Source organism: Marinomonas sp. ef1 (assembly GCF_002806845.1).
GTDB classification, from domain to species: Bacteria; Pseudomonadota; Gammaproteobacteria; order Pseudomonadales; family Marinomonadaceae; genus Marinomonas; species Marinomonas polaris.
On sequence record NZ_NHTT01000009.1, the window covers coordinates 115,343 to 199,202 of the forward strand.

Sequence of the window (83,860 nt, forward strand, 5' to 3'; positions counted from 1 at the left end):
GCCGCCAGACGTTGGAATGATTAAATTGGTAATACCATCACCAACCTGAAAAGCGAGAATCATTACTTGGCGACTAATACCCACCAAATCAGCAAGAGGAATGAGAATCGGCATAGTCACTAAAGCTTGACCTGAACCACTTGGGATAAATAAGTTGATTACTCCTTGAATCACACTGATGGTGACTGCAATAAGCGCATCCGGCATGAAATCGATCAGCAAATTTAAGGTGTGCACAATAGTATAAATAATTTGCCCATCTTCAAGTACGACCTTGATTGATGCTGCCAAGCCAATAACCAAAGCACCAGCAGTCACTTTCGAAGCCCCGTCAATCATATGTTTTACATATTGATTCGCCCCGATTCGACAAATAGCAGCAATGACAATAGACATAACGATAAAGACAGCAGTGATTTCTTTAATATACCAACTACGGCCTAATACGCCCGTTCCAGCGAGATAGGAACACCCAGCAATAACTACAATACCTGCTAAAAAAACCAACATAACGCAGACATCACGAGAGTTCATACGATAGTCAGAAAGCTGTTTGGACAGTTGATCCGATGTAGATTCTTCTGCTTTAGCTTTTGGCGCAACAAATTTAGTGATGTACCAAGCCAATAGACTTAGAGACAAAAAGGTCAGAATACACCGCAACAAAGCACCAGAAAAAATAGGTAAGCCCGCAATACTTTGAGATACACCGACGGTATAAGGATTAATAGGAGAGAGAGCAAAACCGATACCGATACCGCCTATCGCAATACAGGCGCCAACAAGGTTTTTATAGCCTAGCGCACTGGATACCAACAAAGCCACCGGCACCAAAGCAATGTTATTTTCAAAACCAACAGCGATACCAAACACACCATATAAATAGGTCGATAACCAAATAAGTAAATTACCGCGCTTAAGCCCTATACGCTTAACCGATGTTCCGACAAAATTTTCCAGTGCATTAGTACGATATAAAATATTAAAGAGACCGCCAGCAATAAATACAATAAACAGATACTGCGCAGATTGAATTAGCCCTTGTGGTATAGCCACAAAAATATCAAAGACATTATTCACCACAGAAGCAAGAGTGTTACTACTAGTATCCTCAGCTAAATAATGAAACGATCCCGCAACCACGCGTTGCCGACCATCAACTTTTTCTAGATCATAAGCTCCTTTTGGCACTATCCAAGAAAGTGCACTGGCCACCAATAAAATATAAAATATCAGCACCATTGGATCTGGCATTCTTAAATACCAAGCCCGCTTATCTTTTATCTGACTCGAATAGCTTTTATCTTCATTAATATCCTGCACGATAGTTCCCCACATTTTGTTTTTTTATATCCGCATTTTTTGCGAACTTATGAATAATGAGCTCAATTAAGAATAAATATTTCACATATAAGCTATTCGAACAATAGCCATTTATGTATAGTTATATTCGAAAAAACTATGAGCTATAGCGATGCAATACAAACAACTTCAAGCATTTTTAGCTGTTATTGAGAAAGGCTCTTTCTCTCAAGCAGCCATGACACTGCAAGTATCTCAGCCATCAATAAGTCGACTTATCAAAGACTTACAGGACACTATTGGCTTTGAATTATTCCAAAAACAAAAGGGAAGAATGATTCCAACAGCCGAAGCTATGGCTTTTTACGAAGAAGTAAAAGGTGTTGTTCATGGCATTCATCATCTAGAAAATTTTGCAGAAAATTTAAAGCAGTCGACCCATGGAAGCCTGACAATTGGCTCAACTCCTGCGTTAGCAACTCAATTAACTCCGACTTTAATACGCCATTTTGTCGACGAAAATCCAGATGTTCACATCAGTTTATTAACGGACAGTGTTGATCAACTAATGAGAGGGTTAAGGCATGCCAAATACGATCTAATTCTTACGAATCATGCAGACTATCATTCGGGTTTTATTGAAGAACCTTTAATTGATGTTGATTGGGTATGTGTTCTACAAGAAAGCCATCCTTTGGCACAAAAAGATGTGATAACGCCTACAGATTTAAATGGCGAAAACCTTCTAAAGTTGATTGATGAAGATGGTATGGAATGGCACAGCCATAAAAGCTTGTTGAAAGAACACAACATTAAAATCCGCTCACAGTTTTCCACTCAGCGTTCTCTTTCAGGATATGGAATGGTAGCTGCTGGACTCTGCATTGCGCTCTTAGATCCCTTTAACGCTAGCATGTGGACTGGACTAAATGTTGTAACTCGGCCTTTTAGACCACAATTAAAATATCGCTACACCATGTATTATTCTGCGGACCATATTCGAAGTAAATTATCGAGAGAGTTTTCGGCTTGCGCAAAGCGCAACATTAAAAAAATGCCTCTATATAAAAGCATTAAATAAACTCACTTATGACATTAAAATCAAACATAACGCTAAAAAATCTAGCGCTATGTTTGAATAAGAAGAAGCTACTGTTAATTAAGAACTAGTCAATTTCAAGCCCACTATTCCAGCGCAGATTAAGCCAAGACTGATTAGCTTTAATGTCTGGGCTGATTCATCAAACAACAAAATACCCAGTATTGCTGTGCCAACCAAACCTATGCCAACCCATACTGCATAAGCCACACCTACAGGCAATGTTTTCATCGCCAAACCAAGTAATACAAAGCTAACAATCAATGACAAAATAGTCCCTATCGAGGGCCATAACTTGGTAAAGCCCTCGGTATATTTCAAGCCAATAGCCCAACTTACTTCCAATAACCCTGCAATGACTAGAATAAACCAGCTCATAAAAACACCTCATATTATGAGGTCGTCCTCATTATTAATTGGAGCGGTGAGGTCGTCCCCACATCATTAGTCTTTAACATTAGATTTTAAGAAACGCCCTGTCTAGCTCGAACTATCGCAGAATCTACAGCAGACAAAGCCTGCGGACTATTTTTCCAACAGGTTGTTCTCAACATCGAAGCAACCATGCCGGCGATATCTTTTGCTTCATAAGCAGCCAGTTTTTCGAATGAATCAATACCGATTTCTTCAAAACGCTTAATAACGGTAGGCCCAACACCTTTCAATTCAAGTAATGCTTGTTTCTCTTGCTCTGAAAATGCCATGTTTAAAATCTCTCCCTCAGTTAACACTTATCCTTTAGATCTGTCAGTTTAAAGCTATCAATCAAACCATATTATGCAGTCCGTGGGGCAAACATAATAATTGCCATCCCTAAAAGCGCTACTGCAGACCCAATCATATCCCAAGTGGTTGGACGAATACCGTCAACCACCCACAACCATAAAACAGCCATAAAGATATAAACACCACCATAAGCCGCATAGACTCGTCCTGATGCAGTCGGGTGTAACGTCAGCAGCCAAGCAAATAGCGCCAGACTTAACGCTGCCGGCACTAATAACCAAACCGTTTTCCCTTCACGCAGCCAAAGATAAGGCAGGTAACAGCCGACAATTTCTGCCAGTGCTGCCACCATAAAAAGACCTATTGTTTTTAACTCAGGCAATAGAACTTTCCTTCTAATAATTTAATCAACGCGTCAAACTCATAGGCACAAAACGAATACCATTAAAATCAGCCTCACTTCCTGTTGCTTCAAACCCATAAGATTCATAAAAGCCAACCGCATTCACTGAAGAGCGCAGGCTGATTTCTTTAGCTTCTGACGTATCTAATAAAGCGTTAAGGAGTCGCTTTCCTATCCCCTGACCTTGCAGCGATTTAGACACAAATAAGTGAGTAAGATAATTGCCATCGCGTAACGCACCAAAACCCACGATTTCGCCAGCAAAGACAACTTTAAATATCTGAAAACGTTCAGCATCAAACGTTGTAATAATATCTGGCAAAACACGCGCTTTGTACTCAGCCTTACCTTGATCATTAAAATTAGGCAACACATCCACAGCAGATACTTGGCCAATAAAGTGCTTAACAAGTTCCAAATCAGCCATATCAACTTTCTGAATATCCATTTCTACTCCGTAATTACTGAATCTATAGTCGACAGTGTTTCGCCAAAAATGCCAGTTTACAAGCTAAATGCAAAATACAGAACGCAGTTCGGAGACTTTTATTGAAACAGCTAAATTGAGAAGACTTCTCGTGATGAAGGAATAAAGACAAAAATGGCCTAGCCGATCTATTGATTACAGATCGGCTAGGCCATTAAAGATGGACAGGATGAATTATTAAGCTGATTTTGCGATACGTTTGTTACTCATATAAATCATTGTGATGGCACCAATTAATAATAAAATGGCAACATATCGATTACTGTCTAATGGAATAATATTGTTATCTAACCAACCAAAATGATCGATGATCAAACTCATGATCAACTGACCAGAAATTGTACACACTGTCGCCGCTGCGATACCGATTTTGGGCACCGCAAACACCACGATCAGCATGTACATTACGCCAAATAAAGCCCCACTAAGTTGCCATTTTGGCGCACTAAAAAGGGTGACCTCATGGTTCGATTCAAAGAAGAAAAACAATAAGAACGAGATAGCGAAACCAATCACAAAAGTCAGCCAAGCACTGGCTATCACGCCAACACTATTACCAAGACGTCCATTAATTGAAGATTGTACAGACAGGGCAACACCGCCCAATATCAACATAAAAACTGCGAAAAATACGGTCATACTATTTGCTCCTAACTCAAAAGCCAAAGGGCGACAACAATCATCACCACGGCCAAAATTCGATACGGATCAATCCCGCGCTTTTCACTGCCTAACAAACCATAATGATCAATCACTAGGCTCATGCCGATTTGTCCTAATAAAACACTGGTCATTGTCATACCGACACCAATAATCGGAGTGGCTATGGTGAGGAATACCACATAAATAGGGCCCAACACGCCGCCGGTCAGTAACCATTTAGGCTGCTTGAATAGTTCAGACAAATTAGGCTTGGCAAAGAAAATCATAATCAATGACAACAATATCGAACCAATCATAAAAATCGCTAGCGTGGCTGAAAAGTGCCCGACTAACTCACCTAAAGGCCCTAAGAGTCCAGCCTCAATAGACAACCCCATACCCGCAGCTAACACTAGGAGATAAACAATTATTTGCATACGTTTCATTCCACTCGTTTTCGTTGCGGGCATTCTTCATTAGTGCTTAAATTAAATCAATAACACAAATAACAAGTGATAATTGCATTATGAGCATCAAACCTCTTAGAGTTTTTCTTTCCGTTGCCAAAAAAGGTAGCTTTGTTGCCGCAGCGCGCGAGTTAGATTTACCACCCTCTTCTATCTCTCGATACATTTCAGCTTTGGAAGATGAGCTTGGCCAACGCCTTTTTTATAGACACACCCGTGCGGTAAAACTCACCGAAGTAGGCGCTTATTATTTCGCCGAAGTAAGAGAAGCATTAACAAGTTTAGATTTAGCGACAGAGCACGCCAAAGGCTCCCTTCTAACACCACAAGGTAACTTAAACATTAATGCGCCCGTTTCATTTGGCCGCTTACACTTGTCTAAGTTAATCTGTCAGTTTCAACAGCGCTACCCAGACATTAACGTCGAGCTGATGCTTACCGATGCCTATGTTGATCCCGTGGCGAATGGCTCTGACATTGTAATTCGAATTGGTGGTTTTGAAGACTCTAGCCTCAATTATCAAGCCGTTGCCGACGAACAATTCGTACTGTGCGCAGCACCCAGTTATCTTGAAAACATGAAAGGAAAAATCGGTTCCCTAATTCAGCCTAAGCAACTTCTCGACTTAAACTGCTTGGTTTATAAGGGTAATAACGGACGTCGTAACTGGTTCTTCCGACAAGAAGAAAAGCCAGTATTCGAATGTATTGAAGTCGCTGGTAACTTATGCAGCAATAATGCGGATATTTTGGTACAGGCAGCTTTAGCTGGCCAAGGGGTTATCTTATTTCCACGCTGGTTGGTGTTTCAGCATTTGGCGTCTGGGGAATTGGTCGCCTTGCTAGAACACTGGGAAGGATCAGAAAAAGATACTCAACAAAGTATTTACGCTCTCTATCCAGGCAATCGAATGAAGTCATCAAAGGTTGTGTATTTTCTCGACTTTATGGCAGATTTTTTTGGCCGTTCGCATCCTTACTGGGATAAACGCCTAATTGAAAATACATAAAAATAAGGAGCAGATAAAAATCCATCTGCCCCTTATTGGATAATTTTCTATATTATTTTGCTGTAATAACGTCCATCACTAGCTTCCCGTCTACTTTGATCGGGCCATCTTCTTTCGCACCTAAGGTGTATTCAAAAATACCTGTTTTCATGCCACCAGCTTCACCATGCAACATCAGCATTAACATTTCACCAGACTTAACAGGTTCAGTAAGGATCGCTGCCACATCATGGTTTTGACCTTTTTTAAGTGGTGCATAGGCCACCACAGGACCAGGCTTCATCGCTTTATCTGTACGATGTACAACCAACCAACCGTTGCTATCCGCCATTACCATGTCAGCGCTGACTGTTCCGCCCGATACATCCTGATCACTGCCTTTAACAGCAAGTTTACCGCTCATTCCACCCGCTAACGCAGCACCAGTCATTGTCAAAATACCTAAACCAAGCGCAATACGTGAAAATGCATTTTTCATAATAAACCTCTAAATTATGTCTTATTGTGTAGTATTTTCCTTTTACACTCATAGCTACGAGCACAATTTAAAAAGGTTTCAGCAAATAAGTGTTTTTTAAATTATTTTTCTAAAACCTTAAGATGAAGGTGCAAATATAAAAAAAGCCAACCTGTTTAGGTTGGCTTTGACGATCATAATTTCTAAATTATAAAGACGTTGGATACAGTCTGCCATGAATAGCAGGGCCAGTTGGCACACCGGTTGGAGAGCCTCCTGCTGGCTCAACACTAATACCAAACGTCGCATGGCGAATCACCGCAGGATCATAATTAATTTGTTTTTGAATTGGGGTAGCAACATTCGCCAATAAACCTAAAGATCGTGGTGTTGGCCCAATTTCATCCGCCTTAATCCATAGCTGATACGTTTTACCTGCCGCTTGTCCTTGTGCAGTAACAGGGCGAACCGTCAGCTGACGGGTTTCAATATCCAATGACATAATAAAAGCTGGCTGCTTATCATCAGCTTGAAACACTGCGACAAAAGGCGCGTTGGCTTGAATACTAGGCGCTATTGGTGGTTTAACAACCATAAAGATGGCAAGACAAGCCGCAATGGCCGATGCACCTAATGCACTGAATCGCCACCGTTTTAGTTTAATCCGCATTGCTTCCATTTCGACAACAACGGCAGAAGAATCTGCAGTGCTCATTAATTTATCGCGCAGTGACTTTTCGTTCATTGCTTTATTATCAATGCGTTGATCAAGCTTAGCCAAAATACCATCGAACAGATCTTTTCTTGGCTCTGCATCCTGCACGTAGTCATTTAATCCAGCAAGGTGTGCTTGCCAGTTTACAATGGCTTGATCGAGCACAGGGTCGTTCACACGTCGTGCTTCTACCGCGTCGCGCTCGTCTTTATCCAACGTACCTAGTACGTACTCTGCCGCCAATGTGTGAATGGATGTTTCTTCGTTGTTATTCATAAATTCATACAACCTTGCAGCTGCTTAACGCTGCGATGAAGCCAAGTTTTAATAGTGCCTAGCGGCTGTTCGAAACGTTCTGCAAGCTCTTGACGAGAAAATCCGTCTAAATACGCAGCCTTAATCATCTCCGCACGAGGTGATTCAAGCTCAGCCAAGCAAGCCTCAAGTTTTAATAAATCTCGGCTCTTAGTAAAAGAGTCATCTGGCGCCATCGAATCATCTGCGATTAAATCAAAATCTACATCGACATCACTGTCTGGCAGCTTATTTTTTCGTACCTCATCAATTGTACGGTTACGTGCAATGGTGGCCATCCAAGTTATTGGTGACGCAACGCTTGCATCAAAACTCTCCGCCTTTTCCCATATCTTAAGATAAACCTCTTGCAGCACCTCTTCAGATGCTGCCTGATTCTTCAAGATACGATAAACAATGCCAAAAAGTTTCCGGTGAGTAGCCTCATATAACTCAGAGAAGGCCAGACGATCTTCTTGAGCGACTTTAAGCAGCAAATTTGCCAAAGATTCTGTCGTGTTCTGTTCCGATAATAAAGATTGATTCATAAGACTCGTATCAATTAAGTATCCACTTCGTAGAATGTTAGTAGCGTCAGCAGACTATTGGCTATTGGCTATTGGCTATTGGCTATTGGCTATTGGCTATTGGCTATTAGAAAATAAAATAGGTTTTCGCAAACAAAGCTATTGCGGCAGTATTGCACTTTTTTTAGCCAAACCCAAACTAAGGCGCTATAACTTCAATAAACCATTTAGGTTGCATGCTCTCGAAATCTGTTCGAATATTAGCAGGTAAATAACTGGCAGAATCTAGTACAAAAGCCTTCCCATCAATCCGTTTAAACACCACCCAATGCCAGAAGTTTTTGCCTTCTTCTTGATGGTGCTTAATAGCTAGCAGAGCTAGGGAGGGTAAAGCATGCCACGACTCAAAAGGGATTTCATCGATAGACATTACAACGCCAGCGGCAGACAGCATTTGTCTTACATACTGCGTATCTGACCAAAGAGATTTATCATCAGCATAAATTCCCATAGCATTGGCAGAAGCTTTCATTTGTGAATACGTTTTACCCAAAATATTCGCCACAGAAGCGATACCACATCCTGTGGCTTCTTCTTGTATTACAGGCTCAAACACATTCAACTCCCGATAATTTAGGATAGTTATTTTCCATCAGTACCTTAAAGTCATTAAAAGTTTCTTGGCTAAACACATGAATACCGTGCTGCACCAACAATGCAGCAGCCACGCCTTGTCCTTGCTTTTTAATACCACCAAACGAGCCGTCATAAATCGTTGCACTCCCACAAGATGGGCTGGACTCGGTCAACATGGCAAAACGAATATTATGTGCTTGGCAAACTTGCAACGCCAAATGTGCGCCATTTATAAATGCTTCAGAAACATCCACGCCATCATTACCTATAACCCTAGAGCCGCCCGACAATACATCCGATCCTGCGCCAACGTCAATCTCAGCTGGCGGCCGAGGTGTAGGCAACCCACCAGCCACTTCGGGGCAAAAAGACACCAGTTCAAAATGCTCAGCCAACCAGCCAAAATCGGCCTGACTCATGGGGAGATCACTGCCGTTATAACGTACCTTACAACCCATTAGACAAGAGCTAACTAACAATTTTTCCATGAGAACTCTTTAAAAAAATAAACAAAAAATAAAACACATAATAAGGAAAGCAGTCCTAAAAATACTCAATGAAAACATGCTACTAAATCAATAACGCATAAAGACAGACTGACTACCAAGCTTTCAACAAACAACTAACCTAACGTACAATAATCTAATAGGTCGCTATGTTTAATATACATTTCAGATAAATCACAGGCCGTAAGAAATTTTACTCAAGCTTCCCTTCATCCTATTTAAAAAACTAGACCAAGGTATTTATCAGAGGTTTCGCCAGTAGAGCACTAAAGCAAAACAAGAACTTCTTATAAAAATAATGATACTTTTGCTGGCCAGAAAGCAAAAACCGCTCATTTACGAGCGGTCTTCTAAAATATGCCTATTTAAAATAGGCCATATGTATGCAATTACAAAGTTTTCAACGCTGCAGTTAACGCGGCCATCTCTTCGTCTGTACCAATAGTAATACGTAGGTAGTTGCCGATACGCGGTTTATTGCTACCAAAGAAACGCACGAGGATGCCCTGCTCTTTTAGATTAAGGTAGATTTGCTCGGCGTCTTTATCTGGATGTGTCGCGAAAACAAAGTTTGTTGCAGATGGAATAATATTGAACCCCAATGCTTCGAGGTCTTTAAAAGATTTCTCACGAGTGGCGATGGTTTTTTCGCAAATTTCTTTTAAATAAGCTTCATCTTCCACAGCAGCAGTGGCACCAGCCAAGGCAACACGATCAATTGGATAGGAGTTGAAGGAGTTCTTTAAACGTTCCAAACCTTCGATCAAATCTGGATGCCCCAATGCGTAGCCAACACGAATCCCAGCTAAAGCACGAGATTTAGACAAGGTCTGCACAACCAATAGATTTGGGTATTGGTTAATCAAAGACACCGCGCTTTGAGCGCCGAAGTCCACATAGGCTTCGTCAACTAACACAACCACATCTGGGTTCGATTTTAGAATTGCTTCAATATCGGCCAAAGGCAAAGCCTTGCCTGTTGGCGCGTTAGGGTTAGTTATGACCACACCTGACACGTCTAGGTTTTCGTAATCCGCAGGAATGATGTCGAAATCATCGTTAAGCGGGATTAGCTTTGGTTCGATGCTGTATAAGCCAGCGTACACTTTGTAGAAGCTATAAGTGATATCGGCGAAAGCCAATGGCTTGCCACCAGCAAAGTAACCCATGAAAGCCAAGGCCAACACTTCATCTGAACCGTTACCAACAAAAACTTGGTTCGCATCTAATTGGTAGTTTTTTGCCAAGGCATTTTTCAGCGTAGCACAATTTGGATCTGGGTAAAGGCGCAAACGTTCACTCACTTCAAACACCATAGCTTCTAGAGCTTTAGGCGATGGCGAGTATGGGCTTTCGTTGGTATTTAGCTTGATGTACTTTTTGTCTTGCGGTTGTTCGCCTGGCACATAAGGGTCAAGAGAAGCAATTTTATCTGTCCAAAAACGACTCATGGAGTACTCCATTATTTTTCAGCAAAAGTAGAAGGTGCAAAAGAGTTCAAACCAAATAAGGCCTCTAATGAGGCCTTATTTTTGTATTACGTTTTTCTATATGGCCTAAGATTAATCTTGTGGGCGCATATGTGGGAACAACAATACATCACGGATCGAAGGTGCATTAGTGAACAACATCACTAAACGGTCGATACCGATACCTTCACCAGCCGTTGGTGGTAAACCGTATTCTAGAGCATTGATGTAGTCTGCATCGTAATGCATGGCCTCATCATCACCCGCGTCTTTTTCTGCAACCTGACGCATGAAACGCTCAGCTTGGTCTTCTGGGTCATTAAGCTCAGAGAAGCCGTTAGCGATTTCACGACCACCAACAAAGAATTCAAAACGGTCTGTTATGAAATCATTATCATCATTACGACGCGCAAGTGGAGACACTTCCGCAGGGTATTCAGTAATGAAAGTCGGTTGATCTAATTTGTGCTCTGCGGTTTCTTCGAAAATTTCAGTCCAAAGTTTACCCAAGCCCCAGATTGGTTTCACGTCGATTTTTAGTTTCTTCGCTACAGCAGTCGCGCTTTCTAATGTTTCTAGATCCGCCGCCGTCAATTCTGGGTTGTAGTGCAGAATCGAATCAAGCATGCTCATACGGACAAACGGCGCACCGAAATCGTATTCAGAACCTTGGTATGTCACTTTTGTTGTACCAAGTACTTTTTCTGCAACGGTGCGCAGCATGTCTTCCGTTAGATCCATCAGATCTTTGTAGTCTGCATACGCTTGGTAGAATTCGATCATGGTGAATTCTGGGTTATGACGAGTCGACGTACCTTCGTTACGGAAGTTACGATTAATCTCGAATACACGCTCAAATCCACCCACAACCAAACGCTTCAAATAAAGCTCAGGCGCGATACGCAAATACATGCTCATGTCCATCGCATTGTGATGCGTAATAAATGGACGAGCTGATGCACCACCTGGAATAGTTTGTAGCATTGGCGTTTCAACTTCCATGAAACGACGATCTTCTAGGAAGCGACGAATCGTAGAGATGATTTTTGAACGCATTTGGAAAGTCTCGCGAGACTCTTCGTTTACGATCAAATCAACGTAACGCTGGCGGTAGCGCATTTCCATATCTGACAAACCGTGATGCTTATCTGGCAATGGACGTAGAGACTTGGTTAGCAATTGCGCTTCTTGCATATCAATGTACAAATCGCCTTTACCAGATTTATGCACAGGCCCAGAAATACCAATGATGTCGCCCAAATCCCATGTTTTTTGATCAGCTAATAGCTCAGGGCTCAAAACTTTACGGTTTACGTAAGCTTGGATTTGACCCGTCATGTCTTGTAGCAACATGAAAGCGCCACGGTTACGAATAATACGACCAGCGATGCTAACTTTATGGTCTTTCTCTTCTAGCTCGTTTTTTTCTAGTTCACCGAATTCGGCTTGTAGGTCTGCTGCATACGCATTTGGACGAAATGTATTTGGATAAGCATTTCGTTCTGCACGAATAGCAGCCAATTTACCGCGACGTTCTGCTACTAAGCGATTGTCGTCAGATTGTGCTGTGGATTCTGTGTTATTTTCGTTAGCCATGATTTGCTATCTACTCTTTTTTGAATGTTCTAAATAAGGAACGGCGCTTTATAAGCCCTGTTTTAAACTTGCAATGATAAACTGGTCTAAGTTTCCATCTAGCACAGCACCAGTATTGGAAGTTTCCACTCCTGTACGCAAATCCTTAATACGTGACGCATCCAATACGTAAGAGCGAATTTGACTGCCCCAACCGATATCAGATTTGCTATCTTCCACAGCTTGCGCCGCTTCGGTACGCTTCATCATTTCAAACTCGTACAATTTGGCACGAAGTTGTTTCATGGCAAAGTCACGGTTAGCGTGCTGAGAACGCTGGTTTTGACATTGCACCACGATGCCCGTAGGAACGTGGGTAATACGTACTGCGGAGTCGGTGGTGTTTACGTGCTGACCACCGGCACCGGATGAACGGTAAGTATCAGTACGAATATCCGCCGGATTAATTTCAATATCGACGTTATCATCGATCTCAGGCGAAACAAAGACAGACGCAAACGACGTATGACGACGGTTGCCAGAGTCAAATGGAGACTTACGAACCAGACGATGTACGCCTGTTTCAGTACGCAACCACCCAAACGCATAATCGCCTTCAAAACGAATGGTCGCGGATTTGATTCCGGCCACATCGCCTGCAGATACTTCCATCAGCTCAACTTTAAAGCCTTTGTCTTCACCCCATCGCAAATACATGCGCAATAGAATGTTGGCCCAATCTTGAGCTTCAGTACCACCGGAGCCTGACTGAATATCCAAGAAAGCACTGTTTTCGTCCATTTCTTTGGAAAACATACGACGGAACTCTAACTTGGCTAACAAAGCATCTAGCTCTTCTAGCTCAAGTTGAACCGCTTCTACTGAATCTTCGTCGTTTTCTTCTACGGCGATCTCTAGTAGCTCTTTGGAATCGTTCACGCCGGATTCCAAACTGTCAAGAGTTTCAACAACGGCTTCAAGCGCAGCACGCTCTTTACCAAGTTTTTGGGCGTATTCTGGGTCGTTCCAAATAGCTGGATCTTCCAGTTCACGGTTAACTTCCTCTAAGCGTTCTTTCTTTGACTCGTAGTCAAAGATACCCCCGAAGGGTTAAAGCACGAGCTGAAAGGTCTTTTATCTTAGAAAGTATCGGGTTTATTTCCATATTGGCGTCAATTTGCTATAAACAGTGTGGATAAATGTGATTCGGAATTGTAACGAATTTAGTCGCAGCATAAAATGCCATTCGCTACCCAATGATGGAAAAACAGACCATTTTTTGTGGGCCTTGCTATCAAATGGAGTCAATATGGATAAGCCAACCGTTTCAGTCGCCATACTGGGACAAAATTATAAGATAAATTGCCCTAAAGGGCATGAAGCAGATTTGAAAGAAGCTGCTGAGTATTTAAACAATCAAATGAATGAAATCAAAGCCAGCGGCAAAATCGTTGGACTTGAAAAAATAGCAGTACTTGCGGCATTGAATATTACTCACGATATGCTTAACAACCGAAAATACGCCCGTTCTAACGAGCAACAGTTACGAGAACTGACGTCGCAGCTTGATGCTGCTTTATCGCATGAAACAAAATTGGTTAATGAATAAACATTCGTGGCTTATTTCTTGATCTACTTTTTTGATTGCAAGCGTAGAACACGAATTTTCTTCATACAACGCAGAAAACGATTTGCGCTATTAAGTGATTTCTACAGTGAGTTACTTTATACTGAAATTCGTTTCCTGGGTTGTTCGAAGCGGCTTAACGCCCTTGAGCCTATGAGTAATACCCCGGAAAGAGCCTGTTGGTTTGGTGTGCATGTCCGTGCGTCGGAAAGCCTAAAGAGTCACAGTTCTTTCCACCTTGAACCACTGGGTTCAAGGCCAATAGCCGAAACGGCAACTTGGGAAACTCTTTTATGACCTCTCATCTCGATCCTAGACAGACACTTCGTCGTCAATTACGTCAAACCAGAAGAAGCTTATCCGAAGATGAGCAACTTAATGCATCTACTAGTTTATTGTTTAACTTCAAAGAACAGCTTAGTTATCTCAATATAGATAACACTCAGCGAATTGCTTTGTACCTCACCAATGACGGTGAGATTTCCCCCCATCTATTGTGCGACTATTTTTGGCAGCAAAATATCCAAACCTATCTTCCCGTCGTACAAGACAAACAACTCTCCTTTGCTCGCTATACTGCTGAGACAATCTGGCAGAAAAACATTTTCGGCATTAAAGAACCAGTAACGACAGAATATCTATCAGGCAACAAGCTGGATATTGTCTTGTTACCTTTGGTTGGATTCGATTCAAAAGGCGGACGCCTTGGTATGGGTGGCGGCTTTTACGACAGAACCTTTGCCAACAAAAGAGCCGATGAAAAGCCGTTATTAATAGGTTTAGCGCATGACTGCCAAGAAGTAAAAAATCTCCCCGTTGAAGGTTGGGATGTACCCTTACAAGCGATTATTACACCGACACAGTTCATCAAGGTGTAGCGCCATATCTGATTGAAGTAGCTTTACTGTATCTAAGTTTTTGGGCTTGTTTCTTTTAGCTCAACCTAACAAGTTAATAAACAAAGCTATAACCAACAGACACATAGGCCCCACTATTGCCATCATCATTTTCAGGAGCATAAGCAACATCGACATCTAAACGCCGATAAAATGTTAGACCCGCAGTGAAATAGTTTAACTCGCTACCAACCAAGTTTTTCCTGTAACCGATACGCATGCCCGGTAAAACCCAGCTATCAGTATAATAGGATAGCGATACTGTCGCCCACTGATATTCGTCACCCAATGGGTCTGCTATCGAATTTACATCATAAGATCCTGCTAATGAAAAATGCTGATCCTTGCTTTTAATAGCGGCATCAAGTGTCATCTGCGCTTCCATCTTATAAGTTTCGTTTAATGAGAAAACACCTTTTCCAGCAAATCTAATAGCAGCTTCACAACTGGTCTTATCGGCTCCGGTTAATCCGGTACAATCACTAACTAAACCTTTGTAATCAAACTCCGGCTCGTTCACGTTCGCTACAGAGGCACCCAATTGAAAGTTTCGGCCTGTCAAAATAAGCCCTAAATCAAGCGAAATACCAGATGAAACTGAGTCTCGACTTAAGAAGAAATCACTATAAGAAATACTAGAGTCGTCATCTTCGTTTAATACAGTTAACTTTTGATCTAAAGCAAGCCGATGAAAATTCAGTCTGCCACCGACAATCAAAGCACTCGTTTCAGATCGAGACACCATCTCGCTGTAACCCAAGCTAAAACGGAGATCCGACGCTCTTTTCATATATACAGAGGTATCTGACTCAATACCTGCACCACTTACATCCACACCATCAAGCTCAGAGGTACTGGTAACAGCGTCTAACTCATCCACACCAGTTAGAGTCAAATTATCCGCCAATACATCGGCTCGCCCAACCAATGAAGCACTGGCATCTAACATAAAAACACCACGACGTCTGGTTTTATAAATAATAGGTAAAAAAGGCCCTTGCACTGTGGTCGAAAATTTTGCATACGTAGTTCGACTAATATCTGAAATAACCACATCAGCTGAATCAAGAGAATTATTAATATCCGCTAGCACTTCGTCAATTTTCGCGACCACGAACGCATCAGCTGCAGCCTGCCCTTGATCATCATAAATCGCTTGAGCTTCCGTTTTAATCGCATCAACATCAATACTAGAAGTAAAATCTTCATCAAAGATAGCTTCAAGTCGATCAACTCTATCGTTGATACCATTGACTCCACCACCTTCAACACCGATTCCTATCGGTCCTAAAAAGCCAACTCGGAAGCCCTGTAGATTGGCCATCAAATAAGAAGACGCAGGATTACCAGCCGCAGTTGACAACGCATGACGATTTCCATAACTTCCTAACACAGTACTTGAGCCAATAGGTTGATAAACGTACATAGAGGCCATTGCTATAGAACTAAAAACGCCCAGCCCCATCACTAAACCCAGGTTAAAAATTCCCCAACTCTTTCTCATGCGTCACTCTTTTCCATCAATACAGCAGTGCTGGCATAAACCAGACCATAAAAAAAACCGATAACTTATAAAGCTATCGGCTTTCTTTATCAATTCTTTACACTTTAAAACGCTGTATCGTAGCCAATTGACAAATAAGCACTACGCGGCAATTCATCACCATCTTCATCTTCAACTGTTTCTAATGCAACTCCAAGATCAACATTTAAACGCTTAAGAAAAGTCAGACCAAATGTGCCATAACTAAGCTCAGTACCGACCATATTCTGACGATAGCCAACACGAATGCCTGGTAGGTAATGTGAATCACCGTAGTAAGACAAAGAGGCAGCAGCCCATTGATATTCATCACCCACAGCATCTTTTACTTCATTGGTATCGTAGGACAACCCCAAAGTTACTTGTTTGCCTTTGGTGGATACTGCCGCATCGATTGTTGTTTGCATTTCCATGACATAATCTTCTGTGGCCGTTAATTTACCTTTATTAACTAATCGTCCCGCGGCGGCGCAACTTTCAGTAGCACAACTTTGATTAATAGGCGCTCCGTCAAATTCTGGCTCATTAATATTGGCAAACGTGATCCCTACCTGATAATTGTTAGAGACCCACACAGCACCTAAATCAATACCAACACCAGTACTACTGACTGCATCATCTGAAAGGGCATCGGATATAGCATCGTCAGCGTTATCATTTTTATCATTTAAAGAGACTAGTGCTCGTCCCATTGAAATATCATGTAGGCTGGCTTTTACTCCACCAATCAACATACCATGATCGTTTTTCCACATTGCTTGACTATAACCCAAGCCAATTTGCAAATCTGTTGCGGTTTTGGCTTGGAATGAGGTGTCTGTTGTTAACTCTGTTCCCGTATTTGTAATCTCATCAGATATAACGTTCGCTCTAGCAACCCCCGAAATACTAGCATCAATGATAAAAGCTCCATTTTTTTTAGTTTTATAAATCAATGGCATAAAAGGAACTTGCAGGCTTGCCGACATCTTTACATAGGCGGTTTCGTCTATCTCGGAAAGTATTTTATCGGCACGAACTTTATTTGTAGCAGCGTTTCCAGCATTCGAGTTATCAATGAGATCCTCTAACTCTTCTGCACGATCATCAAGATCACTCACATCGCCCATTTCAACACCCACACTTAGTGGACCTAAAATACCAAAACGAAAACTATCGTTATCTTCCTGATTTACCATCAAAAAAGGCGCAGCTGGATTTCCAAGTGCAGTCGATAACGCCCTGATGTTTGGCGCACTACTTAAAGTAAAGCTAGAGCCTACCGGATGATTAACGGGCATCGCGGCAAAAATGGTAGAACTAAATAAACAACCTGAAGCCAGTACGATTTTTTTCATAGAAACACCCTCTAAAAAGATAAAAACTATGTAAAAAAATAGCAAAAAAGAACCAAAAAATCACCATTTCTATACACTTTAATTGCACATTTATCATCTTAGAATATGTAGAAGAGCACTAATAATAAAAAAACGATAAGCCTAATTAGGGTTATCGTTTTTTATTATTTTAATTAGAGAAGAGTAACTATCTAGATTAACTTACTAAATACTATCCAAAGAAAGCTGATACCTAAGTTTTTCCAAATCTTCCGGTGTGTCAACACCATGAGTTGGCAAACCATCCGCCAGTGCCACTTGTACTTTAATGCCTTGATGCAAAAAGCGTAATTGCTCAAGTTTTTCCCAACGTTCTAATGGCGACATAGGTAAATCAGCATACTTCGCCAACAAACTAGCTCGATAAACATACAAACCAATGTGACGAAGTGCAGGAAATCCTACTGGCAACAAACCTGTTCTATCAGGATTACTGGCAAAGCCATCTCTATCCCAAGGCATAGGCGAACGACTAAAATACAGCGCACGCTGCTTTTCATCACAAACCACTTTCACCACGTTAGGGTTAAAGAAATCTTCGACTTGATCAATAGCGCAAGCGACCGTTGCCATTTCGGCTTCTTTATCTTGGTTTAATGCAATTACACTCGAATGAATTAAGTTCACTGGCAAAAATGGCTCGTCACCTTGCACGTTGACAACAATCTCATCGCCCTGCCAGTCCATTTTTGCGGCGACTTCAGCAAGGCGCTCTGTGCCATTTTCATGGTCATCACGAGTCATCACCACTGAAGCACCAAAACCTATTGCCGCTTTTTCTATGAGCTGATGATCCGTGGCAATCGTCACCGATTGTGCGCCGGCTTTTAATGCCAACTCATAAACCCACTGCAGAACAGGTTTACCACCTAGATCAGCCATAAGTTTTTGCGGAAAACGCTGAGAAGCGTAACGAGCAGGAATCACTATGTGAAAATCAGGTAGCGTTGCAGAACCAGTCATTGTATCTAAAGAGTCAGTCATTATTTTTCAAACTCCGGCTTTTGAGCCAATTCATAAGCGTGTTCTAAGGACATTCGAGAGGCTAACACCATGTCAGCGACTTCTCTAGCGACACCTTCACCGGCAGCTTTACTGAGTATAATCGGACAATGACGTTGCAATAAAATATGCGCATCAGCGGGACATAAAGCAACGCCAACCTTAGGCATAACCTGAAGGTCAATCACATCATCACCCACATATGCGGCTTGGTCTGGTGTAATTCCTAAACGCTCGACCAACTCATCAAACGCTTCGGCTTTGTTATGACAACCGGGATAAAAATGCTCTACTTTTAGCTCTTTCATCCGCTGCCTTAATGGTGCAGAGTCTTTCGCGGTGATCACCGCAACCTGAACGCCCCACTTTGGCAGCAGCTTCATTGCCACGCCATCTTTTACATTGAAGCGTTTTATGGTTTCGCCTTGCTCGGTATAAAGCAGACGACCATCGGTTAGTACGCCATCAACATCAAAAACCACCAATTTCAAGGCTTGCAGCTTAGCAAGCAAACCTTGATCATTATCTAGCGCAGGATAAGAAGAAAGAAAAGCCGCATCCATGTATTAAACGCTCGTATCTAATACTTCAAATGTTTTAACCAATTCATCAAGCTGTTTCATTTGCTTAAGGAATGGCGCTAATTTACCCAAAGGCAAAGCACATGGACCATCACATTTTGCACTATCAGGATCTGGATGTGTTTCTAAAAATAAGCTAGATAAGCCAAGTGACATACCCGCACGAGCCAATTCGGTTACTTGCGCACGACGGCCGTCTGCAGAATCTTCACGACCACCAGGGCGCTGCAAAGAATGAGTTACGTCGAACATCACTGGGTAACCAAATTTTTTCATTTCGCCAAAGCCAAGCATGTCTACCACCAAGTTGTTATAACCCATCATGGTGCCGCGTTCACAAAGCATTAGGTTATTGTTACCCGCTTCTTCACATTTGGTAAGAATATGTTTCATTTCATGAGGTGCTAGGAACTGCGCTTTTTTAATGTTAATCACGGCGCCTGTTTTCGCCATCGCGATCACTAAATCGGTTTGACGAGATAAGAACGCAGGTAATTGAATAACGTCAGCTACTTCAGCCACTGGAGCGCATTGGTAAGCTTCATGTACGTCGGTAATCACTGGCACGTCAAAGGTGTCTTTGATCTCTTGCAGAATTTTTAGACCTTCTTCCATGCCTGGGCCACGAAAAGAATTGATAGACGAACGGTTCGCCTTATCAAAGGAGCCTTTAAATACATAAGGAATACCCAGCGCTTCCGTCACTTTTACATGTTCTTCTGCAACACGCATTGCCAAGTCGCGAGACTCTAATACGTTAACGCCACTGAACAAAATAAAAGGAAGGTGGTTAGCGACTTCAATTTTGCTACCAATTTTAATGATTTTTGATTCTTGAGATGACTGCGTCATGAGAACTCCATTTTTAATCTAGATTTGCTCACTCTAAACACGTCTAAAGCGGCGTAAAATTAGTTGAATATTTTTTATCGATCGTAAATTTCTAAAATTCCGGACAAGTTTTTCGCATCGTCCACGACTACCAGCAAGGTTATTTTATCACGCAGCATTTGCTCTTCGGCTTGCACTATCATCACATTCTCATTGATAGTTTTTGGATTCGCTGTCATCAAACTTGCCATGGTTTTATGTATCATGCCTTCACTTTCTTTAAGCATGGCACGACGCAAATCCCCATCGGTAAAGATACCCAGCAACTTACCCGCTTCTTGAATCAATACAACACCCATTCTGCCATGAGTCATGACGGAAATAGCGTCTTTTAATGTGGTTTCTGGCGTGCAAATCGGCAGATTATCTTTGTGCATTAGGTCTTTAACACGAGTTAATAGTTTACGACCTAAGCTGCCACCAGGGTGAAAACGGGCAAAATCTTGTGGTTGAAAATTGCGACACTCCATCAAAGCCACAGCTAAAGCATCGCCCATCGCTGTTGTCATGGTCGTCGATGTGGTTGGCGCTAGATTATTTGGGCAAGTTTCTTTATCGATAGAAAGATCCAGTACGCAATCGCAATGTTTCGCCAAAGTAGAATCGATGTTTCCTACCATGGCAATACTTGGATTTCCGAAACTTTTTAGAGAAGGCAGTAAACGCATCAGTTCTTCTGTTTCACCAGAAAAACTAATCAGCACTAAGACATCTTCAGGCTGGATCATACCTAAATCGCCATGAAAAGCCTCACCCGGATGGAGAAAGAAACTTGGCGTACCTGTCGAGGCTAATGTGGCGGCAATTTTCTTACCGATCAAACCAGATTTCCCCATGCCACAAATAATCGTACGCCCCTTGCTTGCAAGAATCATTCGAACGGCTTTGGGGAATTCTTCAGTGACTTGATTGGCTAAATTGGCTAGAGCTTGAGCTTGTGTTGATAAAGTACGTCGAGCACTATCAATAAGGATATCTGAGTGGGTACTCGAATCGGCACTCAAATTAAATAGATCGCTCATAAAGCCTCGCTGCTCAATGTAATAATCGTAAAATGGGATCATTATACAGAGGAGGAAGCGGGTCGCCTACCAAAGAGCAAGTTTTCATCACTTACTCTTGGTAGATCTGGAGGAATTAACCTAAGCAGCTAAGGAATTGCCCGCTCAAACTGTCTAAAAATGAGAAGTAGGCATTTGTGCCCATTTTCACTTTGCTACCCAATGGATCTAAAGGTGCTGTTTTCACATCCGACCCTTCCAGCAAAGTTTTCACTATAGCGGGGCTAAATTGCGGCTCACTAAAAACACACTGTACTTTATTTTCTTGGATCTCATGACGGATTTCAGCTACTTTTTTCGCGCCAGGCTTGCGCTCTGGGCTGACAGTAATTTCACCTGCGTGGCTCAAGCCGTAATGCTGTTCGAAATAGCTATAACCATCATGGAACACAATGTAAGGCACTTTATTTACCTTATTAAGTGCGTTACGTATTTCAGCATCTTTAGCACTAAGACCTTTTTCAAAAGACGCTAAGTTTCCTTTGTAGTACTCAGCATTCAAAGAATCCAATGACACTAAACGAGCAGTCACAGCTTTTGCCAATATTCTAGCGTTATCAGGTGATAGCCAAACATGCGGATCTACACCGTCATGATGGTGACCTTCGTGCTCGTCATGATCACCATGCTCTTCGTGATCGCCGTGTTCTTCGTGTTCGTGGTCGCCGTGTGCTTCATGGTCGTCATGCACTTCTTCTGCTTCATCCTCATCATGATGATGTTCTTTAGCGAAGTTATGCAATGCCATCCCATCTAAAGCAAGCCATTCAATTGACGACTCTTCTTTGCCAGCATTTTCAAGCGGTTTTTCCAAGAAGCGCTCTAGTGACTCACCAACCCAAACGACGGTGTCAGCATTGATGATTTTCTTCAGATCCGAAGGACGCATGGCAAAATCATGGGGTGATGCTGTACTAGAAACGATCTGTTGAATTTCGGCTTTATCACCTGCAATCGCCGCAACAACCATAGAAACAGGTTTAATACTGGTAACTATTACTGGTTTAGCCAACGCTAGAGGAGTCAAGGCTGAAACACCCAAGGCCAAAAGAAGTTTATTCATTATTTAGTACCGTCAAATTAATGTTATAACGTAACAATACGATATAAAAAAAAGAGATTCAAGCGCTTTAGCTTAAATCTCTTTTTTATATACATGGTAAGCACAACTTAATTTAGCTGTAAATCCTCAAGCGCTATCGGTCGAACCATCAAACCCGCACGCTGCCCAACAGGAAGGTTGGTGTTAGGAAATACAATAGCATCACCAGTTTGCTTGATGTAGTAGTCACTTTTATCAGAGCGAGCCATGCGATAATCCGCTTCAAACTGAGTAAAGTTTTTTACATCGCTCGCAATACTGAGTTCATAACTGTCATCGTCTTTCACCAAGCTGTCCAATACACGAAATACATGCAAACTAGACACGGAGGATTGTGCTAAAACGCCCTTTTCCAACAATAGAGTCAAACTGGCCTCCAGATCGGCAAAGCGTGACAAATCATTTTCGCCAAACGGATACACTTTCCCAAGTTCTACCGTAAACGCATGAGCATTGTGTACAGCATAGCTATAATAGGAAAAGGTCGTTGTTGGTTGATGTGACAATAAAACAGCGTCAATCCCACTTGCTGCCAAGAACGCCAATTGCTCTTTGTTATATATAGAATTTTCAACATAGGGATAAACGACAAATTTTTCATGAACGGAACCACGAATCGCAGTGTGTAAATCGTAATGCAGCTTTATTTGATCCGTTTTATTCTCAGTAAGCGAATAGAAGTCACAAACTGCTTGCTCTAGGCGCTGCGCCCTCTTAGCTTCAAAGCCATCGTATTCTTGCCAAGCACCACGAAATAAGCGATTTAGGTTCACATCGCAAAAACGTTTTGCCAAATTTGCTGCAACAGGATTACCAATTAATACCAACAACCGGATATTTAATGAAACCTTACCCTCTAGAATGCCGGTAACCAATTGATTTACAAGCTCAATAGGACCGGTCTCATTACCATGTACGCCAACAGACAAAACAAGACTGATCACACTAGGTTGTTTAGGCTCAAGGCGTAAAACCCCAGTGTCTTCAACAAAGCCGACTCCACTTGGAAAAGAAAATCGAAAAGGTGCGATACTATCTTGGTTTGCGCGTGTTAAGGCTAAAAAATCATTGTTCAAAATGGGCATTTTTCCTACCAACTTTCCCTATCAATTTCATTGCAAAATACGACCTAAAAATAAGCGTTAATGATACCGCTTTCCGTCAAATAATAAGGCAAATAATGCCAAGCCGTACATAATACGCAAAAATAGGTCGCTTTCTAGACACCTTACGCTCTCTAGTGGGTCTATTATCTTGAGCTATTCACTTTTCTTTAATGACCAAGAAGTCTTTTCTTTCAAGACAAATGCCGATACCCTTTTGCTTTCTACCAGATTCACTTTTAAATAGAGTATTTTATGCCCGAAAATGACGAAGTCATTATCTTAGTCGACGAAAACAACAAGATAATTGGCGATGTGCCACGACACTTAATGAATTTTGGCAGAGACTATCATCGTGTCACTTATATTTTGGTGTTCAACACGGCAGGAAATTTACTCATTCAAAAAAGAACCGATGATAAAGCTTTTTGCCCAGGCTTTTACGGTGTAACCACTGGTGGCGTGGTTGAAAAAGGCGAATCTTATATCGATTCGGCCCACAGAGAACTTCAAGAAGAGCTAGGGTTTGATGCGCCACTCGAAAGCCAAGGCGTATTTTTCACCGAAGGCGAAGGCTTTAAAATTTGGGGCAAGATTTTTACTTGTCACTATGATGCAGCGCTGCATGGTGAACTAACCTTACAGCCCAAGGAAGTCGCTTCCGTTCATGAAATGAGTATCGACAGCATACTCAATAATGCCGATAACATGCCATTTACACCCGACTCGCTTAGTGCATTACAGCACTATGCAAATAAACTTACTCAGCCTCAGCTTGATGATCCGCTTTAGTCCTTTTTGGCTACTAACTTTTTTTATTTCCTCATTCGCTTTGAGTGAGGAACGCTGGCAAAACGATGCCTACATCCAAGACAGTTTTATTAAAATTGCTTTGGAGCGTGAATACAAAGAAACCAAATACCCTAAATTAATCCGCTGGAACAAACCCATTAAACTGTTCTTTGAAAGCGACAGTGGAGACGCTAGCTTGCAAAAAGAACTACTAAGTGTCCACGCTCAGCACCTTGCTCATATAACGGGGCTGTCTATTGACTTCACCAATGATCCTAAACAAGCAAATATTTTTGTTATTTTCACCACCTACGACAATATCGAAAACAAAGTCAGGCAATATATTGGCGACCCAGAAAAAATTCGCGCAGCGCTCAACGAAGCCATTTGCCTAGGAAATTTTAGTCGTAATGGAAAATACGAAATAACCAAGGGAAGTATTATTATTCCTGTTGATTATGCACGCAGAAAAGCACGTTTTTTGGACTGTATAGTGGAAGAAATCACCCAGCTGCTGGGACTCCCTAATGATTCCAATGATGTTTTTCCATCTGTATTTAATGATGTCAGCGTAGATACCTACCTTAGCCCACTGGATTATTTACTGCTTAAAGCTCTCTACTCTTCCCATCTCAAACCTGGAATGGATGTCGCACAAACAAAGGCAGCTTTTCCTAAAGTCTTAGCTGAGCTACACGCCAATAAAGACATAGAAAATGCGGCTCAGCGTGTCCAAAAATACAGTCTAAAAACCTACCTAGGTGACTAACTTTCCTCGTGAAAAATCAATCCGTAAACCCTGCCATAGATCAATATAATTAGCCTTTTCAACGACCATCTCATAAATTGTGCTTATTCACTCTGCTTTTCCTGCCCAACTTAGGTAAAATGCGCCAACTGAAAATTCATATCGGAGAGTCCTAATGTTTCCAGAGCTCAAAAATGACCGCTTCTTGCGCGCATTACTCAAACAACCTGTCGATACAACCCCTGTATGGATGATGAGACAAGCTGGACGCTACTTACCAGAATACCGCGCCAGCCGCGCCACAGCTGGTGATTTTTTGAGCCTTTGCAAAAACGATGCGTTCGCCTGCGAAGTTACACTTCAGCCACTTAAACGCTACGACTTAGACGCTGCAATCTTGTTTTCAGACATACTCACCATTCCCGACGCTATGGGATTGGGGTTGTATTTTGAAACGGGCGAAGGCCCTAAGTTTAGACATACTATTCGTAGCAAAGCCGATGTTGATGCCATCCCAGTAACGACAGCGAATGACTTAGGTTACGTAATGAAAGCCGTTACTACGATCCGTCATGCTTTAAATGGCGACGTGCCGTTGATCGGCTTTTCCGGTAGCCCATGGACACTTGCGACTTACATGGTAGAAGGTGGTTCTAGTAAGGACTTCCGTCACATCAAAGCCATGATGTATCGCTCACCTGAGACCTTACATGCGTTGTTAGACAAACTGGCTAAATCTGTTACAGCGTATCTTAACGGTCAAATATTAGCGGGCGCACAAGCGCTACAAATTTTTGATACTTGGGGTGGCGTATTAAGCGGTCCAATGTACCAACAGTTCTCTTTGCTCTACATGAAGCAAATCCTAGACGGCCTTATTCGTGTACACGAAGGCAAAAGAATCCCCGTTATTTTGTTCACTAAAAATGGCGGTCAATGGCTAGAAAACATGGCCGCAACGGGACCTGACGCACTTGGTTTAGATTGGACAACAGATATTGCAGAAGCGCGTGCTCGCGTTGGAAACAGTGTTGCGTTACAGGGCAACATTGACCCCTGCGTACTTTATGCTGGTAAAGATGTCATCGAACGTGAAGTCGAAAACGTCTTGTCTGGCTTCGGCACAGGCAGCGGTCATGTATTTAACCTAGGTCACGGCATCCACCAATTTGTGAACCCTGATCATCCAAAATACTTGATCGATGCGGTTCACGAGCTAGGACGAAAGTACCACGAACCTAAATATGATGACTTAGACGCTTTAAACGGCCTTTAAGAGCCTATTTATAAGCCATCATCAATCAACGCTAACCTTAATAGAACTAGAGGACTAAATTCTATTAAGGTTAAGCCACTAAAGACTCATATTCCTGCAAGCATAATTCTTCAGCACTCTTCTTCTGTTTCTTCCAAACTCCATCTGACGCCATTACCAGAGTGTCAAACGCCTCATCCACATAACAACAAACGTGATCAACACCACGCCAGTCCAACCAAGACAAACGTCCCAATAAACGCTCATTGGCAAGCGGTATCAATACTAGCCTCAGCTGCAAATTACTACTCGTGCCTTTGGCTTGATAACAGGCAAGGCTTTGAGGCGAAGACACACTGGATAATTGCACACCGACCCGGTTAGACAATAAAGCGGCAGTATCAGCAAAAAAAGACTCCGAACCCGCTATAAAATACTCGCTTGATGTTATTTTTTTCATTCCAAGCACTCCATTCCTATGAAGATATGTTCACTAAATGTAGATCATAATCATCGAGCCTGTAGCGACTTTTACAATAGAGTGGTATTTTTAGACTAATTAATGCTTTATTCGTATGGAGAAAAGAAATGAAACTAATTACGGCCATTGTTAAGCCTTTTAAACTTGATGAGGTGCGTGAAGCACTTTCTGAAATTGGGATTAACGGCATTACCGTCACAGAAGTGAAGGGTTTTGGGCGCCAACGAGGCCATACAGAACTTTACCGTGGCGCAGAATATGTTGTCGACTTTTTACCAAAAGTAAAACTAGAACTTGCTGTCGAAACAGACATGGTTGAACGCGCAATTGAAGCTATCCAGCACAGTGCGAATACAGGCAAAATTGGTGACGGGAAAATATTCGTTACTGCACTAGAGCAAATCATCCGTATTCGTACTGGTGAAACCGGTGCCGAAGCAATCTAAGCTATTGCCATCTAATTTGGGCAGTTAATTGCTATAAAATAAAAAAGAGGCCTCGGCCTCTTTTTTATTTTTGCAAAATCGTTGGTGCTAACCTTTATCAGGAACCTTAATAGACAGGGTTCCCAAGTAACGATTTTGACGTAACTCAATCTGACGAAAGATAGCAATGATCACAATACTAATCACCAAGTAGATAGCACCTGCCGCCAAGAAAATTTCCATCGGAGTATAGGTTCTAGCAATGATGGTTCGCGCCATACCCGTTAAATCCAAAATGGTAATAGTACTGGCCAATGCACTGCCTTTTAGCATCAAGATAATCTCGTTGCCATAAGCCGGTAACACGATGCCAAATGCACGAGGCAATAAGACTCGTCGGTACATCTGAAACTTTGTCATGCCAATTACTTTACATGCTTCCACTTCACCTTGCGGAATCGCTTGAATCGCGCCACGGAAGATCTCAGCGGTATAAGCAGAGGTATTCAGTGTAAAGGCAATAATGGCACACCAAAACGGCTCTCTCAGTATTGGCCATAAGAAACTATCTCGAACTGCATCAAATTGTGATGCGCCGTAATACACCAAAAAGATCTGAACCAACAGCGGTGTTCCACGAAAGAAAAAGATATAAGCAAAAGGTACCGCTCGAATCCATGCAACCGGTGAAATCCTTGCTAAAGCAATCGGCAAGGCAAAAATACCACCCAACACAATAGAAATAAGCACTAACTGAAGGCTAACCCAAGCTCCTTCCAGCAAACGAGGAAAATATTCAACAACAACCGAAAAATCCATACATTATCCCCTATTCAAACCACGGCTCGCTCGTTTTTCCATATAGGATACGAACACCATAGAGATAATGGTTAAAGCCAAATACATAAATGCCGCGACCAAATAAAACAAAAACGCTTGCTTGGTACTGCTCACTGCAATATTGGCTTTACGCATAATATCGTCTAGCCCGACAACAGACACCAGAGCGGTATCTTTTAGCAAAACCAGAAATAAATTCCCTAGCCCAGGCAGTGCAATTCGCCATACCTGCGGCAAAATAATACGATAGAACTTTCGAATTGGCCCCATTCCTAGAGCGATTGCCGCCTCATGTTGCCCTTTCGGAATAGACTGTAAAGCACCACGAAACACTTCTGTTGCATAGGCACCAAACGTCAAACCAAGTGCCGTCACACCCGCCGCAAATGCACCAACTTCAATATATTCGTCGTAACCAAATAAACCCGCTATCGCCATTAAAACACTGGTGGCACCAAAATAAATAATAAGCACAGTTAGCAGTTCAGGAATACCACGAATAATAGTGGTATAACCATTAGCGATCCATCGGATAACTGCGATAGAGGATAATTTAGCAGAAGCGCCTAATAATCCCAGAATCAAACCAACAAACAGCGAAGACAGCGCTAGCTCCAAGGTAACAACAGCACCTTGCAGCAGCTGATCACCGAATCCATGAAGATCAATCATAGTTTTTTCTCAGAGTAAGCTTAAAGTAGGTTTCTCGGCACGTTAGTACCGAGAAACTCTAAGAAATATCTACACTTAGTAGATAGAGAACGGGAAGTATTTAGCATTGATTTTCTGATAAGTACCGTCAGCCAGAATGGCATCAAGCGCTTTATTCAACTTCGCTTTCAACTTGTCATCGCCCTTACGAATAGCAATGGCAATGTTGTCTGTTTTCATGAAGGCATCACCTTTGAATTCAAATTTAGAACCGCTTTCTGATGTTTTCAACCAGTTATAAGTTGGCAATTCATCGGATAACACGATGTCCAAACGGCCAGAAATAAGATCTAGATAAACGTTGTCTTGGTTATCATAGAATTTCAAGTTAGCTTTACCAGCGAAATTGTCTTCAAGATATTGAGCGCCTAGAGTAGCACGCTGCGCACCGATGGTTTTTCCGTCTAGCTTAGCAAGATCAAATTTTTCACCAACGCGCCCCATGAAACGCAAACCGCCTGAGTAATATTTGTTAGTGAAATCAACAACTTTCAAACGATCTTCAGTGATAGACATAGACGCAATGATCGCATCAAATTTGCGTACTTTAAGTCCTGGAATCAAACCATCCCAATCCTGAGTTAGAATTTCACAATCAGCTTCCATTTTTGCACACAATGCGCGAGCAATATCAACGTCAAAACCTTGTGGCTTGCCAGCTTCGTCAATAAAGTTAAACGGTGCCCAAGCCCCTTCCGTTACGAAACGAACTTTATCTGCAGCTTGTACGGAAACAGCTGACAATGCTGCCGTTAACAACAACGCTGAACCCAAAACCATTTTTTTCAATTTCATTGTAATCCCCTTAGTGTATTTGTTTATTTAATCATTTTATATTTTAGAGTTTATTGCTTGAATAACGAAATATTAACTAAAAAACGCTGGATAAAAACGCCTTACAGCGTTCTGATTTTGGTGAACCAAACACTTGATCAGGCGTGCCTTTTTCTTCCACCACACCCTGATGCAGAAACACAACTTCACTAGATACTTCACGGGCAAAGTTCATTTCATGTGTCACAATAAGCATAGTACGCCCTTCTTCTGCCAAATTGCGCATAACAGTCAGCACTTCACCTACTAGCTCTGGATCTAGCGCTGATGTCGGCTCATCAAACAGAATCACTTGAGGATCCATAGCCAATGTTCTAGCGATAGCAACACGTTGCTGTTGACCACCAGAAAGTTGATTAGGATACATGTCCTTTTTCTCTGCGATACCGACCTTCCGCAATAAATGCTCAGCGTATTCAGCGACTTCCTGCTTAGGACGTTTTAGAACATGAAGCGGTCCTTCCATCACATTCTGTAAAATCGTCATGTGCGGCCATAAATTAAAACTTTGAAAAACAAAGCCTATTTGCTGGCGCATTTGAGTAAGCTGCTTCATGTTGTTGGCGACTAAATCCGATTCACCTTGAATCAAATCAAGTTTAGTACCATTAAAAAGAATATCGCCTCGGGTGGGGTTCTCAAGCAGGTTAACACAGCGTAAAAAAGTACTTTTACCTGAGCCACTAGAACCAAGAATTGAAATGACGTCACCATCGTAAGCTTTTAGGGAAATCCCCTTTAACACCTCAATATCACCAAACGTTTTGTGGATATCAATGAGCTCTAACGCCGGGACTTTCGACATGTTTTATACCTTCTTTTATTTTATGAACTTATTATTTTTACCGTGATAACAACGCAACTCTTTAATTGGCAACTAGCTAATCAAACAATCAGCTTATGCAATCAAGTAGAATACAAAAATCACGCCAAGAACAATGTAACCCGTATTTTAAGTTACTTTTTCCAAAGCCGCCTCTTTTTCTTGTCCATTTGGACAGGGGTAGCGCTTTTATTATGAATTTTATTACGTTCTTCTCTTGGCGTAATACCAAAAAAACCTTTGTAGGTTGTACTAAAATGAGGCGCAGATCCAAATCCACACTCCACACCAATCTCTGTAATTGCTTTATCCGTTTGAGTGATCAATTGCTTAGCATGCTGTAAACGTAATTCTAGATAATAACGCGACGGCACAATATCTAAATTACCTTTAAACAGTCGCTCTAGATGTCGCCTAGAAACACCAACATGATAAGCAATATCATCAGATGACAATGGCTCTTGAATATTTGCTTCCATTAGCTGAACTGCTTCAACGAGCTTAGGTTGACCTGTACCAATACGAGCCTGAAGAGGAATTCTTTGCGGATCTTCATGCGTACGAATTCGCTCACAAACAAATTGCTCAGAAATACTACTAGCAAGCGTCATACCATGCTGCTTACCTATAAGAAAAAGCATCATATCCATCGCTGCTGTACCACCGCTGCAAGTATAACGGTCTCTATCAACTTCAAAAAGGTGATTAGAAACGATCGTTTGTAAAAATTCATCACGCAAGTTAGCAAGACTGCGCCAATGAATCGTGGCTCGGTAGCCATCCAATAGTCCGGCTTTCGCCAATAAATAGCTTCCTGTACATACCCCACCAAGTCCAACCTGTTTTTTTGCTTGTTTTTTTATCCAATTTTCTAAAGTCAGACTTTCGTTTTTTATCACTGGCGATGCACCACACACAAAAATCGCATCTAAATCGCTTGGCGCATCACTTGTTAGATAGTCTGAAACGGTTGTAACCCCCGTACTTGAAGGTATTTCTCTTTCTTCATGGCTAATAGTACAAAAAGAATAAAGCTCTTTTCCTGTCACCCAGTTCGCCATATGCAATGTTTCAATAGCGGAAGAAAAACCCAACATAGAATAGTGTGGCAAGAGCAAAAAACCGTATTTTAACGGCTTTTTACTTGCCTGCATGATTTCTCTTGATGCGAATTCGGTCTTGTACAAAATATTATCCTGCGAACTATAGACAAAAAAGGAGTTTATTTCGTTTAAAATGGATAACAAAGGTTTTTTTCGTATTGAGCAAGGCTTTTTTAGTCCGATTAACCAGACATCATAACAATATGTCGCAATTAGATAAGTTAGTAGCTATCAAAGGAGTGAAATTTTCATAATAATCATATCCAGAGTCCAAACCGAATACTTTCGTAAAATTGCATTAACAACTAGTTTTATTAAGAACACCACTCACGAGGGATGAGTTCTAATGACTGATTACAAAAAAAACGAATTAATCGAACGTGTTGAAGTAGAAATAAACGAAAACTTTAGCACTGCAGAAGCGAACAACTTGATTCAACTTGCCCACCTCTACTTCCAGGACTCTTTAACGGAAGATTTGGTCAATGAGTCGATAGAAAATCTATACGGCACAATTATCTGCTTATGGGATTTCTTACAGCAACGCCCAGTAAACCAACCTAAGGTTCGTGTCTACAATCCGAACTACGAAGAGCACAGCTGGCAATCAACTCATACCGTTATCGAAATTTTAACGGATGACATGCCTTTCCTTGTCTCATCTTTCAATATGGCACTGGTTCGTCTTGGCCACACAATTCACCTAACAGCGCACCCAGTCGTACCAGTTGATCGTAATAAAAAAGGTGAACTACAAGGCATCGATTCGTCTTCAAAATCACACGAAGCCTTGATGCGCTTTGAAATCGATCGTTTGTCCGACATCAACTTGCTGGATGAAATTAAAGAAGAACTACTTAACAGCTTAGTCGATGTAAAGAAAACTGTCGCAGACTGGCCTACAATGAAAGCCAAACTAAGCGACATTATCAGCGAATCAGAACAACTTGCGCATCTAAAAAAGAATGAAGAACATCAGGAAATTCTTGATTTCTTACGCTGGGTTGCCAATGACCACTTCACCTTTATCGGCTTCCGCGCTTACGACCTTGCGGTCGAAGGCGACGAAACACACCTTAAATTGGTTGAAGGCTCAGGTCTAGGAACCTTCCGCGACATCAACGATAAGAAAGTAAAACGCGATATCGTTTTACAAGACAACCTAGCTAAATTAGCAGTAGACCCTAGTAACATTCTTGTTTTAACCAAGTCCACGGCGGTCTCCACTGTGCACCGCCCTGTCCACCTTGATTACCTAGGTGTAAAACGCTTTGATAAAAAAGGCAATGTCATAGGCGAATGGCGCTTCTTTGGTCTGTATTCATCTGCCGCTTATATCGCTCGCCTGCAAGATGTTCCGTTATTGCGCAAAAAACTGAATATCATTGTTGAAAAAGCCAATGTGGATCCAAATAGCCACAAGGGTAAAAATCTTAAGCACATTTTAAACAGCTACCCTCGTGATGAGATGCTGCAAGCTCCAGTTGATGAGCTTTTTGGTACCATCGAAAGCATCCTTGCCATTCAAGAACGCCGTCAATTGCGCGTATTCCTTCGCAAAGACATCTATGGCCGTTTCCTGAACGCCTTGGTTTACGTACCACGTGATCGTTACAACACGGAATTGCGTATGAAGATGCAAGACATCTTGATGAACGCTTGTAACGGTACTAGCTCTGAATTCAACGTACAATTCTCACAGCTTGTTTTAGCGCGCGTTAACTTCACTATTCAAATTGCGGACCCTAAACAAAGCCCGACCATCGATGCAGAAGATATTCAGCGTAAGATGCAAGATGCAATGAGCTCATGGGAAGACAAACTGCTAATGGCGCTCCATAAGAGCCATGGCGAAGAAAATGGCAACATCCTTTTCAACGACTATGTACCTTATTTGCCAGCGGCTTATCGTGAAGATTTCTCTCCAAACGCAGCTGTTTTAGACATTGAACGTTTAGGACAACTCGCTGGTGAAGGTGATATTTCAACACATATTTACCGTCAAGTTGGACAAACAAAGAATAATTACTTTTTCAAAGTATATGGCGCGGGTACAACGCTTATCTTGTCTGATGTATTACCTATTTTGGAATGCATGGGGCTACGAGTACTAGAAGCTCGCCCATATGAGCTAGACCAAAATGGTGACGGCACAGCGAACACATGGGTAGTTGAATTTGCCATCAGTGTTGATGCTGATATCAATCTTGATAAAAACTCTCAGCGTGAAGCTTTCCAAGATGCGTTTAACCAAGTCTTCAGCCGTCGTGTTGAAAATGACCGCTTTAACGCCTTAGTACTAAGCGCTTCCTTAACATGGCGTCAAGTCACCATGTTACGTGCGTTGACCAAGTACTTGATGCAATTACAAGTGCCTTTCTCTTTGCAGTACATGCAGCAAACTCTAGAGAAAAATGCAGGCATCGCTCGTCTATTGGTTCAGCTATTCGAACAACGTTTCGACCCTAGCCAAGAAGCAAAACGTGACGAGAAAGTTCAAAAGCTGCTTGAGAAAATCGATCTAGAATTAGATCAAGTTGCTAACTTGGACGAAGACCGCATTCTGAAACACTACCTTTCCGTGATTCAGGCAATGCTGCGTACCAACTTCTACCAAGCCGGCTCTGAAGGCGAAGTCAAAGATTACGTTTCTTTCAAACTAGACCCAACACTGATTCCAGCAGTACCGCTACCAAGACCGAAATTCGAAATTTTCGTTTATGCGCCGTGGGTAGAAGGTATACACATGCGCGGCGGTAAAGTCGCTCGTGGTGGTTTACGCTGGTCTGACCGTATGGAAGATTTCCGTACTGAAGTACTCGGCCTAGTAAAAGCTCAAATGGTGAAAAACGCTGTCATCGTTCCATCTGGAGCAAAAGGTGGTTTCGTTGCTAAACAATTGAAAAAGAACGCTTCTCGTGAAGAAGTACAAGCAGAAGTTATCCACTGCTACACCACCTTCATTAGTGGCTTGCTAGACATTACTGACAACCTTGTTCAAAACGAAGTGGTACCACCACTATCTGTACTTCGCTACGACGAAGACGACCCGTACTTGGTAGTAGCAGCAGATAAAGGCACAGCAACTTTCTCTGACTTGGCAAACAGTATTTCTGCGAAATATGGTTTCTGGTTAGGCGATGCTTTTGCTTCCGGTGGCTCTAATGGTTACGACCATAAAAAAATGGGCATCACGGCTCGCGGCGCTTGGGAATCCGTTAAACGTCAATTCAAAGAAATCGGCATCGATTGTCAAACAACTGACTTCACCACGGTTGGTATCGGCGACATGGCGGGCGACGTATTTGGTAACGGCATGCTGTTATCGAAACACACTTGCCTAATCGCAGCGTTTAACCACATGCATATCTTTATCGATCCAACACCCGATGCGGCGACGTCTTTTGTTGAACGTGAGCGCATGTTTAAACTGCCTCGCTCTTCTTGGGAAGATTACAACAAAGAGCTTATTTCGAAAGGCGGCGGTATTTTCAATCGCTCTGCGAAGTCCATTCCAATCAATGCGGATATTCGTAAAGCTTTGGGCATTGAAGGCAATATTAAATCTATGGCACCAACAGATTTGATCAACGCCATTCTAAAAGCGCCCGTTGATCTACTGTGGAACGGTGGCATCGGCACCTACGTTAAATCTGAAGGCGAGTCCCACGCAGACGCAGGCGACAGCGCTAACAATGGACTACGCGTAAATGGTAAAGAGCTTCGCTGTAAAATCGTTGGTGAAGGCGGCAACCTAGGCTTAACACAGCTAGGCCGTATTGAATTTGCCCAGAAAGGCGGTTCAATCAGCACCGATGCAATCGATAACTCTGCGGGTGTAGACAGCTCGGATCACGAAGTAAACATCAAGATCCTACTAAACCGCGTAGTTGAAAATGGCGATTTGACCGAGAAGCAACGTAACAGCTTGCTTGCAGAAATGACCGACGAAGTAGGTAACCTAGTATTGCGTCATAACCGCGGACAAAGTCATGTTTTGTCCTTGGCAAATGCGCAAGCACCAGTGCGTCTAGCGGATCATTGGCGTTTGATTCAATCTCTTGTCCGTGAAGGCCGTTTGAATCGTGAAATCGAGTACTTGCCTAGCGATGTTCAGATCAAAAAACGCTTAAACAAAGGTCAAGGCTTAACTCGTCCTGAAATTTCTGTACTACTGGCTTATTCGAAAATCAAATTGTCTGAGCAATTGGTAGAAGACGGTATTGGTGAAGATGTCGACTTGACCACTCAAATCAATGAGTACTTCCCCACTCAGTTGACCAAACACTTCGGCGGCCAAATGGCGTCACATCCGTTGATTCAAGAAATCATTGCTGGACATGTGACGAACAACCTAGGTAATCGAATGGGGCCAACTTTCAGCACCTACATGCAAGAAGAGACCGGCGCGTCTTCTTTGAATGTTGTTCGTGCTTACATGGCTGCGGAAGACATATTTGGCATTCCAGCACTTTGGGATGCGATTAACGGTCTAGACTTCATAGTAGCTAACCCTGTATTAAACAGCTTGTTGATCCGCATTCAGGGACTTCTAGAGCGTGCGACACTTTGGCTATTACGTAATACTCGCGAAAGCTTGTCTATTCAACGCTTAAAAGACACTTATAAACCAGGTGTTGAAGTGATTAGAGCCAATATGCAGGCGATTTTGACAGAATCTAGCCAAGCGCATCTGGCCGATATTGCAGCAAGCCTTGTCGAGCAAAATATCCCAGTAGAAGTAGCGGAAAGACTATCGTCTCTTCATTACCTGTTCTACGGATTAGACATCATTCGCGTCGCGGCAAATACCGAGACCGAAGTATTAGATGTCGCTCAAACTTACTTCGCGCTTGAAATGGACTTAGAGTTACATTGGTTGCGCCATAAAGTTAGTGAGTTATCAGCTGACGATATGTGGCAACGTCGTGCAAAAGCAGGCCTAGGCGACGAAGTGGATAATAGTTTAAGAACCCTCACCCAAGAGGTCATTCAGTCCAGTGTCGATATCAAGAAACTGGAACAACGTCTGACTCATTGGCGCGAATCAAATAATGACAGCATCAAGCATTACCGTGCGACTTTTAGTGAAATAAAAGCCGAAAGCGAATTAACACTTGCTATGGTAACTGTCGCTATTCGTGAGTTGAGAAATCTGATATAAACCTATAGGTGGCTGCCATTGCTGCCACCTATTTTTAAGAGGTCTTTTTTTGAGATGGATAGAAAAGTGACACAACAAGTAACGAGAGCAACCTTTGACGAAGTAATGGTTCCTAACTACGCACCTTCTGCGATTATTCCAGTGCGTGGCGAAGGCTCTCGCGTATGGGACAAAGAAGGCAAAGAATACATCGATTTTGCAGGCGGCATTGCTGTTACTGCATTGGGTCATTCCAATCCAACTCTAGTCAACGTCATGCGTGAGCAAGCTGGGCAACTTTGGCACTTATCAAATACCATGACCAATGAGCCAGCACTACGATTGGCCAAAAAGTTGACTGAAAAGACCTTCGCTGACCGCGTTTTCTTTGCAAACAGTGGCGCTGAAGCCAACGAAGCTGCTTTTAAACTCGCTCGCCGTTACGCGTTTGATAATTTTGGTCCAGAAAAAAACGAAATTATCGCCTTTTATAAGTCTTTCCACGGTCGTACATTATTTACCGTTTCAGTAGGCGGACAAGCAAAATATAAAGAAGGCTTTGAACCTACTCCAGGTGGCATAAAGCATTGCGACTACAATAACATTGAGCAACTTAAAGCAATTATTAGCGATAAAACATGTGCCGTTGTGATGGAACCAATTCAAGGTGAAGGCGGAATTATTCCAGCCGACATTGAATTTGCCAAACAAGTACGTGAATTGTGTGATCAATACAATGCGTTATTGGTTTATGACGAAGTGCAATCCGGTGTAGGCCGTACAGGCACGCTATACGCTTACGAGCAACTTGGCGTAAAACCTGACGTCTTAACCACTGCAAAAGCACTAGGCAATGGCTTCCCTGTAAGTGCAATGCTAGCGACAGAAAAAGCAGCAAAAAGCTTAGCATTTGGTACTCATGGTAGTACTTACGGCGGCAACCCAATGGCTTGCGCTATCGCTGAAGCGGTTATTGATATCATCGACACGCCTGAAGTATTAGGCGGTGTTGCGAAGCGTCACGATCTATTTGTTGAAGGCCTAAAAGCCATTAACGAAAAGTACCATGTCTTTAAAGACATTCGTGGCATGGGTCTTCTAATCGGTGCGGAAGTGATTGATAGCCTTGCAGGCAAAGCCGGCGAGATTGTTAAAGCATCTGCGGAAGAAGGTCTATTTGTTCTTATTGCGGGTCCAAACGTTCTACGTTTAGCGCCATCTTTGATTATCACTGAACAAGACATTGCAGATGGCCTTGCTCGACTTGATAAAGCCGTTGCGACAGTGATAGCTAACAACAAAGCTGCGTAAGCAATTAAGTACTAGGTAACATATTTAAAAATCGGACTTCGGTCCGATTTTTTATTTAATCCATACAGATAGAAATAAGTTTACTAAACGCCCCTTCTCCTCCCACTTTAACTTGCGTTAACTCTCCATTATCTACTATTAGTTGGGTCATTATACGTGATGGCATTTTCATTGCTCGCCCTTGCTCAAAAATTGCCTGCTGATAACCAAAGTGTCTATTTAAATAACAAGCAAGCGCTCCGTTCGAGCTACCTGTCGCGGATTCTTCTGGAATACCCACGGCTGGTGCGAAGTTTCGGCAACTTGCCGTATAGATGGCCTCTGGTGGGTTCATTTCAAAAACATGAAACCCAATACATTGATGCTGCTGACAGAAACGCGTTATCGCATCACTATCAACCTCAAGACAATCCAACACGCCATAGGGTACAGGAATCATCACATCAACCAACCCAGTAGATACAGCTTGAATAGGCAAACCAGATTGAGCAATAAGCTGAGGCTGAAGACCTAACATAGGGGCGATGTCTTCTGCGCTAAATTCAGCCGACCAAATTGGCAAACTTTGACTCATCAACACATCGCCCTTTAATAACACCTCAACAGCTAAGATTCCCGCTTTTGTTTCCTGTTGATAACTTCCTGCCGAAATGTGCTGTAAATGGCGCAATAACCAAAATACACTTAAGGTAGCGTGACCACAAAAGTCGACTTCTACGGTTGGGGTAAAAAAAGCCAACTGGAAATCTGCTTTATCACTTTGGCTAACAAAAGCAGTTTCAGAAACACCAACTTGCTTAGCAATAGATTGCTTTTGCAGATCCGATAGCGCATCAGCATGCAAAACCACACCGGCTAAATTTCCTCCTTGCCCTGAAATAGAAAAAGCTCGGACTAAATACACATCAACCTGTGACATATAACACTCCCATTGCTCTCATAGTGTCAATTCACCCTCAATTACCTTCAATATACAGTCACCATAATGGATTATCGTCTTTTTTGCTGATTCCTTAAGGGGTGTTTGATTGTGATTATCACTTTACTGGTTTAAGCTCCGGTAAAGCGCCATTAAACAACCCTGCGTAAATCAATGGCTTATGAAGTATTCAACTTATAGAGAAACTAAACCGTGTTTCAATCTTTCTTTCCCAAACCTAAATTATTTTTTCTTAGTTTTGCCCTGTGGGCACTTGTGTGTGTTATTAGCTGGTATGCAAAAGTCCAAGACTTAGGAGGCATCTTAAGCCTTGGCTCGCTATTTGGCGTTCATTTTCCTGTGGCGTTAGCCGAAGGTGCAGATGCCGCGGCACAAGCAGCCTTTAAGAGCGCACAAGATTCAGCACTCGATATTTGGTTATACCAATATATGGCCGCTTGTTATGCCATATTCATTGGTGGCTGGATGGCCTATGGCGGACAAAAATGGGGGAAATGGTCAGTTATAGGTTCGGGGCTGATTATTTTTATCACTTGGTTTCAGGTTCAGCTTGGCGTCATGATGAATGAGTGGTACGGCACATTTTACGACCTAATTCAAAAAGCCCTTAGCAGCCCAAATAGCATCACTATAGGCAGTTTTTACGCGCAGCTATCTACAGTATCCATCATCGTTTTTGTATCAGTAGTTGTCGCCGTTTTAAGCAATTTTTTTATCAGTCACTACGTCTTCCGATGGAGGACTTCTATGACAGATTATTACACATCAAAATGGCAACAAGTCCGTCATATCGAAGGTGCCGCACAGCGCATCCAAGAAGACACTATGCGCTTTGCATCTATATTAGAAAGCCTAGGAGTTCGCTTTCTAAATGCTGTCATGACCCTACTCGCTTTTTTACCAATATTGTGGGGGTTATCAAGCTATGTAAAAGAAATACCGTTCATAGGCGAAGTCCCACAGCCACTGGTTTTTGTCGCAATCATTTGGTCTATTTTTGGTACAGTATTACTTGCATTAGCAGGCATTAAACTTCCAGGCCTTGAGTTTAAAAACCAGCGAGTAGAAGCGGCTTACCGAAAAGAATTAGTCTATGGAGAAGATTATGAAGATCGAGCAGAACCTCTGACACTTAACGAGCTATTCGCCAACGTTCGTAAAAACTATTTTAGACTTTACGGCCATTACTTATATTTTAACGTAGTTCGCTATTCCTATATTTATATGGGCCAATTTGTACCACTAATTATACTTGCTCCATCCATCGTCGCTGGAGCCTTCACACTGGGTATTATGCAACGCATTCTTAGTGCTTTTAATCAAGTAGAAGGCTCATTCCAATTCTTAGTTAGTTCTTGGACAACCATTGTTGAACTGCTATCAATTTACAAACGTCTGAAAGCCTTTGAGGCCGTTATAAATGGTGGGGAACTACCTGAAGAAGATCTAAAGTTTGTCGAAAAAGATAACACATTCTAGCATTCACTAAATGTAGATTTTAGACATAAAAAAGCCCTGCCAGATAAAATCTAGCGGGGCTTTTTATTGTGTAACATCTTTTAAATCAATAGGATAACAACTTAAAATCAAACGTTAATATTGATATTTTGCCCTAAGTTATCCGTCGTGGTGTGTGATCCACTACTCGCAGCTGGCGTAACGTTTTTTGCGGCTTCGGCCAATAAAGCAAGATTTTGTTCCGCTTTTTGTTGCTGAGCAGCCTTGGCTAAATTAGCGCTATAGACTTCACTCGCATAATCCATCGCAGGACTGCTAACACCATTAATGCTTGGCATTCTTCCTCCTATCAATTGTGAATGGTAGATCGAAAAAAACTGATCAATGGCCAAAGTATAGCGGGTGATTGGCTAATTTACGAACACCTTTTTGTAATTTGGAAGCAAAATACAGAGTTTAGATTTTGTCATCATTAACAAAACTATCCCAATACTGACTCACCAAGTTCTGGTTATCAACTAGCATATCCTTTTGAACCACTCGACCCTGTTGCTGCAAGCTCAACCTATGAGTAAGAGACCTATAAAGAGTATAGGTATCGGTCATTTTTTCAGCCTGCTCAGCACCAATCAAGCCAACTAAAGCAGCCGCTTCTAGCTGGCGAACATTGTCGGAAAATCGCATCAGCTCAGGGTATTTACATGACCAAGCCAACACCATGTATTGCACCATGAATTCAATATCAATGATGCCACCAGCACCTTGCTTAAGATCAAAACCTTGCTCTTTGCCACCAGTATCAAGATGAGCACGCATCTTCTCACGCATCTTGATGACTTCAGCTTTAAGTTCATTGCGATCTCGCGCTGAAGCAATAATCTCTTTACGGCACTCTTCAAATTTAGCAAGTAAATTAGGTTCACCGGCCAAACCGCGTGAACGAGTCAAGGCTTGATGCTCCCAAACCCAAGCTTCTTTTTGCTGATAATCTTTAAAAGCTTCTAAACTAGAAACCAACAAGCCAGAGTTACCCGAAGGACGCAAACGCATATCTACTTCGTATAAGCGACCAGCAGCAGTAAAGCTGGTAATCATGTGAATTAAACGCTGCCCGAGACGAGTATAGAAAGTGAGATTGTCGATACTTCGATCGCCGTCTGTACTTCCGTTTGCCTGTGCATCGTGAATAAATACAAGATCGAGGTCTGAATCGTAACCAAGCTCCCAACCACCTGACTTACCATAACCAATAATCGCCAGTTGTGGAGTGAAAGCAACCTCGCCTTGGCTTACTGGAAAGCCATGTTTCTTAGTCAAATATTGCCAAGATTGCTGCAACACCTGATCTAAAAGTACTTCTGCCAACCACGTTAAGTGATCACTCACTTTCATTACAGGTAGTATTTCTGTTATATCGCAGGCAGCTATACGCAAGATAATAGAACGCCTAAAGCGACGCATAGCATCCATCTGAGCTTCTTCATCGTCTTCAGGTAATCGCAGTAATATTTGCTGAAGCTCTTCCGCTAGCATGGTTTTATCTGGTGGTGAAAATAGCGTATTGGCGTCTAGCAGTTCGTCCAGCAATGCTGGCGTCGTCGAAATCGCTTCGGTAAACCACACACTTTCTCGACACAATCGAATAAGATGCGTCAGCGCTGTTTGATTTTCACACAACAAGACTAAATAGGCAGTACGACGTAACACCGCTTCTAAAATAGGGAAAACACGTTCTAATACCAAATCTGGATTGGCTTCGTCTGTTAATTTAGAAATCAGAGCCGCTAAAAATACAGCAAGTCGTTCATGACCGATAGGCTGCATAAACACTACGGTGCGAGAGCTAAGCAACTGCGAAATACGTGAAATACTCGCTTCTTGATCTTGCCAAGAAATCAGCTCAATCGCGTCTTGTATGGCTTCTCGATCCTCTGGATGCTTGATCAATAAACGCCATGTTTCCTGATTTTTCACTTCTTCAGTGCTTTCGTGACCATCATCGATTAATGCCACAAAAGAACGATGTACATTTTTGCGCACTTCCCAAAGACGTTTATCCAATGCCTCCCAAGAAGGGAAACCAACAATTAATGCAATGCGCGTACGTGCCCGATCATCTTCTGGCAATAGCTGCGTTTGCTCGTCATTCACCGCCTGCAATGCATGCTCGGTGCGACGTAAAAGTAAATACGCCTCACGCAATTGATCCATTTCTTCGACAGGCAAATAATCCTGTTGAGCAAGGTAAGGTAACACTTTCAACAAGGCTGGCGTTTGCAAGCCCTGATCTCGACCACCGTGTAATATCTGCAAAGCTTGGGCAATAAATTCAACTTCACGAATTCCCCCCTCGCCTAATTTAATATTGTGCTCAATGCCTTTGCGACGCACCTCTTTAGCAATCATTTGTTTCAAGTCACGCAATGCACCTATCGCCCCAAAATCGAGATATTTGCGATACACAAAAGGCTTACGTAATGCTTCAAATTCGCGCACATCCAAGGTGTTACCAGACATGACACGAGCCTTGATCATGGCGTAACGTTCCCAGTCTCGACCTTGATCTTGGTAATAATTTTCCAACGAATCCATGTTTAATACTAAAGCACCAGACTGACCAAACGGCCGCAAACGCATGTCGACTCTAAAAACAAAGCCATCGGCGTTGACCTGATCTAGATGCTGAATCAGTTTTTGACCAAGCTTGGTAAAGTACTCTTGATGTGACAGACTTTTCTTTCCGCCTTGAGTATCACCATGTTCACGAAAGGCAAAAATTAAATCTATATCAGAAGACAGGTTTAGTTCGTTTCCGCCAAGTTTCCCCATACCGATCACAATCATCGACTGAGGTAAGCCCTTGCTATCCAACGCCTGACCGTACAAGGCAAGATAGTGCTGCGTTGTCCATTGAAGGCTGGCATTCACACATGCATCCGCTAACGCGCTTAAACGTGACGTCAGCTCGGTCAATGAAAGCCGCTGCTGAATGTCCAAAGCTATTAACCGTACCATCCACCACTGACGATACAAACGCAAACGTTTGATAAAACCGGCTTCATCTAATGGCTCTAGTGATTCTGTCTGGCAAGCACTCGCCTCGCATGAAAAAAATGCTTCGCCAGCCATCAAGGCTTCTTTGGACGGCTTTTCAGGTAGCTTTTTAAGCGCCAACAAATCATCTAACCAATGGGGAAAACGAGTAAATTGCTGATGTAAATAATCACTCAAGATCCACAAGGGTTCTAATATATCAATTTGCTCTTGGTTTAATGAATCAAGCCCGTGCCTTTCTCGAGCATCTTGGACATGCTCCAATAACAAGGCACGAGAAGAGGATTGTTCACAAAATATCGCGTAGTTAGGGTTCAAATGCGGAGGTGTCACAGGGCTTCCTTACAAAATCTTCTTTTTATTTTTACACAGCTTGCTGGTTTAACCATTGCCCAACTGTCAACATGGTAATGCCAATTTGAGTCATGCCTGCGAGTTTTTTCAGCAACAAGTCTTCTTCCTCTACAAGTTGTTGTTCCAATTCGCCATCTAAGCACCCTAGCGCTTGCGCTAATTCATTGGGCAAACAGGCTCTCAATTGAACCATAGAATGGCGAAGGGGCTGCATAAGTGCTTCGTCTTTCATAAAATACATTGCTTCCCAATAAACTAACCACACTTCGTACCAATATGCGGCTAATTCGAATGGATTAGAAGTATTAACAGGCTTGTTAGGAAATTCAATCTGTCCGTATTTTAAACGCACGCCTTTTTGCGCCTTTGAAACAATACTGACCTGAACCGGCACACGCTCTGCAAGTTGCAACGCAAACTGATACAAACCCGCCTCGTCGCCCTCTTTCAGCTCCAGTTCTAACTCACAAATCGCGTCCTCACCATAAGGAGAGGTTACCAAACCTTGATCGCAAACCACTTCCATTTTGGTTTCTTGAGATTTGATGTTCCAAACTTGTCTCTCAAAGTCCGTACGATAGACTTCAATCAGCTTGCTACACCAAAACATATCTTGTAATGATTCGGGCAAAGGGACGTCACTTAATAAAGACAAATCCAATTGATCGCTAGGCACAAACCACTCCCATTCACCACGAGCATGCATGCCGACGCGGTTACTGCCTCGCGTTTTTACGGTTTGAATAAACTTATTGTTAACAGCACGAATACGCAGTGCCATACCGCCTTGCATGAGATCTGCGCCTTCCGTATCAAAATACGCATTCATCAAGGCCAACGTAGGCTGACGAGATTGTTCATTAGTGTCAGAAGATGCACAAATTTCATCAAGAAAATCACTTGCGGACTTGAGATACTCTGAGTGAAGCATTAACTTTAGCTCTAGCTCGGTAGCCATAATATACGAACCTCTAAAACCTTTGCTGTTGAGCAAACAACAAAGAAAAAATAATGTGCGAGCAAGTGTACCAGATGCCTAGCTTACAGTAGTAATATTCGAAAATAACTCGGATTCAAGGAATATCCTTTATGCCCGCACTTCCCTCTCTTATCAGTATGATGTCTCAACTTATTGCCTCGCCCTCTATCAGTTGTAGTCAAGCCCATTGGGATCAGTCAAATAAAGGTGTGATTCAATTGCTTGAAAGCTGGCTTAGTTCCCAAGGCTTTCAGTGCGAAGTCATGCCATTGCCAGACCAACCTAATAAGTTCAATCTGATTGCGACACTCGGAACTGGTGATGGTGGTTTAGTGCTTTCAGGTCACACTGATACGGTTCCTTACGATAAAGGCCGTTGGAAATCAGACCCATTTAAATTGGAAGAAAGAGAGCAAAAACTTTACGGCCTTGGCAGCTGTGATATGAAAGGCTTCTTCGCCATTGTGCTCGATACCATTCGACAAATGCAGCTATCTAACTTAAAACAGCCGCTTATCATTCTGGCGACCGCTGATGAAGAAAGCTCAATGTCTGGTGCAAGAGCCTTGGTTGAACGAGGTTCGTTAAAGGCACGATACGCTTTGATCGGTGAACCCACATCATTAACGCCCATTTATGCTCACAAAGGCATTATGATGGAACGTATCCAAGTCACTGGCCAATCAGGGCATTCTTCTAATCCCTCGCTGGGAAACAATGCACTGGATGCCATGCACGATGTAATGTCAGAATTAATGGCATTTCGTCAGCAACTTAAAGCAAACTATCGCGATGCCAGCTTTGTCATTGACTACCCAACGATGAACTTTGGCTGCATTCATGGCGGAGATAACCCAAACCGTATTTGCGGACGCTGTGAGCTGGAGTTTGATTTACGAGCACTACCAGGTATGAGCAACCAAGCATTAATGGCGGAAATTGCTCAGATATTGCCGCGTATCGAAGAAAAAACTGGCACAATAATACAACTAAATAGTTTATTTCCTGATGTTCCGTCTTTTTATACGCCAGTCGAATCGGATATCATAAAAGCCTGTGAAGCCTTAACTAATCGCCAAGCGAGTACTGTAGCATTTGCAACAGAAGGTTCTTTCCTGAATCAAATGGGTATGGAAACCTTAATTTTAGGGCCTGGCTCTATAGATCAAGCCCATCAACCAAATGAATTTATGGCGCTAGATCAAATTCAACCTATGCAAGAGGTAATTCGCGGTCTAATCGAGCGTTTTTGCCTTAAATTAAACGAGCAAAAAAATGAGGAATAGCGTGACAGAAGAATTCAATTATGTGGACTGGTTCCGCCATTCTTCCCCCTATATTAATGCCCATAGGGGAAAAACCTTTGTCATATTGATTCCAGGTGAGGCGGTAGAGTGCGCTCACTTTTCAAGCATTATTCACGACCTTGCCTTGCTGGACTCATTAGGAATTCGTCTTGTCTTAGTACAAGGCGCCCGCCCACAAATTAGTCGAGTATTAACCAATAGACATTTAACCAGCCGCGTTGAAGACGATTATCGTGTCACGCCACAAGATCAGCTACTGGATATTATCCAAGCGTCTGCGGCAGTGCGAGTCCAACTTGAAGCTCAGCTATCTATGGGACTATCGAATACCCCAATGGATGGCGCTAGATTAAAAGTATGTAGCGGGAATTATGTTATCGCCAGACCTTTAGGTGTAGTTGATGGCATAGATTATGGTCACACAGGTGAAGTTCGCCGAATCGATACCGAAGCAATTTTTCGATTACTTGAAGATGACAACATGGTGCTTTTGCCTCACCTTGGCTTTTCACCTACAGGTGAAGTATTCAACCTAAAAAGCGAAGACGTTGCCATTCAAGCAGCAATACAGCTTAAAGCCGACAAACTGGTTATTTTCTCGGAAGAAGAAGGCGTCTTCACAAGTAATGGTGAGCTCTATTCTGAGTTATTAACCAAAGACGCCGAAGCTATTCTCAAAGAGAAAACACTATCTACCATTACTCACGCGGCATTAGACGCTTGTGTCCAGGCCGTTCGTCAGGGTGTGCCGAGAGCGCATATCATTTCTTACAATGAAAATGGCGGTCTACTACAAGAACTCTTCACTCGTGAAGGTTCAGGTACCATGATAAATGAAGACAGCTATGAGCAATTGCGACCAGCCCACATTGATGATGTTGGTGGCATGATGGCATTATTAGCTCCGCTGGAAGAAAAAGGTGTTTTAGTAAGACGATCTCGCGAACTTCTAGAGAACGAGATAGACCGCTTTATTGTCATAGAACGTGATGGTGCTATTGTCGCCTGCGCGGCACTTTATCCGTTTGAGCAAGAGTATTCCGGTGAATTGGCTTGTTTGGCGGTCTCGCCAGATTATAGGGGCTCTAACCGTGGTGAACGCTTACTAAAAGGCATAGAACAAGCTGCTAAGCGTCAAAACCTAACTATGCTCTTCTTATTAACCACACGAACCGCTCATTGGTTTATTGAACGAGGGTTTAGCGAAACGACATTGGCAAGTTTACCAACGCAAAAACAAGCGCTGTACAACTATCAACGTAACTCAAAAATCTTCTCAAAGCAGCTGTAATAACTATTTAGAGAGCAGCTCAAAGAACAGATAAAATTAGCGAGTCAATGATATTTTTTCATTGGCTCGCGAATCAAAAACAAGATTAATCTAACCCAGAACAATAATCATTGAACTCTACCAAGATATAAAGCTCATTATCATGCTGGATGGTTCCTTGAATACAGTCATGATCTCGATACTCCAGTCCATGGGTATCATTATTTTCAGGCAGGTCCATAACTCGTTCCACGGCTTCTACTCGAATTCCAAAATAGCCAGTAGGTAAATCCAACACAATAATATGACCTTCCTCTTCGCACTCAGCTGGATCTAAATTCAACAAATGCGTACCGTACAATACCGTTACCATATTACCGCGCACATCAATCATACCCTCAACACCTTCACGAGCACCTGGCACAGGAGCCGGAGACTGGTAACTAAGTACTTCTTTGACAGTTGAAATAGGGTGAACATAACGCTCACTTCCTAAACGAAAGCAAATCCCCTTCTCGACCACTTGCTCCACAACCCGCTCCTTAAAATAATTTGCTGTCTAAATAAAAAAATAATATAAACGTGATGTTTAAAGAAAAAAATAATTACATCTCTAATCTTTAACTTCAAGTTTAAAGCAAAAAAAAGCGACCATTCGGTCGCTTTTTCTAATTTCGTCTTTTTCAATTCCTAATGATTAATCCATTATTTTAAATGGAATAAACATTGGGTAACCCTGTCTAATGACTCGCATTGGCACAGAACGCCCACTTGGAATATCTTTGGCAATTTCACCAAACTCCGCAACACTGGTAATACGCTTGCCATTTAACATGGTGATCACATCACCTTGCTGCAAACCATTACGTGCCGCTGTACCACCAAGTACTTGCTCGATGACAACACCATTGTCAATATCAAAGTTCTTCGCCATGTCTGCAGGTACTTCTCCTACAATCATACCAAGACGGTTTTGATCCTGTTGTGATTGAGCGACTACTTTAGGATCATTTGGTCGTGCTTCTAGCATCACAGAGATGGTTTGCTCTTTACCATCTCGATACACTTTCGCATCGACTTTTTCACCGGCTTTCATTTGACCAACAATGTAAGGCAGCTCACCAGAATGTGCGATGGACTCACCATTGAATTTCAAGATGATATCACCTGATTTTAAGCCCGCCTTTTCCGCTGGAGAATCAGGTAATACACGGCTTATCAATGCACCATTTGATCTATCTAAGCCAAATGACTCAGCCAACTCATTGTTTACATCCTGAATCAACACACCCAGCCAAGCGCGAGATACTTTACCATCGCTCTTCAGTTGATCCACAACCGACATGGCAACTTTTGAAGGAATCGCAAACGACACTCCCATAAAACCACCAGAACGAGTGTAAATTTGTGAGTTAATACCAACGACTTCACCGTCTAGGTTGAACAAAGGACCACCAGAGTTACCTGGGTTGATCGCTACGTCCGTTTGGATAAATGGTACATAGTTATCAGATGGTAAGCTTCGTCCTGTTGCACTGACGATACCTGCGGTCACCGTGTAGTCAAAGCCGAATGGAGAACCTATCGCTAATACCCACTGACCCGGCTTAAGCTTATCTGAATCACCCATTTTAACGATAGGTAAGTCATCAGCTTCGATTTTAAGTAGAGCTAAATCGGTTCTAGGATCCGTGCCAACCAATTTTGCGACATACTCACGTCTATCATTAAGGCGTACATGAATAACATCCGCGCCATCAATAACGTGATTATTGGTCAATACATAACCATCATGGGAAACAATAAAACCAGATCCCAATGAACTACGCTGTCCCTGCTGTGGCGGTGCTTGTTGACCGAAAGGCTGCTGACCAAAGAAGTGTTTAAAGAACTCATTGAGTTCTTCGCTATTGGGCCCTAATTGCTGACCACCTTCGTTAGCCGTTTTTGTGGTAACAGTTTGTTCCGTACTGATATTCACAACAGCGGGAGAGGCTTTTTCCACTAACTCCGTAAAGTCAGGGAGTGAAGCCGCATGAGTAAGCATCGAAGCCATCATAAAACTACTAACGACAACCATGCTAACTTGTTTAAGCAATCTGTTCATTGATTGGTCTCCTTAAGACGTACCAAATTAATTACAGTGCCAGGTGAAGAGATTTAGACGTTTACGAAGTCACAACCAAAGGAATATGATCATCGTTAAGCGATTCAATTCTTAAAATTTTCGGATAGTAATCAAGATTGTTCATTTCTTGTTTTGACTTGTTTCTTGCCAATAGCAAACCACCAGCAAAGCCCATAATAGAGAAAATAACCGCGATGCCCGATTCACCGCCCCACAAGGACGGTATAACAGCTCCGCCAACCAGACCAAGCAATGGTATCAGATACATCCAAACAGACGCCTGCAATAGCGTATCTTCAGGAATTCCGACGACAACACTCTGTCCGATTTCTACTGACAAAGGATCTATGGCTCGCATACGCATTCTATTCGAGGAAGACACTTGAGCAATAGCATGATGCCCACAACCATGACGAGCACGACAAGAAGTACAGCTGCTCGTACGTATTGTTTCTACGTCAGCAAAACCCTCTTCTATAGACAATACTCTTCCGGTCTCTTCTATCATTACTCTTGCCTTGGCATAAATACGGTCATCAGTTTTTCAATGGTAGGTTCTGGAACTTCGCCAACCATAGTCAACAAATACAATTGATCTTTTACTTTAATACTACGTTCACCAGCGATGGTCGCGCCCATATTTAAAATGGACATTGCTTTAGGCTTCATCGTCGGCTCAACAAAAATAGACACAGTCGCCATTCCATCAGATAACAGCAACATACTGGTACCGTGATTTAAAGATCTTGCTTCAGGCCAAACCAGAGAAAAACCTTCCGGTAACCAGTCGAATTGCCAAAGGTTTTTTACTCGTCTTGGCTGAGTTTCAACTACGGGTTCAGCGTAACTACCTTCTTTGGGGGCAAAATCTTTATCTTTCAAGTCTGGAGCAAAATTAACAGAGGCAAATTGAATCCGTTCCAATAACTTACCATCGGTTTTCATCATGTCATGTTTTAAAAGAAAGTGGTTTTCTTCGTCTAACCAAAATTGATGCCCATATCGATATTGATCCTTTGGAGCAAGCTTTACGGAAATAACTTTACGGCCCGCAATTCGACTCGTATGGTCACCGACGATCATATCGTAGCCTTTGATAAGTCGATCACTTTCTACATCTTTAAAGCGCTTAAAAGGCGGTACTAATGGAGCGCGCATATTCGCAACAAGTGCATTTGGATAGACAGAAATGATTTTGTCATCAATACGCAAGACTTCAATCTTATCGCCGTCTAAATCCACCAAACTTTCATATTCCACTCCGCCCATCAAATCATGACGAACACGCATACTGTTCATATTCATTGCTTCAGAGTGCACAAACACACCATCGTAACTCAGCGTAGAAAACGACTGTGTCATACTTCTTAGTAAATGCAATGCATCAGGCGTCGTGTTACTTGCTACGCTTATACCTGAAATATTAAGGCATAGTAGTGTGAAAAAAATATGTAATGGCGAAAATAATCTCATAAATTACTCTTTTACGGGATAACTAACGACTCGAGCCATAGGTATCATTCCCTGCCCAACCGTCATTGCCGCTTGCTCAGCGTGTTGTCGAAGATAATGCTGCAATCTAACGTTATCTATCTGCAAAGCATCTTTATCCAATTCAGCCAATGGAGTTACAGCCATATTGGCTGATGAAGAGCGAACCTCCGCCACTAAATTAGGAGCAGTTGCATCGGGTGTTAATAGCTCATTACCACCAAAGATCACCACAAACGCAACACTCGCAGCCACAGCAACGCTAGATAAGGCTACGCGCCACACTGGACGAGCAACCTTGTTTTCACTTGGTAAAACAAAAGGCAGTAAGTTGTTTGCGCTTTGCTCTTCTGGAAATGAAGCATCAACATCAATTCCTGCACGGATTCGTAACATCAAACTATCTTCAAGCCCAACCGCAACGAATGAATCTTTATGAAGCGCCTGTTGGATTAAATGATAAGCCTCTAGCTGACGACTTAACTCAGCACTATCTCCATCTATTAGGAGATCTAGATCTTGTTCTGTTGCTTCACCATCAAACATAGCCGACAAGCTAGAAAGCATAACTTGGGAACTGTCGTTTTCGTTGAAGCTATCGTTTTCTCGAGTACTGTCATTTTCTCGGGAGCAATCATTTTTTGGGAAACTGCCGTTTAAAGCTGTCATATTTACTCTCCTGTATCCATCAATGGACGTATGTGTTTTTCTACCGCCTCTCTAGCGCGAAAAATACGTGATCGAACTGTTCCAACAGGGCAGTCCATGATCAATGAAATATCTTCGTAACTCAGGCCATCGAATTCACGTAATGTTAATGCGCTACGCAATTCTTCCGGCAAATGTTGGATTGCATAATGAATCGCTTTTTCAAGACGATCACTGTTTAACTTTGCTTCAGGCGTGTCTATATCCGCTAAGGATTCATACACACTGAATACCTCTTCATTATCCAGCTCAACATCTGATTCTGGAGGACGACGAGAACGACTCACTAGATAATTTTTCGCTGTATTTACTGCAATACGATACAACCAAGTGTAAAAAGCACTTTCCCCACGAAAACTCCCTATCGCACGATACGCCTTAATAAAGCTATCTTGAGCTACATCCAGTACTTCACTTCTATCTTGTACATAACGTCCAATTAAACCAATGACCTTATATTGATATTTGATAACAAGCAGATCAAACGCCCGCTTGTCACCCTGCTGTACTTTCTCAACTAACGCCTGATCAGAAGACGTTTCGTGCTGCATAGGCACCTCATATAAAAACCTTATTCGTCTGCGCCCTTGCTCATTACAAGAGAAGACAACATTCAACCCAGCGAGTTCCCATCTTGCATTATCAAATCGTCTATTTAGAGGAATTACAACTCACTCTAAATAATGAAGTATGATGAATATTCAAAATGCGATCTCAGAAAGTGTTCACTATTTGTTGGCAACAATAGTAACATTAATTTTTTAGCCATAATCAGATCAATAACATGAGCCGACATTATAAACACGACATCGTCATTATTGGCGCGGGAGCCGCGGGGCTAACGCTTGCTCTTGAGCTGGCCGACAACCATCGCGTGGCAATTTTGACAAAAGCAGATATCCGTGAAGGATCCACTTTATATGCTCAGGGAGGTGTCGCTGCTGTATTATCGGATAAAGACACAGTTGATTCCCACATTAACGACACCATAGACGCAGGGGTCGAACTTGGTGATCCGGAAGCCATTCGCTTTACTGTTGAACATTCTAAAGAAAGTATTGATTGGCTAATCGATCAAGGCGTTCCTTTCACCCGTTATGGGGAAAGCGAGGAATACCATCTAACAAAAGAAGGCGGTCATAGCCACAGACGCATTATTCATAGCGCCGATGCGACAGGGTTAGCGATATCCAAAACGCTCATTAAGAACGCAAGCAATCACCCAAATATCGAATTTTTCCCAGATCGTGTGGCCATTGATGTTGTCACCACTAAAAAACTCGGCATCGCAGGAGCAAACCGAGCGGTTGGTGTTTATGCTTTAAATCTAGACGATGATGTCATTGAAGTATTTCATGGCCGCTTTATATCATTAGCATGCGGCGGCAGCAGCAAGGTTTACCTTTATACCAGCAATCCAGATACCGCTTCTGGCGATGGTATTGCCATGGCGTGGCGGGCAGGTTGTCGAGTCGCAAATATGGAATTTAATCAATTTCACCCAACTTGTCTTTACGACGCCAAAGCCAAAACCTTTTTGATCTCAGAAGCAGTTCGTGGCGAAGGCGGTAAACTCTTATTGCCTGATGGCACTGCTTTTATGGCGAAATTTGATAAGAGAGAAGAATTAGCACCACGAGATATTGTTGCTCGTGCAATCGACCACGAGATGAAACGCCTTGGTATTCATCATGTCTTGCTGGATATTTCCCACAAAGATCCTGAGTTCATTAAAGAACACTTCCCAACGATTTATAAACGCTGTTTAGAATACGGTCATGACATGACAAAAGGCCCAATCCCTGTCGTCCCAGCCGCGCACTATACCTGTGGCGGCGTAGTTGTTAATCGCCACAGCGCAACCGATATTGATAACCTATATGCCATTGGTGAAACGGCTTATACCGGACTTCATGGGGCAAATCGTCTTGCGAGTAATTCTTTATTAGAGTGTATTGTTTTTGCTCGCTCTGCCGCTCATCACATTTCTGAAAACCACTTACAAAATAATGATGTAGCGATTCCAGATTGGGATGAAAGCAAGGTAACAAACTCTGACGAAGACGTAGTAATTACCCACAACTGGCAAGAGTTACGACGCTTTATGTGGGATTATGTCGGCATCGTAAGAACGGATAAACGTCTCCTAAGAGCCAAACATCGGGTTGATTTATTGTTGTCAGAAATCCAAGAGTTTTACGCTAACTACAAGATCTCTAATGATTTGCTCGAACTACGAAATCTAGCTGTCGTCGCCGATCTAATTATACGTTCAGCGATGTCTCGAAAAGAAAGCCGCGGTTTGCACTTCACGTTAGATTATCCAAATAAGCTAACCACCAGCACCCCGACAATACTGACACCAAAAAACACAGACTAAGCTGTGTTTTTTAATTTTTAGAACACATAAATTTTTAGAGCTAAGCTTTTGAAGAAAAACGTTTTTTAGCCTCTTCACTGCGGTGCAGCAAAATTTGCTGTGCTGCATATGAACGTAGTATTTTGTACTGATTCCCCGGCACACTATCTCGATATATCACTCGATATTTGGACCAATTTCTATCCAAAAAAGTCTGTCCTTGATCCACTTTAGCGATAAGCTGAACCCCATTGGCGCGGATGAAAAGCAGCCTTTCATAACATCCTCGATCAAATAGAAACGCGCCTTGCTCATCGATACTTATCTGTCGTGAAGGTTGGCGAAACATACGAATGAGTAGCACCAATCCACCTAAGCCAATACTCAGATAAAGCAATGCCCGCCAAAAGGCAGGCATCCAATAAATCTGCAACAGAGCAACATAAGCCACGACCACAAATAGCCAAAGCCCTATGCCGATCCATGAGCACTTAAGCTCGGTAGTTTTCAGGCTGAACACGAGACAAAATTATATTAACAATACGCATATGATCCGGATCTTCCGGCACAGAGCTTTGCATAAACCATGGAAAAAGATCTTGATCTTCACAGGTAAGCAAATTAACGAAGCGCTGTTTGTCTTCCTCTTCAAGCGTCAAATACACATCTGCTAAAAAAGGCTCTAGTAGAACATCAAGTTCCAACATGCCGCGACGACACTGCATTTTAAGGCGTTTAAAACTAATCGAATCTGTGGTTTCAGTCATGTCATTACCCTTGAAATAGAATGCCGCCATTATAGCCATTTATACAAAAAAAACGAAAACGCCTTAACATCATTAACTGATATTTATCACGTAAAACCTTATTAGACATACAGATAGCGCCAATTAAAGGACGTCAAAAGAGTATTAAATTGACTCGATTTTTATCAATAACTTAAAAATGAAACAAAATAGTACATTTATTGGCGATTTATGTATTAACAGGTCAATTATCACATGGCCTATATTAATGATCACTTGATGAGCAATTATCGAGAATTAGGTACGACTATAAAAACAAAGAAACTCCAAACTGGGGGAAACCTATGAAACGCCTTACCAAAAATACCTTAACTTATGCGGTATCTATCACAGCAGCAATGACAGCTGCTAGCGCCTTCTCTGCAACTCAAATCACAGTGGCTACTGTAAACAATGGCCACATGATCGAAATGCAAAAGCTCACACCTGAATTTGAAAAAGCCAACCCAGGCATCAAAGTTAAATGGGTAACTTTAGAAGAAGGTGTTTTACGTCAAAACGTTACACAAGACATCGCCAACAAAAGTGGTCTTTATGACGTCATGACTATTGGCATGTATGAAGCGCCTATCTGGGGTGAGCGCGGCTGGCTACAAGCAGTCGACACCAGCGGAAGCTATGATGCAAAAGACATCCTGCCATCTATTCGCGGTGGTTTGTCTTATAAAGGTACCATGTATGCAGCACCATTCTACGGTGAAAGCTCCATGGTCATGTATCGCAAAGATCTTGTGAAAACCGCTGGCATGGAAATAAATGATCGTGACAGCTGGGAACATATTCGTGATGTAGCAGCAGCTGTAAATAATCCCGAAAAAGGCATTTATGGTATTTGCTTACGTGGCAAAGCTGGCTGGGGTGACAACATGGCATTCATGACCGCCATGGCGAACTCTTTCGGCGCTCGTTGGTTTGATGAAAACTGGAAACCTCAACTAGAAACAGCGGAATGGAAAAACGCCGTTAACTTCTATGTTGACCTGCTAAATAAATACGGACCTCCAGGCGCAAGCAGCAACAGTTTCAACGAAAACCTAGCGTTATTCAATGAAGGGAAATGCGGCATGTGGATTGACGCAACTATCGCGGCATCTTTCGTAACCGATCCTAAACAAAGTAAAGTCGCTGACAAAGTGGGCTTCGCTCAATCTCCTTATGCTGTAACAGAAAAAGGCGCGAACTGGCTTTGGTCATGGGCTCTTGGTATCCCAGCTGCGACTAAAAACGCCGACGCTGCGCAAAAATTCGTTCGTTGGGCGACGTCTAAAGAATACATCCAATTGGTTGGCGAAAAAAATGGCTGGGCTGCGGTACCAACAGGTACAAGAGCCAGCACTTATGCTAACCCAGAGTTCCAAAAAGCGGCAGTATTTGCTGATGCGGAATTAAAAGCCATCAATTCAGCTGATCCAACTGACAGTACGCTAAAACCGTCTCCTTATGTAGGTGTTCAGTTTGCTGCTATCCCTGAGTTCCAAGCAATTGGTACGACTACTGGGCAAATGATCTCAGGCGCATTGTCTGGCTCTATGACAGTCGATCAAGCTTTGAAATCTGCAAACACTTCTGCAGATCGTCAAATGCGTCAAGCGGGTTATTACTAACCATTCATTAAGCTCGACAAAGAAATAGGGCTTAGCCCTATTTCTTACTTTTGATTCGTTCTACTTAAGAACAGATTTCCCTGCTTATAATAAGAGAAACTCAACATGAAGCGCTCAATCACTCGCTTATTAATGGCACCATCAGTCATCATGCTTTTGGTTTGGATGATCATCCCGTTATCCATGACCATTTATTTTTCCACCATTCGCTACAACTTATTGTACCCAGGTCAGAATAACTTCGTTGGGTTGATGAATTTTGAATTCTTTATTACCGACCCAGGTTTTATTCCAGCGGTATCGAACACCTTAATTCTGCTACTTTCCGTCTTGATCATCACTGTGGTTTTAGGTGTGATGCTATCCGCTTTGATTGATAAGCCGTTTTTCGGCCAAGGCATTGTTCGTGTCTTATTAATTTCGCCTTTCTTTATCATGCCAACCGTCAATGCATTGATTTGGAAAAATATGATGATGAACCCTGTTTATGGCATTTTCGCATGGATATCAGAATCGCTAGGTTTTGAACCCATAGATTGGCTATCAAGTTACCCGTTAGTCTCAATCATTATCATGGTCAGTTGGCAATGGTTACCCTTCGCTATTTTAGTATTTGTTACCGCGCTGCAATCCCAAGACACAGAGCAGAAAGAAGCGGCTCAAATGGATGGTGCAACGGGCTTACACATATTCCGTTACCTAACCATTCCTCATCTTGCCCGTCCAATAGCCGTGGTTGTGATGATAGAAACCATCTTCCTATTAGCGGTTTTTGCTGAAATCTTTGTTTCCACAGGCGGTGGCCCAGGTTACGACAGTACTAACTTGGCCTATCTGATATATAACCAAGCGCTTCTGCAATATGACGTTGGTGTGGCTTCTGCTGGTGGTTTGTTTGCCGTGTTGCTTGCCAATATCGTGGCCTTTTTCTTAATTCGTGCCGTTGGCAAAAACTTAACGGTGTGAGGTGAATACGATGACTCTTAATCAACAACGCAAACTCAAAACCATTCTTACCGGACTGTTCGCATGGACGGTAGCTTTGGTGTTATTTTTCCCGATTTTTTGGATGTTTATCACCTCGTTCAAGACCGAACTACAGGCGATATCTGTACCACCGTCTCTGTTCTTTGAACCAACACTCGATAACTTCAGAATCGTTCAAGAACGCAGTGACTACATCCATCACGCATGGAACTCAGTTGTCACGTCATTTGGTTCCACCATTATCGCTCTGGTGATTGCCATTCCTGCGGCCTACTCCATGGCGTTTTTCCCTGGAAAGCGTACGAAAGACATTTTGCTCTGGATGCTCTCTACAAAAATGCTGCCAGCTGTAGGTGTATTAGTTCCTATTTATATCCTGTGCCGAGACTATGGATTGTTGGATTCTAAAACGGCTCTGGTGATCATTTTCACTCTGATGAATTTGCCTATTATCGTGTGGATGCTGTTTTCCTACTTCAAAGATTTGCCAAAAGAAATCCTCGAAGCCGCGAGAATGGACGGAGCTACCCCTTGGGATGAAGTGGTAAAAGTTGTGCTGCCACTTTCTGTTGGTGCCATTTCGTCTACGGCTCTTTTATCTATCGTACTTTGTTGGAACGAGGCTTTTTGGTCTCTCAACCTAACAGCATCTGATGCCGCGCCGTTAACCGCGATGATTGCCTCTTACTCCAGCCCTGAGGGTCTGTTTTGGGCGAAATTGTCCGCTGCATCCACACTTGCTTGCGCACCAATCGTTATTTTCGGTTGGTTCTGTCAAAAACAATTGGTCCAAGGCTTAACTTTCGGCGCCGTAAAATAATTATTAGGAAGTTTCTTTATGACTTACTTAGCGATCACAGATCTACAAAAACATTACGACAGCTACCACGCATTGCGCGGCATTAATCTAAGTATTACTGAAGGTGAATTCGTCGTATTCGTTGGGCCATCTGGCTGTGGTAAATCCACATTACTACGGACTATTGCAGGCTTAGAATCCAGCACTGGCGGAAGCATAGAACTAGACGGCAGAGACATTACCGAAGTGGCGTCGTCAAAACGCGACCTTGCTATGGTGTTCCAGTCTTATGCTTTGTATCCACACATGACGGTGGCCGATAACCTTTCCTTCGCCCTTCGTCTTGCGAAAGTATCTGATGCTGAAATCAAAGAAAAAGTACGTTCAGTTTCGGCGTCTTTACAACTTGACGCCTTATTAGAACGTAAACCAAAAGAACTGTCTGGTGGTCAACGCCAGCGTGTTGCCATTGGTCGCGCCATTGTGCGTCAACCGAAAGTCTTCTTGTTCGATGAGCCGCTATCCAACCTAGACGCCGCGCTTCGTGTACAAATGCGTTTGGAATTAGCTCGTCTTCATAAAAAGCTTGGCACGACAATGATTTATGTAACCCACGATCAGGTTGAAGCCATGACTTTGGCTGATCGCGTGGTTATTTTAAATGCAGGCCAAATAGAACAAGTTGGTACACCGCTTGAACTTTACCGCCAGCCAAATAGCCGCTTTGTTGCTGAGTTCATTGGTACGCCAAAAATGAACTTAATCGCAGCAAATAAAATAGTACGTCATGAAGACAATCTAGCGATCGAACTACTTGGACAGCAAATCCTTTTCCCTGCAAATCGTTTAAAAGGCCCGCTACCAGATTCGGTTGTTGTCGGCATTCGTCCGGAACATATGACGTTAGTCGAAGAAGGTGGAGATTTATCTGGCCGCATTGAGTTGGTCGAACACCTAGGTTCCGAAGCTTACGCACACCTGCAATTGTCTAGCGATCAAACCATTATTATCAAAGCTCCAGCTCGAACTGAGCTAAAAGATGGACAAGAAGTTAGTCTCAAAATTGATATTTCAGAAATCATTTTGTTTAATGAAAATGACCGTGTCATCTCTGTTATTCCAGAGGAGGCTTAATATGGCTAATTATTTACAAGCCGCTTCAAATGTAGAACAGCTTTCTGTTCAGAATTATTCAAAAGAAGCAGTTCAAGCAGGCATAGTACATTTGGGTGTTGGTGCATTTCATCGTGCTCACCAAGCCGTGTACATCGACCGACTATTAGCTAATGACACACAACAAAACTGGGGCATTATTGGCGTTAATATTCGCCCACAAGACAGTCAATCTTTTGCTCGCTTTATTAAGCAAGAAGGCGAGTATGTTTTAAAAACCATGGCGGCTGATGGCGAGACAAAGTACGAACATATTCGTTCTATTGTTCAGCAAATTGACGGTGCACAAGCGCCTGAAAAAGTTGACTCTGCACTTGCCGATGCTAAGACTCAGCTTGTCACATCAACGGTTACTGAAGGCGGTTACTACCTTGATGAAAATCGTCGTTTAATGCTGGAACATCCAGCGATTAAGGATGATATAGAAGGCGCTCGTAATACGCTTTATGCTTTTCTGTACGCTGGACTTAAACTGCGTAGCGAAACATCTAAGGCGAAAATCACCCTATTATGCTGCGATAACCTTCGTCATAACGGTGAATTACTCGAAACTGGCCTAATGCAGTTTTTGGATGCTAAGCAAGATTCGGCGCTGTCGGAATGGGTAGAAGAAAATGTGTCTTTCCCTTGCTCTATGGTGGATCGAATTACACCTAAGCCAAGCCAGCAGCATGTAGACGATGTTCGTTCACGCTTCGGTGTTAATGACAACATGACAGTCATGGGCGAAGACTTCATTCAGTGGGTCGTAGAAGACAAGTTTGCCGGTAAAAAACCCGCTCTTGATCTCGTTGGCGTGCAATTTGTCAAAGACGTCGTGCCTTTTGAAGAAGCTAAAATTCGTATTTTAAACGCAGGCCATACCTGTGTAACGTATCAAGCAGCATTAAAGGGCCTCACCTACTTTGATGAAGCCATGCGCGATGACGAATTGAAGCAGTATTTTTCTGACTTCATTCTGCAAGATTCGATTCCTGCAATTGGGGACTCTGTGGTCGATCTACCAGCTTATTTCGATATTATTGCGCAGCGTTTTAGCAACGCAAATATTGGCGATACAGTGGAACGTATCTGCACCGATGGCTACGCTAAATTCCCTATATTTGTTTTCCCAACGCTGGAAGGCGCTTATCGCAAAGGTCGAACTCCGGTTAAAACTATCCAAGGCATCGCCAGCTGGTTCACCTTTATTCAGCTATCGAATGAAGGCAAGCTCAGCACGCCTTATCATGAGCCAAATAAGGCTTCTCTTGTCGCTTTCAGCAATGACAAGGCAGGCATTAAGGCCTTTGTAACAGATCGCTTTTTATGGGGTAATGTGCCAACAGAGTTCCCGGACTTTGTTACGCAACTCACTGAAGCAATTCAGATAAGTATGACAAAGTATGCTTAGGTAGTTCTCACCTAATGAGAGTGTCTAATTCAAGAATCTAAGGCGAATAACGACAATTTTTTGCCTTAGATTCTTAAATGTATTTTATTAAAATAAGAAAATAAGCAGTGAATTGTCGTTGATATAGAATTAAAGTCTTACGTCTAACAATAAAGCTGCTGAGCGAGAAGATTATGTCTAATACCGCCAAACGCATCACGCCCGAATACGAAATTGTCGAAGATAACGAAACTATTCGCTATTTAGAACACGGCTATCCGTGTGACCTTATTCGCTGGCACGCCCATGATGATTACGAGCTGCATTTTATCGTTGCCACATCGGGCAAAGTCTTTGTAGGCGATTACATTGGCAATTACTCACCAGGCCAACTTATTTTAACCGGCCCTCGACTCCCTCATAACTGGATCTGCCAACACAACCAAGAAGATGTTCAACTCAGAGACATGGTAATTCGTTTCGACCATGAGTCCTTTTCAAATGGTATGAAAATAATTCCTGAGTTAGCCGAAATTCTACCTATGTTAGCCAGAGCGAAATCTGGCATTGAGTTTTTTGAACAAGATCATGAGTACCTAAAAGACGTCTTCCAAAAAGTCCGCGACTCCAGCGGCTTATCAAGGTTAATTCTCGCGCTTCCTCTCTTACAAAAACTGGCGCAGAGCCGAAGTTACCGCTTACTTTCAACCGTGCAAATCGATTTGAAATCCAGTGAAACATTGCAACGAAAAATCAACACAGTGGTTGATTATGTGTCACAGAACTACAGCAATGATATTACACTTTCCAGTGTAGCGAATTTGATTGGTATGTCAGACAGCCATTTTTCGCGTTTCTTTAAAAAGGCGACAGGCAACCGCTTTATTGAATTTGTGAATCGCGTTCGAGTCAGCCGTGCTTGTAGCTTGTTAACCGAAACAGACCAACAAATCGCCACAATTTGTTTTCAGGTTGGCTTCAACAATGTTGCTAACTTTAATCGCCGGTTTCATGAGCTGAAAGGCGTTACGCCAAGAGATTTCAGGACTCAAAGCAACATTCATATTGAAGGCATTGCGCCCGTATCATAATACGTCTCGCGTCTTGGGATCATAAAAAAGCACCACCTAGATATTATCTTCGTGGTGTTTTTTATCAAAACAACTGTCGTTATTAAGACGACAGCCGCATCAGTTTTTCATTTAGGTCTTTTGTTGATTGATAAAGTGATTGGTACAAGGCGTACTTATCTTGATAGTAAGACCCAAAAGTGGCCACTGGCTCATGAACCTCTAAAACATCCGGCATGGTGCAATATTCAGCAATCAGCGATTCGATGTTTTTGCCTTGGCTTTGTTGCTCGCCTAACAAGGCCAATCGTGCTGCGCCCAAACCAGGTCCAACATCACCGCCATCACGATAAATCAAACGCTTATTCAATACGTTGGAAATGATCTGACGCCACAGAGCAGAACGAGCCCCGCCACCAATGAGTGACAGCTCATCAACTGCACTTCCCGCACTGTCCAAGGCATTTTGACAATCCAATAAAGAGAACGCCACACCCTCCAATATCGCCAACGTCATAGCTTCAACATTAGCTGTATTCGTTAAACCAATAAATTGTCCATTGGCTAGCGGATCATTATGTGGTGTTCGCTCACCACTCAAATAAGGCAAAAACAACACATTAGTTCGCTCGATATCACTGTCTTCAAGCGCGTCCAGTAATTCTGCAACGGACTTATCCACCAGCTTGGCGAACCAAGCTAATGAGTTCGCTGCGCTAAGAGTAACGCCCATTTGGTGCCAACGATTAGGTAAGGCATGACAAAAAGCATGCACAGTATTCTGTGGATTGGCTTTATGAGACTCGCTCACAGTGAAATACACACCAGAAGTACCCAATGAAATAAAACCTTGACCGGGATTAGTAACACCCATGCCAACCGCTCCAGCGGCATTGTCTCCGGCGCCGGCCACAACTGGTAATTGGAGAAGCCCTAACTCTTGAGCCATTGCTTCAGATAAAGTACCGACGACATCACAACCTTCATACACTTTTGGCATATTGGCTTGACTCAAGCCGGTTGCGGCCAATAAAGCATCGTCCCATTGGCGTGTTTCTGGGTTTAACCAAAGCGTACCGGCGGCATCAGAACAATCCGATGACATAACGCCCGTCAATCGATAAGCCAAATAGTCTTTCGGCAGTAATACATGAGCCAACTTAGCAAATACCTCTGGCTCGTTTTCTTGTACCCAACGTATTTTAGGTGCCGTAAAGCCCGGCATATAAAGGTTGCCAGAACGTTCAATCAAGTCAGGAAATTGCGCCATCAAGGCTTCACACTGTACTTGACTACGACCATCATTCCACAAAATACAAGGCCGTAATACATTACCCTCCGCATCAATCAAGGTAGCACCATGCATCTGCCCCGATAGCCCCAACGCCTTCAACTTGCTCAGATCCAAGCGTTGCTGCAATTGATTAATAACGTCCTTACAAGCTTGCCACCATGTCAATGGGTCTTGTTCCGACCAAGTCGCATGAAGACTCTCAACGGTTAAAGGCACAGACTCCTGCGCTAAAACATTACCTTTATCGTCAATAACGACACCTTTTAAACCAGAGGTTCCAAGATCAAGACCTAAATACATTTTGTTACTCTTCTTCATCAAAAGTAGTGTTTTGTTTTATTTTTTGTATGGCATGCTACACCATTCTAACCATTACTTTTCATACTCGAAACAATAGAGAAAAGTGTCAATACAATTCTGAAAATTAGCCTTTTTAGTACAAGTAGAGAATAAAAATTGTTAGTTTTTGACGCGTGGATAGCAAAATAAACAACCTTAATGTTTTCTCACGACCCGTGACCTAATTCAGGAAAGAAGTAGAGTTAATGTATTCACTAAACAGTTTTTTTGTCACCAATATGGATAACGCTCATCTGGCAATGGGTGACTACAACTACCTACTTGTTGCTCTTTCTATATTGCTCGCCTCGGTGGCTTCTTTTTTTGCGCTGCATTTTGCGTCCATTGCGCAGCACATTGTTATTGAAAAATACAAAAATATCGCGCTTGTCTCTGGTTCTTTCATCATGGCAGGCGGTATTTGGAGTATGCATTTTGTCGGCATGCTGGCATTTAATATGGGACATGGAATTTCTTATGACCCATTTTTAACAGCCCTCTCTCTGATACCCGCTATTTTAGCGTCTTACATCACTCTGAAACGATTAATTAGAAGTGACCTAAGTATCTGGCAACTGCTCGTTAATGGTGTGCTTGTCGGTGGTGGAATTGGCGCGATGCATTATATTGGCATGGCAGCGATGGAAATGGATGTTGAACTAAAATATGACCCAGCGTGGTTCTTAGCATCACTAGTCATTGCCGTTGCTCTCGCTTTTATTGCCCTATCGACTCATTACTATGTCAGAAAAGTTTGGGCTAATTTGAGTACTAAATGGGTCAGCTGTATCAGCGCGCTTATTATGGGAGCTGCTATTTCTGGTATGCATTATGCTGGTATGGCAGGAGCAAGGTTCATTTCATCCGGCGAAGCTGGAATGCATCACATACAAGACAGTTCTAACGATGAACTTTCGTTTGTTGTGGCAATCATCACTTTATTACTATCAATTCTAGCTGCAAACATCGCTTCGCAATTACGTTATCGTCAGTTATTACTGGAAAAAACAGCCAGTGAAGTTCGCCTAAAAACAACTTTAGACACAGCTGTAGATGGCATCATCTCCATAGACAGTTCAGGCATCATTAAAGAGTTTAATAAGGCTGCCACGCAAATTTTTGGTTGGCAAGAAGAAGAAATAATAAATCAGCACTTTGGAGTCTTATTTCCTCAAAAATACACTGATGAATTCAATCGTTCTTTAGCCGTATTTCGCGATACCGGTGAAGTAACCATAGCAGGCACAGATAGAGAAATTCATGCTATCAACAAAGCTGGACACGTTTTCCCTATTAGACTAGGTGTTGGAAGAGTTGATATCCCTGACAGCGGCACATTATTTGTTGGTTTTATTACCGATATCTCAACTCGAAAATCGCTGGAAGAAACCATCAAAAAAAGCGAGAAACAATTTAGCTCTTTGATCAAAAATATTCCCGGTGCCTCTTTTCGCTGTTTAATGGACGAACATTGGACGACTATCTTCGTGAGTGATGCTATTTACGATGTGACTGGATGGAGTACATCTGAGTTTTATAGTAGAGCAATTTCCTTTGCCAAACTTGTTCATCCTGATGATGAGAAAAACGTTGCATCCACCATAAATGAGGCAACGAACGCACGTAAAAGTTATAAATTAGAATATCGCTTAAGGCACAAGGATGGTCATTATGTTTGGGTTTTAGAGAACGGTTCAGTCATTCTAAACCAAAACAGTAAACCTGAATGGATTGATGGCGTTATTTTAGATATTTCACAACGTGTTGAAATGGAAGACGAGCTTCGTCAAGCCAAAGCAAAAGCTGAAGCTTCCGTAGAAAGTAAGGCTTCTTTTTTAGCTAACATGAGCCATGAGATCCGCACGCCAATGAACGCTATTATTGGTTTCTCTGATATTTTATTAGAATCAGAAATCTCAGGCGAAAACAAAAAGCATTTATCAATCATTAGTAAATCTGCTCGCTCTCTGTTGCACCTCCTCAACGACATACTAGACAGTGCAAAGTTAGAAAAAAACAAACTTGAATTAGACATACAACCTTTTGTACTTGCAAATGCGGTAGATACTGTTATTTCAACTCTATGGCTACAAGCCAGAAATAAAGGACTAGAGCTCAATTTTCATGTGGAGCTAGAGGTTGCCGAGGCATATTTGGGTGCCGAAGATCGTATCCGCCAAGTGCTAATGAATATTTTAGGCAATGCGATCAAGTTCACTGAAAAAGGTCACGTGACTTTAAATATATCGAAACTACAAGATAGTAAGATACGCTTTTCAGTTACAGACACAGGGATAGGTATACCAGAAGAACGTTTAACTCACATTTTTGATCCATTTACACAAGCTGATGCTTCCATGAGTCGTCGTTTTGGCGGCACAGGTTTAGGTACTAGCATATCTAAACAATTAGTAACCCTCATGGGAGGGCAAATTCATGTAACGAGCGAAATAGGTGTTGGAAGTTGTTTTTACTTTGACTTACCTCTCACTGAGACTGAAGCGCCATCGGATACCAAAACATCTCAACTGTCTATTATCACGCCAAAAAGAATACTGCTGGCCGATGATGTTGAACAAAACCTAACGCTGCTGACTATTTTGCTTAAACGACATGGCCATGCCATATTTTTTGCAAAAGACGGTATTGATGCTATTGAACAATTTAAAACGATCAAGCCTGACATCATTCTAATGGACATTCAGATGCCAAAGATGGATGGCTTAACTGCAACTCAAATTATCCGCAGCTATGAAAAAGAAAATCAGCTAGCTCGCACTCCAATTATTGCTTTAACAGCCAATGTGCTAATCGAAGATAAATTAGATGCCCAACAAGCGGGGATGGATGGCTTTGCCAATAAACCCATTGATATTCAGGCTTTAATAACTGAAATAGCGAGAGTCTTAAATGAGACTCCTACATTGATTGATCAGGAAAATTTTGATCACGAAAAAATTAATCGTAAAAATCTACAAATCCACATGGATAAAGGTCTATCACTGTGGAACGACCTGCCTGTTTACATCACAGAGCTATCTAGGTTTGCAGAAACTAACGCAAATTTAGTCAATAGACTAACAACTCATTTAGACAATCAAGAATACCAAGAGGCTTACGCTTTAGCGCATGCGATAAAAGGCTCTTCAGGTAATCTTGCATTGTTAAATATATCTAATTGCATGGCGAATATAGAGCGTGCTGCACAAACAAAAGACCATGATCAATTCTCAAAAAACGTGCAGTGTTTAGCTTCTTTATTGGCTTACTTTTTTGAAGAGCTACATTGGTTAATAGAAAAATACAGACTTCACTCCGAGATGACAGAAACAGACACTCAGAATGAGCTTTCTACAACGCAATTAATAGCACTTCTCGAAGCGCTTATTCTGTCCGCAAACTCAGGCGAAGTAGATGACGAAAACATCGCTTTACTTATTAGCAACGTCCCTCAATACATGAAAACACAAGCCATTGCAGCGAGTAAGGCTATCTCAAACTTTGAATTCGATAGCGCTATAAACAGCCTTACCAACCTAAAAGCATTGATGATACAGGAGCCGACCAAATGAGAATCGGAAGTAAACCTGCACCTCGCATCCTATTGGTTGATGACGAGCCGTCAAACTTACGAGTTCTAAGGCAAGTATTGCAAGCCGCTCGATACCGTTTATCTTTTGCTCGATCAGGACAAGACGCATTAAAATTGGTAGAAAAAGAGCCGGTAGACCTCATATTACTCGATATCATGATGCCAAATATGACGGGCTTAGAAGTCTGCGAACGTCTAAAACAAAACCCCGCAACCGCCCACATTCCTGTGATATTTGTAACAGCATTGAAAGACAGTATCGATGAAGCAAAAGGCTTTGAAATTGGTGCAGTTGATTACATCGTCAAACCCATCGTACCAGCTATTGTCTTAGCTCGTGTTAAAACACACCTGTCATTAATTAGAGCGGATGAGTTGCTAAATACGCATATCGATTTGATCCAAAGGCTTGGGCGAGCTGCCGAATACAAAGACAACGAAACAGGCATGCACGTACAACGGATGAGCCGATATGCAAAAGTCATTGCTTCGGCTTACGGCTTTTGTGAAGAATCAGCGGATGATTTAATGATGGCAGCACCTATGCACGACATAGGAAAAATAGGCATAGCGGACAACATACTGCTAAAACCTGGCAAGCTTACAGAAGAAGAGTATGAAGTCATGAAGACACATGCTCAAATCGGTGGTGAAATTCTTTCTAACCCAAGTTCCTACCTTATTAAACTAGCCCACTCTGTTGCGATGACTCACCATGAAAAATGGGACGGTACAGGCTATCCAAACGGCTTATCAGGGGACAATATCCCCATTGAAGGCCGTATTGTTGCTTTAGTTGATGTATTCGATGCATTGACTAGCGCGCGACCTTATAAAAAAGCATGGTCTACTGAAGAAGCGATAAATTACATCACTGAGCAAAGCGGAAAACACTTTGATCCAACGCTAATTCCATTACTCCAACAAGAGTTACCCAAACTACTTGAGATACAAAAACAATTTGCTGAATAACTTTTGCTGTATAAAAAATCATTATCGATCTGACCATTGAAAAGTAAAAGTTCGGCATTACTGATAGGCTATTCATGCAGAGCAACTGCAACCTATTTTATGCCCAATCTATTTTATGGAACGTTTTATGACTTCGCTTCACGATATTATTGACTCAACACTGCAAAACAAAGACGTCGTCATGAAACAGCTAGATATCGGTGTTTTGCGAGTATCAGGTTTGGATTCAAAAAAATTCCTACAAGGCCAGACAACCTGTGATATGAACAAACTGTCACAAGATAATGGTTTATACGGTGCAATCTGTAGCATTAAGGGACGCATTATCAGCAGCTTTTATATTGTTCAGAACAACGACGATGTGCTGATGGTAATGGCAAAAGACCTGGTCGAAAAAACCTTGTTACATTTAAAAAAATACGCGGTGTTTTTCAAGACTGTGCTGGTCGATGAGCAGGATAACTTTGTGATTTACACAAAATTAGCAGCAAAAAATATAGAAGCAAACTCAAATGCGGCATCTAATATTTTCGCAACCACTCAAGACAGAGAAACTATCACATTGACAGTTAGCAATGAGCCATTAGAAGTCCAGTGGCTTATTACTCCAGCACACCAAACTGCAATTGAAGAAAAGAACCAAGAATTAGCAGCCTTGGCAGTACTTGCTGCTCGCCCACTTATCAACTTAGAACAGAGTGAAACGATTTTACCTCAATGGCTTAACATGCAAAGCACAGGCGGCATCAGCTTCACAAAAGGCTGCTACACAGGACAAGAAATCGTTGCTCGTATGCAATATAAAGGTAAGTCGAAGAAGCAACTTGCATTGGTGACTTGGGAAGGCAATTTAGATACAACAAAAGACATTGTCGATGGGCCAGGAAAGAGCATAGGTCAAATCTTTGCTGCCACTCATTTTCAAGAAACAAATTATGCGCAGGTTATTTTAAATATTGATCCAAGTGACGCAGAAAAACTTCTTTTGGATAACCAAGAAATCACCTTACTTCCACTTCCCTACTCGCTAGATAGCAAGAAATAGAGGCTATATTTGAGGTATTTTATAGCGCCAGATAGGCGCTATAAAATTAATTTAGAATGGCAAACCAATCTGCGTATTACAATCTACTTTGTTCGTACTTTCTATTGGTTCTAATGCCCATTTTATCGGCTCTTTTCCAAGACCAACTAAGTAATTATTCGCTTTAGAAAAATGCTGACAACCTAAAAAACCACGATAAGCCGATAAAGGCGATGGATGAACACTTTCCAGCACACAGTGTTTATCACGATCAATATGACGGCATTTTTTCTGTGCATAGGATCCCCACAGCATAAAAACAACACCTTGATGCTTATTGTTAATAAGCTCGATGATTTTATCAGTAAATATTTCCCAACCTTTATTCTGATGAGAACCTGCCTTGCTCGCTTCGACGGTCAACACACTATTTAGCAATAAGACGCCTTGTTCCGCCCATTGCTCTAAAAAACCATGTTGCGCAGGTGCAATCTCTAAATCCATTTCAAGCTCTTTATAGATATTCATCAATGAAGGAGGAACCTTAATTCCAGGCTTTACCGAAAAAGATAAACCATGGGCTTGACCCTCTCCATGATATGGGTCCTGCCCAAGAATCACTACTTTCACTTTACTAAAAGGCGTCACATTTAATGCCGTAAAATACTCAGGTTCTGCAGGATATAGCGTGTTATTTTGTTTCTCTGCTTGTAAGAATTTTTGCAAAACCAACATATAGTCTTTCTCAAACTCATCAGCTAAATATTCTTGCCAATCACCTGTTAATTTCATCATTTAACTCACTTCATTCATTGCGTTGCTTTCTGTTTCATGAAAAGGATTTAGCGCTGGCGTCGCTTTAAATTCATAATAATATTGCAGTGACAGCTCATCTTGAGGTGTAACTAAGTGCTTCAGTAACAACCAAGCCATTTCCCTTAACCCGTATGCTTTTACATACTCTTGGATAACATCTAAAGACTTCTCTTCTGGAAGGTCTGATCGGTAAGAGCTCAGCAATAAAGCTGTTTGTCTTGCATCTAAATTGTGAGATTTAACTACAACAGCAAGATCAAATAATGGATCACCAACTCCTGAGTACTCCCAGTCAATCAACCAAAGTTGCTCACTGTCCATTAATATATTCTTAGGATTTAAATCGTTATGGCAGAGTACAGGCGGTAAAATCATTTCTGGCGGCGTTAACTGCTTCAAAAGAGAAGCAAGATAATCATATTCAGCCATCAAACTAGGTGTTTCACAGCCATAACGTTGAACCCCCTTCAAATAATGCTCTATCACATCAAATACACCATAGTAGTGGTGACTCATTGGTAAACTATGTGTCTGCACTAAAGCTTGAGCAATTCGCGGTATATCTTTATCCTGATGACGCACAGCCCAATCAAGAGAAGGCTGAGAGACAAATTGACAAGCAAAACTACCTTCATCATCGTGCCAAGCCACGACTGGAGAAAGACCAATAGATGCAGCATGTTTTAAGGTATTAATTTCTTCCATGCGATTAATATAAAAAGCACTACTATCTATATAGGGAATACGTAATACAAAACGAGAAACTTTCCCCCAATGAATCAAATACACCTTGTTTGAAAAGCCTTCCTCAAATAAAGTAGTTTCAACCTCCATTGTGGCTGGTAGTATGTCAGCCATTTTTACGAAATACTCAGATAGTACAGTCATTTTTAATCATTTTATTGCCAGAATTGTAAGTGGCTGTCAGAATGAACAACTGAACCATCCGAGTCAATAGTCAACTTTGAAGCAGATCAATGATTAAACACGAAGACATTATTCGTAAGATACAAGAACGACTGAGCACGTTAAGCAAATCCGAGCGAAAAGTAGCGGAAGCCATTCTTGCCGATCCTAAAACAACCATCCACTCCAGTATTGCGAAACTTGCAGCAAGAGCGGAAGTGAGCGAACCTACGGTTAACCGTTTTTGTCGCAGCCTTATAGGCAGTGGCTTTCCTGATTTTAAAGTATCACTTGCCCAAAGCCTTGCGACAGGTACGCCTTACGTTAACCTAAACGTAGAGCCTGACGATGCTCCTGGCGCCGTCACTGCGAAGATTTTTGAAGCCGCTAAAAACAATCTTACCCGTGCTCAGGATATTTTACCCGAGTCATTGATAAGCCGAGCGGTTGATGTATTAGCACAAGCTCGCCGAATCGAGTTTTATGGTTTAGGTGCATCTGGCCCTGTTGCCAAAGATGCACACCATAAATTTTTCCGTTTGAACATGCCGGTTGTTGCCTATACGGACATTCTGGTACAGCGAATGGCTGCTGCTGGATCGCATTCAGGCGATGCTATCGTCATAATTTCATACACTGGGCGCACCTTACCGTTAATCGAGACTGCTCGAGTCGCTCGTGAAGCTGGCGCTACCGTTATTGGCATCACTAATCCAGATTCTCCTCTCACAGAGCATTGCTCTATCGTATTACCGATTGAAGAAACTGAAGATACCGATATCTATACGCCAATGAGCTCACGTATTGTCTATCTCACTTTGATCGACGCTCTCGCGACTGGCGTACTTTTGAAGCGTGGTCCTGAGTTCAACGCACACCTGAAAAAGCTCAAACAAAGCGTACAAGATACTCGATTACCGAAAGTTGAAAAGAAATAACATCACAATATAAGGCACATAATATGTGCCTTAATTCTTTACTACATCTTTAATAAACTAGCCTAAACAAAAGATATTTGTCCAAACGAGCCAATTTGTTTAATGCATCAGATTTTTTCGTAATTTTGTCAGAGAAATTTGAAAGATTATCCCATCACAGCCACTTAAAATCGGCTCAGGTCTTGAAATATGTCGTAATGCGTTTCATTCTCTTTACAAGAATTTGATGATTTTCACATATAAAATCAATGGCTATCACAACAACGATTTAACAATTATAACTCTTTCGGGTGTGATTTGGACGCAGCTTTTTTTAAGCGCCATCTTTCGATCAGTAGGTATTGCTAAACAGTGCAATACAAGGATAAATATTATCCAACACTGATAAATAACCTTATCTATCCAAGGTTATTTCACCCGTAATAATTTCATTAGGGGACAACAATAATGATAGAAAGCAGCTATGCGATCAGCTTTACATTCCTAGCCTATCTAGTAGTTATGCTAGGAATTGGGCTGTACGCTTACAAACGTACCTCCAGCTCGGAAGACTACTTTCTTGGTGGACGCTCTTTAGGACCTTGGCCTACCGCATTGTCCGCAGGCGCTTCAGATATGAGTGGCTGGTTACTACTTGGTTTACCTGGTTACGCTTTCGCCGCGGGTTTAGAGTCTTTCTGGATTGCTGGTGGCCTTTTTGTTGGAACATGGCTTAACTGGCTAATTTGCGCAAAACGCCTAAGAACGTACAGCATCAAAGCGAACAACGCACTCACACTTCCAGATTTCCTATCTACTCGATTCAATGACAAATCAAAGCTCATTCAAACCATTTCAGCTCTGTTCATTTTGCTGTTCTTCTTGTTCTATACAAGTTCCGGTTTGGTTGCTGGCGGTAAATTGTTTGAAACAGTATTTGGCTTAGATTATACCTATGCAGTAATTATCGGCACAGTATGTGTTGTTTCCTACACGCTATTTGGTGGTTTCCTTGCCGTGGCTTGGACAGACCTTGTTCAGGGCTTGATGATGAGTGCGGCATTAGTGATTGTACCTCTCGTTGCTATTGATGGCGGCTGGTCTGAGCTGTCTAGTACTTTAATGGCAAAAAATCCAAACTTACTAGATATCTGGACTAACGTAAGTGGTGAACCTCTAACTGCAATTGGGATTATTTCTCTCGTTGCTTGGGGACTAGGCTACTTCGGTCAACCGCACATCCTAGCGCGCTTTAAAGCCTCTCGCTCTAATAAAGACATTAAAACAGCACGTCGTATTGCGGTTATTTGGACATTTATCTCCATGGCAGGGGCATTGCTTATTGGCTTAGTAGGTATCACATTTGTTGATAGCAACCTAACTGGCAACCTAGCTGACCCTGAAAAAATCTTCATGATTCTTGTTAATGCCGTTTTCCACCCTGTTGTTGCCGGTATTCTTCTTGCAGCAATCTTAGCGGCGATAATGAGCACAGCGGACTCTCAACTTTTGGTATCATCCTCTGCACTCGCTGAAGATTTTTACAAGCAACTATTCAATAAAGAAGCAACTCAAAAACAAATCGTCAACGTTGGACGCTTTGCGGTTGTTGCTATTTCTATTATTGCGTTATTGCTTGCATTGAACCCAGAAAGCTCAGTACTCGGCCTAGTGTCTTATGCTTGGGCTGGTTTTGGCGCTGCATTTGGCCCAGCTATCCTTCTTAGCTTGTTCTGGCGCAACATGAACCGTAACGGCGCTCTAGCGGGTATTGTTATTGGTGGCGTTACCGTTGTGGTCTGGAAACAATTAACGGGTGGCATTTTCGATCTTTATGAAATCGTTCCAGGCTTCTTGTTCTCGACTATCGCTATCTTTGCGGTAAGCCTAGCAACAGGCGCTCCAGAAGAGTCTGTAACAGAATCTTTTGATGAATACGAAAAAGCACTAGATACAATGAACTAAGTAACCAGCTCTTCGAGCTCATTACTTCAGAAGGCCCGAACCTACTACAGATTCGGGCCTTTTTTTATTTTTAAAATATAGATACTTGATTTGAATTAAGATGGCACTCGGTTGATGATCCATCGATACACTATGCGTAAAACAGAGAGTAAAAGGGTTAAAACAATAAACTAGAAAGGCAAATTACAGGCAAAAAAATGGGGCTTGAAACAAGCCCCTAAACACCATTTACTAACAAATGTTAGTAGTCAGAGGAAAGGTTTAATCATTAAACAAGCTGCAAGCACCTTGTTCTGCGCCACTTACTAAAATACGTTGTGCGCTAAATAGTTCACGCCCCATACCTTGATGGGAATCGGTTAAATCTTGCTGTGCTGCTTCGCGTTTATTTAGCTCTTCGTCTGAGATCAACACAGACAAAGTACCTTCAATTGCATCTAAGCGGATCATGTCGCCATCATGGATCTTAGCGATAAGACCACCCGCCAATGCTTCAGGCGTCAAGTGGATTGCAGCAGGTACTTTGCCTGATGCACCAGACATACGACCGTCTGTCACTAAGGCAACTCGGTAGCCTTGATCCTGTAAGTTACCAAGGTATGGCGTCAACTTATGCAACTCAGGCATACCTAATGCTTTAGGCCCTTGGAAACGAACAACAGCCACACAGTCACGTTTCAATTCACCACTTGCAATGGCATCAGCCAATGCATTTTGACTATGAAACACAGCAGCGGGTGCTTCGATAATTCGATTTTCATCTTTCACGGCTGAAACTTTAATCACTGAACGACCAAGGTTACCTTTCAATAACGCCAATCCGCCTTCTTTACTAAACGGATTATCAATAGGTCGCACAACATTCATATCTAAGCTTTCATCTGTACCATCACGCCACACAAGATTATCACCTTCTAAGAAAGGCTCTTTGGTGTAATGAGTTAAACCTTTACCCACGATAGTGTTTACATCTTCATGCAATAGACCACCTTTCAGTAATTGCTTAACCAGAAACGCCATACCGCCAGCCGCGTGGAAATGGTTAATATCTGCTTGGCCATTCGGATAGATTTTAGTCAATGATGGCACAACTTTGGAAAGAGCTGAGAAGTCATCCCAAGTGATAATAATGCCAGCAGCACGAGCGTAAGCGACAATATGCATCGTATGGTTAGTTGAACCACCCGTCGCCAACAAACCAACAATCGAATTCACGATGCTGCGCTCGTCGACTATTTCGTATAAAGGTCGGTAATCTCGACCCAATGCAGTGATCTTGGTAGACAACTGAGAAGCATAGTTAGTTAATGCGCCTCGTAGTGGATCATCTGGATTAACAAAAGAAGATCCTGGAAGCTGAAGCCCCATAATTTCAACTAATAGCTGATTTGAGTTAGCCGTACCATAAAAAGTACAAGTACCAGCGCTGTGATAAGAAGCTGATTCAGCTTCAAGTAACTCCTCACGAGTCGCTTGACCCTGAGCGTAACGCTGACGAACCGCCGCTTTAGCTGCGTTAGTAATACCTGAGCGCATTGGCCCTGCTGGAATAAACAAAGCAGGCAAATGACCAAAACGCAGTGCAGCAATCAACAAGCCAGGAACAATCTTGTCACAAATACCTAGATAGATAGCCGCATCAAACATGTTATGAGAAAGTGCTATTGCTGCACCTTGTGCGATATTGTCACGACTAAATAGACTTAGCTCCATGCCGTCTTGCCCTTGCGTAACACCATCACACATAGCAGGAACACCGCCAGCGAACTGAGCAACAGAGCCCATTTCTTTAACCGCTGCACGAATTTGATCTGGGTAATTTTCGTAAGGCTGATGAGCAGACAACATATCATTGTAAGAAGATATGATACCTATGTTCGCTTCCTCCATTAGAGTCAGCTTTTGTTTATCTTGAGGTTGGCATGCCGCAAAGCCATGAGCCAAATTCCCACAGGACAATTTACCTCTGTGCGGTCCTTGCTCTTGCGCTTTTTTCATATCTTTAAGGTATTGCTCGCGCAACACTTTGCTTCGTTCAATGATGTCGTTCGTTACCTTAGCAACAATCGGATTCATGCTTCTCTCCGTTTTTGAATTCAGTTATCTCAGCAAACAGCCTGACACTACAATATTATGTAATATTACTACATTTTTAATTTATTTCACGCCTGAAACAGATAAATAACCAATAAAAACACTATATTTTGTAATTTTTTTACAAAAACAATTCGAAAAATGCTTTCTGTCAGCTAAAATACTCGAACTTTTGTAACATAATTCTGTACAATGCTAGCCATATATCAATAGATGATCAAAAAACAATCATATTGACAGGAATTTGTTACTAATCCTTGCTTAAAAAATTACTTATGTAGTATTTTTACGTAAAGAACAAAATTGAACGCGTGTTGTTCGAGTTCGAACATCATGCAACTTTCGCACTATGTTAGAGGTGAGTATGACGATTAAGGTAGCTATCAACGGTTATGGACGCATTGGACGCAATACGCTTAGAGCTTTGTATGAATCAGGCAAGCGTGATCAAATCCAAATCGTAGCGATTAATGATCTTGGTGATTCAAAAACTAATGCTCATTTAACGAAATACGATACTGTCCACGGTCGCTTCAACGAAGAGGTTACCTTTGATGAAGAAGCGCTTTATATCAACAAAGATAAAATCCGCACTTTCTCTGAACGTAATCCTGCAGACCTTCCTTGGGCTGAGCTAGATATTGACGTCGTTTATGAATGCACAGGTTTCTTTACAACAAAAGAAAAAGCCAGTGCTCACATCACTGCTGGAGCGAAGAAAGTTATCATTTCTGCACCGGGTAAAGAAGTTGATGCGACTGTTGTATACGGCGTAAACCAAGATGTACTAACATCTAAAATGACTGTCATTTCAAATGCTTCTTGTACTACCAACTGCCTAGCGCCATTCGCTAAACCATTAAGCGAAAAGCTTGGTATTGAAAGTGGCTTGATGACGACAATTCATGCTTACACCAATGATCAGCGCCTTTCAGACGTTTATCATGAAGATCTTTACCGCGCTCGTGCGGCAGCAATGAACATGATTCCAAGTAAAACTGGTGCTGCAGCTGCAGTTGGCCTTGTTATCCCAGCACTTGTTGGTAAATTTGATGGTCTTTCTGTTCGCGTACCGACTATCAACGTTTCGCTAGTAGATTTAACTTTCTTAGCGCCTCGTGAAACAACAGTAGAAGAAATAAACAAAATCATTGAAGACGCTATCAAGGCAGATCCAATTCTCGCGCAAGTATTGCATGTTAATTATGAGCCTCTTGTCTCTTCTGACTTCAACCACAACGCCTACACATCTAATTTCGATGCGACACAAACTCGCGTACAAGGTAAATTAGTAAAAGTTATGGCTTGGTATGATAACGAATGGGGCTTCTCAAACCGAATGCTTGATAATACTATCGCATTAATGGCTGCGAAATAGTCAAAATACACGAAGGCTGCTGACGCAGCCTTCGTCGTCTCTTATACTTCTCTTCACGCTTTCTAATCTTTGGTATTTAAAATGACTCGTAGAACTAAAATTGTTGCCACTTTAGGCCCTGCTTCCAGCTCTCCAGAAATGATTGAGAAATTGATCCTTGCTGGTGCCAACGTTTTCCGTCTAAATTTTTCTCATGGTCAACCTGAAGATCACATCGAACGAGCTAAAGTGGTTCGTGAAATGGCTCAAAAAAATGGTCGTCATGTGGCGATTCTTGGTGATCTACAAGGCCCTAAAATCCGTATCGCTCGCTTTAAAAACACCAAGGTCGAGCTAAAAGACGGCGCAACCTTTATTCTTGATGTTGGTTTTGACAAAAACAACGGCGACGAAACTCGCGTTGGTATTGACTACCCACAACTAGCAAAAGACTCACAGCCTGGTAACGTTTTGCTTCTTGATGACGGACGAGTTGTTCTTGAAGTACTAGAAGTGAAAGGCCAAGAAGTTATTACTAAAGTCATCGTTGGCGGCGCTTTGTCTAATAACAAAGGCATTAACCGCCAAGGTGGTGGACTATCTGCTGCTGCGCTAACCGACAAAGACCGCGAAGATATTAAAACTGCCGCCGCATTAAAAGCAGATTACTTAGCTGTTTCTTTCCCTCGTTGTGCAGACGACCTTCACGAAGCTCGTGCACTAGCCGAAGCTGCTGGCCTTAAAGCAGGTATCGTTTCTAAAGTAGAGCGTGCTGAAGCGGTTGCTGACAATGAAACATTAGATGCAATTATTCTAGCCTCTGATGCTGTCATGGTTGCTCGTGGTGACCTAGGTGTTGAAATTGGTGATGCAGAATTGATTGGCGTACAAAAACACATGATCAAACGCTGCCGTCAGTTGAACCGCCCTGTTATTACAGCGACTCAAATGATGGAAACTATGATTACTAGCGCAATGCCAACCCGCGCGGAAGTATTTGACGTAGCTAACGCTGTTTTAGATGGTACAGATGCCGTCATGCTTTCTGCCGAAACAGCCGCTGGCGCATACCCTGAAGAAGTAATTAAAACCATGAACCGCGTTTGCTTGGGCGCTGAAAAGCAACCAGCAATCAATCGTTCTAAGCACCGTATCGATGTGACCTTTACCAGCATTGATGAAACGATCGCGATGTCAGCTATGTACGCAGCTAACCATTTGGAAGGTGTTAAAGCGATTATTAGCTTGACCGATTCAGGTACTACACCACTTCTTATGTCACGCATTAGCTCTGGTTTGCCAATCTATGCACTGTCTCCAAACCAAGCAACACTGAATAAAGTAAACCTTTATCGTGGCGTAACGCCAGTAGCTTTCTCTTCACAAGAATTTAACGTTGACACTATCGTTGCTGGCTTAGTTGACCATGTGAAGTCTCTTGGTCTAATCAAAGACGGTGATCTTGTGATTGTGACAAAAGGCGATCACTTGGTGAGCTACGGTACAACCAATATGATGAAAGTCGTAAAAGTCGGTGCTGTTGAGGAATAAGTCACAGTGAAGAGCAAAACGTTGCAACAAAAAACGATCACGACACCGGAGCGTAAAAACGTCGCTCTGGTTGCTCATGACAATATGAAGCCTGCTCTTATCGAGTGGGCTGAAAAGCATAAAGAAAAACTAATCAAGCACAATCTGATGGCAACTGGTACAACTGGAAATTTAATGCAAAAGCAATTAAACGTTCCGGTACATTCGCTGATTAGCGGCCCTCTCGGTGGCGACCAACAACTTGGAGGTCTAATTGCCGAAGGCAAAATTGATGTGCTGATTTTTTTCTGGGACCCTTTCGAGCCAATGCCTCATGATCCTGACATCAAGGCTCTACTTCGAGTAGCTGCTGTTTGGAACATCCCGATTGCTTGTAGCGTTTCTTCTGCCAATTTTTTGGTGACGTCACCTTTATTCGAAAGCGAATTTGAGCGACAAATCCCAGATTATGAAAAATACCTCCAAGAGCGACTCTAGTCGCTCTTTCTTTTTCTACTGTTTATCAAACAACTTAGATATTTCTAGCTTCCTCAAAGCTCGCGGTTTTCCTCAAAATCGGCTATATTAGCCGCCAATTATTGTCATGTACAAATGTGTTAGGCCACGTTTAGACAGGGCAAATTTACTGATTAGACTCAACGTATAAGCCCCTCAGCACCACGTTGAACACCACTTATAGGAGAAGAGTTTTGCAAGCAGATGTAGCCCTAATAATGGGATCAAAAAGTGACTGGGCGACAATGGAAGGCGCCGCTGAAATAATGGACGCTCTTGGCGTAAGCTACCACGTCGAAGTGGTATCCGCTCACCGAACACCAGTCAAACTTGCAGAATTCTCAGAAAGTGCTGCAGACAAAGGTTTTAAGGTAATTATTGGCGGCGCTGGCGGCGCAGCTCATTTACCTGGCATGGTTGCAGCTCATACTCGTTTGCCTGTGCTAGGTGTACCAGTACAAAGCAAAGCCCTAAACGGCATGGACAGTTTACTGTCTATCGCACAAATGCCAAAAGGTGTTGCAGTTGGAACACTAGCTATTGGTAGTGCAGGTGCTTTCAATGCGGGTTTATTGGCTTGTCAAATTCTAGCTATTTCTAACCCTGAACTTGCTAAAAAAATTGAAGCATTCAGAACCAACCAAACAGAAACTGTATTGGCGAATCCAGACCCGAGAGAGGCTTAATCTATGTCAGTTCTATGGGTATTAGGAGCAGGTCAATTAGGCGCTATGCTAAAACAAGCTGGAACCCCACTCGGTGTTGATGTTCGTCCAATTGATATAGAGTCAACCGAGACCTTAGCACTAGGTCCAACTGATATTGTGACAGCAGAAAGAGAAGAATGGCCAGAAACTGTAGCCACCAAACAACTTGCTACACATAGCAACTTTGTCAACCTAGCGACCTTTCCACAGCTTGCAGATCGTCTAACCCAGAAACAATGGTTAGACCGTCTTGAGCTAGCGACAGCACCATGGTTTCCTGTTGAGGCTGACTCTTCTGCAGCACAAGCTTATGAGACATTAGGTGAACGCATTCTGATGAAAAGTCGTCGGGGTGGTTATGATGGCAAAGGTCAATATTGGTTAAAACAATCTGAAGGCATTGAGATACCTGAAGATTGGAAAGGCCAAGCCATTGCAGAACAAGCCATTAATTTTGATGAAGAAGTTTCATTAGTCGGTGTTCGAGGTAAAAATGGTGAAGCGCACTTTTACCCACTAACACTTAACCTTCACATTAATGGCATCCTATACGCCTCCATCTCTCCATTAGAGCGCCTAAAGCCTTTGCAAAGTAAAGCAGAAGTAATGCTTAGCAAGCTTATGGAGGCTTTAGACTACGTCGGCGTAATGGCGATGGAATGTTTCCGTGTAGGAGATGAGCTACTCATCAATGAGCTAGCTCCAAGGGTCCATAACAGCGGCCATTGGACACAAGCAGGCGCAAGCGTATGTCAATTTGAAAACCACGTACGCGCTGTCACAGGCCTTCCATTAGCGCCAGCCGAAGTTAAGAACCAAAGCATGATGGTCAACTTAATTGGTGTAGATCTAAACTATGACTGGCTAAACTTACAAGGCTTGGAGCTTTATTGGTACAAAAAGGAAGTTCGCCCAGGAAGAAAAGTTGGCCACCTTAATTTTTGTTCTGGTAGCTACTCAGTATTAGAGTCAGCACTAACAAAACTAGATCTTCCAGAGCCTTATCCAGAAGCTTTAGAGTGGTTAGCTAAAAACTTACCCAAGCTATAAATATCCACCCAAAGTTAGATATATCTTAACCTGACAACTAAATGCCGCTATCGTAAATGATAAGCGGCTTTTTTTATCGCTCAAACATCGAAGTGAATTAATTTATCCAAATAGATAAAAAATAAAAAAAACCGCAGAAACGCTTTAAAAATAGAAAATATAATATTTTTGAACTTGTTTACTTTACAAAACTCCTTATTCTAATTGATCTAGCTGAAAACAGCTTATTCAATATAAGAAAAACAGTACACTTAGATGCTGATAAGGAACTTTGAATGAACCATCTTGAACTAGACAGTTATGATTGGCGCTTACTTCGAGCCCTGCAAACCAATGCAAGACTCACCAATGTCGCGCTATCAGAACAAGTTAACCTATCCCCTTCCCAATGCTCAAGAAGGCTACAAAGACTCGAACAAAACAATTTAATTGAAGCTTACTTCACTCAACTTAATGCAAGTGAGTTGGGATACCACGTAACCGCTTTTATAAATATTACCCTTGATAAAAGTATTAAAAATTCAGATCAAGAGTTCAAAAAAGCCATTGAAGCCATTCCTCAAATATTAGAATGTTACTCGGTGAGCGGCGAAGCAGATTACTGGCTACGAATTATTAGCGAAAATCTACCCACTCTATCAACCTTTCTAAGTGAATCCCTTGCCAGTCTACCTTGCGTCAGAGACCTGACCTCAACCGTTGTCCTCAATCGCGTAAAACACGTACCATCAATTCCATTACCTAATTAACCAAGAACACAGAGAAGCGACAGAACCCATATATAGTAAGGGTGTCGCTTTTTAGACCTCAGGCAAGCGAATAACCATATAGACTCCGGCAAGAGTAATTATCGAAAATACCAAAACGAGAGATGCTAATGAGATCGAGTAAGTCAGTAAACTAATACTACTCATGGCTAATAATATAAAACCAATAATAGTATTACTGACTGATACATAGCTAGTTCGCTTATTTCCCTCGCCTAAATTCACTAAATACGTTTTACGACCAATTCTGACACCTTGGTGAGCAACGCTTAAAACGAAATACAGAATAACAATGAGCAATGTAGTAAAGCTCGTCTGAGGAAATAACTTTACCGTTGAAAATAGAGCCACACCAGTGAATGCACTCAATAAAGAAGAAAACATCATCACTTTCCGGCTAGAATGGTCTGAAAATAACCCCCAAAAAGGAGAAGATAGCAGGGAAGCTAAACCACTCGATAGGATAAATAAACCTAGAATCAATACACCGTTTTCGGATCTTTGTTGGGCAATCAATACATAATAAGGAGCACTCAGAGCCGCACATAAAAATAACGAACGAGCAATAACGAATTCGCGAAATACCGAATCAGTTCTCAACAGACTAAGCTCTTTAAATACATCAATAAAATTTACACCTTTGTCTCCAACTTCACTTAAAGGCTCTTGCACCAAAGAATAAATTAAAGCGGCAAATAGCCAAATCATTGTAGCTGCAACAATTCCCCAAATATAAAAGCTCACATTACCTTGAATATTATCGAAGAAAAATAACGTACAAACAGCTATACCTATTGTTATAAGTCCTGAAGCACTAGAGGACCATCCAGTAACCCTTCCACGCTTATTTTTCACAACAGTCTTACCAAGCACATCTTTCGACGCTACAGAATTAAGCCCCCTTGCTACACTAAATACTATTAATGCAACAATAATTGCCCAGCCTGCGCTTACTCCGTCTAGCAACAAAGCGGCGCACCCTATCACCACCACACATAGAGATTGAATTAGGCTTCCCAACACCCAGACCCACTTTCGAACTTTCACCTTGTAAATAAAATGAGCAATAATCAACTGAGGCAACAAAGATCCAGATTCACGTATTGGCACCAACCAGCCCAGCAGGTACAAAGGAGCCCCCAAGCTTTGTAGCAACCACGGCAAGGTAACTTTTGGGTTGATCAAAACATCACCTAAATTGATTAAAAACTGAGAGATAACCAACTTGAAAATATTTCTTCTATTTGCCTTCTTTTGCACTTCTTTATCTAGCATAACAACACTCTATTAATATTTTATTCACAGAATACTCGCTAAAAATTGCCTCTAAAAAAACAAGAATAACGGTTAGCATAAAATATGCTCATTCTAAAAAAATTTATGATATTTATAGCAGTCTTAATAGAACTATAGACGTATACAGCTACCAACTTAGGACAAAATCAAAGGAAGCTAATTCACACATAATAAGCTGCAGCTCTTTTAGCTTACATATCCACAGGAAAGTAGGTCTATTTAGCACCACAACAAACCGCAGCCCTTTAGACAAGTTTATTAATATCCAATCACAAACTAAGTAAAACGAGCTTATGAAGTAAGACTTATTCACATCTTTGTAAAAAACGTAAAAAGTCTGTCACTTGATTAGCCAATCATACATCGACTAGATAGACTTATTTAGCAATCAAAAAAACATAATTAGTAAGGATAGATGACATGGATTTAATTAGAATTTTATTTGCCATTCTTTTACCGCCGCTTGGTGTCTTTTTACAGGTTGGTATCGGTGGTGCATTCTGGCTAAACATATTACTCACCATTTTGGGCTACATCCCAGGAATCGTACATGCTGTCTGGATCATCGCTAGGCGGTAACCTCAGCGCTCTCTAGATGAAAAAGCCCTGATAGCTGATCAAACGCTGGACGATCATTAGGCGGCAACCTCAATGATATGAGGCTACACATTATTCTGCTTCGTCTCTCACTGTGTGCTGACTCATTCCATCTTTGGCATTGGATTAGCGCTGACGCGTTGAGCTTAATAACCTCCTCCCAACCTCCCCATGAGGAGGAGCAAAAATGCCTGAGCAGTTATGACGTCGACGACTTCATTGATATGATGCTGGCACGCATTATCCTGCGTCGTCCCTCCCTTATATCCTGATACATGCCATCTTGGCATTTCCCGCAG

78 protein-coding genes and 1 other RNA gene (1 of these 79 only partly in view) are annotated in these 83,860 nt (G+C 42.2%); 33 read left to right on the forward strand and 46 right to left on the reverse strand.

The window, feature by feature from the left end; genetic code table 11:
* Window positions 1-1,323, reverse strand: partial view of a YfcC family protein gene (locus CCS02_RS14215; RefSeq protein ID WP_198515384.1) — the 5' portion only. The gene continues 132 nt to the left of window position 1, outside the view; the window shows 1,323 of its 1,455 coding nt (coding positions 1-1,323); its start codon is at window positions 1,321-1,323; its stop codon lies beyond the left edge, outside the window.
* A 151-nt stretch (window positions 1,324-1,474) separates the two neighbouring features.
* Here CCS02_RS14215 and CCS02_RS14220 point away from each other — a divergent pair, with 151 nt between their 5' ends.
* A complete protein-coding gene (locus tag CCS02_RS14220) occupies window positions 1,475-2,383 on the forward strand; it encodes a LysR family transcriptional regulator (RefSeq protein ID WP_100636921.1) in 909 nt (302 codons plus the stop codon).
* A 78-nt stretch (window positions 2,384-2,461) separates the two neighbouring features.
* On the opposite strand, the gene sugE is transcribed toward CCS02_RS14220, so the two are convergent.
* The 6 genes from sugE to CCS02_RS14250 form a co-directional block, all read right to left on the reverse strand.
* Window positions 2,462-2,779 carry a quaternary ammonium compound efflux SMR transporter SugE gene (sugE, locus tag CCS02_RS14225; protein ID WP_100185952.1) on the reverse strand — a complete coding sequence of 106 codons (318 nt, stop codon included), beginning with the start codon at window positions 2,777-2,779 and terminating at the stop codon, window positions 2,462-2,464.
* An 86-nt stretch (window positions 2,780-2,865) separates the two neighbouring features.
* The gene (locus CCS02_RS14230) at window positions 2,866-3,105 is read right to left on the reverse strand and encodes a helix-hairpin-helix domain-containing protein (protein WP_100636922.1); all 240 of its coding nucleotides are present in this window, start codon (window positions 3,103-3,105) and stop codon (window positions 2,866-2,868) included.
* Window positions 3,106-3,176: 71 nt separating this feature from the next.
* A complete protein-coding gene (locus CCS02_RS14235; protein WP_100636923.1) occupies window positions 3,177-3,509 on the reverse strand; it encodes a YnfA family protein in 333 nt (110 codons plus the stop codon).
* 25 nt (window positions 3,510-3,534) lie between these two features.
* Entirely contained in the window at window positions 3,535-3,978 is a 444-nt protein-coding gene (locus CCS02_RS14240; RefSeq protein WP_100636924.1) for a GNAT family N-acetyltransferase, read from the reverse strand.
* 216 nt (window positions 3,979-4,194) lie between these two features.
* Window positions 4,195-4,656 carry a DMT family transporter gene (locus CCS02_RS14245; RefSeq protein WP_100185950.1) on the reverse strand — a complete coding sequence of 154 codons (462 nt, stop codon included), beginning with the start codon at window positions 4,654-4,656 and terminating at the stop codon, window positions 4,195-4,197.
* An 11-nt stretch (window positions 4,657-4,667) separates the two neighbouring features.
* A complete protein-coding gene (locus CCS02_RS14250; RefSeq protein WP_100636959.1) occupies window positions 4,668-5,096 on the reverse strand; it encodes a DMT family transporter in 429 nt (142 codons plus the stop codon).
* Window positions 5,097-5,185: 89 nt separating this feature from the next.
* Between CCS02_RS14250 and CCS02_RS14255 the strand changes: the two genes are divergently transcribed.
* Window positions 5,186-6,136 carry a LysR family transcriptional regulator gene (locus CCS02_RS14255; RefSeq protein WP_072839544.1) on the forward strand — a complete coding sequence of 317 codons (951 nt, stop codon included), beginning with the start codon at window positions 5,186-5,188 and terminating at the stop codon, window positions 6,134-6,136.
* A 52-nt stretch (window positions 6,137-6,188) separates the two neighbouring features.
* On the opposite strand, the gene CCS02_RS14260 is transcribed toward CCS02_RS14255, so the two are convergent.
* From CCS02_RS14260 to prfB, 8 genes are all read right to left on the reverse strand, one after another.
* A complete protein-coding gene (locus CCS02_RS14260; RefSeq protein WP_100636925.1) occupies window positions 6,189-6,614 on the reverse strand; it encodes a DUF7282 domain-containing protein in 426 nt (141 codons plus the stop codon).
* Between the two features lie 187 nt (window positions 6,615-6,801).
* Complete coding sequence (locus CCS02_RS14265) at window positions 6,802-7,584, reverse strand: anti-sigma factor (RefSeq protein WP_100636926.1); 783 nt, start codon at window positions 7,582-7,584, stop codon at window positions 6,802-6,804.
* A complete protein-coding gene (locus tag CCS02_RS14270) occupies window positions 7,581-8,150 on the reverse strand; it encodes a sigma-70 family RNA polymerase sigma factor (RefSeq protein WP_100636927.1) in 570 nt (189 codons plus the stop codon). The genes CCS02_RS14265 and CCS02_RS14270 overlap by 4 nt, the downstream gene beginning before the upstream one ends.
* Before the next feature lie 178 nt (window positions 8,151-8,328).
* Complete coding sequence (locus CCS02_RS14280; protein ID WP_100636929.1) at window positions 8,329-8,745, reverse strand: hypothetical protein; 417 nt, start codon at window positions 8,743-8,745, stop codon at window positions 8,329-8,331.
* Window positions 8,738-9,253: a DUF523 domain-containing protein gene (locus tag CCS02_RS14285; RefSeq protein ID WP_072839539.1), complete on the reverse strand. Its 516-nt coding sequence runs from the start codon at window positions 9,251-9,253 to the stop codon at window positions 8,738-8,740. The genes CCS02_RS14280 and CCS02_RS14285 overlap by 8 nt, the downstream gene beginning before the upstream one ends.
* Before the next feature lie 407 nt (window positions 9,254-9,660).
* Window positions 9,661-10,722, reverse strand: coding sequence for a histidinol-phosphate transaminase (gene hisC, locus CCS02_RS14290; protein ID WP_100636930.1), 1,062 nt, complete (start codon window positions 10,720-10,722; stop codon window positions 9,661-9,663).
* A 111-nt stretch (window positions 10,723-10,833) separates the two neighbouring features.
* A complete protein-coding gene (gene lysS / locus CCS02_RS14295; protein ID WP_100185944.1) occupies window positions 10,834-12,336 on the reverse strand; it encodes a lysine--tRNA ligase in 1,503 nt (500 codons plus the stop codon).
* A gap of 48 nt (window positions 12,337-12,384) precedes the next feature.
* Window positions 12,385-13,480, reverse strand: a protein-coding gene (gene prfB, locus CCS02_RS14300) for a peptide chain release factor 2 (protein ID WP_100185943.1) whose coding sequence is annotated in 2 segments (ribosomal slippage) — window positions 12,385-13,407 and window positions 13,409-13,480 — 1,095 coding nt in all. Because the reading frame shifts where the segments join, the coding sequence is not laid out codon by codon here.
* Between the two features lie 144 nt (window positions 13,481-13,624).
* Here prfB and CCS02_RS14305 point away from each other — a divergent pair.
* The 3 genes from CCS02_RS14305 (at window position 13,625) to CCS02_RS14315 (ending at window position 14,820) form a co-directional block, all read left to right on the forward strand.
* Entirely contained in the window at window positions 13,625-13,924 is a 300-nt protein-coding gene (locus CCS02_RS14305; RefSeq protein ID WP_072839535.1) for a cell division protein ZapA, read from the forward strand.
* A gap of 129 nt (window positions 13,925-14,053) precedes the next feature.
* A non-coding RNA gene (gene ssrS, locus CCS02_RS14310) (6S RNA) lies at window positions 14,054-14,231 on the forward strand.
* Window positions 14,232-14,235: 4 nt separating this feature from the next.
* Window positions 14,236-14,820, forward strand: a complete 585-nt coding sequence (locus tag CCS02_RS14315; protein ID WP_100636931.1) for a 5-formyltetrahydrofolate cyclo-ligase — start codon at window positions 14,236-14,238, stop codon at window positions 14,818-14,820.
* Window positions 14,821-14,893: 73 nt separating this feature from the next.
* On the opposite strand, the gene traF (CCS02_RS14320) is transcribed toward CCS02_RS14315, so the two are convergent.
* The 8 genes from traF (CCS02_RS14320) to astE form a co-directional block, all read right to left on the reverse strand.
* On the reverse strand, window positions 14,894-16,342 hold the full coding sequence (gene traF / locus CCS02_RS14320; protein ID WP_072839533.1) for a conjugal transfer protein TraF: 1,449 nt from the start codon (window positions 16,340-16,342) through the stop codon (window positions 14,894-14,896).
* A 104-nt stretch (window positions 16,343-16,446) separates the two neighbouring features.
* Entirely contained in the window at window positions 16,447-17,718 is a 1,272-nt protein-coding gene (traF, locus tag CCS02_RS14325; protein ID WP_100636932.1) for a conjugal transfer protein TraF, read from the reverse strand.
* 204 nt (window positions 17,719-17,922) lie between these two features.
* Window positions 17,923-18,741 carry a 3-deoxy-manno-octulosonate cytidylyltransferase gene (gene kdsB, locus CCS02_RS14330; protein WP_442919314.1) on the reverse strand — a complete coding sequence of 273 codons (819 nt, stop codon included), beginning with the start codon at window positions 18,739-18,741 and terminating at the stop codon, window positions 17,923-17,925.
* Window positions 18,741-19,322: a KdsC family phosphatase gene (locus tag CCS02_RS14335; RefSeq protein ID WP_012068842.1), complete on the reverse strand. Its 582-nt coding sequence runs from the start codon at window positions 19,320-19,322 to the stop codon at window positions 18,741-18,743. The genes kdsB and CCS02_RS14335 overlap by 1 nt, the downstream gene beginning before the upstream one ends.
* 3 nt (window positions 19,323-19,325) lie before the next feature.
* Entirely contained in the window at window positions 19,326-20,192 is an 867-nt protein-coding gene (kdsA, locus tag CCS02_RS14340; RefSeq protein ID WP_100636933.1) for a 3-deoxy-8-phosphooctulonate synthase, read from the reverse strand.
* A gap of 74 nt (window positions 20,193-20,266) precedes the next feature.
* Entirely contained in the window at window positions 20,267-21,253 is a 987-nt protein-coding gene (locus CCS02_RS14345; protein WP_198432021.1) for a KpsF/GutQ family sugar-phosphate isomerase, read from the reverse strand.
* A gap of 115 nt (window positions 21,254-21,368) precedes the next feature.
* Entirely contained in the window at window positions 21,369-22,355 is a 987-nt protein-coding gene (gene znuA / locus CCS02_RS14350; RefSeq protein ID WP_100636934.1) for a zinc ABC transporter substrate-binding protein ZnuA, read from the reverse strand.
* Window positions 22,356-22,462: 107 nt separating this feature from the next.
* Complete coding sequence (gene astE, locus CCS02_RS14355; RefSeq protein ID WP_100185937.1) at window positions 22,463-23,479, reverse strand: succinylglutamate desuccinylase; 1,017 nt, start codon at window positions 23,477-23,479, stop codon at window positions 22,463-22,465.
* A gap of 273 nt (window positions 23,480-23,752) precedes the next feature.
* On the opposite strand from astE, the gene CCS02_RS14360 reads away from it, so the two are divergent.
* The 3 genes from CCS02_RS14360 to hemE all read left to right on the forward strand — a co-directional run bounded on the left by CCS02_RS14360 (window position 23,753) and on the right by hemE (window position 26,313).
* Window positions 23,753-24,289: an NUDIX hydrolase gene (locus CCS02_RS14360; RefSeq protein ID WP_100185936.1), complete on the forward strand. Its 537-nt coding sequence runs from the start codon at window positions 23,753-23,755 to the stop codon at window positions 24,287-24,289.
* The gene (locus CCS02_RS14365; protein ID WP_232617050.1) at window positions 24,246-25,058 is read left to right on the forward strand and encodes a DUF2927 domain-containing protein; all 813 of its coding nucleotides are present in this window, start codon (window positions 24,246-24,248) and stop codon (window positions 25,056-25,058) included. The genes CCS02_RS14360 and CCS02_RS14365 overlap by 44 nt, the downstream gene beginning before the upstream one ends.
* A gap of 154 nt (window positions 25,059-25,212) precedes the next feature.
* On the forward strand, window positions 25,213-26,313 hold the full coding sequence (gene hemE / locus CCS02_RS14370) for a uroporphyrinogen decarboxylase (RefSeq protein ID WP_100185935.1): 1,101 nt from the start codon (window positions 25,213-25,215) through the stop codon (window positions 26,311-26,313).
* A gap of 70 nt (window positions 26,314-26,383) precedes the next feature.
* Here the strand turns inward: hemE and CCS02_RS14375 are convergent, their stop codons facing one another.
* Window positions 26,384-26,752, reverse strand: a complete 369-nt coding sequence (locus tag CCS02_RS14375; protein ID WP_100636935.1) for a hypothetical protein — start codon at window positions 26,750-26,752, stop codon at window positions 26,384-26,386.
* 128 nt (window positions 26,753-26,880) lie between these two features.
* On the opposite strand from CCS02_RS14375, the gene CCS02_RS14380 reads away from it, so the two are divergent.
* Window positions 26,881-27,219 carry a P-II family nitrogen regulator gene (locus tag CCS02_RS14380; protein WP_012068833.1) on the forward strand — a complete coding sequence of 113 codons (339 nt, stop codon included), beginning with the start codon at window positions 26,881-26,883 and terminating at the stop codon, window positions 27,217-27,219.
* A gap of 87 nt (window positions 27,220-27,306) precedes the next feature.
* On the opposite strand, the gene CCS02_RS14385 is transcribed toward CCS02_RS14380, so the two are convergent.
* The 5 genes from CCS02_RS14385 to CCS02_RS14405 form a co-directional block, all read right to left on the reverse strand.
* Window positions 27,307-28,017, reverse strand: coding sequence for an ABC transporter permease (locus CCS02_RS14385; protein ID WP_100185933.1), 711 nt, complete (start codon window positions 28,015-28,017; stop codon window positions 27,307-27,309).
* Between the two features lie 3 nt (window positions 28,018-28,020).
* Window positions 28,021-28,710, reverse strand: a complete 690-nt coding sequence (locus CCS02_RS14390; protein WP_012068831.1) for an ABC transporter permease — start codon at window positions 28,708-28,710, stop codon at window positions 28,021-28,023.
* Between the two features lie 75 nt (window positions 28,711-28,785).
* Window positions 28,786-29,544 carry a transporter substrate-binding domain-containing protein gene (locus CCS02_RS14395; RefSeq protein WP_072839525.1) on the reverse strand — a complete coding sequence of 253 codons (759 nt, stop codon included), beginning with the start codon at window positions 29,542-29,544 and terminating at the stop codon, window positions 28,786-28,788.
* Between the two features lie 76 nt (window positions 29,545-29,620).
* A complete protein-coding gene (locus CCS02_RS14400; protein ID WP_072839524.1) occupies window positions 29,621-30,388 on the reverse strand; it encodes an ABC transporter ATP-binding protein in 768 nt (255 codons plus the stop codon).
* Window positions 30,389-30,540: 152 nt separating this feature from the next.
* Complete coding sequence (locus CCS02_RS14405; RefSeq protein WP_072839523.1) at window positions 30,541-31,560, reverse strand: GlxA family transcriptional regulator; 1,020 nt, start codon at window positions 31,558-31,560, stop codon at window positions 30,541-30,543.
* A gap of 295 nt (window positions 31,561-31,855) precedes the next feature.
* Between CCS02_RS14405 and CCS02_RS14410 the strand changes: the two genes are divergently transcribed.
* Entirely contained in the window at window positions 31,856-36,673 is a 4,818-nt protein-coding gene (locus CCS02_RS14410) for an NAD-glutamate dehydrogenase (protein ID WP_100636936.1), read from the forward strand.
* 54 nt (window positions 36,674-36,727) lie between these two features.
* Entirely contained in the window at window positions 36,728-37,963 is a 1,236-nt protein-coding gene (locus CCS02_RS14415; RefSeq protein WP_100636937.1) for an aspartate aminotransferase family protein, read from the forward strand.
* Between the two features lie 55 nt (window positions 37,964-38,018).
* Here CCS02_RS14415 and CCS02_RS14420 read toward each other — a convergent pair whose 3' ends face one another.
* Window positions 38,019-38,882, reverse strand: coding sequence for a PhzF family phenazine biosynthesis protein (locus CCS02_RS14420; protein WP_100636938.1), 864 nt, complete (start codon window positions 38,880-38,882; stop codon window positions 38,019-38,021).
* 213 nt (window positions 38,883-39,095) lie between these two features.
* Between CCS02_RS14420 and sbmA the strand changes: the two genes are divergently transcribed.
* Window positions 39,096-40,382, forward strand: coding sequence for a peptide antibiotic transporter SbmA (gene sbmA / locus CCS02_RS14425; protein WP_100636939.1), 1,287 nt, complete (start codon window positions 39,096-39,098; stop codon window positions 40,380-40,382).
* Between the two features lie 107 nt (window positions 40,383-40,489).
* Here the strand turns inward: sbmA and CCS02_RS14430 are convergent, their stop codons facing one another.
* From CCS02_RS14430 to CCS02_RS14440, 3 genes are all read right to left on the reverse strand, one after another.
* Window positions 40,490-40,699 (reverse strand): hypothetical protein, encoded by a 210-nt coding sequence (locus tag CCS02_RS14430; RefSeq protein WP_072839518.1) that lies wholly within the window; start codon window positions 40,697-40,699, stop codon window positions 40,490-40,492.
* A 118-nt stretch (window positions 40,700-40,817) separates the two neighbouring features.
* A complete protein-coding gene (gene glnE / locus CCS02_RS14435) occupies window positions 40,818-43,748 on the reverse strand; it encodes a bifunctional [glutamate--ammonia ligase]-adenylyl-L-tyrosine phosphorylase/[glutamate--ammonia-ligase] adenylyltransferase (protein WP_100636940.1) in 2,931 nt (976 codons plus the stop codon).
* Window positions 43,749-43,779: 31 nt separating this feature from the next.
* Entirely contained in the window at window positions 43,780-44,727 is a 948-nt protein-coding gene (locus CCS02_RS14440; protein WP_100636941.1) for a CYTH domain-containing protein, read from the reverse strand.
* A gap of 131 nt (window positions 44,728-44,858) precedes the next feature.
* Between CCS02_RS14440 and argE the strand changes: the two genes are divergently transcribed.
* Window positions 44,859-46,034, forward strand: a complete 1,176-nt coding sequence (gene argE / locus CCS02_RS14445) for an acetylornithine deacetylase (RefSeq protein ID WP_100636942.1) — start codon at window positions 44,859-44,861, stop codon at window positions 46,032-46,034.
* Entirely contained in the window at window positions 46,024-47,346 is a 1,323-nt protein-coding gene (argA, locus tag CCS02_RS14450) for an amino-acid N-acetyltransferase (protein ID WP_072839514.1), read from the forward strand. The genes argE and argA overlap by 11 nt, the downstream gene beginning before the upstream one ends.
* An 85-nt stretch (window positions 47,347-47,431) precedes the next feature.
* Here argA and CCS02_RS14455 read toward each other — a convergent pair whose 3' ends face one another.
* The 6 genes from CCS02_RS14455 to rpoE all read right to left on the reverse strand — a co-directional run bounded on the left by CCS02_RS14455 (window position 47,432) and on the right by rpoE (window position 52,203).
* Complete coding sequence (locus CCS02_RS14455) at window positions 47,432-47,857, reverse strand: chemotaxis protein CheW (protein ID WP_072839513.1); 426 nt, start codon at window positions 47,855-47,857, stop codon at window positions 47,432-47,434.
* A 165-nt stretch (window positions 47,858-48,022) separates the two neighbouring features.
* Complete coding sequence (locus CCS02_RS14460) at window positions 48,023-49,432, reverse strand: DegQ family serine endoprotease (RefSeq protein ID WP_100636943.1); 1,410 nt, start codon at window positions 49,430-49,432, stop codon at window positions 48,023-48,025.
* Window positions 49,433-49,493: 61 nt separating this feature from the next.
* The gene (locus CCS02_RS14465; RefSeq protein ID WP_100185923.1) at window positions 49,494-49,961 is read right to left on the reverse strand and encodes a SoxR reducing system RseC family protein; all 468 of its coding nucleotides are present in this window, start codon (window positions 49,959-49,961) and stop codon (window positions 49,494-49,496) included.
* Entirely contained in the window at window positions 49,961-50,926 is a 966-nt protein-coding gene (locus tag CCS02_RS14470; RefSeq protein WP_100185922.1) for a MucB/RseB C-terminal domain-containing protein, read from the reverse strand. Before CCS02_RS14470 ends, CCS02_RS14465 begins: the two co-directional genes overlap by 1 nt.
* 3 nt (window positions 50,927-50,929) lie before the next feature.
* Window positions 50,930-51,613, reverse strand: a complete 684-nt coding sequence (locus CCS02_RS14475) for a sigma-E factor negative regulatory protein (protein ID WP_100636944.1) — start codon at window positions 51,611-51,613, stop codon at window positions 50,930-50,932.
* 2 nt (window positions 51,614-51,615) lie between these two features.
* Window positions 51,616-52,203 (reverse strand): RNA polymerase sigma factor RpoE, encoded by a 588-nt coding sequence (gene rpoE / locus CCS02_RS14480; RefSeq protein WP_048813931.1) that lies wholly within the window; start codon window positions 52,201-52,203, stop codon window positions 51,616-51,618.
* A 233-nt stretch (window positions 52,204-52,436) separates the two neighbouring features.
* On the opposite strand from rpoE, the gene nadB reads away from it, so the two are divergent.
* Window positions 52,437-54,032, forward strand: a complete 1,596-nt coding sequence (gene nadB, locus CCS02_RS14485; protein ID WP_100185920.1) for an L-aspartate oxidase — start codon at window positions 52,437-52,439, stop codon at window positions 54,030-54,032.
* A 40-nt stretch (window positions 54,033-54,072) separates the two neighbouring features.
* Here the strand turns inward: nadB and CCS02_RS14490 are convergent, their stop codons facing one another.
* Together CCS02_RS14490 and CCS02_RS14495 are read right to left on the reverse strand one after the other, a co-directional pair.
* Window positions 54,073-54,462 carry a hypothetical protein gene (locus CCS02_RS14490; protein WP_100636945.1) on the reverse strand — a complete coding sequence of 130 codons (390 nt, stop codon included), beginning with the start codon at window positions 54,460-54,462 and terminating at the stop codon, window positions 54,073-54,075.
* Between the two features lie 40 nt (window positions 54,463-54,502).
* The gene (locus CCS02_RS14495) at window positions 54,503-54,778 is read right to left on the reverse strand and encodes an FAD assembly factor SdhE (RefSeq protein ID WP_072839689.1); all 276 of its coding nucleotides are present in this window, start codon (window positions 54,776-54,778) and stop codon (window positions 54,503-54,505) included.
* Window positions 54,779-55,101: 323 nt separating this feature from the next.
* Here CCS02_RS14495 and CCS02_RS14500 point away from each other — a divergent pair, with 323 nt between their 5' ends.
* From CCS02_RS14500 to CCS02_RS14525, 6 genes are all read left to right on the forward strand, one after another.
* The gene (locus tag CCS02_RS14500; RefSeq protein ID WP_100636946.1) at window positions 55,102-56,421 is read left to right on the forward strand and encodes an ABC transporter substrate-binding protein; all 1,320 of its coding nucleotides are present in this window, start codon (window positions 55,102-55,104) and stop codon (window positions 56,419-56,421) included.
* A 105-nt stretch (window positions 56,422-56,526) separates the two neighbouring features.
* Window positions 56,527-57,387 carry a carbohydrate ABC transporter permease gene (locus tag CCS02_RS14505; RefSeq protein ID WP_072839505.1) on the forward strand — a complete coding sequence of 287 codons (861 nt, stop codon included), beginning with the start codon at window positions 56,527-56,529 and terminating at the stop codon, window positions 57,385-57,387.
* Window positions 57,388-57,397: 10 nt separating this feature from the next.
* Complete coding sequence (locus CCS02_RS14510; protein ID WP_012068809.1) at window positions 57,398-58,228, forward strand: carbohydrate ABC transporter permease; 831 nt, start codon at window positions 57,398-57,400, stop codon at window positions 58,226-58,228.
* Window positions 58,229-58,246: 18 nt separating this feature from the next.
* Window positions 58,247-59,341: an ABC transporter ATP-binding protein gene (locus CCS02_RS14515; RefSeq protein WP_072839504.1), complete on the forward strand. Its 1,095-nt coding sequence runs from the start codon at window positions 58,247-58,249 to the stop codon at window positions 59,339-59,341.
* 1 nt (window position 59,342) lies between these two features.
* A complete protein-coding gene (locus tag CCS02_RS14520) occupies window positions 59,343-60,773 on the forward strand; it encodes a mannitol dehydrogenase family protein (protein WP_100185918.1) in 1,431 nt (476 codons plus the stop codon).
* Window positions 60,774-60,946: 173 nt separating this feature from the next.
* Entirely contained in the window at window positions 60,947-61,843 is an 897-nt protein-coding gene (locus CCS02_RS14525) for an AraC family transcriptional regulator (RefSeq protein ID WP_100185917.1), read from the forward strand.
* 82 nt (window positions 61,844-61,925) lie between these two features.
* On the opposite strand, the gene xylB is transcribed toward CCS02_RS14525, so the two are convergent.
* A complete protein-coding gene (gene xylB / locus CCS02_RS14530) occupies window positions 61,926-63,416 on the reverse strand; it encodes a xylulokinase (protein WP_100636947.1) in 1,491 nt (496 codons plus the stop codon).
* A gap of 245 nt (window positions 63,417-63,661) precedes the next feature.
* On the opposite strand from xylB, the gene CCS02_RS14535 reads away from it, so the two are divergent.
* The 3 genes from CCS02_RS14535 to ygfZ all read left to right on the forward strand — a co-directional run bounded on the left by CCS02_RS14535 (window position 63,662) and on the right by ygfZ (window position 69,064).
* The gene (locus CCS02_RS14535) at window positions 63,662-67,027 is read left to right on the forward strand and encodes an MHYT domain-containing protein (RefSeq protein WP_100636948.1); all 3,366 of its coding nucleotides are present in this window, start codon (window positions 63,662-63,664) and stop codon (window positions 67,025-67,027) included.
* The gene (locus CCS02_RS14540; protein WP_100636949.1) at window positions 67,024-68,019 is read left to right on the forward strand and encodes a response regulator; all 996 of its coding nucleotides are present in this window, start codon (window positions 67,024-67,026) and stop codon (window positions 68,017-68,019) included. The genes CCS02_RS14535 and CCS02_RS14540 overlap by 4 nt, the downstream gene beginning before the upstream one ends.
* A 127-nt stretch (window positions 68,020-68,146) precedes the next feature.
* Window positions 68,147-69,064 carry a CAF17-like 4Fe-4S cluster assembly/insertion protein YgfZ gene (ygfZ, locus tag CCS02_RS14545; protein ID WP_198515385.1) on the forward strand — a complete coding sequence of 306 codons (918 nt, stop codon included), beginning with the start codon at window positions 68,147-68,149 and terminating at the stop codon, window positions 69,062-69,064.
* A gap of 51 nt (window positions 69,065-69,115) precedes the next feature.
* Here the strand turns inward: ygfZ and ung are convergent, their stop codons facing one another.
* A complete protein-coding gene (gene ung / locus CCS02_RS14550) occupies window positions 69,116-69,838 on the reverse strand; it encodes a uracil-DNA glycosylase (RefSeq protein ID WP_100636951.1) in 723 nt (240 codons plus the stop codon).
* Entirely contained in the window at window positions 69,839-70,747 is a 909-nt protein-coding gene (locus CCS02_RS14555) for a phosphotransferase (protein ID WP_100185911.1), read from the reverse strand.
* An 89-nt stretch (window positions 70,748-70,836) separates the two neighbouring features.
* Between CCS02_RS14555 and CCS02_RS14560 the strand changes: the two genes are divergently transcribed.
* Together CCS02_RS14560 and putP are read left to right on the forward strand one after the other, a co-directional pair.
* Window positions 70,837-71,703 (forward strand): MurR/RpiR family transcriptional regulator, encoded by an 867-nt coding sequence (locus tag CCS02_RS14560; RefSeq protein WP_072839495.1) that lies wholly within the window; start codon window positions 70,837-70,839, stop codon window positions 71,701-71,703.
* 447 nt (window positions 71,704-72,150) lie between these two features.
* Entirely contained in the window at window positions 72,151-73,647 is a 1,497-nt protein-coding gene (gene putP / locus CCS02_RS14565) for a sodium/proline symporter PutP (RefSeq protein ID WP_072839494.1), read from the forward strand.
* Window positions 73,648-73,908: 261 nt separating this feature from the next.
* On the opposite strand, the gene edd is transcribed toward putP, so the two are convergent.
* The gene (edd, locus tag CCS02_RS14570; RefSeq protein ID WP_100636952.1) at window positions 73,909-75,723 is read right to left on the reverse strand and encodes a phosphogluconate dehydratase; all 1,815 of its coding nucleotides are present in this window, start codon (window positions 75,721-75,723) and stop codon (window positions 73,909-73,911) included.
* 382 nt (window positions 75,724-76,105) lie between these two features.
* Between edd and gap the strand changes: the two genes are divergently transcribed.
* The 6 genes from gap (at window position 76,106) to CCS02_RS14600 (ending at window position 81,650) form a co-directional block, all read left to right on the forward strand.
* A complete protein-coding gene (gene gap / locus CCS02_RS14575; RefSeq protein ID WP_072839492.1) occupies window positions 76,106-77,119 on the forward strand; it encodes a type I glyceraldehyde-3-phosphate dehydrogenase in 1,014 nt (337 codons plus the stop codon).
* Between the two features lie 81 nt (window positions 77,120-77,200).
* A complete protein-coding gene (gene pyk, locus CCS02_RS14580) occupies window positions 77,201-78,649 on the forward strand; it encodes a pyruvate kinase (RefSeq protein ID WP_072839491.1) in 1,449 nt (482 codons plus the stop codon).
* A gap of 6 nt (window positions 78,650-78,655) precedes the next feature.
* Complete coding sequence (locus tag CCS02_RS14585) at window positions 78,656-79,126, forward strand: methylglyoxal synthase (RefSeq protein WP_100188721.1); 471 nt, start codon at window positions 78,656-78,658, stop codon at window positions 79,124-79,126.
* Window positions 79,127-79,338: 212 nt separating this feature from the next.
* Complete coding sequence (gene purE, locus CCS02_RS14590; protein ID WP_048813927.1) at window positions 79,339-79,830, forward strand: 5-(carboxyamino)imidazole ribonucleotide mutase; 492 nt, start codon at window positions 79,339-79,341, stop codon at window positions 79,828-79,830.
* Window positions 79,831-79,833: 3 nt separating this feature from the next.
* Window positions 79,834-80,901 carry a 5-(carboxyamino)imidazole ribonucleotide synthase gene (purK, locus tag CCS02_RS14595; protein ID WP_100636953.1) on the forward strand — a complete coding sequence of 356 codons (1,068 nt, stop codon included), beginning with the start codon at window positions 79,834-79,836 and terminating at the stop codon, window positions 80,899-80,901.
* Between the two features lie 275 nt (window positions 80,902-81,176).
* Entirely contained in the window at window positions 81,177-81,650 is a 474-nt protein-coding gene (locus CCS02_RS14600) for an Lrp/AsnC family transcriptional regulator (protein WP_100636954.1), read from the forward strand.
* 51 nt (window positions 81,651-81,701) lie between these two features.
* Here the strand turns inward: CCS02_RS14600 and CCS02_RS14605 are convergent, their stop codons facing one another.
* Entirely contained in the window at window positions 81,702-82,943 is a 1,242-nt protein-coding gene (locus CCS02_RS14605; RefSeq protein ID WP_100636955.1) for an MFS transporter, read from the reverse strand.
* Window positions 82,944-83,384: 441 nt separating this feature from the next.
* Here CCS02_RS14605 and CCS02_RS14610 point away from each other — a divergent pair, with 441 nt between their 5' ends.
* A complete protein-coding gene (locus tag CCS02_RS14610) occupies window positions 83,385-83,543 on the forward strand; it encodes a YqaE/Pmp3 family membrane protein (RefSeq protein ID WP_072839487.1) in 159 nt (52 codons plus the stop codon).
* Window positions 83,544-83,860: the final 317 nt, after the last annotated feature.

Excerpts from the sequence above, each read along its gene's own strand:
- CCS02_RS14555 (WP_100185911.1), bottom strand. The coding sequence starts at position 70,747 with ATGACTGTACTATCTGAGTATTTCGTAAAAATGGCTGACATACTACCA.
- CCS02_RS14265 (WP_100636926.1), bottom strand. The coding sequence starts at position 7,584 with ATGAATAACAACGAAGAAACATCCATTCACACATTGGCGGCAGAGTAC.
- CCS02_RS14395 (WP_072839525.1), bottom strand. The coding sequence starts at position 29,544 with ATGAAATTGAAAAAAATGGTTTTGGGTTCAGCGTTGTTGTTAACGGCA.
- CCS02_RS14405 (WP_072839523.1), bottom strand. The coding sequence starts at position 31,560 with ATGCAGGCAAGTAAAAAGCCGTTAAAATACGGTTTTTTGCTCTTGCCA.
- CCS02_RS14345 (WP_198432021.1), bottom strand. The coding sequence starts at position 21,253 with ATGAGCGATCTATTTAATTTGAGTGCCGATTCGAGTACCCACTCAGAT.
- CCS02_RS14535 (WP_100636948.1), top strand. The coding sequence starts at position 63,662 with ATGTATTCACTAAACAGTTTTTTTGTCACCAATATGGATAACGCTCAT.
- CCS02_RS14560 (WP_072839495.1), top strand. The coding sequence starts at position 70,837 with ATGATTAAACACGAAGACATTATTCGTAAGATACAAGAACGACTGAGC.
- CCS02_RS14375 (WP_100636935.1), bottom strand. The coding sequence starts at position 26,752 with ATGAAAAAAATAACATCAAGCGAGTATTTTATAGCGGGTTCGGAGTCT.
- traF (WP_100636932.1), bottom strand. The coding sequence starts at position 17,718 with ATGAAAAAAATCGTACTGGCTTCAGGTTGTTTATTTAGTTCTACCATT.
- astE (WP_100185937.1), bottom strand. The coding sequence starts at position 23,479 with ATGCCCATTTTGAACAATGATTTTTTAGCCTTAACACGCGCAAACCAA.
- edd (WP_100636952.1), bottom strand. The coding sequence starts at position 75,723 with ATGAATCCGATTGTTGCTAAGGTAACGAACGACATCATTGAACGAAGC.
- ung (WP_100636951.1), bottom strand. The coding sequence starts at position 69,838 with ATGATGAAATTAACAGGTGATTGGCAAGAATATTTAGCTGATGAGTTT.
- CCS02_RS14255 (WP_072839544.1), top strand. The coding sequence starts at position 5,186 with ATGAGCATCAAACCTCTTAGAGTTTTTCTTTCCGTTGCCAAAAAAGGT.
- CCS02_RS14285 (WP_072839539.1), bottom strand. The coding sequence starts at position 9,253 with ATGGAAAAATTGTTAGTTAGCTCTTGTCTAATGGGTTGTAAGGTACGT.
- CCS02_RS14465 (WP_100185923.1), bottom strand. The coding sequence starts at position 49,961 with ATGATAGAAGAGACCGGAAGAGTATTGTCTATAGAAGAGGGTTTTGCT.
- sugE (WP_100185952.1), bottom strand. The coding sequence starts at position 2,779 with ATGAGCTGGTTTATTCTAGTCATTGCAGGGTTATTGGAAGTAAGTTGG.
- putP (WP_072839494.1), top strand. The coding sequence starts at position 72,151 with ATGATAGAAAGCAGCTATGCGATCAGCTTTACATTCCTAGCCTATCTA.
- CCS02_RS14440 (WP_100636941.1), bottom strand. The coding sequence starts at position 44,727 with ATGGCTACCGAGCTAGAGCTAAAGTTAATGCTTCACTCAGAGTATCTC.
- CCS02_RS14475 (WP_100636944.1), bottom strand. The coding sequence starts at position 51,613 with ATGACAGCTTTAAACGGCAGTTTCCCAAAAAATGATTGCTCCCGAGAA.
- CCS02_RS14515 (WP_072839504.1), top strand. The coding sequence starts at position 58,247 with ATGACTTACTTAGCGATCACAGATCTACAAAAACATTACGACAGCTAC.
- CCS02_RS14230 (WP_100636922.1), bottom strand. The coding sequence starts at position 3,105 with ATGGCATTTTCAGAGCAAGAGAAACAAGCATTACTTGAATTGAAAGGT.
- CCS02_RS14540 (WP_100636949.1), top strand. The coding sequence starts at position 67,024 with ATGAGAATCGGAAGTAAACCTGCACCTCGCATCCTATTGGTTGATGAC.
- CCS02_RS14520 (WP_100185918.1), top strand. The coding sequence starts at position 59,343 with ATGGCTAATTATTTACAAGCCGCTTCAAATGTAGAACAGCTTTCTGTT.
- CCS02_RS14360 (WP_100185936.1), top strand. The coding sequence starts at position 23,753 with ATGCCCGAAAATGACGAAGTCATTATCTTAGTCGACGAAAACAACAAG.
- CCS02_RS14220 (WP_100636921.1), top strand. The coding sequence starts at position 1,475 with ATGCAATACAAACAACTTCAAGCATTTTTAGCTGTTATTGAGAAAGGC.
- CCS02_RS14385 (WP_100185933.1), bottom strand. The coding sequence starts at position 28,017 with ATGGATTTTTCGGTTGTTGTTGAATATTTTCCTCGTTTGCTGGAAGGA.
- CCS02_RS14505 (WP_072839505.1), top strand. The coding sequence starts at position 56,527 with ATGAAGCGCTCAATCACTCGCTTATTAATGGCACCATCAGTCATCATG.
- CCS02_RS14420 (WP_100636938.1), bottom strand. The coding sequence starts at position 38,882 with ATGTCACAGGTTGATGTGTATTTAGTCCGAGCTTTTTCTATTTCAGGG.
- ygfZ (WP_198515385.1), top strand. The coding sequence starts at position 68,147 with ATGACTTCGCTTCACGATATTATTGACTCAACACTGCAAAACAAAGAC.
- kdsA (WP_100636933.1), bottom strand. The coding sequence starts at position 20,192 with ATGACGCAGTCATCTCAAGAATCAAAAATCATTAAAATTGGTAGCAAA.
- CCS02_RS14460 (WP_100636943.1), bottom strand. The coding sequence starts at position 49,432 with ATGAACAGATTGCTTAAACAAGTTAGCATGGTTGTCGTTAGTAGTTTT.
- CCS02_RS14240 (WP_100636924.1), bottom strand. The coding sequence starts at position 3,978 with ATGGATATTCAGAAAGTTGATATGGCTGATTTGGAACTTGTTAAGCAC.
- CCS02_RS14315 (WP_100636931.1), top strand. The coding sequence starts at position 14,236 with ATGACCTCTCATCTCGATCCTAGACAGACACTTCGTCGTCAATTACGT.
- nadB (WP_100185920.1), top strand. The coding sequence starts at position 52,437 with ATGAGCCGACATTATAAACACGACATCGTCATTATTGGCGCGGGAGCC.
- CCS02_RS14415 (WP_100636937.1), top strand. The coding sequence starts at position 36,728 with ATGGATAGAAAAGTGACACAACAAGTAACGAGAGCAACCTTTGACGAA.
- CCS02_RS14380 (WP_012068833.1), top strand. The coding sequence starts at position 26,881 with ATGAAACTAATTACGGCCATTGTTAAGCCTTTTAAACTTGATGAGGTG.
- rpoE (WP_048813931.1), bottom strand. The coding sequence starts at position 52,203 with ATGCAGCACGAAACGTCTTCTGATCAGGCGTTAGTTGAGAAAGTACAG.
- znuA (WP_100636934.1), bottom strand. The coding sequence starts at position 22,355 with ATGAATAAACTTCTTTTGGCCTTGGGTGTTTCAGCCTTGACTCCTCTA.
- CCS02_RS14270 (WP_100636927.1), bottom strand. The coding sequence starts at position 8,150 with ATGAATCAATCTTTATTATCGGAACAGAACACGACAGAATCTTTGGCA.
- gap (WP_072839492.1), top strand. The coding sequence starts at position 76,106 with ATGACGATTAAGGTAGCTATCAACGGTTATGGACGCATTGGACGCAAT.
- CCS02_RS14245 (WP_100185950.1), bottom strand. The coding sequence starts at position 4,656 with ATGACCGTATTTTTCGCAGTTTTTATGTTGATATTGGGCGGTGTTGCC.
- hisC (WP_100636930.1), bottom strand. The coding sequence starts at position 10,722 with ATGAGTCGTTTTTGGACAGATAAAATTGCTTCTCTTGACCCTTATGTG.
- CCS02_RS14605 (WP_100636955.1), bottom strand. The coding sequence starts at position 82,943 with ATGCTAGATAAAGAAGTGCAAAAGAAGGCAAATAGAAGAAATATTTTC.
- CCS02_RS14410 (WP_100636936.1), top strand. The coding sequence starts at position 31,856 with ATGACTGATTACAAAAAAAACGAATTAATCGAACGTGTTGAAGTAGAA.
- traF (WP_072839533.1), bottom strand. The coding sequence starts at position 16,342 with ATGAGAAAGAGTTGGGGAATTTTTAACCTGGGTTTAGTGATGGGGCTG.
- CCS02_RS14600 (WP_100636954.1), top strand. The coding sequence starts at position 81,177 with ATGAACCATCTTGAACTAGACAGTTATGATTGGCGCTTACTTCGAGCC.
- xylB (WP_100636947.1), bottom strand. The coding sequence starts at position 63,416 with ATGTATTTAGGTCTTGATCTTGGAACCTCTGGTTTAAAAGGTGTCGTT.
- CCS02_RS14250 (WP_100636959.1), bottom strand. The coding sequence starts at position 5,096 with ATGCAAATAATTGTTTATCTCCTAGTGTTAGCTGCGGGTATGGGGTTG.
- CCS02_RS14365 (WP_232617050.1), top strand. The coding sequence starts at position 24,246 with ATGCAAATAAACTTACTCAGCCTCAGCTTGATGATCCGCTTTAGTCCT.
- pyk (WP_072839491.1), top strand. The coding sequence starts at position 77,201 with ATGACTCGTAGAACTAAAATTGTTGCCACTTTAGGCCCTGCTTCCAGC.
- argA (WP_072839514.1), top strand. The coding sequence starts at position 46,024 with ATGAGGAATAGCGTGACAGAAGAATTCAATTATGTGGACTGGTTCCGC.
- lysS (WP_100185944.1), bottom strand. The coding sequence starts at position 12,336 with ATGGCTAACGAAAATAACACAGAATCCACAGCACAATCTGACGACAAT.
- CCS02_RS14335 (WP_012068842.1), bottom strand. The coding sequence starts at position 19,322 with ATGGATGCGGCTTTTCTTTCTTCTTATCCTGCGCTAGATAATGATCAA.
- CCS02_RS14390 (WP_012068831.1), bottom strand. The coding sequence starts at position 28,710 with ATGATTGATCTTCATGGATTCGGTGATCAGCTGCTGCAAGGTGCTGTT.
- CCS02_RS14510 (WP_012068809.1), top strand. The coding sequence starts at position 57,398 with ATGACTCTTAATCAACAACGCAAACTCAAAACCATTCTTACCGGACTG.
- argE (WP_100636942.1), top strand. The coding sequence starts at position 44,859 with ATGCCCGCACTTCCCTCTCTTATCAGTATGATGTCTCAACTTATTGCC.
- kdsB (WP_442919314.1), bottom strand. The coding sequence starts at position 18,741 with ATGACTGACTCTTTAGATACAATGACTGGTTCTGCAACGCTACCTGAT.
- CCS02_RS14305 (WP_072839535.1), top strand. The coding sequence starts at position 13,625 with ATGGATAAGCCAACCGTTTCAGTCGCCATACTGGGACAAAATTATAAG.
- CCS02_RS14260 (WP_100636925.1), bottom strand. The coding sequence starts at position 6,614 with ATGAAAAATGCATTTTCACGTATTGCGCTTGGTTTAGGTATTTTGACA.
- purK (WP_100636953.1), top strand. The coding sequence starts at position 79,834 with ATGTCAGTTCTATGGGTATTAGGAGCAGGTCAATTAGGCGCTATGCTA.
- CCS02_RS14430 (WP_072839518.1), bottom strand. The coding sequence starts at position 40,699 with ATGCCAAGCATTAATGGTGTTAGCAGTCCTGCGATGGATTATGCGAGT.
- hemE (WP_100185935.1), top strand. The coding sequence starts at position 25,213 with ATGTTTCCAGAGCTCAAAAATGACCGCTTCTTGCGCGCATTACTCAAA.
- CCS02_RS14495 (WP_072839689.1), bottom strand. The coding sequence starts at position 54,778 with ATGACTGAAACCACAGATTCGATTAGTTTTAAACGCCTTAAAATGCAG.
- CCS02_RS14610 (WP_072839487.1), top strand. The coding sequence starts at position 83,385 with ATGGATTTAATTAGAATTTTATTTGCCATTCTTTTACCGCCGCTTGGT.
- CCS02_RS14525 (WP_100185917.1), top strand. The coding sequence starts at position 60,947 with ATGTCTAATACCGCCAAACGCATCACGCCCGAATACGAAATTGTCGAA.
- CCS02_RS14470 (WP_100185922.1), bottom strand. The coding sequence starts at position 50,926 with ATGAGATTATTTTCGCCATTACATATTTTTTTCACACTACTATGCCTT.
- CCS02_RS14500 (WP_100636946.1), top strand. The coding sequence starts at position 55,102 with ATGAAACGCCTTACCAAAAATACCTTAACTTATGCGGTATCTATCACA.
- CCS02_RS14400 (WP_072839524.1), bottom strand. The coding sequence starts at position 30,388 with ATGTCGAAAGTCCCGGCGTTAGAGCTCATTGATATCCACAAAACGTTT.